Origin of the sequence: Corynebacterium maris DSM 45190 (assembly GCF_000442645.1) — a bacterium.
In the GTDB taxonomy this organism is placed as follows: Bacteria; Actinomycetota; Actinomycetes; order Mycobacteriales; family Mycobacteriaceae; genus Corynebacterium; species Corynebacterium maris.
The window spans coordinates 1,249,666-1,365,008 of record NC_021915.1 but is presented as its reverse complement, the minus strand read 5'-3'; the positions used below and the strand labels follow the sequence as shown (position 1 = coordinate 1,365,008).

Genomic DNA, 115,343 nt, shown 5'->3' with positions numbered 1-115,343 from the left:
CTGCGACCCCGGCCACCCCTCCGTGAGTGTCCTGTACTTCATCGGTCAGCGCGGCTAATTTTTGTGCCACAGACTCGCCTGGATCTTGGTGCGGCGCCGCCACCGCAGTCGTGGACACCGTTGCACCGTCGTGCGGGACCGGCGGTGCGCAGCTCACCGCGGTAAGCCCCAGCGCCAGGGCGGCGACGCCGGAGTGAAGCGTTGTTTTTCCCCACCACGCCATGATTGCTTCGACCGTATCCCTTTGTTCGGTGGCCGCCCTGGGCGGCCAGGCTGCCGTTGAGTGGGGATTATTTTACGTCACCGGCAAACGGTCCCGAGGGCGGACCCGCCGGTCAGAGTATTTCGGCGAGGTACTGGCCGGTGTAGGACCCCTCTACCTTCGCCACGTCCTCCGGGGTGCCTTCCGCCACGAGCAGGCCACCGCCGGAGCCGCCTTCGGGGCCCATGTCGACGACCCAGTCGGCCATTTTGATCACGTCGAGGTTGTGCTCGATGACCAGCACGGAGTTGCCCTTGTCCACCAACCCCTGGATGACGAGCATCAGCTTGCGCACATCCTCGAAGTGCAGGCCGGTGGTCGGCTCATCCAGAATGTAGATGGTGCGTCCATGGGAGCGTTTCTGCAGTTCAGACGCCAGCTTCACGCGCTGCGCCTCGCCCCCGGACAACGTCGTCGCCGCCTGGCCGAGACGGACATACCCCAGCCCCACGTCCACCAGCGTGGCCAGGTAGCGGTGAATCGAGGTGATGGGCTCGAAGAATTCCGCGCCCTCCGAGATCGACATGTCCAAGACCTCGGCGATGGTCTTGCCCTTGTACCGGATCTCGAGGGTCTCCCGGTTGTAGCGGGCGCCGTCGCAGACTTCGCAGGGGACGTAGACGTCGGGCAGGAAGTTCATCTCGATTTTCAGGGTGCCGTCACCCTGGCAGGCCTCGCAGCGTCCGCCCTTGATGTTGAAGGAGAACCGCCCGGCCTTGTATCCGCGCACTTTGGCCTCCTGCGTTTCGGCGAAAAGGTTGCGGATCTTGTCGAAGACGCCCGTGTACGTCGCCGGGTTCGACCGCGGGGTGCGGCCGATCGGCGACTGGTCGATCTGGATCAGTTTGTCCAGGTGGTCCATGCCCTCCACGCGTTTGGCGCGGCCCGGCACCTGGCGGGCCCGGTTGAGGGTGTTCTGCAGGTTTTTCGCCAAAATCTGGTTGATCAGGGTGGATTTCCCGGAGCCGGACACGCCGGTGATGCAGACCAGTACGCCGAGCGGGATGTCCACGTCGATGCCCTGCAGGTTATTCTCCCGTGCCCCGACGACGGTGAGCTGGCGGGCGGGGTCGATCTCGCGGCGCTGCTCCGGGACCCCGAGGGAACGCCGGCCGGCGAGGTAGTCGCCGGTGATGGATCCTTCGATCTCCAGGATGCCCTCCGGGACCCCCTGGTAGACGACCTCACCGCCGTACTCGCCCGCCTTCGGGCCGATGTCGATCATCCAGTCTGATTCGCGGATGGTCTCCTCGTCGTGCTCGACGACGAGGAGGGTGTTGCCGATGTCGCGCAGGCGCTTCAGCGTCTCAATCAGACGCTTGTTGTCGCGCTGGTGCAGGCCGATGGACGGCTCGTCGAGCACGTACATCACGCCGGCGAGGCCGGAGCCGATCTGGGTGGCCAGCCGGATGCGCTGCGCCTCACCGCCGGACAGGGTGCCGGCGGCACGGTCCAGAGTGAGGTAAGTCAGCCCCACGTCGACGAGGAAGCGCAGCCGGGCCTGAATTTCCTTGAGCACCGCGTCTGCGATCTGACGTTCCCGGGAGGCCAGGACGAGGGTGTCCAGGAACTGCGCGGCGTCGGCGATGGACATCGCGGTCAGGCCCGCGATGGACTTCTCCCCGTCGGATTCCGAATCCAACCGCACGGACAGGATTTCCGGCTTGAGGCGGGCGCCTTCGCAGGTCGGGCAGGCGATTTCGCGAGTGTAGGCCAGGAACCGTTCCTTTTGCTTCTCGCTTTCGGCCTGTTCCAATTTGCGGTCCATCCAGCCGCGCACTCCCTCGAAAGGAGCGGTCCAGTTGCGGACACGTCCGAAACGGTTCTTGTAGCGGACCGACACCTTGGTGGAGGTGCCGTTGATCAGGGCGTCGCGCTGTTTCTTCGTCAGCTTCGAAAACGGCGTCTCCGGATCGAAGTCGAGGGCCTCGGACAAACCGTCGACGAGTTTCTCGAAGTAGTTGCGGTTCGGCGAGGAGGTCCACGGTTGCACGGACTTGTTCGCCGGAGCGTCCGGGTCGGGAATGAGCAGGTCGATGTCGACCTCGGTGCGGGTGCCCAGGCCGTCACAGGCCGGGCAGGCGCCGTAGGGGCTGTTGAAGGAGAACGCCCGCGGCTCATATTCGTCGATGTCGAGCGTGTGCCCGTTCGGGCAGGCCATCTTCTCAGAGAAGATCCGGTGGCGCTGCGGGTCGTCCTCCGGAAGGTCGACGTAGTCGATGCCCACCAGTCCGTCCGCCAACCGCAGGGCGGTTTCCACGGAATCGGTGAGACGCTGCTTCTGCGACTCTTTGACCTGCAGTCGGTCGACCACGACGTCGATGTCGTGCTTGATCTGCTTCTTCAGCTTCGGCGGGTCGGACAGCTGATGCAGCTCGCCGTCGACCATGATGCGCGAATAGCCTTGTGAGGCGAGGTCCTTGAACAGGTCGACGAACTCGCCCTTGCGGGTGCGGACGACGGGGGCGAGCACCTGGAACTTGGTGCGCTCCTCCCCTTCCAGCACCTGGTCGACGATCATCTGCGGGGTCTGCCGGTCGATCTTCTCGTCGCAGACCGGGCAATGGGCGGTGCCGGCGCGGGAGAACAGCAGACGCAGGTAATCGTAGATCTCCGTGATGGTGCCCACCGTCGACCGCGGGTTGCGGTTGGTGGATTTCTGGTCGATCGACACGGCGGGCGACAACCCGTCGATGAGGTCGACGTCCGGTTTATCCATTTGGCCGAGAAACATCCGGGCGTAGGAGCTCAACGACTCCACGTACCGACGCTGCCCTTCGGCGAAGATGGTGTCGAAGGCCAACGACGACTTGCCCGACCCGGACAGGCCGGTGAACACGACCATTTTATCGCGGGGCAGATCGACGTCCACGCCCTTCAGGTTGTGTTCGCGGGCACCTTTGACGACGAGACGGTCAGCCACTTGTCTTGTTCCTCCCCTTGATGAATCCGGGCCCGGCCGGCGCACCCGGAAAGATGATCTCGAACGTACCATCGACGACGAATTCGCCGCTATTCCTGGCTAGGCTAGTCCGCATGACCACCGCACTGAAGCTTCACCGGATTTCCGTGTCCGAGACGGACAATAACTGCTACCTGCTCGCCGCTGGCGACGAAGGACTTCTCATCGACGCCGCCGACGATCCTGACGCCCTGCTCGCGATGGCGGAAGAGGCGGGGGTCAGCATCACCATGGTGTTGACCACCCATCGCCACGCCGATCACGTCCGGGCGTTGCCGGATGTGCTCGCACGCACTGGCGCGACCCACCTTACGTCGTTTCTCGACTCCCCCGCCCTACCCGCGGACGCCGACGTCGAGCTCGAGCAGGGAGACGTCATCGAGTTCGCGGGGCATGAACTGCCCGTGGCCATCCTGCGCGGGCACACCCCGGGTGGGGCGTGTGTGGCCGCGGAGATCGACGGGGTGGTCAACCTGTTCGTCGGTGACAGCCTCTTCCCCGGCGGGGTGGGCAAGACCGAGTCCGAGTCGGATTTCGCCCGTCTTTTCAACGACGTCAAGAGCCGTCTTTTCGACGTGTACCCGGACGAAGCGATCGTGCGCCCTGGCCATGGAAAATCCACCACGCTAGGAGCTGAGCGCCCGCACCTCGACGAGTGGTGGGCCCGCCGTTGGTAAGGCCCTGCGGCGTATCTTTTCCGCCACCTGGACGGGCCAATCTCGCTACAGTGGAAGAAGTAAAAGAATTTTTTAACGTCAACCCTCACGCAAAGGAGCGTCGAACATGATCCGTAAGATCGCACGACCGATGCTGGCATCCGTTTACATCGCCGACGGAGCGGACACCCTGCTCAATACGAGCGCACACGTCCGGGCAACCGAAAACGTGCTGGACAAGGTCCGCTCCATCCTTCCCGATGATTGGGCCCGCAACGTCCCCAACGACCCGGAGCTGGTCGCCCGTGCGATGGGCGGCACCAAGGTCGGCGCCGGCGCCCTGCTCGCCTTGGGCAAGGCTCCGCGTCTGTCGGCCGGCACCCTGGCGCTGGTGTCGGTGCCGACGATCATCGGTCGCTACAATTTCTGGGAGGCGGACAACGACGAGGAGAAGTCCTCCCGCCGCAACGGCTTTTTGACCAACGTGGCCCTTCTCGGCGGCCTGGCCATCACCTCCGTCGACACCGCGGGTAAGCCTTCCGTGGCGTGGCGCGCTAAGAAGGCCGGTCAGGTGACCGGCGACAAGGTGCAGTCGGCGCTGCCCACGAAGAGCCAGTCCCAGAAGACTTTCGACCAGGCCAGCAACTGGGTCGGCGACAAGGCCGGTCAGGCACAGGACGCCGTGACCTCCTATGTCGACGACCACAAGGATGACTGGAAAAAGTCCGCCGACCAGGCGGCGGGCGTGGCGTCCGGCTGGCTGGACACCGCCATCGACTCGGGCAAGAACCTCATCGACACCGTCCAGTCCGAGGCCCCGAAGTGGGCGAACCAGGCGGAAAAGACTGGCCGTGACCTGCTCGACGAAGCCCAGAAGACCGGCAAGAAGCTGAACAAGCGGGCCGTGAAGGCCGCCGACAAGGCGCAGGACCGGGCGGATGACGCCCTGTCCAAGGCGGACAAGAAGACCGGCGGCGCCGCGAAGCGCGCCAACCGTAAGGCCGAGAAGTTCCAGAAGGAAGCCGACAAGGCGGTCAACCGCGCCGTGAAGAACGTGAAGAAACAGCTGAACTAACGTTCCCGCCTTCGCCGCTCCTGCCCCAGACGCCGCCTCCGCCCTGCCGGATGCGGCGTCTGTGTCTTTCTCCGCGCTCCGTCCGGCGGACGCGTGCGGGCAGCGAAAATTCCCGACGCTGCTGATATGCTGGAACACCACTTTTTACACATTCGGAGGATGATCCAGATGGCCGATGCCCGCGAGCGTGAAATCGCTGCCGAGCAAGAGTACGTGGATGACCTGTTTGAGCGCCTCGATCAAGAAGTGGCGGCGGCGAATGAACGGCTGCGGCAAGTCCAGCTGGAAGTGGACCCCGCCAACCCCGACGCCGACGCCCTCGTGCGTCGCGAAACCGAGTACCACGGGCTCAACTCCAAGCTGGACCGTCTCAACCTCGCTCAGACGGGGTTGGTGTTCGGCCGCATCGACATCGCCAGCGACGCCCCGGAAAACCCCGTCCCCGGCCACCCCGAGTTGGAACGCCGTTATATCGGGCGCATGGGGCTGGATGACAGAGCCGACAATTACCGCACTTTGCTGCTGGACTGGCGCGCCCCCATGGCGCGTCCTTTCTACCTGGCCACCACCGCCCAACCGGAGGGGGTCACCGTGCGTCGCCACTTACGTACCCGGGGCCGGACCGTCACGGGCATCGACGACGAGGTGCTCTCCGGAGACGGCTCCGAGGTCACCCGCCAGGGCGTGGGCAGCGAGACAGCCCTGTACCACGCCATGCAGCGGGCGCGTACCGGGCACATGCACTCCATCGTGGAGACCATTCAGCGGGAGCAGGACCAGATCATCCGGGACGCGACCCGCGGGGTGATGGTGGTGCAGGGTGGACCGGGCACGGGCAAGACGGCGGTGGCTCTGCACCGGGTGGCGTACCTGCTGTACACGCACCGCGACCAGCTGGCGAAGACGGGCGTGCTCATTCTGGGCCCGAACTCGACTTTCCTGGAGTACATTTCGCGCGTGCTGCCGGAGCTGGGTGAGACGGGCGTGGTGCTGTCCACCGTCGGTGACCTGTTCCCCGGCGTCCGGGCGACGGCGTCGGAGTCCCTGGCAGCCCGGGAGATCAAGGGCTCGGAGGAGATGGTCACGATCCTCAAGCGCACGGTGCAGTCGTACCAGGCGGTGCCGGAGAAGCCCCGTCCGCTGCGCGTCGAAGGGTTGGAGCTGCAGGTGTCTCCGGCGATGGTGAAGAAGTCGCGGACCCGGGCGCGTCGTTCGCGGAAGCCGCACAACGACGCCCGCGCGGTGTTTGCGGAGCATTTGATCGAGCAGCTGGCGGCGGTGATGGCGCAGCGTATCGGCGCCGATCCGCTGGGCGGGTCGAATCTGTTGTCCCGGGCGGACGTGGATCAGCTGCACGATGACCTGGCGGACGAGCCCGCGGTCCTCGAGCTCGTCGACGACCTGTGGCCGGAGCTCTCCCCCACCGAGGTGTTGGCGGATCTGCTCACCAGCGCTGCGGCCATCGAGGAGGTCGCGGGCGACTACGACGACGACACCAGCGAGGCCCTGTGGCGGGAACCGGGCGGAGGGTGGGCGCCGTCGGACGCGGCGCTGCTGGATGAACTCGCGGTGCTTATCGGCCTGCCGGATCCGGACCAGGCCCGGGAGAAAGAGGAGGCCGCTTGGCGCAAGCAGGTCGACGCCGCCGAAGACGCGCTGGATATCTTGGAGAGTTCCGCGTCCACGGACACCGACGACGATTTCTTCGAGGCGGAGATCCTGTCGGCGCACGACGTCATCGACGCGGAGACGCTCGCGCAGCGCCAGCAGGTGCGCGATATCCGCACCACCGCGGAGCGGGCCGCCGACGATCACACCTGGGCGTTCGGGCACGTGGTCGTGGACGAGGCCCAGGAGTTGACGCCGATGGAATGGCGCATGGTGTTTCGTCGCAGCCCGTCCCGGTGGATGACGCTGGTGGGCGACACCGCCCAGACCGGCGCGCCGGCGGGGGTGGATTCTTGGGCGGATGCGCTGGAGCCGTTTGTGGGCGGGCGCTTCCGAGTGCATGAGTTGACGGTCAACTACCGTACGCCCGTGGAGATCATGGGTACGGCCAACGACATCCTCGCCGCCATTGATCCGGAGGCGACGCCGGCGACGGCGATTCGCGAATCCGGTGTGCCGGTGGAGTTTCTGCCCACCGGCACGGATCCTGCGTCGCTGCATTTCGAGGGCGACGGCCTGGTGCAGATCATCGACACGGACAACGTGGGCCAGATCAAGGGCTTGGAGTTCGACCACGTCGTGGTGGTGGAGCCGACCGAGATCACTGAGGCCTCGCCGCAGGGGTGGCAGGACTTGTACGTGGCGATCACCCGCGCGACGCAGACGCTGACCGTCATCGGCGAACTGCCGGACGTCGACGGAGAGTACAGCGAGGAGTAAGCGTCCGAGGAAAGCACGACGCTCCGCCGTCCCTGCGCGGCAGGGCGGGCGGAGCGGGTCGACGGCCGTCGGCGTCGTCGTTTACTTGACGGTGTGGACGATCATGACGTCGCAGTCGGACTGGCGGGCGACGTCGGCGGGCACAGAGCCGAGCAAACGTCCGGTCAGCGAGTTGATGCCGCGGTTTCCGACGACCAGCAGGTCGGCTTTGTTGTCGTTGACGATCGACATCAGCGCCTGCACCGGAGTGCCGGGGCGAATGGCGGTCTCGACGCTCTTGGCACCGACGGCACGGGCGGCGTCGGAAGCGGCTTCGAGGTTCTGCTGCGCCTTGTCGTCGCCCAGGATGGTGACGGAGTCTTGGCGGAGGGTCTTGGACGCCTCTTCCTTGTCCTCGTAGTAAGCGCAACCGATGATCAACGTCGCATCGAAGGCGGCCGCGATACGGGCGGCACGCTCTACCGCGAGCATCGAGGACTTGGACCCATCGGTGCCGACGACGATCTTCTGGTAGTTCTCGCTCATAATGCCCTTTCGAAAGTTCCGACTGCGGAGGTGGTGGGTATACAGTACCGTAATCCTAGCAATTTCAACTCTACTCAGGTGAGCGTTCTGGCGTCTGCCTGTTATTCGGTGTGGACGAGAACCACGTCGACGTCGGAGCGACGCGCCGTCTCGGTGGGGATGTTGCCGAAGAGACGGCCGGCGAGTGAATTGACCCCCTTGTTGCCCACCACGAGCAGGTCCGCCTCGTTTTCTTCCACAGCGGCGATCAACTCGTTGACGGGCGCGCCGTCGCGGTGCTGCAGTTCGATGGTGGGGGCCCCTTCCTCCTCCGCCACGCGGCGGGCCTCATCGAGGTATTCTGCGGCGCGACCTTCGCTGACGACGGGCAGCGTCGAGGTGTCGCTCGTCGGGCTGGAGATGAGCAGGGAGCCGGAGTCGCCGTGATAGGCGCTGACCACGATGAGGGCGGCGTCGTAGACGCGGGCCAGGCTGGCGGCGTGGCGCACCGCTTTGAGGGACGTGTCGGAACCGTCGGTGCCGACGACGATGGTGCGGTAGCTGAACATGGAGCGCCTCCCTGAAGAGAATACCTTTATTGCGATAACGTACTTATGTATTACCACAGCGCCGTCGGCCACCGCAGGAAAGTCCTAGATCCCGGCCTCCTTCAGCCCGCGCAGCTCTTTGCGCAGCTCCACGATCTCATCGCGTAACCGGCCGGCGAGCTCGAACTTCAAGGCCCGGGCGGCCTCCCCCATCTGCGCGGTCATGTCGTCGATGAGCTGCTGGACCTCCTCCGCCGCCATCGACGAGGTGTCGGGCTTGTCCACCAGCGCGGCGTCCGCGGCCTGCGAGGTCTTCGGCTTCGTGGACTTGTCCCCGTAGCTGTCGTCGTCCGAGTTCTCGTAGACCTGGTCCAAGATGTCCGCGATCTTCTTGCGCAGCGGCTGCGGATCGACGCCGTGTTCCTCGTTGTAGGCGATCTGCTTCTCCCGGCGGCGGTCCGTCTCCTCGATGGCGTACTGCATGGAGTCGGTGACCTTGTCCGCGTACATGATCACCTCGCCGGAGACGTTGCGGGCCGCGCGCCCGATCGTCTGGATCAGCGACGTGGTCGACCGCAGGAAGCCCTCCTTGTCGGCGTCGAGGATGGCCACCAGGGACACCTCCGGCAGGTCGAGTCCCTCACGCAGCAGGTTGATGCCCACCAGCACGTCGTACTCACCCAGCCGCAACTGCCGCAGCAGCTCCACGCGCTGCAGGGTGTCGATGTCCGAATGCAGGTAGCGCACCCGCACCCCGTGCTCCATGAGGTAATCCGTCAGATCCTCGGCCATGCGTTTGGTCAGGGTGGTGACCAGGACGCGCTCGTCCTTGTCCGTGCGGGTGCGGATTTCATGGATGAGGTCGTCGATCTGGCCGTCAGTGGGCTTGACCACTACCTTCGGGTCAACCAGTCCGGTCGGGCGGATGACCTGTTCGACGAACTCGCCGCCCGCGGCCGCCAACTCGTAGTCGCCCGGCGTCGCCGACAGGTAGACCGTCTGGCCGATGCGCTCCTCGAACTCCTCAAAGGTCAACGGTCGGTTGTCCGTCGCCGAGGGCAGGCGGAAACCGTGTTCGACGAGATTGCGCTTGCGCGACATGTCACCTTCGAACATGCCGCCCACCTGCGGGACGGTCACGTGCGACTCGTCGATGATGGTGAGGAAATCCTCCGGGAAATAGTCGATGAGCGTGGCCGGGGCGCTGCCGGGCTCACGGCCGTCCATGTGCCGCGAGTAGTTCTCGATGCCGGAACAGAACCCGACCTGCTGGATCATCTCCAGGTCGTACTCCGTGCGCATCCGTAGCCGCTGCGCCTCCAGCAGCTTGCCGCGGTTCTCGAAGTCGGCGAGCCGCTCCGCCAGTTCCGACTTGATCGCCTTGACTGCGGCCTCCATCCGGTCTTCGGAGGCCACGTAGTGCGTCGCCGGGAACACCCGCACCTCGTCGACCTGTCGGATCACGTCGCCGGTCAGCGGGTGGATGTAGTAGAGCGCGTCGATGTCGTCGCCGAAGAACTCGATGCGCACCGCCACTTCCTCATAAGCCGGGATGATGTCCACGGTGTCGCCCTTGACCCGGAACGTGCCCCGGTGAAAGTCGATGTCGTTGCGCTCGTACTGGACGTCGACCAGCAGACGCAGAAACCGGTCGCGGTCGACCTCCTCGTCGACGCGCAGGACGATGGAGCGATCCAGGTAGGACTGCGGCGTGCCCAGGCCGTAGATGCACGACACCGAGGACACCACCACCACGTCCCGGCGCGACAGCAGCGCGGAGGTGGCGGAGTGTCGCAGCCTTTCGACGTCTTCGTTGATGGAGGAGTCTTTTTCGATGTAGGTGTCCGTCTGCGCGATATAGGCTTCGGGTTGGTAGTAGTCGTAGTAGGAGACGAAGTATTCGACGGCGTTGTGGGGCAGGAGTTCGCGCAGTTCGTTGGCGAGTTGGGCGGCGAGGGTTTTGTTGGGCGCCATGACCAGGGTGGGCCGTTGTTGTTGTTCGATGAGCCAGGCGGACGTCGCTGATTTGCCGGTGCCGGTGGCGCCGAGCAGGACGACGTCTTCTTCGCCGCGGTTGAGCCGTTCGTCGAGTTCTTTGATGGCGGCGGGCTGGTCGCCGGAGGGCTGGAAGTCGCTGACTACCTGGAATTCGCCTTCGGCGCGTTCGACGTCGCCGACGGGGCGGAACTCGGAGTGCGGGATGACGGGGTGTTCGCCTGCAAATGCCATGGTTTAAGGATACGTAAGTGTCAAGGTGTCTTTATGATGGGCGCGTATGAGGTGTCCTTCGATCGTTTCGGCGCGTTGCGGTGACGCGGGCCCTTCTGGGGTGCGGGGAGGCGGTCGGTGATGGATGTCGTGGAGCTACGGGAGTGGGCGGCGTGGGCGCGTGGGGTGTTGGCTGCGTCCGTGCGGGAGCGTGTTGCTGTGGTGATGGCCCGGGGGTCGCCGTGGCGGGCGTCGGATCCGGGGGCAGTCGCGGAGGCGGAGGACGCGCTGGATCGCGGTGTGGATGTGGTGGAGGACGTGGCGACGGCGTGGTTTTATCGGGTGGCGGGGCTGCGGTTGCTGGCTGCGCGGGGGTGGACGGAGATCTCTTTCGCCCCGGATGACGCAGATGCCGCGCTGGGCGCGGAGGCTGAGCGGAGGCTGCTGCTGGCGCGGTGTCGTGCGTGGCGGGAAGTGATGCCGTGGGTGTTCGAGCATGAACCCGGGTATGTGGAGCTGTTGGCCCCGGTGGGAGTGCTGACGCCGGATGGAGTGTGGGAACGGCTGGTGGTGGTGTTGCCGGAGTCGGCGTGTCGCGACGTAGGGGTGTTCGGGTGGCTGCATCAGTTCTACGGCGCGGGGCGTAAGGACGCGGTGTTCGCGGGGTTCCGGCGCAGTGAGAAGGCGTCGGCGGCGGATATTGCGGCGGTGACGCAGCTGTTCACCCCGGAGTGGATCGCCCGCTACCTGGTACAGAACTCGGTGGGACGGGCGTGGTTGGCGGGTCACCCGGAGTCTCGGCTGGCGCGGCGCATGGAGTTGTATGTCCCTCCCCCGGAGGCCAGAGAGGATGTGCGGGCGGTGTCCTGCCCGCAGGAGCTGACGGTGCTGGATCCGGCGTGCGGGGCGGGGCATCTGCTGTTGTACGCGTTTGAGCTGCTGCATGAGATCTACGAGGAAGCGGGGTATGCGACGCCGGATATTCCGGGGTTGATTCTGACCCATAACCTGCACGGATTGGAGATTGATGCCCGGGTGGCGGCGGTGGCGTCGTTTTCGTTGACGGTCACGGCCTGGGACCGGCGCCCGGAGGCTTCCCCGTCGGTGGCACCGCGGGTACGGGTGCTGTCTTCGGTGTCGTTTTCCCCGGAGGAGGTGGCCGAGCTGACCGCGCACTCCCCCGACCCGGTCGCGGAGGCGGATCTGCTCACCGCCTTCGACGACGCCGCGAGCCTGGGGTCGTTGATCCGGATCGACGGTGAGGTCACCCGGCGCGTCCGGGAGCGGCTGGCGACCCGGGAACTGGACGATGGCGTGCGGGCGCGGGTGATGCGGGTGCTGGAGCAGGCGAAGTGGGTGTGCAGTCGGTATGCGGTGGTGGTGACCAATCCCCCGTATATGCGCAGTCGGCATATGACTCCGGTGATGTCTGCGTATCTGCGGGAGCGGTATCCGTCGGCCAAGGCGGATCTGTACTCCGCGTTTGTGGGGCGGTGCCGGGAGTTCGTGTCGGAGGGTGGGTTGGTCGCGATGATCACGATGCACAGCTGGATGTTCACCGGCACGTATGCGCCGCTGCGGCGGGAGTTGCTTGCTAACGCCCGCATCGTCACCCTCGCGCACCTGGGCGTGGGGGCGTTTGCTCAGATCAAGGGGCAGGTGGTGCAGACCGCGGCGTTCGTGCTCGAAGTGGGCGAAGGGCTTGCGGAGCGGCCGGGGGTGTTTGTGCGGGTCACGGAGTATGAGGGGGACGTCGCTAAGCGGGAGGCGTTGCGCAGGGCCGCGGCGGGGGCAGCGCCGGAGCTGTGTTTCGTGCGCGCCGGGTCTGTGTTTGCCCGGATTCCGGGTAGCCCGATCGCGTATTGGTTGGAGCCGGAGGTGGTGGAGGCGTATCGGTCGAGCAGGGTGGTCGGTGATGTGGCGCGGACGGCGAAAGGGATGGACACCGGCGACAATGCGCGGTTTTTGCGCCGCTGGTTCGAGGTGTCGTGGTCGTCGACGTCGCTGTCTGGTGCTCGAGAGGCGGCGCGGTGGTTTCCGTATAACAAGGGTGGCGGGGCGCGGCGTTGGTACGGTCTGCGCGAGCAGGTGATCGATTGGGCTGAGGACGGTGCGGAGGTCAAGGCGGCGCAGGCGAACACGTCCCGGCGTGCGCGGGTGGCCAATGAGCGGCTGTTTTTTACCGAGGGGTTCACGTGGAGCACGGTCTCCCCCGGTGCTTTCGGGGCGCGGTACACCCCGGGCGACGCCATCTTCGACAACGGCGGCAGCACGTTGTTCGCGGAGAAGGAGACGTTATGGGCATTGGGCGGGCTGCTCAACACCCGGTTGTCTGCGCGGTTGCTGGAGTTTCTCGCTCCCACGATCAACACCCAGCCCGGAGACGTGGCCCGGCTGCCGGTCCCGGAGACGCTGCCGGAGATCGGCGCGCAGGTGCGGGAGTGTGTGGCGATCGCGAAGGCCGATTGGGACTGTTATGAAACGTCCATGGATTTCCAGGGCAGTCCCCTGCTTTCCCACGAGGGTTCCCTGGCAGAGCGGGTGCGCGCGCATCTGATGGACGTGGAGGCCTGGCGTGCGCGGATGCGGGTGCTCGAGTGTGAGATCGAGGAGGCTGTCAGCGCGGCTTTCGACGTCCCGGCCCCGACGCAGACGGGGCGGGAGCCGACCTTGTCGTCCCCGGATAAGAAATCAGTGGCCGCGGATCTGGTGTCTTTCGGGGTGGGGTGCATCCTGGGCCGCTATAGCCTGGACGTCCCGGGGTTGGTGTTGGCGGATCAGGGGGCGTCGGTGCGCGACTATCTGGAGCGGGTGCCGGATCCGTCGTTTGCCCCGGCCGCCTCTGCCGCCGTGCCGTTGACGGCGGGGCTGCGTGGCGGGAATGATTTGATCACGCGGTTCGAGGAGTTCCTGGCCGTGGCCTTCGGGCGCGAGCAGGTGGCGGAGAACCTCGAGTTTCTCGCCTCGTGTCTCAAGGTGGCGCGGGTCGAGGACTGGTTCCTGGGGCCCGCCGGGGGTTCCCGCTTTTATGCCGATCATGTGCGCCGGTACAGGAACCGGCCCATCTACTGGTTGTTCTCCAGCGGGTCGGGGTCATTCAACGCGCTGGTGCCCATGCACCGCTACGGCCCCGACACTGTGGCGCAGGTGGGCGGGCAGCTCGCACAGTATCGGAAGGCGGTGCAGGCCACGCACGATCCCCGCCTGCGTGGGGCGCTGACAGAAATCGAGGCGTACCGGGACGAGGTGCTCTCTCCCCTGCGGGCTGATCCGCCGATCGTGGACCTTCATGACGGGGTGCGGGCCAACTACCCGAAGTTCGGGGCGGCGCTGCGGAAAGTGACCGCTCTTTAGATCGGGGTCTTGGTGGTGCAGTCGATGCGCGTGTAGGGACGCCCCTTCGTGTCGACGGCGTTGGGCGGATAGCTTCCGCCGTAGGCGCGGCATCCCGTGTACGTATCCGGCTGTGGTCCCCCGCCACCGGACGGTTGCTGGGCCGTGGGCTGTGGAGGCGTCGAATTTCTGGGCTGTGCGGGTGCCGGCGCGGGAGTGGGGCGAGCGGCCCCGGCGGCCCGCTCCGCCTCACGGGCGGCCTGGCGTTGCTCCTGCTCGACTCGACGTTTTTCCGCGCGCTGTTCCGCTTCGACGCGGCGCCGCTCCTCCTCGGCGGCCTTTTCCCGTCGCTGCTCGTTCTCTTCGTCCGCGGCGCGCTCCAGGCGTTCCAGCACAGGGCGGGTGTCCTCCTCGCCCTCGTCATTGACGCGCACGAAATGATTGTGCACGGCGGCGCCGTCCTTCTGTCCGTCCCGGGGCGTGGCCGTCGCACGCTGGTCGAGGGTGTCCCGGATGGCCGTCAACGACCGGCGATGGTCGTCGAGCTCGTCGTCGCTCAACGAGGCGAGGCTGACGGCTGCCAAAGCAGCCAGCGCCGCGGCGGCGTCCTCGTGGGAGGCCGCCGGCGAGCACCCCAATGCGGGGTCGTGTATCCCTACCCCGGCCTGCTGCGCCTGTTCTTCCGCGGCCTTGACCTCCGGGTAAAATTTCTCGTTGGGCTGATAGAGTGCGGCCACCCCGTACCCGCCCCGCGCGATCTCCGCGTTGATCAGGACATCGTCGCCCGCGACGTAGACCCCCGCCAGCATCCGACCGTACCGGTCGGTGTCCTCCACGTCGGTTTCCAGCTCCACGGCCGTCCCCGGCGGCAGCAGCCCGGTGAGATAATCCGTGGCCTCTTGGGCGTAGCAGCCTTCCAGGCTGCCGGTTTTATCCATTTCCGGGGTGTCCACGCTCAGCAGGCGCACCCGGATCCCGGTCTCCCCGGCGTCGTTGTCCACGATGATCGTGTCGCCGTCGACGACGCGCTCCACGGAATATTCGGGGGTGTCATCGGTGATGACCGTCCACCCCGCCCCAGCGACGGCCACGACACTAACTGCACCCAGTGTTTTCATCCAGCTCATCCGAGCATTATCTCAGGGTTTTCGCCACCGAGAAATCACGCCAGGTCGATGTGCGACTTCGCTTTCCACTCGTGCAGCTTCGCCTCGCCCTCCTGCTGCCACTCGGTGTAGAGCCCGGAGACGGTGCCGTCGGCGAGCACGGCCTCCAGGGACTGGCGCAAGAGGTCCTTGGCCTCCGGGGTCTGCAGCTCGGCGACCTGATCGTCGGAGATACCTTCCGGGAGATTGCCGCCGGCCAGGTGCGCCATCGCCACGACCAACGCCCCGTGGTCGGACTCCAGGTACCGGTGTCCCTTCGTCGGCAGCAGCTCCTTCAGCGGGACGGCGCCTTCCTTGATGTCGTCGAGAAGCTCGGCGGCTTCCTCGTTGTCGAATGGTCCTGTGTTCCACTTATCCATGATTGACATGATAGGGATGTCACCGCCGCGGCACAGACCCGGCCTCGGTCACACGCTTAAGATCCCGCCCTGTGGGCGCACCGCCTTCGCCGAAGCCAGCCACATGTCCAGCTCTCCGGTGGCCTCCCAGATCGCGTACAACGGCGACACGTCCTCATCGAGGATGGACTCGTATTGCCGGTTCAACCATGTTCGCGCCTCGACGCTGTGCAGCGGGAGCAGATCGTCATGGACGATTCCCCGCGGCAACCGACCCGCAGCGCATCTCTGCACTAACGCGGACAAGGCGATGATCACTGCGGCATCTTCAGTGTCGAGAACCGCGTCGGCGGCGCACTCAAACCGGAACTGGTCGAAATTAAAACAGTCAGAACGAATATCGCGCAACAGGTCCTGCGCTGCATCGTTGTCGAATGGACCGACATTCCAGGTACCCATGACCAGTCACCGTAACCTGCGATAGAGAACACAAGTTGAATACCAGGAGAACTCTTCTCCCCTTCCCCCAGACCGGGCCCGTCTCTACGTTCTTCCTGCGCCCCGGCCGCGGATGACGCGGACGAGCTGATCGACCTGCTCCCCCAGCGCCTCCACGGGGCCGTTGTTGTCGATGACGACGTCCGCGGCGGCCAACCGCTCGGCGTCGGCGACCTGTGCGGCAATGCGGCGACGGGCGTCCTCCTCGGTCAGTCCGCGGGTGGCGACCAGACGCCGGATGCGCTCCTCGACGTCCACGTCCACGACCACGGTCAGGTCCATGTTTTTGTCCACCCCTTGCTCCACGAGCAGGGGCATGTCGTAGACCACGGCATCGGATCCGGCGTCCTTCGCCTCCTGAAAGCGCCGCTCCCGCAACTCCTGGATCCGCGGGTGCGTGATGGCGTTGAGCAGCTCGGTGCGCTCCTTGTCGACGAACGCGCGCGCCGCCAACTCGGAACGGTTCAGGGAACCGTCCGCGAGCAGCACGTCCTGCCCGAAGGCCTCGGCCAACTCCGCCAACGCCGGTTGGCCCGGCTCCACCACCTCGCGGGCGAGCTGATCCGCGTCCACCACCGGGAATCCGTGCTCGGCGAGCAATTTCGCGACGGTCGACTTTCCGCTCCCGATCCCTCCGGTGAGCCCAATCATCTTCATGAACTACATGCTAGCGAGCACTAGGCTCGAAGGAAGAACAAGGAGGAAAAGTCATGTTGACGTACGAACCTGCCCGGAAAGTGGCGGAGGACATGCTGGGAAGCCGCACCGCGGCCAATTCCTACACCAACGGCACCCACGCCGTGTTTTATCCGGCGCCCACCGTCTTGGCGGACGGAACGGAGGTGCCCGTGGTCGGTCTCGGCCCCTGCGTCGTGGAATTGGACACGGGGCAGGCGCATGTTTATCCGGCCGCGCCCGAAAAGTGGCCCGAGTGGGTCGCCCACGACGAAGGCCGGTCCTTCGTCCCGCGTGGCTGACTACGTCCCCGGAAAGGACTGACGGGCCCCGCTTCCCAAGAGGAAGTGGGGCCCGTCAGTGTTCTACTTGGCGGTTAAGGCGTGTGCCTTAGTTGCCGGCGAGCTTCTCGCGCAGTGCGGCGAGCTGCTCGTCGGAAGCCAGGGAGCCACCGGTCTCTTCCGGCTCGGCGGCGGAGGCTGCCGGAGCAGCAACCTCGTCGTCGGTCTCGGAGGAGTAGTTGGCCGGAGCCTCGGCTGCCTCGGCGGCAGCGGCACGGTGACGCTCGATCTGGGCGGCGTGAGCCTGGTAGCGACGCTCTGCTTCTGCGTAGCGTGCCTCCCATGCCTCGCGCTGCTCGTCGAAGCCCTCCATCCACTCGTTGGTCTCCGCGTCGAAGCCCTCCGGGAAGATGTAGTTGCCCTGCTCGTCGTAGGAGTCGGCCATGCCGTAGCGGGACGGGTCGAACTCGTCGGTGAAGTCGTCGTCGGCCTGCTTGAGCGACAGGGAGATGCGGCGACGGTCCAGGTCGATGTCGATGACCTTGACCATGACCTCTTCGCCGACGTTGACGATCTGGTCCGGGACGTCCACGTGGCGCTGAGCCAGCTCGGAGATGTGGACCAGGCCCTCGATGCCCTCTTCGACGCGGACGAAGGCGCCGAACGGGACGAGCTTGGTGGCCTTGCCCGGGACGATCTGGCCCACAGCGTGGGTGCGGGCGAAGACGCGCCACGGGTCCTCCTGGGTCGCCTTCAGCGACAGGGAGACGCGCTCGCGGTCGAGATCGACGTCGAGGACCTCGACGGTGACCTCGTCGCCGACGGTGACGACCTCGGACGGGTGGTCGATGTGCTTCCAGGACAGCTCAGAGACGTGAACCAGTCCGTCGACGCCGCCAAGATCGACGAAGGCGCCGAAGTTGACGATGGAGGACACGATGCCCTTGCGGACCTGGCCCTTCTGCAGCTGGTTGAGGAACTCGGAGCGGACCTCGGACTGGGTCTGCTCGAGCCATGCGCGGCGGGAGAGCACGACGTTGTTGCGGTGCTTGTCCAGCTCGATGATCTTGGCTTCGAGCTCCTGGCCGATGTAGGGCTCCAGGTCGCGGACGCGACGCATCTCGACGAGGGAAGCCGGCAGGAAGCCGCGAAGTCCGATGTCCAGGATGAGGCCGCCCTTGACGACCTCGATGACGGTGCCGGTGACCGGCTCGTCGTTGGCCTGCAGCTCTTCGATGCGGCCCCAGGCGCGCTCGTACTGAGCACGCTTCTTGGACAGGATCAGGCGACCTTCCTTGTCCTCCTTGGTGAGGACCAGGGCGTCGATTTCTTCGCCGAGCTCGACGACCTCTTCGGGTGCGACGTCATGCTTGATCGACAGCTCGCGGGACGGGATGACGCCCTCGGTCTTGTAACCGATGTCGAGCAGAACCTCGTCGTGGTCGACCTTGACGACGGTGCCAGAGACGATATCGCCGTCGTTGAAGTACTTGATGGTCGCGTCGACCGCGGCGAGGAAGTCCTCAGCGTTGCCGATGTCGTTGATGGCGACCTGAGGGGCGTTAGAAGTGGGCATAAGTTAGGGTTGCTCCGGATGACATAGGAGATCGTGAATGGACAGAATCGTATCTCTCGAAATCTGGGACTTGCCGCACGACTTCGATCTCACGTCGATGATCAACGGGAATCCTCCTACTACAATCCCCGCCACCATGATGCAGTGACACGCGCATTAAATCCTAGCCTTTATTGAATCCGCTAGCAAATACCGTTCCCGCTGATCACTCTATGCGCGGGCCCGCCCGCCACATGCGCCACACGAGTGCGCGCACAGCCCTCGAGTTGCCGGCGAGAAGCCTTCGGGTTACTGGCCCCGAATTCGCCTTCTCGGCCGGAAACCTAGACTGGTCAGCCATGGACACCGACATCGCGCAGGCGAACCGCACCTGGTGGGACGGCGACGCCGAGCGCTACCACCACTCCCACGCCTCTTACCTTTCCTCCTTCTACTGGTGTCCGGAAATGCTCCACGAGGCCGACGCGCAGCTGCTCGGCGACGTCTCCGGAGCCACGGTCCTGGAGCTCGGCGGTGGGTCCGCCCCGTGCGCGAGCTGGCTCGCCGGCCAGGGCGCAGATTTTGTCACCGCCTTCGACATCTCCATGGGCATGCTCACCCGCGCCGACCGCGACGCGGGCGTGGGCCTGGTCCAGGCCGACGCGCAGGCGCTGCCCTACCGGAGCGATTCTTTCGACGTCGTGTTCTCTGCGTTCGGCGCGCTGCCCTTCGTTCCGGACGTGGACGCCGTGTTGCGCGACGTCGCGCGCGTGATGAGGCCCGGGGGCCGACTCGTCTTTTCCGTCAACCACCCGATGCGGTGGGTGTTCGCCGACGACCCCGGGGTCGCCGGACTGACCGCCATGATCCCCTACTTCGAGCGTTCCTACATCGAAACCGACGACGCCGGCGACGTCGTCTACGCCGAATACCACCGCACGTTCGGCGACTGGGTGCGTGCCATCAACGGCGCAGGCCTGAAACTTGTCGACGTCCTGGAACCCGCCTGGCCCGACGGCCTCGAAGAAACCTGGGGGCAGTGGTCCCCGTTGCGCGGCAGGATCTTCCCCGGCACGGCGATCTTCCTCACGGAACTTCCCTGAGAAAACTATGGCGCCAATCACCTAGGTTGGCCTAACATGATCCACAACACCAATCGTGCTTCATGGAGGTTCACCGATGACCGTTTACGCCGCCCCCGGAACCGAAGGTTCCATCGTCACTTTCCGCGACCGCTACGACCACTACATCGGCGGCGACTGGGTCGCGCCGGCGGAAGGTCAGTACCTGGACAACGTCACCCCCGTCACCGGCGAGGTCTTTTGTCAGGTGGGCCGCGGCACCGCCGCCGACGTCGAGAAGGCCCTCGACGCCGCGCATGCGGCCGCCCCCGCCTGGGGCAAGACCTCCCCCGCCGAACGCGCCCTGATTCTGCACCGCATCGCCGACCGGATGGAAGAGAACCTGGAGAAGATCGCGGTCGCCGACACCTGGGACAACGGCAAGGCCGTACGCGAGACCCTGGCCGCCGACATCCCGCTCGCCATCGACCACTTCCGCTACTTCGCCGGCGCCATCCGCGCCCAGGAGGGCCGCCTGTCGCAGATCGACGACGACATGGTCGCCTACCACTTCAACGAGCCGCTCGGCGTCGTCGGCCAGATCATCCCCTGGAACTTCCCCATCCTGATGGCCACCTGGAAGATTGCCCCGGCCCTGGCGGCCGGCAACGCCATCGTCCTCAAGCCCGCTGAGCAGACCCCGGCCTCGATCCTTTACCTCATGGAACTGATCGGCGACCTGCTCCCTGACGGCGTGCTCAACATCGTCAACGGCCTCGGCGACGAAGCCGGCGCGGCTCTGTCCGGCTCGGACCGGATCGCCAAGATCGCGTTCACCGGCTCCACCGGGGTCGGCAAGATCATCAATAAGGCCGCCGCCGACAAAATCATTCCCGTCACCCTGGAACTGGGCGGGAAGTCCCCGTCGCTGTACTTCCCCGACATCATGGACAAGGACGACGCCTTCCGGGAGAAGGCCGTCGAGGGCTTCGCCATGTTCGCCCTCAACCAGGGCGAGGTCTGCACCTGCCCGTCGCGCGCCCTGGTGCATGAGTCGATCGCGGATGAGTTCCTTGAGCTCGGCGTCAAGCGCGTCCAGTCGATCAAGGTCGGCAACCCGCTGGACACCGACATCATGATGGGTGCGCAGGCCTCACAGGAGCAGATGGACAAGATCACCGGGTACTTGAAGCTCGGCCCGGAGGAAGGCGCGCAAACCTTGACCGGCGGCAACGTCAACGAGCTCGAGGGTCTGGAGGGCGGCTTCTACATCGAGCCGACCGTGTTCAAGGGCGACAACACCATGCGGGTGTTCCGCGAGGAGATCTTCGGCCCCGTCCTGTCGGTGACCACGTTCAGCGACTACGACGAGGCGATCCGCATCGCCAACGACACCAACTACGGCCTCGGCGCCGGCGTGTGGGCGCGCAACGGCACCACCGCATACCGTGCCGGACGCGACATCCAGGCCGGTCGTGTGTGGGTCAACCAGTACCACTCCTACCCGGCCCACGCCGCCTTCGGCGGTTACAAGGAATCCGGCATCGGCCGCGAGAACCACCTGATGATGCTCGCGCATTACCAGCAGACGAAGAACCTGCTGGTCTCCTACGCCGAGAACCCGACCGGCCTGTTCTAGGCGTCGATCGCCCGGCGCCCGCCGAAGCGTCGCTGCCCGAGATCAGCCCGGGAGGCCTCCGCGCCTCCCGCGGCGAAGGCGGCGGCGTCCAGTTTGCGACGGCTGCGGTGGTTGGTGACGTAGCCGTCGCTGCCGGCCAGCATCTCGTCCATGTACTCGCGGGCGCGGGCGGCGTCATCGATTAAGGCGAGTCCATACCCCGGCTGTGATTCTTCGATGCGCGCCTCCGCCTGCTTCAGGCGCCGGAAGATCGCGTTGGAGTATCCGTGCATGAAGGAGCGGCGCCGCGCCACCAGTGAGGCGGCGAGCGGGTCGTCGAGATCCTCCGACAGATTCATCGCCAAGGCGATCATCTTTGGTTTCAGGATCGCGAAGAGCAGGTCGACTCTCTCAACATGGCGGGCCACCCCGTAGACGGTGCCTGTGGTGATCGACGTCGCCCGCGGGCGCCGCACTCCTAACGCCACGCAGTGCAAACCCGACGAGATGCAGTTGAGCAGCTGCATCTGCATGTCCGTGTAGGAGCCGCTGAACTCGTAGGCTCGGCTGGTCATGCCGTCTTCGCCCGCACCCGGCGCGGCGAGGTCGCGCTCGTCGAAGCCGTAGCGGGCCATGAGGTCGAAGGCCTTCTCGTAGAAGGTGTCGCCTTCGGGCGTGCCTTCCCGGTCGGCGGCTTGGTTGAGTAGTTTCTGGACTCTGGATTTGAGGTCGTCGGTGTCCCGCGCCATGTGTGTTTTCTCCCCCGGTGGTGGTGTCGTGACCGGCGCACCTGATTGTGCGCACGTCTTCGAGTATCGGCGTGGGGGCACGTGGGCGGCGGTTGTCCCGGGTGTCGCTGTGGACAATCGCGCAGAGGCGGCGTTGTCCACAGTCGCGCACCGGCCGGAGGGCACGGGGGCGCAGTTGGCGCTAGTGCGCGGCCTCGTCCCAGTTGGCTCCCGAAGCGGCGGAGACTTCCAGCGGGACGCGCAGGGTGATCGCGCCGTCCATTTCGCGTTCGAGGATCTCGCGGACCTGCTCGACTTCCCCGGCGGCGACTTCGACGACGAGTTCGTCGTGGACCTGCAGCAGCACCCGGGATTTCACGCCGGCGTCGGCGAAAGCGTTGTCCACGCGGATCATGGCGACCTTGATGATGTCCGCGGCCGTGCCCTGGATGGGCGCGTTGAGGGCGGCGCGTTCGGCGTTGTCGCGGGCGACGCGGTTGTCGGAGTTGAGTTCCGGCAGGTAGCGGCGGCGTCCGAATAGCGTCGAGGTGTAGCCGTCCTTGCGCGCTTGGTCGACGACGTCGGCGAGGTATTTCTGTACCCCGCCGAAGCGTTCGAAGTAGCTGTCCATGATGGATTTGGCTTCGCCGGCCGGGATGTTCAGCTGTTGGCCGAGGCCGAAGGCGCTGAGCCCGTAGACCAGGCCGTAGCTCATGGCTTTGACTCGGCGGCGCAGTTCCGGGGTGACCTGGTCGATGGGGACGTCGAAGACGCGTGAGCCGACGTAGTTGTGCAGGTCCTCGCCTTCCTTATAAGCCGCGATCAGGCCGGGGTCCTGTGAGAGGTGCGCCATGACGCGCATTTCGATCTGGGAATAGTCGGCGGTCAGCAGGGTTTCGTAGCCTTCGCCGACGACGAAGGCGGAGCGGATTTTGCGGCCGGCCTCGGTGCGCACCGGGATGTTTTGCAGGTTCGGTTCCGTCGAGGACAGCCTGCCGGTGGAGGCGACGGTCTGGTTGAAGGTGGTGTGGATGCGGCCGTCGTCACGCACCGTTTTGATCAGGCCTTCGAGCGTGGACTTCATCTTCTGGTACTCGCGGTGCGCCAGCAGGTGGTCCAGGAAGGGGTGCGGGTGCTTGGTCGCCAACGCCTCGATTTCCTTGGCGGCGGTCGAGTAGCCGGTCTTGGTTTTCTTCGTCTTCGGCAGGTCGAGGGTCTCGAAGAGCACGGCCTGCAGCTGCTTCGGGCTCGACAGGTTCAGGTCGGGCTGGTCGACGAGCTCGCGGGCCTTGGCTTCGACGTCGGCGGTCTGCTGGGTGAAGGTCTTGAGCTGATCTTCCAGCACCTCGACGTCGACGGCGATGCCGAGGCGCTCCATGCGCGCGAGATTCGAGACCAGCGGCAGCTCCAGGTCGAGGTAGAGCTCGTACTCGGAGATCTCCTGCAGCTGGACGGTCAACTGCTCCGCCAGCTCCAGGATCGCGGCGGCGGAGTCCACCAGGGAGGTGTCGCCCAGCAGCGAGAGTTGGTCGCTGGGCTCGGCCAGCTGGCGCTGGAGATGGCGCTGGTAGACGTCGCGCAGACCGTAGGTGCGCTGACCGGGGCGCAGCAGATAGGCGGCGATCGCGGTGTCGTGGGCGATGCCGTTGAGCTCCAGGCCGCGGCCGGCGAGCATGTGGAAGGCAGCTTTGGCCTCATGCAGGTACTTCGGGTCCTCGGAGGCCAGCCATTCGGCCAGGACCTTCTCGTCTTCCGGGCTGAGCTCAGCCAGTTCGACGCTGAGGCCGTGGCGGTCCACGTCGCACAGCGCGAGGGCGGTGGCGTCGCCGCCGAAAGGGTCGGCCTCCCCGACGACGTGCAGCGCCAGCCCCTGGCCGCGGCGGGCGGTGAGCCACTTCGCCAGCGGTTGCTCGTCGATCACGACGTCGGACAATTCCACCGCATCCTCGGCCGGGGCGGAACCGTCGTTGGGCACGACCGCCAGCACGCGTTCGCGCAGGTTCGCGCCGAACTCTAAGTCATCGAACTGCGCCGCGACCTCGGCGACCTTCGCCGGGCTGAGCGCCAATTCATCGGGGCCGACGGGCAGCTGCATGTCGGTGACCATCTGGGTCAGCTCACGGTTGAGCTGGACCTGCTCGATGCGTTCGCGGAAGTTGTCGCCGGCCTTGCCCTTGATCTCTTCGGCGCGATCGATCAGCGCGTCTAAGGAGCCGTAGTTCTGGATCCACTTCGTGGCCGTTTTGTCGCCGACGCCGGGGATGTTCGGCAAGTTGTCGGACGGGTCGCCGCGCAGCGCGGCGAAGTCGGGGTACTGCGCCGGGGTCAGCCCGTACTTCTCCTCCACCGCCTCCGGGGTGTAGCGCTTCAGGTTCGATACGCCGCGCACCGGGTACAGGACGGTGGTGTTGTCGTCGACGAGCTGGAAGTAGTCGCGGTCGCCGGTGACGATGAGCACCTCGTAGTCCAGCGGCCGGGCGGCGGTGGTCAGCGTGGCGATGATGTCATCGGCCTCGTAGTTCTCCCGGCTTAAGGTCGTGATGCCGAGCGTCCCTAAGACCTCGTCGAGGATGCCGACCTGTCCCTTGAACTCTTCCGGGGTCGCGGCGCGCTGCGCCTTGTAATCGGGGAACTTCTCGGTGCGGAAGGTCTTGCGGCCGACGTCGAAGGCCACTGCGACCGAATCCGGCTTTTCCTCCGCCAACAAGTTGGAGAGCATGGACAAAAAGCCGTAGACGGCGTTCGTGTGCTGGCCCCCGGTCGTGGAGAAGTTTTCGGCTGGCAGGGCGTAGAAGGCGCGGAAGGCCATCGAGTGCCCGTCGATAAGCAGTAGTCGAGTCACGCCCACCGAGTCTAGCCGTCGAGGTTTGCGGGCACCTCCGCCCCCGCGGAAACCCGGAGATCCCGACCGCGTCGCCATGACGGGAATAAGCCCTGCATGGAGTAAACTTCCCGCAGTCCCAGTTCGACGACCCTCGAGGAACACATGTCCAGCGCAACATCAGAGACCTCCACGTCAGTCGCCCCCGCGCGGCGGTTCAACCTGTGGGAGGTGATCGCCAACGCTGTCCGCGGCTTCTTGGTCGGCATGGTCGAACTCATCCCGGGCATCTCCGGTGGCACGGTGGCCTTGGTGGTGGGCATCTACGAGCGCCTGCTCGATCAGGCCTCCGCCCTTTTCGCCGCCGTCAAGGCGCTGTTCACGGACCGCCAGTCCGTCCCCGCCCGGCTGCGCAGCCTCGACTGGGCGCTGCTGGCTCCGGTGGCCGTCTTCATGGTCGTGGCCGTCTTCGTCATGTCCGGCCCGCTGACCACCTTCGTGACCACCTACCCGGCCGTCTCCCGCGCCCTGTTCTTGGGCATGGTCGCGGTCTCGGTGATCGTGCCGCTGCGGATGGTCTACGCCCCGGACCTGAAGAGCAAGCCCTGGGTGTGGATCCTGTTCGTGCTGGCGGCCATCGCCACCTTCATCGGCACCGGCTTCACCGCCGCGCCGCAGGAGGACCCCTCGCTGCCGATCATCTTCGTCGCCGCGGCGGTCGCGGTGTGCGCGCTCGTGCTGCCGGGCGTCTCCGGCTCCTTCTTCCTGCTGGCGGTCGGGCTGTACGAGCCGGTCATGGGCGCGCTGTCCGACCGCGACTGGTCCGTGATCGGCGTATTCATCCTGGGTGCGCTCACCGGCATCGTGCTGTTCATCCGGGTGCTGCGCTGGCTGCTGGACCGTCACCGCACCGTCGCCCTGGTGACCATGGCCGGGCTCATGCTGGGCTCACTGCGCGCCCTGTGGCCCTGGCAGGACGCCGACGCCAACCTCCTGGCCCCGGGCGCCGACTGGCCGCAGATGCTGATGTGGACGCTGCTGGGCGCCGGCGTGGTCGCCCTGATGATCTACATCGAGTACCGCACCCCGCAGCGCCCGGCCCACACCGTGGCCTCTCACGACCCTTCCTGACCCCCTCCGCCTCCTCGAGCGGCGCCGTGGGCACCCGATTCGGATCTGCGGCGCCTGGTGGGCTAAACTTCTGTCTCACGCACTACCGCCCTAGTAGCCCAATTGGCAGAGGCAACGGATTCAAAACCCGTCCAGTGTGGGTTCGAGTCCCACCTGGGGCACCATGACCAGCGGAAACGCTGCAAGGGTCACCCGGAAAACGGTTTAGATTTCCATACAGTGACCAAGAATTCCCCGGCTCCCACAAGGAGAGCCGGGGAATTTTTTGGGTTAAGCACCGACGGTGAGTCCTAAGGGTCGTTACAACCCTTCCCGACGAGGTGCTTTTGCGGCTAAAATCAATGTCTGGCCACCACCCTGACCGGACCACGTGCCGATCAGTTTCCCCACTGCCATCCACCAGGAGAAGCCATGTCTTATACCACCCGGGACCTCACCCGTCTGGCCGCCGCCGTCGCGGCCAGCGGCGCCCTGCTGCTGGGCAGCGCGGTGACCCCGCCGACGGCTGACGCGACCGTCGTCACCGGAATCGATTACCTCTCCTCCGGATCCGCCGAACTCGCCCAGCACTTCCCCGACGTCGCCTCAGCGCTGTGGCTGCTCGCCGCCGTGCCCGTGATCGGCTCGTCGATTCTGTCCTCGATCATCGGCATCCCGCAGTGCGGGCTGCACGACACCCGGGGTTGCCCGACCGGCCGCTAGATCGGCACTAAAACAGCGGGGCCGCGTTGTTGCGGGCCAACGCCGCATGCCCCAGGTCGGTCGGGTGCATCGACATCGTGTAGTCCGGCGACGTGGTGTCGACGATGCCCGCGACGTAACGCTGGGAATCATTCGGCGAGCAGGTGTTGTGCCCGCGGGTCAGGGCGTAGTTGTCCACGAAGGTCATTCCCGCCGCCTCGGCGGCGTCCCGCTGCATGTCACGCAATACTCCCTCGCCGTACGCCCCCGGAACCGGAATGCCCATGGGCACCTGCGGCACGACGTTGAACACGCAGACCCCGCTGCCGTTGGTGATCTCCGGGTAACCGGCGAGCACGATGCGGGCATTCGGCGCGGCCGCGCGGATCTTGGCCGCGGCGGAGTGCATGTGGCCGGTGAAGCGCTCGGCGATGACCGGCACATTCAGGAAAGGCGCGCCCTCTCGGACGCCGAAGGGGCCGAAATCGTTGCCGCCGATGTTCATGATCACCGCATGCGTGCCGGCGTTGATGTCACCCGCGCCGATGGCGGCGTCCAAGCGGGAGAGCACGGACTGGGAGGTCTCCGCGGTGCAGGACCAGTCATCGACCCGCAGGCCGGTCTGGTCCGCCAACTGCCGGGGCCAGTTCATCGGCGACTGCAGGCAACCGCCGCGGCTGGGGTAACCATCGGTGGAAGACCCCGGCAGGTTCGACGAGAGGCCGCCCGCGGCATGGTTTTTGAACTGATCCGGCGAGGCCGTGTAAGAATCGCCGAAAGTGACGACGTTTCCGGACTGGGCCGTGGCGGTGGCCGGGGTGAACAACGCAGAGAACACCAGAGCCACGGCGGCCATGGCTACGGCGAGGACGGCGGGTGTGGTGGCGCGCCGGGGCAGGGTGAGCATTTTCGTCAATCTCCAGTAGGTCAGAGGGAAGTGCGCAGGCCACAGCCGGCGCGGCGTTCAGAGCGGGACAAGGTGGGGTCAGTATACGCAGACCCCAGACCCCGTGGGGGCAGTCTTTCTAGGGGGCTTCATCCGATGGGCGTCGGGGACTCGGACGAGCCAGAGGACAGGGAGGACAACGCGGACGACAAGTCTGCTGACGTGAGGTCGTCCAGGGCTTCCGGTTCCTCAGAGGGAAGCCCGAGAGCGGCGGCGTTATTAGCGGCGATCGCGCTGTGCCCCAGGCCCGTCGGGTGCATGATCATTTCGTAGGCCGGGCTGGTGACGTCCAGGATCCCAGACACGTACCGCAGGGCGTCATCGGGGCTGCAGGTGTCATGGCCTTCCGTGAGCTCATAGTTGTCGACGAAACTCATCCCGGTCGCATCAGCAGCGTGGCGTTGCATGTCCCGGAGAGAGCGTTCGACGAGTTCGCCGGGGAAGGGAACTCCCAGCGGCTGCTCCGGCAGAACCTGAATGAAGCACAGGCCAGTGCCGTTGGTGACCTGCGGGTAGCCGGAGATGACCAAGTGAGCTTCGGGGGCGACGGCCCGAACCTTGTCGGCGGCTTCCTGCATGTTCTGCGCGTAGCGGTCCACCATCCCCGGGACACTGGATAAGGGGGCGCCTTCCAGGACCCCGGCAGGCCCGAAGTCGTTGCCGCCGATCGCGAAGATGACCGCCTGCGTATCTGGGCTGATGTCGCCGGCGCCGATGGCGCGGTCGATCCGGTCCAGCATCCCTGCGGTGGTGTCTGCGGTGCAGGACCAGTCGGCGACCTCTAGCCCGGTCTGTGCCGCCAGCTGGCGCGGCCAGTTATAGGGCGATTGCAGGCAGCCGCCGGTCTGCGGATATTCCTCCGACGCCGACGAAGACGGCACGGAGCTGGCGGCGATGCCGTTGAGCCATTGATCGGGACTCGCCGTGTAGGAGTCGCCGAAGGTGACGATATTTCCGGGCGGGGCCGGTGTCTGTGCCTTTGCCTGCACCGGTGCAGCGAGCGCCGCGGTCAGCATCACGACAATCGCGGCGAAAGTGACGGCGGGCAGACGGGCCCATCGGTGTCGGGCGGTCATGTTCATCAGCCTCCAGTGGCGCGAGATTAGGCGCGCCCGTTGTTTTCACGGGGACCAGTCCTCCGTCCCCACAGTGTGGCCGATACCTCTACAGGCACACCAACCACATACGCAACACAGGCAACTATAATCCCTTTTCATTACGGGGTTGTGTGGGGCCCGACCCCTCCCCTCCCCGCGCCTCACTCTGCGCAGGCAGGAAGGGGGCCGCAAAATAACGAAGCCTGGCCGCAAGGCCAGGCTCATCGCACACCCGCAGGAGCTCTTCTCGCCCCGCCGTCGCCGAGCTCTCCAGCCAGATCTCCTTCGACGGTCTCACGCGACAGCGTATCGAGGACAGCTCGCTGCTGCTCCGGGACTGGCTGGGTGGGCTGCTGGAGGCCACGACACTCGACGCTCTCGCGCATCCCTTGGCTACCTCGGCCCTGGGTAAAATGCCGGGCATGCACTACTACCACGGCAAGGGAAAGCTGTACCGCTCCATGGACGAAGGCTGGCAGGAATACGTCCCGGGCAGAGGCTGGGTCACCTCCTATCACGGCGAGGGGCAGGTGATGAACCACCCGGACGATTTCCCTGAAATCGCCCAGCACGCCGCCATTGAGCTGGCGATGACCCTCGAAGACAACTAAGTCACATCCCGCGCCGCGGAACGCCGGGCAGGGGCTTTAAGACGATCCGGAGGACATCGGCGCCGAAGAGCCGGACGACGCCGTGGACGACAACGCCGACGACATGCTCGCGGACTGCGCCCACTCGGGGGCCTCGTCGGTGACGTCCGTGAAGCCTAAGGCGCGGGCGTTGTGCGCGGCGATCGCGGCATGTCCCAGGTTGGTCGGGTGGACGGCCATTTCATAGGCCGGGCTGGTGAAGTCGACGATCCCGGACACGTAGCGCTGGTCGTCGTCTCGGCTGCAGGTGTCGTGCCCGGCGGTCAGCGCGTAGTTGTCCACGAAGTCCATCCCCGCGGCCGCGGCGCCTTGGCGCTGCATGTCGCGGATCATCTGTTCCGCGTACGCCCCGGGCAGCGGGACGCCCAGCGGCAGATTCGGGATCAGGTGGACGAAACACATGGCGTATCCGTTGGTGACCTGCGGGTAGCCGGAGACGACCAGCTGGGCGCCCGGGGCGACGGAGCGCACCTTGTCCGCGGCCTGCCGCATCTGTTGCGCGTGTTGTGCCTGCAGGGTGCCCGTGCTGGAGACCAGCGGCCCCTGGTTTTGCATCGCGGGGGTGAAGTCGTTGCCGCCCACCGAGAAGATCACCGCGCGGGTCGACGGGGTGATCACGCCTTCCTCGATCGCATGATCGATCCGGCCGAGCATGCCGGCGGTGTTCTGTGCGGTACACGACCAGTCGTCGACCTCCAGGCCGGTCTTGTCCGCCAGCTGCCGGGGCCAGTTATACGGCGACTGCAGACAGCCGGCGGTCATCGGGTAGTCCGCCGGCGGCGGTGGCGTCGGCAGGGGGCTGGCCAGCATGCCGTTGAGCCATTCGTCCGGGCTCGAGGTGTAAGAGTCGCCGAACGTGACGACGTTTCCGCTTTGCGCCTGTGCTGGAGTCGGCGCAGACAGCCCCGCCGCCACTACGGCGACGGCGGCCACGACGGCGGCGACGAGCTTTCGTGTCCTGGTGTTATGGGCGAGCATGGTCATCAACCTCCTGGGTGACGCTGCATGAGCAAGGTCAGTGGCCCGGCGCGGGCCAGACGGGCGGCGTCCGCCAGGTGTGGGGCGCCACCTCGCCACCCTAACCGTTGGGCCCGTACAGCCCGAAAACATTTTCCGGGTCGCCGATCACGCCGCCGTCGCCTCAGGCGGGCAACCTCAAAGGCAATTAGTCACATCTCGCGCGGTAGGGTATCCCCATGACCCGAAGAACAGCACGCGCCGCGGCCGTTGTGGCCGCCGTCGGCGCAACGACTTTGCTGGCCGGGTGCGTCACCAACGCCGAAGGCGGAAACCCGGACGGGTGGACGCCGATCGTTCCCGACGAAGTCCCTGACATTGCGGCCATGGTGCCCGATGCCGTGGCGGCGGACGGGGTGCTCAGCGTGGGCACCAACCCTCCGTTCGCCCCGTTCGAATTCAAGGACTCCGAGGGCAACATCATCGGCGTGGAGATGGACCTGGCGGCCGCGATGGCTGGTGTGATGGGGCTGGATTTCCAGCCCGTCGAACAAGACTTCGCCATGATCTTGCCCGCATTGCAGTCCGGCACCGTGGACATGGGCGTCTCCGGTTTCACCGACACCGAAGAACGCCGCGAGAGCTTCGACTTCGTCAACTACCTCTACGCCGGCATCCAGTGGGCGCAGCAGACCGGTGACGACGTCGACCCCTCCGACCCGTGCGGATTGACGGTGTCGGTGCAGCGCACCACCGTCTCCGAGACCGATGACGTCCGGCCCAAGGCTGAGGCTTGCGAGGAGTCCGGGCAGGAGGCGATCACGGTCCTGTCTTATGACACCTCCGACAATGCGGCTTTGGCGGCGCTCATCGGCCGCGCGGACGCTTTTTCGGCGGACTCGCCGGTCACCTCCTGGGCGGTCAACCGTTCCGACGGCGAACTGGAGCTCATCGGCGATATCTTTGACGCCGCCCCGTACGGCTTCGCCGTCAACAAGGGCTCCGAGCTCGGCCCGGCGGCCGCGGCGGCCCTGCAGCATCTGATCGAGACCGGCGAGTACGCCGAGATCCTCGCCCAGTGGAGCATCGAGGACGGCTTAGTCGAGACCGCCCTGATCAACGAACAGCCCGTGGAAGGGGTTTCGCAGTGAGCACACCAACTAAACCCGACGTGATCCAGGCCAAGCCGCTGCGCCGCCCGGGCCGGTGGATCCTGGCGGCGATCCTGCTCGTCCTGGCCGGAATTTTCATCGTCGACGCCTTGGGCCGCGAGGCCTACGGCTGGGACACCTACCGTCAGTACCTGTTCGACACCCGCATCGCCACCGCTGCTTTGCACACCCTCGCCATCACGGTCCTGGCGATGATCATCGGCGTGGTCGGCGGCGCACTGCTGGCCGTCATGCGCATGTCCCCCAACCCGGTCCTGCAGGGCGTGGCCTGGGTGTTCCTGTGGATTTTCCGCGGCACCCCGGTCTACATCCAGCTGGTGTTCTGGGGTCTGCTCGGGGCGATCTACCAGAGCATCAACCTCGGGTTCACCGAAGTCTCGCTGGAGGCCGTCCTGTCCAACGCCTTTATCCTGGCGGTGTTGGGGCTGGGGCTCAACGAGGCCGCCTACATGGCCGAGATCGTCCGCTCCGGCATCTCCTCGGTGCCCGAAGGCCAGCTCGAGGCCTCCAAGGCGTTGGGTATGGGCTGGGCCATGACCATGCGCCGCACCGTGCTGCCGCAGGCGATGCGCATCATCATCCCGCCCACCGGCAACGAGCTGATCTCCATGCTCAAGACCACGTCCCTGGTCATCGCGGTGCCCTACACCCTGGAGCTCTACGGCCGGTCCATGGACATCGCGGCCGCGCTGTTTGAGCCGGTGCCCATGCTGCTGGTCGCCGCCACCTGGTACCTGGTGATCACCTCCCTGCTGATGATCGGCCAGCACTACCTGGAGAAGTACTTCGAAAAAGGCGCGACCCGCGAGCTGACCGGCCGTCAGCTCGCCGCGCTCGCCGACGCCGAGGGAACCATCCCCGGCAACGTCACCGTCATCCCCGACCCGCCCAAGGAGAACCGCCAGTGACCGACCTCATGATCGACGCCCGGCAAGTGTGGAAATCCTTCGGCAGGCTCGACGTGCTCAAAGGCATCGACTTGACCGTGCCCAAGGGCTCCGTGACCTTCCTGATCGGCCCCTCCGGGTCCGGCAAGTCCACCCTGCTGCGGTGTGTCAACCACCTGGAAAAAGTCACCGCCGGGCACCTTTATGTCGACGGCGACCTCATCGGCTACCGGGAGAAGGACGGCGTGCTCCACGAAATCTCGGAGAAGGACGCCGCCGCCCAGCGCGCCGGGATCGGCATGGTGTTCCAGCAGTTCAACCTCTTTCCCCACCGCACCGCGCTCGAGAACATCATCGAAGCGCCCGTGCAGGTCAAGAAGCAGTCCGTGGCCGCGGCGAAGACGCGTGCGATGGAGCTGCTGGAGTCCGTGGGCCTGGCACACAAGGCCGACGCCTACCCGGTGCAGCTCTCCGGTGGCCAACAGCAGCGTGTGGCCATCGCCCGGGCGGTGGCCATGGATCCGAAACTGATGCTGTTTGACGAACCGACCTCCGCGCTGGACCCGGAGCTGGTGGGTGAGGTGCTGCGCGTGATGAAGCAGCTCGCCGCCGACGGCATGACCATGCTCGTGGTCACCCACGAGATGGGCTTCGCCCGCGAGGTCGCCGATCAGGTGGTCTTCATGGACGGCGGCGTGGTCGTCGAGTCCGGCCCCCCGGCCGAGGTCCTCGACAATCCGCAGGAAGCGCGCACGCAGCAGTTCCTCTCTTCACTGCTGTAGCCGCTACAAGCCGAGTTCGCTCAAGCCTGGGTGGTCCTGCGGTCGCGGGCCCATCGGCCAGCGGAAGAGGCGGTCGGCCTCCTCGATCCTGACGTCGTTGATCGAGGCGTGCCGGTGGCTCATCAGCCCCTGGTCGTCGAACTGCCAGTTTTCGTTTCCGTGGGACCGGAACCACTGCCCGGAATCATCGTGCCATTCATAGACGAAGCGGGCGGCGATCCGGTTTCCTTCGAACGCCCAGACTTCCTTGATCAGCCGGTACTCCAGTTCCCTGGCCCATTTGTCGCGGAGGAACTCGACGATCTCGTCGCGGCCGGCGAGGAAACGGTCGCGATTGCGCCACACGCTGTCCGGGGTGTAGGCCAGGGAAACCTTCTCCGGGTCGCGGGTGTTCCAGGCGTCTTCCGCGCCGCGGGCTTTTTGGGCGGCGGTCTCTGCGGTGAATGGGGGAAACGGCGGGCGGGGGCTCATGACAGATCTCCTTGTGTCCACGTCGCCGACGGGATGCCGGGCGACTGTCCCCATCATCGGTGGCGTGCCGGGCGCCCGCAAGGTCGAGAGCCGTCAAGGTGCACCGGCGTCGTCTCTCCCGCCCGGCTCTTCCTCCCCGCGCGGACGGCGCCGGGCCGTCTCCTTGATCCTGCGCCCGGCGGCTTCCAGTTCCTGCTCGATTCTCGCGTAGTGCTCGGCCCCGGAACTTGAGCGCGGCGGGGCCTGGATGTCGCGTTCGGAGTCCAGCCCGACCTGCAGCTCTTTCGCACGCAGCACCTCCGCGTCGATTTTGACGCCGACGACCAGCACGATGTTGTTCACCCACAGCGCGGCCAGCAGCGCCAAAATCGTTCCGATCGCGCCGTAGGCGCTGTATCCGGCGAAATTGCTCAGGTACCAGCTAAACGACGCCCACACCGCCCCGCTGACCAGCAGGGCTGAGACGGAACCGAGCGTCAGCCAGCGGAACTTCACCGGTTTCACGTTCGGGGCGAAATAATACAAGATCGCGATGAGGACGATCGCCAGGACAATCACGACCGGAAACCGCAGCCACTGCCACACCGGCAGGAAGATGCCGAGGAGGAAGTCGACTACCCCGGTCAGCCCCAGCGGATCGGCGACGGGCTCCACGAACCTCTCCACGATGGAGGCACGCAGCAGCAGCGCCCCGATCAACAAGACTCCGCCGACGACCAGCACGACGGTCATCGCCCACATCGTCGCCCACGTGCGCACCACGTTGCGCCCTTCGACGCGCCCGTAGCCGACGTTCGCGGCGCGGGCGAAGGCGCGCACGTAAGCGGAGGACGCCAGCAGGGCGAACACGACGCTGACCACCAGGGCGACGGTGCCGTCCGCACCGGCGCCGACGATCATCGCCACCGCCTCACGGACGTCGTCGGCGAGGTCGACGGGAACGTAGCCGTCGATAAGCTCAGTGGTCAGCGACGTCACCTGGGCTTCGTTGCGGGCGAGCACCAACGTGGCGATCGAATACGCCGCCAGCACCGTCGGCGCGAAGGTCAGCACGGTGAAGAAGGTCAACACCGCGCCGCGGTCCATCACGGCGTTGAGGAAGAAGTCGGCGCCGACGCGCCGGGCGACCAATCTCCAGCTGGCCCAAGACAGCCGGTTGCCGGCCCGCAGGGGATTGAGTCGGTGTGCCCTGTCGGGGACCGGGAGGACACGGTTGCCGCCCGCCCGCACCAGGTACTGCGTCTCGCGTGCGTCCGCCTCGAGGTCATCGCGCTGTTCCGCCATACCCGCAACGTTAATCCGATCGGGTGGTACAGCGCGCCCCGTGCGTCACACTCAGGCGCCGCTCAACGCCATCACGCCGCGCACGATGGCGGTGATGCCGCCGAGCACCGCCAAAGACAGGGCGATGCGGCGGGCGGTGGCCCTGGCGATTTTCTCGGCGGTCGCCGTGCCCAGCCCGAGGCCGACGAGCATCGCCACGACGCCGATGGGCCAGATCAGCCAGTCCGTGCCGGCGAGATCGCCGGCGCCCATCGCTATTTTGGCCAGAAACGACAGCGCCCCGGCGACCATGAAGATCGGCTGGAGGGTAGCGGCGTAGGTACGCTGCTCCCACCGGGCGGCCTGGGCGTAGACGGTGATCGCGGGCCCGGCGATGCCGGCGAGCGTGTTCATGAAACCGCCCACGGCGCCGGCCACCGCGGCCGGCGCCCTTCCGTCGACCTGCGGGACGTGGCGTTGCCCGAAGGTGGTCACCGACAGCGCCACCAGCAGCAGCACTCCGACGAGGATCTGCAGCCAGGCCGGCGAAGTGTAGGTCACGAGCCAGGCGCCGGGCACGATGCCGACGATCAGCGCCCCGGCGATGACCGCGAATTTCTTCCAGTCGACGTTTTTGCGGACCGTCAGGGTGGTCAGGGCCGCGTTGATGAACGCCAACACGTTGACCACCAAGATGCCTTCGACGGGGCCGAGCAGCACCGCCAGGACGGGGCCGGCGACCAACCCGACGCCCATGCCGGAGACCCGCTGCAGGTAGGAGCCGACGGCCAGCACCAGGAAGACGGTGAGCAGCAGCATCAGCCCCGGGCCTCGCCGCGCATCTTCTTTTCCATCGCGGCGACCACGGCGTCCGGCACCAGGCCGGTGACGGAGCCGCCGTACTTGACCACCTCTTTGCACAGCGAGGAGGACACGTAGCCGTACTTCTCGTCGGTGATCAGGAAGCACGTCTCCACCCCGCTGAGGCGGCGGTTCATCTGGGCCATGGGCAGCTCGTAGTCGTAGTCGAGCGAGCTGCGCAGCCCCTTGACCAGGGCGGTCGCCCCATGCGCGGTGGTGTAGTCGACGAGCAGGCCGGCCCAGTTGTCCACCGTCACATTCGGCAGGTGGTCGGTGACCTCCCGGATCAGCTCCATGCGCTCGGCGACGGTGAACAGTCCGGTGTTCTTCGTCGGGTTGCCGGTGACTAAGACGGTGACCTCGTCGAATTGGGCGGCCGCTCGGGTGAAGATGTCCAGGTGTCCGTTGGTGACGGGGTCAAACGACCCGGGGCAGACTGCTTTAGTCAAGGAATACCTCTCGGTTGAACACGGCCATGTCCATGCGGGCACTGCCGTACGTGCGCTTCTTGAGTTTCTGACCGGTCGGCGCATAGGCCTGTGGCCAGGCGGTTTCTGGCGAGTCTACGTGACGCTCCACGACCACGGCGGCCCCGTCTGCGAGCTTGGGGGCGAGCGCGGCCAGCAGTTCGGCGACCGCGGCGTCGTCCACGTCATAGGGCGGGTCCGCCAACACCAGGTCGAAGTGTGCGTCCGGCGCCCCCGCCAGAAACGCCTCGGCCTTCATACGGTGCACGCGCACCCGCGGATGGCGTACCACGGCGACATTGTGTTCGATGACGGTCACCGCCGCGGGGTTGTCCTCCACGAGATGGACTTCGGCGGCGCCGCGGCTGGCGGCTTCCAGCCCCAGCGCACCCGAACCGGCGAAAAGGTCGAGGACCACGGCGTCGTGGAAGCCGAAACGCGCCTCCAGGGAGGAAAACAGGCCCTCGCGGGCGCGGTCGCTGGTCGGGCGGGTGCCGGCCGGCGGCACGCGCAGGGTCCGTCCGCGGGCAGACCCGGAGATGATGCGGGTCATGCGCTCACCTCCAGCAGCACGTCCCCGCCCACGACGTCGGCGAAGTCCTCACACGACAGCACGGTGACCACGCCGGGTCCGGGCGCCGACACCGGCGCCTCCAGCTTGACGGCCTCGACGGTGGCCAGCACCTCGCCGGTGGTCACGGTCTGCCCGGGGGCGACGTGATAGCGGACGATGCCGGCGAACGGAGCACAGATGTTCATGGGCAACGAGTTTAGCTCTTGTCCAGAAACTCCTTGTCCTCCTCGCCGATGTCGGCGACCAGACGCTCCGCCAACCCCCGGTCCCGGCGCGCCAGCTCTTCGGCGTCCGCGTTGGCGCGGTGGATGATCTCGAAGTCCTGCGTCAAGTTTAAAAGCTTGACCGTGCGGTGAGTTCCAGACTGGCTGGTGCCCAGCACGTCGCCTTCCTGCCTGGTGGCGAGGTCCAGATCCGCCAGCGCGAAGCCGTCGAGGGTCTCGGCGACGGCCATGACGCGCTCGTAGGCCGGCGCGCCGGGTTCGGCGTTGGTGTGGAACAGGCACAGCGATTGCGCGCCGCCGCGGCCGACGCGGCCGCGGAGCTGGTGGAGCTGGGAGACGCCGAAGTTCTCGGACTCGCGGATCATCATGACGGTGGCGTTGGGCACGTCCACGCCGACTTCGATGACGGTGGTGGCCACGAGCACGTCGATGCCGCCGGCGGCGAAGTCCGCCATGACGGCGTCTTTGTCGTCGCCGTGCATGCGGCCGTGCAGCACGCCGACGGTCAGGTCCGGAAATTCGGTGGCGGCCAGTTCCGCGGCGACGGCGAGCACGCCGCCGTCGTCGTCGATGCGGGGGCAGACGATGTAGGCCTGGTGCCCGGCGGCGGCTTCTTCGCGGATGCGTTCCCAGCCGCGGTCGACCCAGGCGGGTTTGTGCTCGGGTACGACGGCGGATTGGATGGGGCGACGTCCGCCGGGAAGTTCTTTGAGGGTGGTCACGGCCAGGTCGCCGAAGACGGTCATGGCGATGGTGCGCGGGATGGGGGTGGCGGTCATCACCAGCAGATGCGGGGTGGCGCCGTCGCGGCCTTTGGAGCGCAGCCGGTCGCGTTGCTCCACGCCGAAGCGGTGTTGTTCGTCGACGACGACGAGGCCTAAGTCGAAGAAGTCGACGGAGTCCTCGATCAGGGCGTGGGTGCCGACGATGATGTCGGCCTGCCCGGAGACGATCGCCAGCAGAGCTTCTTGGCGGGCTTTGGCGCCCATGGAACCGGTGAGGGTGACGACGGTGGCGCTGGAGCCGGCGGCGGAGAGGATCTCGGTCAGGGAGCGGGCGTGCTGGGTGGCGAGCACTTCCGTGGGGGCCAGCAGCGCGCATTGGCGCCGGTGGTCGACGGCTTGGAGCATCGCTAGGAGCGCGACGATGGTTTTTCCGGAGCCGACCTCGCCTTGGAGCAGGCGGCTCATGGGGTGGGCGCGCTGCAGGTCGGCGGAAATGTCGCGCAGGGCGTTTTTCTGCCCGTCAGTCAGGGGGAAGGGCAGGTTGGCCAGGAGCGCGGCCTGCAGTCCTTGCTCTGTGCGTGCCAGGGCGGGGGCGGCGCGGTGTTCGGTGTCCATGCGCCGCAGCGCCATGACCAGGGCCAGTCCCAGTGCCTCGTTGTATTTCAGCCGGTGGATCGCGGGTCCCGGGCCGGTGGCGGGTGGTTCGTGGACGCCGCGCAGGGCGGAGTCGAAACCCGGCAAGCCGGAGGGGTGGTAGTCCAGCGGTTCGTCGATGCACGGCAGGGTCTTGAGGATCAGGTGGATCGCGCCCATGATCCGCCAGGAGGTGATGGTTTTCTTCGCCGGGTAAATGGGCAGATAGTCGCGGCCGCCGAGCAGTTCGTCGAGGTCGCCGAAGGCGGCGAGGTTGCGCAGCGAGCCGGTGGCCTGCTTGGCGTCGCCTTTCGCCCCGGCAGCGGTGGCGATGATGTAGAAGTCCGGGTGCTGCAGCTGCGGTTGCTGGCGGAAGTAGGACAGCTTGCCGGAGAACACCGCCTTCGCGCCGTCGCGCAACATGGCGGTGGCGTAGCGGGAGTTGAAGAACATCGCCTCGACGTGGTGGTCGCCGGCGTTGATCAGCACCCGGTGCATCGTCTTGGTCTTGGTGATGGTGCGCGCCCGCACCACGGTGCCGATGATCGTGACGGTCGTGCCTTCGTGCTCATAGCTGATGTCCTGGGCGCCGCCGTGGCGGGTGTAGGTGCGCGGGTAGTGCTCGAGCAGCTGCCAGCAGGCGGTGTAGCCGAAGGCCTTCTTCACCGCCCGGGCCTCCTTGGCGGGCAGCACCTCCGCCAGCGGGCGCAGGTCCCGAAATCCCAGCATCGGCTACTCCACCCCGATCTCGGCGGTGACCCCGAGTCCTTCGCCCGGGTAGACCATGACGTCGACGTGCAGCGCCTCGGACAGTGCCTCGGGGTCGAGGTCGGCGTCCGTGATGACGCTGATCTGTTCCCCACCGGCGCCCAGCAGGTGCTTGGCCGCGCCTAGGACGGCGCCGTCGATGGTTTCGGCGATCTGCAGGATCTGGCCGTGGGCCTCGACGAGCAGATCCCCCTTCGCGCATGCGCCCGCGGAGGTCAACGCGGCGCGTTCGGCGCGCACGGCGACGGCGGTGCGCATCGCGGAGGCTGCCTCGGACATGGCGTAGGCGGAGGTCGCCAGCGGCTGCTCGGAATCGTGCACCGTCAACGCCGCCAGGCCGGAGACCAACCGGCTGGTCGGCAACAGGGTGATCGACTGGTCGAAGGCGTGCGTCGCCTTGTCCACCGCCGCCAACTGCCGCCGGTTGAGCAGCCCGTTGGGCAACAGGATGATCTCGTCGGCCCCGGACGCGCGGATGCGGCCGAGGATCTCGCCGACGGGGTCGTAGTCGGCGTCCTCCTCGAGCTCGAGCTCGATCTCCACGACCTCCGCCCCGACGCGCCGGTACAGCGACGCGATTTCCCCGGGCGGGGTCAGCGCGACGATCAGGCGGGCGGGCTGGTCGATCTTCGGGGCGCCGGGCAAGACCTCCAGACGCAGCCGGCTGACCGCCCCCAGGCCGTAGGCCGCCTCGATGACGGTGCCGGCATCCGAAGTGTGGATGTGGACGGTGCCGGCGTCCTCCGCGGCGCGGGCGATCAACAAGCTGTCACCGAGCGGGTCGATCGTGGCGGCCAGCGCGTCGAGATCACCCTGGAAGTAAAACATGACCTCCAGCTCACCGGGACTGCCGTGGGACACGGGGGACTCCCCGGCGACAGAGTCTGACCAACCGCTGAACGCGGTCTTCGACGGCGCGCCCTCGATTTCCGCCGACAGGGTCTCCAGCAGGATGACCAGGCCCGCTCCCCCCGCGTCGACGACCCCGGCCTCGCGCAGCACCTCCAACTGCGACGGCGTCTGCGCCAGGGCGATCCGGGCGGCGTCCACGGCCGCCGCGGCGGTCGCCCGCAGATCGGCGCCCTCATCCACGGCGTGACGGGCGGCGACGGCCGCCGCACGCAACACCGTGACCACGGTCCCTTCCACCGGGTCCGCGATCGCCCGGTTCACCAGCGTCACCGCGATCTCCAGGGTGCGGGTCAGCACGCTGGCGTCGACACGCTCATGCACCGCCGCCTCAGACAGGCCGCGCAACACCTGCGAGAGCACGATCCCGGAATTCCCGCGCGCCCCCCGAACGCTGCCCACCGCCAGCGCCTTGGTCACCTCGGCGATGTCGTCGCGCCGCGAGTCAGGCAGCGTCTCCACCTCCGCCAACGCCGCCTGCATCGTGTGCGTCATGTTGGAGCCGGTGTCCGAGTCGGGCACCGGAAACACGTTGAGCGCGTTGATGGCGTCGCGCTGGGCGGACAACTCCGCCACCGCACGAGACGCCCAGCTGTGCAGGCGGGGGCCGTCAAACTCGATCGGATGGGACATGGTGGCCCATCCTAGTCGGTTCCCAGCCGCCAACTCACCGGCTGCCCGCCCTGCGCCTCCAATGCCTCATTCGCCCGGGAAAACGGACGAGACCCGAAAAAGCCCCGCGACGCCGACAACGGCGACGGATGCGGCGACTCAATGCGCGGAACATCGCCCAGGAAACGACCCGCGGACTGGGCGTCGCGGCCCCACAAAATCGCCACCAACGGCCGGTCTCGCCGCGCCAACGCCCGAATCGCGCACTCGGTGACCTCCTCCCACCCCTTGCCGCGGTGCGAGGCCGCCGCACCGGGGCGCACGGTGAGCACCCGGTTGAGCAGCAGCACGCCCTGCGCGCTCCAGGCGGTCAGATCCCCGTCGGCGGGTGGGTCGACGCCGAGGTCGTCTTTGAGTTCCTTGTAGATGTTGACCAGGCTGCGCGGCGGTTTCACGCCCGGGGCCGTCGAAAAGCTCAGCCCCATCGCGTGCCCGGGCGTCGGGTACGGATCCTGGCCGACGATGAGCACCTTTACTTCGTCGAAGGGGTCGTGGAAGGCACGCAGCACGTTCTCCCCGGCGGGCAGGTAGTCGCCCTCCGCGCGCAGAAAATCGCCCATCCGGTGGATCCGGTCCTTGACCGGGGCCAACACTGGTTGCCAGGACTCGTGCACGGGCAACGGTTTGTCGTGGTAATCGTTCATGGTCAAAAACTCACCCATCCTCCGTGGTAGTGCGGTGCGGCCCCGTCGACGGTCACCGCGGGGTCGCCGGACTGCTTGCCGACGCGCCCGATCTCCCGGAATCCGGAGGGCACGTCGTTGGCCGTCGTGGCGACCAGCGTATGGTCTTCTCCCCCGGTGAGCACCCACTGCCAGGGGTCGACGCCGAGCACCTCACCGGCGCGGACCAGTTCCGGCCCCGGGGCGATCGCCTCGGCGAAGAGGTCGACGCTGACGCCGGAGCGGGCGGCGATGGTGGTCAGGTCGACGACCAGCCCGTCGGAGCTGTCCGTCATGCTGGTGGCCCCCGTCGCGCGCGCGACGACCCCGCGCCCCGGGGTGAGGTACGGCGCGCAATGGGCGGCGACCACCTCCGTGAGGTCCTCGGGAACGTTCTCGCGGCCGAAGCGCTCCAGCAACGCCATGCCGGCGGCGGACCAGCCGATCTTGCCGTGCGCGACGACCCGCTGCCCCACCCGCGCGCGATCCAAGCGTAACGACGGCAGGTTGCCGCCCAGGGAGCCGATCGCCGTCACCGAGATCACCAGCTGATCTCCGCTGACGACGTCCCCGCCCACCAGCTCCGCCGAGTACTCCGCCACCCGAGACTCGATGCCCGCGGCCAACCGCTCGAAGAAGGACACCGGGGTCTCCGCCGGGACCGAGACCGCCAGCAGCGCCGCGACGGCGCGGGCGCCCATCGCCTCAATGTCGGCGAAGTTCTGGACGATCGCCTTCTTGCCCACCTCCTCCGGGGTGGACCAGTCCCGTCGGAAGTGCCTGCCTTCGACGAGCATGTCGGTGGTGGCCACCACCTGAGAGTTCGGGGCGGCGTGGGTCAGCACGGCGGCGTCGTCGCCGTTGCTGGAGCTCGGGGCGGCGGCGACGATCGCCTCGATGACGGCGTGTTCGCCGAGCTCTCCGGCGGTGGGGCCGCCCGCATCATCCAGAGGCTGTGTATTCACGGGTGTGACGGGCCTTTCGGTAGACTTTTGGGCCATGAGCTCGCCTTCGACTGTGTCAGACTCCCACTCCGGCCAGGATTCCCCCCAATTTAGCCGTCTCCCGATGATCATCGGACTTGTGCTGGCGGTGGTGCTGGTCGTCGGCGTGTTGATCGGTGCGCGGATCGTCTCCGACCGAGCCGGCAACGTGCCCGTCGCCATGACCCCGCTGCCCGCTCCGGACGCCGACTCCGCGGAATGCACGCAGCTGATTGAATCCCTGCCGGACGAACTCGTCGGCCACGACCGCGCCGACATCACCGAACCCGCCCCGGCCGGCACCGCGGCGTGGGCCTCGAGTTCCCTGGAGCGGGTGACGCTGCGCTGCGGTGTGGAGCTGCCGTTGCAGTACACCGACTACTCCGAGCCCGTCGAGATTGAGGGCACCCAGTGGCTCGTCGTCGAGGACGCCACCCCGGAATCGACTATGGCGACCTGGTACTCCGTCAACCGGGAACAGGTCGTGGCCGTCACCGCCGACGAGCCCACCCTGGGCCGCGCCGACAACCCCGTGGAAAACCTCGGCGAAGAGATCGCGCAGCTCCCCGAGTACGACCACGATCCGCGTCCGGCGCCGCTGTCCGAGCTGGAGGCCGCCGGTGGCGAAGCCGCGGAAATCTGCGAACCGCTGCTGGAAGAGGTCCCGGAGATCCTGGCGACCGACTGGACGCTGCAGTCCGTGGAGGGAGACACCGCGGTGTGGACCAACCCCGGCCAGGAGCCGGTGGTGCTGCGCTGCGGCGTCGTCCCGCCTGCGGGCTACACCGCCGGTGAACGTCTGACCCAGATCAACGACGTGCCGTGGTTCGAGGACACCGAGCTGGTCGCCGGGTCGACCGCGTCGGTCTGGTACGCCTTGGGCCGCGCGACCGACGTCGCGGTGAGCACCCCGCAGGCCGCCGCCCAGGAAGTGCTGGTTCAGTTCAGCGACGTCATCGCCGAGGAGACCCCGGAGCAGTAAGCTTTCGGGCCCCTGGGAGGGGCGTTACCCCATAGGCGTTACCCCATAGGAATCGATTTCGCGGTCCCCCGGCCCGAAAACCGGGCGCTATGGGGTAACGCCTATGGGGTAACTGCGACGACGCCCCGCGCCACTATGCCAACGCAGTGGCGATCATGGTGTCCAACAGCTCGGTGTAGCCGACGCCGGTGGCCTCGAAGACCTGCGGGTACATCGAGATCGGGGTGAAGCCCGGCAGGGTGTTGATCTCGTTGAGCACAGGACCGTCCTCCGTGACGAAGAAGTCCACGCGCGCCAGGCCCTTGCAGTCCAGGGCGCGGAAAGTCTCCAGCGCGATGTCCTTGAGCTGCTGGATGATCGCGGGCTCCAGCTCCGCCGGGATGGTGGCGGTGACCACGTCGTCGAGGTACTTCGTCTCGAAGCCGTAGAAGCCTTCTTCCGAGGTTTCGGTGCCGTTGAGCTGCGCCGGCTCGGACGCCAGCAGGGAGCCGTCCGGGAATTCGAGCACTCCGACCTCGACCTCGACGCCGTGGACCATGGACTCGACGATGACCTTCGGGTCGGATTCCCGCGCCAGTCGCACCGCCGCCGGCAGTTCCGCCCAGTCGTCGACCTTGGAGATCCCGATCGACGAGCCGCCGCGGGCGGGCTTGACGAACACGGGCAGCCCCAGCTCCGCCTGCTCCGCCTCGGTCAATTCGTCGCGGTCGCGCAGGATGGCCTCCGGGGTGACCGGCAGGCCTTCGGCGACCATGAGTTTCTTGGTGAATTCCTTGTCCATGCCGGCGGACGAGGACAACACGCCGGGGCCGACGTAGCGGACGTCAGCCATCTCAAAGAGCCCCTGGATGGTGCCGTCCTCGCCGTAGGCGCCGTGCAGCACCGGCAGGAACACGTCGACCTGCGCGTGCAGCGTGCCGGTGGTGGTGTTGTGGATCTCGCTGCGCTGGTTGAGGCTGAGCGAGAGTTCGTCGTAAAGCGTGACCTCCGGCAATTCGCGCCCTTTGGCGGCCAACTCGGTGTAGTCGGACTCGCCGACCGTCCATACGCCGTCGCGGGTGATGCCGACCGGGATGACCTCGTAGCGGTCCGGGTCCAGGTGGCTCATGATCGCTCCGGCGGAGATGCAGGAGACGGAATGTTCTGGGCTGCGGCCGCCGTAGACGACGGCCACACGGATTCGGTTCGTTGCTTCGCTCACGACGATGAGCCTACCGGGCGTTACTCCGCTTTCTTGGACCGACCCATCAGAGCCACCACGGTGGTGTCCACGTCCACCCCTTCGTGGCAGACGGCGTAGACCGCCTCCGTGATGGGCATTTCGACGCCTTGGGCCTTCGCCAACTGGAAGATGGAGCGGGAGGAGATCACGCCTTCGGCGACTTGCCCGTGGGTGGCTTTCTTCGCCTCCGCCAGCGTGCCGCCTTCGCCGAGGCGGGCGCCGAAGGAGCGGTTGCGCGACAGCGGGGACACGCACGTGGCCACCAGGTCGCCCAGGCCCGCGAGCCCGGAGAAGGTGCGGGTGTCGGCGCCCAGGGCCACGCCCAGCCGGGTGATCTCCGCCAGCCCGCGGGTGATCAGGGTGGCCAGCGTGTTGTCGCCTAAGCCCTTGCCCGCGGCGATGCCGCAGGCTAAGGCGATGACGTTTTTGCAGGCGCCGCCGATTTCACAGCCGATGACGTCGACGTTGGTGTACGGGCGCAGGTAACCGGTGGCCGCGGCCGCCTGGACGAGTTTGGCGCGATCTTCGTCGGCGCAGGCGATGACGGTGGCGGCGGGCTGTTCGGCGGCGATCTCCTTGGCCAGGTTCGGGCCGGAGAGCACCGCGATACGGTCGGTATCCACCCCGGTGGTCTCGGCGATGACCTCGCTCATGCGCAGGTGCGTGTCTGCCTCGATGCCCTTGGAGATCGAGACCAGCGTGGCGTCGGCGGGCAGCAGGTCGCGCCAGTCAGAGAGGTTGCCACGCATCGTCTGGCTCGGCACGGCGAAGACGACCACGTGGGCGTCGCCTAAGGCCTCGGCGGCGTCGGCGGTGGGCAGCACGGAATCCGGCAGACGCAGCCCGGGCAGGTAGTCGACGTTGATCCGGGTGTCGGCGATCGCCTCCGCCAGCTCGGGGCGTCGCGCCCAGAGCCGGACGGGGTTGCCGGCGTCGGCGAAAACCTTGGCCAGCGTGGTACCCCAGGAACCGGCGCCCATCACCGCGACGTTGACCATCGTTCTCCCCTCACCTCGGATGTTGACCCGCTCAAGTCTAAAGGATGGGCCGGAAGGTGCGGATTGGCGGGGCATGCGGGAAAATGGCGGAGATTCTGTGACTGGGCGAGGCGCACGCCGACCCTGTGCGGCAAGAAAGGAAAAGACATGGGCAAGAAACCCGTCTCGTACGAGGTGGACAAAGACAACGGTGGCAAGCTGCAGGTGACCGGGCGTTATCAACAGGTCCCGGTGGACCCGACCGAGGAGTTCAAGCGGCCGACGCTGGCGGCGGGCGCGGTGCTGTGGCGCGGCGACCTGTCACAGCCGGAGAGCGTCGAGGTCGCGGTGATCCACCGCCCCCACTACGACGACTGGTCGCTGGCCAAGGGCAAGGTCGACCCGGGCGAATCCTTGCCGACGGCCGCGGCCCGCGAGATCCTGGAGGAGACCGGATTCGAGGTGCGCTTGGGCAAGTTGCTGGGCAAGGTCTCCTACCCCGTCGCCGGGCGCACGAAGGTGGTCTACTACTGGACGGCGCAGGTGCTGGCCGGCGACTTCGCCCCCAACGACGAAGTCGATGAACTGCGCTGGGCCTCCATCGAGGAGGCCAAACGGCTCCTCAGCTACGACGTGGACGCCGGGGTGCTGGATAAGGCGGCGAAGCGCTTCGCGCTGCCGAGCACCGCCCGGGTCCTGTACGTCCGCCACGGCCGCGCTTTCCAACGCGGACAGTGGGCCGGCGACGACGATCTGCGTCCGTTGGACAAGAAGGGCCGCCGCCAGGCGGAGATGCTGGTGCCGATGCTGTTGCCGTACCGGCCGGAGCGGATCTTCTCCGCCGAGCCGGACCGCTGTCAGGCCACGGCCGCCCCGCTGGCCGACGAGCTGAACTTCGACGTCGAGGTCGACCCGCTCTTCGGGGACGAAGGCTGGCTAGAAGACCCGGAGGCGTGCCGGCGGCGCTTCGCTGAGGTCGTCGAGGATGGCGGGACCTCGGTGATCGTCTCGCAGGGCACGGCGATGCCGAAGATGTTGCGGTGGTTGTCCGAGCACGGGCGGCTGCCGCTGCCGGAGGAGCTGAAGGTGAAGAAGGGCGGCGTGTGGGTGCTGGCCTTCGCTGACGGGGAGCTGACCGGCGCGGATTACTTGGCGTCGGCGTTGCCGCTGAAGTAGCTGAAGCCTGCGCCAAAGACACCGCCCCGCGGGACCGGTGACGGTTCTGCGGGGCGGTGTGGGCGAGCGTCGATACGCTACTTGCCGGCGCCAGCGACGGCCGGCTTGAAGGACGGGCGGGTGGCCTCGTAGGAGGTGATCTCGTCTTCCTTGCGCAGGGTCAGCCCGATGTCGTCGAGGCCTTCCATCAGGCGCCACTGCGTGTAGTCGTCGATCTCGAAGGAGTAGACGTTGCCGCCGGCGGTGACGGAACGCTCCGCCAGGTTCACCGTCAGCTCGAGGCCGGGTTCCTGCTCCATCTGCTTCCACAGCAATTCGATGTCCGACTCCTCCATCACACCCGCGACGAGGCCGGCCTTGCCGGAGTTGCCACGGAAAATGTCGGCGAAGCGCGGGGAGAGCACGACGCGGAAGCCGTAGTCCATCAGCGCCCAGACGGCGTGCTCGCGGGAGGAGCCGGTGCCGAAGTCGGGGCCGGTGACCAGGACAGAGCCATTCTTGTAGACGTCCTGGTTGAGGACGAAGTCGGACTGCTTACGCCACTGCGCGAACAGGCCGTCGTCAAAGCCGGTGCGGGTGACGCGCTTGAGGTAGACGGCCGGGATGATCTGATCGGTATCGACGTTGGAGGCCTGCAGCGGCACGCCGACGCCGGTGTGGGTGGTGAACTTTTCCATGGTGTGAAGGCTCCTTTACAGGTCGGCGGGGCTGGCGAGGTGACCGGTCACGGCCGTGGCGGCGGCGACCAGCGGGGACACCAGGTGGGTACGTCCGCCCGGGCCCTGGCGGCCCTCGAAGTTGCGGTTGGACGTCGAGGCGGAGCGCTCGCCCGGGGCCAGCTGGTCCGGGTTCATGCCCAGGCACATCGAGCAGCCCGCGGTGCGCCACTCGGCGCCGAACTCGGTGAAGACCTTGTCCAGGCCTTCTTCCTCGGCCTGCGCCTTGACCTGCGCGGACGACGGCACGACGAGCATGCGGGTGTCGGCGGCGATCTTCTTGCCGTCGACGACTTCTGCGGCGGCGCGCAGGTCTTCGATGCGGGAGTTGGTGCAGGAGCCCAGGAAGACGGTGTCGATCTTGACGTCGCGCATCGGGGTGCCGGCCTCCAGGCCCATGTACTCCAGGGCCTTTGCGGCGGCGACCTTGGCGGAGTCGTCGCCGAAGTCCTCCGGGCCCGGGATGTCGTCGCCCAGCGGGATGCCCTGGCCCGGGTTGGTGCCCCAGGTGACGAACGGGGTGAGCTCATCGGCGTCCAGGTGCACGACGGTGTCGAACGCGGCGCCCTCGTCGGTGGGCAGGGTCTTCCAGTACTCGACGGCGGCGTCCCAGTCAGCGCCCTTCGGGGCGAACTCGCGGCCCTCGACGTAGTCGAAGGTCTTCTGGTCCGGTGCGATCATGCCCGCGCGGGCGCCGGCCTCGATGGACATGTTGCAGATGGTCATGCGTGCTTCCATCGACAGCTTTTCGATGGCCTCGCCGCGGAACTCGATGACGTGGCCCTGGCCGCCGCCGGTGCCGATCTTGGCGATGATCGCCAGGATGATGTCCTTGCTGGTCACGCCCGGCTGCAGTTCGCCGGAGACCTCGACGGCCATCGTCTTGAAGGGCTTGAGCGACAGCGTCTGGGTGGCCATGACGTGCTCGACCTCGGAGGTGCCGATGCCGAAGGCCATGGAGCCGAACGCGCCGTGGGTGGAGGTGTGCGAGTCGCCACAGACGATGGTCATGCCCGGCTGAGTGATGCCCAGCTGCGGGCCGACGGTGTGCACGATGCCCTGGTTGATGTCGCCCATGGGGTGCAGGCGCACGCCGAACTCTTCACAGTTCTTGCGCAGGGTCTCGACCTGGGTGCGCGAGGTCTGCTCGCGGATCTCCAGCAGCGAGCCGGAGACGATGCCCTCGGTGGGCACGTTGTGGTCCTCGGTGGCCAGGTGCAGGTCCGGGCGACGCATCTCGCGCCCGGCCATGCGCAGACCGTCGAAGGCCTGGGGGCTGGTGACCTCGTGGAGCAGCTGGAAGTCAATGTAAATCAAGTCGGGTTCGCCGTTGTCGCCCCGGGTGATGACGTGGTCGCGCCACACCTTCTCGGCGAGAGTGAGCTTCTCGGTCATACTTCGTTCACCTTCTTGTTTGTGTTCGCGCCCCGGTCTGAGGACATGCCGCCGTCACGCCGCGTGCATCTCACTTGATGGGACGGTACTATCCGTTATATGGGACAGTATAGCGCAGAATCAAGCATCTCAGGCATTCAAGTTCTGGATCGATCCGTGGCCATCCTCAACGCCGTCGCCGAGGAGCCCGTGAGCCTGAACGAGATCTGCGAGGCCACCGGATTACCGCGCGCCACCACGCACCGCCTGGCCACCGCCTTAGAGACCCACCGCCTCCTGGCGCGCAGCCCCGAGGGAAAGTGGACCATCGGCCCGTGGCTGTCCTCGTTTTCCGCGCCGGACCACGCCCGGCTCATCGACGTCGCCTCGCCGATCATGGCGGAGCTCATGCAGACCACCGGCGAATCCGTCCAGCTCTACCAACTCACCGGCTCCACGCGCACCTGCGTCGCCGTCCAGGAACCGGCCAGCGGCCTGCACAACGCCGTGCCCGTCGGCTCGCGGCTGCCGTTGAGCTCCGGCTCCGCGGCGAAAGTCTTCCTCGCCCACGCCTCCGCGGACATCCAGGCCGAGATCTTGCCCGAGGCCTCCTTCACCGGCGAAGAACTCGAGCAGGTGGGAGCCACCGGTCTGGCCGAATCGCTCGAAGAACGCGAAGTCGGCCTCGGCAGCCTGTCCGCACCGGTGCTCGACGGCTCCGGCCACCTGGTCGCCGTCCTGTCGGTCTCCGGGCCCAGCCAGCGCCTGGCCCCCTCCCCCGTCGACGTCTGGGGCAAAGAACTCGCCGCCGCGGCCGAAACACTGTCCCAGGCCATCTGAGAGAACTCATCGACGCCCGCCCGCGCACCCCGTGCCACAATATGGCGCATGACTTCTTCCTCTGAGACCCCCGGTCCTGGGGAGGCCGTCCCCGCCCGGCACGTCCGGGTCGGGTCGGCCCTCTTCCCGGTCCTGGTGGCGGTCTACGCCGCCGTCTTCATCATCTCCAACATCAACGCCACCAAAGGCATCCAGATCGGGCCCCTGGTGCTCGACGCCGCGTTCTTTCTCTTCCCGCTGTCGTACGTCATCGGCGACGTCCTCGCCGAGGTGTACGGCTTCAAGAACTCGCGGCTGGCCATCTGGACGAGCTTCAGCCTCGCCATCTTCGCCGCCGCGTCCTTCTATCTGGCCATCTGGCTGCCGGCCGCCGACTTTTACGACGGCCAAGACGCCTTCGCCGCCGTCCTCGGGTTGGTGCCGCAGATCCTCGTGGCTTCCCTGGCGGGCTTCGCCGTCGGCCAGCTGCTCAACGCCTGGTCCCTGCAACTGATCAAACGCCGCACCGGCGAAAAGTCCCTCTGGATGCGCCTGCTCGGATCCACCGTGGTCGGCCAATTCGCCGACACCCTGATCTTCTGCACCATCGCCGCCTCCGTCATCGGCATCACCACCGCCGGCGATTTCCTCAACTACGTCATCGTCGGCTTCGTGTGGAAGACCGCCCTGGAGGCCGTCCTGCTGCCGGTGACTTACGCCGCCATCAATCAGATCAAGCGACGCGAAGGCTACTACGAGGCCAGCCCCTCCCCGGCCGCCTGACGCTGCCGTCCGCTCAATACTGCGTCTTGTCCTCTGTCGCCAGCCACTCGTCGAAGACCGCCCGAGCCCGGGGGTGGGGGCGATGTTCGAAGGGGATGCGTCGCTTGTCGACGTCCTTGTCCAACTCCTCGTAAATCATCGAGTCGTCGAAGCCGATCTCTGCGGCATCGTCACGCGAGTTGGCGAAGTACACCGCGTCCAACCGCGCCCAGTAGATCGCCCCCAGGCACATCGGGCACGGCTCCGCGTTGGCGTAGAGCTCGCACCCGGAAAGGTCGAAGCTGCCGAGTGCCCGAGAGGCCTCCCGAATGGCGATCACTTCGGCGTGGTTGGTGGGGTCGCGGGTGGCGATGACCCGGTTGACGCCCTCCGCGACGATTTCCTCGCCACGGACGATGACTGCGCCGAACGGCCCGCCTTCGCCGGCACGCATGCCCCGGCGGGAAAGATCGATGGCCCGGTCCATAAAAACAGGGTTCATGCTTCCCATCATGCCTTGTCGTGCCGCGGACGCGTCGCGCCCATCACCGTGTCCACCCAGTTGCCGCCCTTGGTCGTGGCGTGGGCCCGGGCGTCGCGGAGTTGAGCCAGGATCGGCTCCTCCTCGATCGGCGAGTCTGAACCGAGCAGCACCATGTTCCCGTACATGCGCCCGGCGAGGATCTCCGGGTCCGCGACGGCGGTGACGTGCGGAAACACTTCCCGCATGCTGGCCAGTTCCCTGCGGGTCGTCTGCAAACCGGGAAACGCCGCGTGGTTGGCCACATAGAGCCCGCCTGGAGCAAGCGCGCGGTGGGCCGCGGCGAAGAACTCCACGGTGCACAGGTGCTCGGGGATGTCTCCGCCCACGAAGACGTCGCGGACGAGCACGTCCGTCGAGCCCGGCGCCATGGCGTGCGTCGCGCTGCGGGCCTCCGCCACGGTGATCGACACGGCCGGCGGCTCCGGGAACTCGAACCACTCCCGCACATAAGCGGCGAGCTTCTCGTCGAGCTCCACCACCTCGTTGCGGGAGGTGGGCCACAGGTCGGCGAAATACCGCGGCAAGGTACAGGCCGCCCCACCCAGGTGGGTCAGGTGCACGTCCTGCGTGCCACGGTGCGTCTCGACGAAGGCCTCTATCGCGCAGCTCGCCCACACCATGTACTCGAAGAGCAGGACGCGCGGCGCCCCGAGCACGATCGGCGAGGACGGCACCTTGTTGATTTCTAAGATGTAGGCGCCGTCGCGCTCGGGGTCCGGGAGCACGCGCGCCGTGCCGGTGGAAATCTCGTACTCGCCCTCGATGCGCCGCTTCTGTGCCCGCGGCTTACCTTTGCCCATGTGCCCCAGAATTCCAGAGTCGCAGGTGCGAAGCCAACGGCGCTGACCTGGCTCGGGTGGACATAGAAAAACACAGCGGCCAGGTTTTAACCTGGTCGCTGTGTGTCTGGTACCCCGTACGGGATTCGAACCCGTGTTACCGCCGTGAGAGGGCGGCGTCCTAGGCCTCTAGACGAACGGGGCGCGTTCGTCGCACTGCGTCGTGCGGACTTGAATAAGAGTAAACGATGTCTGCTTTGTACTACAAATCAACAGGTCAAGACATAAAAACACCCTCCTTGTCAGGAGGGTGCTGGCCGAGCCTGTCACGGTGGGGATCCACCACTTTCCGAGTTCCAAGTGCGAAGGTCTCGTTGATCCGGGTTCTTTATTGCCCCGCGATCACGTCCGCGCGATATCTGTGGATATTCATTTCTCGGGGGTTGGCCTGTCCGATCCGTGGGGCCCGGGTGACGTCATCCGGTTCGTCATTCCCGTACAGCTCCTTTGCTTCACGCATCCCTTGCGCTTAGAAGTCTGGATTACGGCTGTGCCGCTGGCGGGAGGACTACTGAGGTGAGTCCGGAGTTTTTCTTAGCTTCACTTGCTGTCAAATCCTGCTCCCTTCGCCGAAAATCGTGGTCTGCACGGGAAGTTTCTGGACTTTGTCTTCTCGACTGTGTCTAGGGAACTTATCTTCGTTCCGCTCAACTTCTTCCGTTACCTGAAGCATAGGTCGAGACCATGGGGAAGGGAACGATATTTAACGTGCTCTCAACTGGTTTCACCCCGCACATTGGGTGTGGCCAGCTCAAACCTGTCAAGGTGGGCGCTGGTAAGGGGTGGACGGGCATCTCCGGACAGAGTCAGGCAGTGGATGTCCCCCGCCGCGGACTTGGGCCGCTCACTTCACAAAAATGAGGAAAGCCCTTCCGGTAAAATTCCGAAAGAGCTTTCTCGTTGTACCCCGTACGGGATTCGAACCCGTGTTACCGCCGTGAGAGGGCGGCGTCCTAGGCCTCTAGACGAACGGGGCATAAAACGAGCGATCATTCTTTCTTCAGCTGATCGCAGCTGGCCCACCAGGACTCGAACCTAGAATGACGGTACCAGAAACCGTAGTGTTGCCGATTACACCATGGGCCACTATGAAGTTGCGTTAACCGCGCTGATCATCGTTGTTAACGAAGAACACTATAACCAGGTCGAGCCCTTTTCACCAAATCGCCTTTTCTGGTCGGCGGGCGTCCGCACGGCAAGGCGTCGCACACCCCGAAGGAGAGCGACCCAGGGCGCAGCGTACAGCCTATTCCATGAGTCCATGGAATAGTGAAGAAGTAACGAGGCAGGACGTTTTCGACCACTTCGCCCACGTCATCAAGGCCACCGCACACGGCCGCCGACTGGAGCTGTTGGAAATCCTGGCCCAGGGCGAGCACACCGTCGATACGCTGTCCCAGTTGTCTGGCCTGGCGGTGACCACCGCCTCCAATAATCTCCAGACCCTCAAGCGTGCTGGTCTGGTCTCCACCCGTCGTGAAGGCACAAGCATCTTCTACCGGCTGGCCGGCGCAGACGTTCTGGAACTGTTCCTCGCGGCCAAGCGGGTGGCGCTGCGTCGCTACCCCGCACTCGCCAACGCTCTGCAGACCTACATGGGCGACCCCCGTTCTCACGGTCCAACCATCGACCCCGCCGAGATCACCGCAGACATGTACATCCTCGACGTCCGCCCGCAGGCGGAGTATAAATCCGGCCACTTTCCAGCCGCCGTGTGTATCCCTATGGCTGAGCTTGAGGAACGCCACGAAGAGGTTCCTCGCGACCGGCAGGTGGTGGTCTACTGCCGCGGTGAACTCTGCCGACTGGCCCGGGAAGCCGCGGCCCTTCTCCGCGACCGCGGCGTCGACGCCCGCGCCATGGACGAAGGCGTCACTGAATGGCGAGCAGCAAAGGACTTCCCCCTTGACCACGCATCTTAAAACCATCACCGCTGACGAGCGGCAGCGCATTCACCGGCGCACCCTCGCCGTCGTCGTCCTCAGTCAGGCCTTCGGCGGCGCCGGGCTAGCGGCGGGCATCTCGGTCGGCGCGCTCATCGCGCAGGACATGTTGGGGACCGACGCCCTATCTGGCCTGCCCACGGCCCTGTTCACCCTGGGCGCGGCACTCACCGCTTTTCTTCTCGGCCGCGTCACCCAACGCGCGGGCCGACGCCTGGCCCTGGGATTCGGATTTACCGCCGGTGGCGTCGGCGCCATCGGAGTGATCGTCGCCGCGCAGATCGATAGCCCGATCCTGCTGTTTGCCTCATTGTTCATCTACGGGGCCGGTACGGCCACCAACCTCCAGGCCCGGTACGCGGGCACCGATCTCGCCCCCGCCGAGCGCAAGGGCACGGCCGTCAGCATCGCCATGGTCGCCACCACCATCGGCGCGGTGGCCGGCCCCAATCTCATTGAGCCTCTCGGAGGACTGGCCGTTAACTTAGGTCTGCCCGCGCTGACCGAACCGTTCCTGCTGGCCGCCGTCGCCTACATTCTGGCCGGCGTCGTGCTGTTCGCGATGCTCCGCCCGGACCCGTTCCTGCTCGCCCGTGCATTGGAGACCCAAGACGCCGCCACCGCCGCCGAGTCCGCCGCGGCCCTGAAGAAGTCCTCCCCCGCCGCCGCGGCGCGCCTGTCGCGATTAGTACTGGTCGGCGCGCTGGTGATGGTGATTTCCCAGATCGTCATGATCGCGATCATGACGATGACCCCGGTGCACATGCGTGCCCACGACCACAGCATGGGTGCGGTGGGGCTGGTCATCGGCCTGCACATCGCCGGTATGTGGCTGCCCTCACTGGTGACCGGCATGCTCGTGGACAAGATCGGCGCCCGGATGACGGCCATGTCCTCCGGTGTGGTGCTGTTGCTCTCCGGTGTGATCGCCGCATTCGCCCCCAGCGATAACCTGGGCGCGCTGATTCTCGCACTCGTTCTGTTGGGCGTGGGCTGGAATCTCGGCTTGGTCTCCGGCACGACCCTGGTGGTCATGGGTACGCGGCCGGAGACTCGAGCGGCTACCCAGGGCAGCATCGACGTCTGGATAAACATCTTCGGCGCCGGCGCAGGGGCAGTGTCGGGCGTCCTGATGAGCGCCGCCGGCTTCGGCGTGTTGTCCATCGGCGGCGGCATCGTCGCCTTGATCATCATTCCGGCGCTCGCTCTGGCCCGCCAGGACGAGGCTTCCACCCCTACCCGATAACGCCGAGCGGGCCCCGGCCGCGCGTCGGGGCTATGCGCTCCACCGTCAACCTCTCGTCCGAGTGTCGTCCCTTAACCCCCTTAACCCTCAGTCTGCCGGGAAAGTAAAACACTGGACATTGATCCTCGTTGAGAATCAATGTCCAGCGCTTATGTTGTACCCCGTACGGGATTCGAACCCGTGTTACCGCCGTGAGAGGGCGGCGTCCTAGGCCTCTAGACGAACGGGGCTAGGGTGCGCGATAGTTATTCGCTGCTGGCCCACCAGGACTCGAACCTAGAATGACGGTACCAGAAACCGTAGTGTTGCCGATTACACCATGGGCCATTGCTGCTCTTACTGTGACTGCCAGACTGCTCCGGAGTCGCTCTGTGCAACGATGAATACTATAACCAGAGTACGCTCCCACAGCCAAATCCGCAGGTAGAATAGCCGGACAGTGGGTCACACCGATGGCCTGGGGTGCCCGTCACCTCGCAGAAAAGACCATGCCCTAACTAATCGACGTATCTTCGCCCCTCACTCGAGGGAACCGACCAGCTTCTCGACAACTACGAGCGGCGACACGTCATCCTCCACTCCTCCCCGCACCTATGCCAGCTGAATGCGGACGCCCACGCACTGAGAATGCCCACAGCGCATTATTGTGGCGCCTGGCCGGAAAATTGCGCCTTGCGGCGCCCTATTGGAGGGGCCAGACGTAAAGTCTTGCGCCTTCGCCACCCCGCCCCCGGAAAAGCACGAAGGCGGCGCCTCCGAATACATCGGAAACGCCGCCTCTCACACCTGCGCGAGCGAGACTACTGCTGCGGTGCAGCCGGCCACGGGGTGACCTCGCGGGCGGCCTTCAGGCGCGCCAGGCTCGACTCGCGGCCGAGCAGCTCCATCGACTCGAACAGCGGCGGGGACACGGCCTCGCCGGAGATGCCCACGCGCAGGGCGCCGTAGGCGACGCGCGGCTTGAGCTCAAGCTCCTCGATGAGCGCCTTGCTCAGGGCGGCCTCGATGTTCTCGGTGGTCCACCCGTCGACGGCCTCCAGGGCGGCGATGCCGGCCTCCAGCGGCTGGATGGCGGCCTCCTTGAGGTTCTTGCGGGCGGCCTTGTCGTTGAGCTCCAGGTCCTCGTCGGCGGTGACCAGGAACTTCAGCAGGCCGTAGGCCTCGCCGAGGGTCTTGATGCGGGTCTGGGTCAGCTCCGCCGCGACGGTGAACTTCTCCGCCGGGTAGTCGGCCGGGAAGTCGGTGTACTCGGTGAGGTAGTCGCGCAGGCGGGCCTCAAAATCCGCCGGTTCCAGCATGCGGATGTGGTCGGCGTTGATGGCCAGCAGCTTCTTCTCGTCGAAGCGGGCCGGGTTCGACAGCACGTCGTCGATGTCGAAGGCCTCGACGAACTCCTCGACGGTGAAGATGTCGCGGTCGGCGGACAGCGACCAACCCAGCAGGGCCAGGTAGTTGATCATGCCCTCGGGGATGATGCCGGCGTCGCGGTGGTTGAACAGGTTGGACTGCGGGTCGCGCTTGGACAGCTTCTTGTTGCCGTCGCCCATGACAAACGGCATGTGGCCGAACTGCGGGGTGAAGTCGGTGACACCGATGCGCTGCAGCGCCTCGTAGAGCGCGATCTGGCGCGGAGTCGAGGACAACAGGTCCTCGCCGCGCAGGACGTGCGTGACCTGCATCAGGGCGTCGTCAAGCGGGTTGACCAGCGTGTACAGCGGGGCGCCGTTGGAACGCGCTACCACGAAGTCCGGCTGGGTGGACGCCTGGAACTCCACCTCCCCGCGCACCAGGTCGGTCCAGCCCCAGTTCTTCTCCGGCATGCGCAGGCGCCAGACCGGCTTACGCCCCTCGGCCTCGAAGGCGTCGACCTGCTCCTGGGTCAGCTCGCGGTCGTAGTTGTCGTAACCCAGCTTCGGGTCACGGCCGGCGGCCTTGTGCCGCTCCTCGACCTCCTCCGCGGTGGAGTAGGCCGGGTAGACCTCGCCGGCGTCGATGAGCTTTTTCAGCACGTCCGCGTAAATGTCGCCGCGCTGAGACTGGCGGTACGGCTCGTGCGGGCCGCCGGTGTTCACGCCCTCGTCCCAGTCCATGCCGAGCCACGTCATCGAGTCGACGATCGCCTGGAAAGAGTCCTCGGAGTCGCGGGCGGCGTCGGTGTCTTCGATGCGGAAGATGAGCTTGCCGCCGGTGTGGCGGGCGTACGCCCAGTTGAACAGGGCGGTGCGCACCATGCCGACATGCGGGGTGCCGGTGGGCGACGGGCAGAAACGTACGCGAACGGTGGAGTCAGTCATGCCCCACATCGTAAACCAGCGCACCCCCGCCGTCCGCATGGTGCCCCGGTGGGCGGGCCAGATCGCACTTCGCTCCGGCCGACAAGTAGACTTCTTTGTCATGTCTTCCCGCCGTCCCGCCACCGCGCCCGATTTCCTCCTGTCGCGCGCGCACGGCTCGGTGCGCACGCAGGGGGCGAAAGCGACTTTCACCGACCCGTGGGACGCAGTCGACGCACTGCGCGCCCGCGAGGTCGACATGGTCGTCGGCGCCCTCCCCTTCGACCGTTCCGCCCCGGCGGCCCTGACCGTCCCGGAACACGTCATCCGCGAGGACGGCCCCTTGGAGCCGCACAGCCACTACCGGTTCGGCGAGGGATCCCACCTGAATGCCCGCGTCTGCGGCCTGGACCCAGAGCCCCACGAACATCTGCGCCGGGTCGAAGCGGCCATCGAGACCATCCGCCAGTCCAAGTTGGGCAAGGTGGTGCTCGCCCGCGCCGTGGACATCGCGTTCGATCCGCCCGTGGATCCGCTGTTGGTCGCCGCCCGACTCATCGACCGTTCCTTCAACCGGGACGGGTTCATCGCGGATCTGACCCCGGCGGGCCGCGAGAAGGGCACGATGCTCGTCGGCTCCTCCCCCGAGGTGCTGATCAAGCTGCAGGGCTCCACCGTGACGTCCTATCCCCTGGCGGGCTCCGCGCCGCGGCAGGCCGACCCGGACCGCGACGCCGCGGTGGGCCACGAACTGCGCACCTCCGCCAAGGACCTCACCGAGCACCGTTACGTGGTCGAGCACATCGAACAGGCGCTGGCGCCGTTGTGCGACAGCCTGGAGGTGCCCGATGGGCCGGAGCTGACTCAGACCAACGAGATGTGGCATCTGGCGACACCGATCGTCGGCCAGCTGACCGACCCGGACACCACCGCCCTGGAGTTGGCGCTGCGCATCTATCCCACCCCGGCGGTGTGCGGCACCCCCACCGACGCCGCTGAGGCGCTGATCTCCACCGCCGAGTCCGACCGCGGTTTCTACGCCGGCGCGGTGGGCTGGTGCGACTCTTCCGGCGACGGCGAGTACATGGTGGCCATCCGCTGCGCGGAGGTCGCCGGCGACGGCACCTACGCCCGCGCCTGGGCGGGCGGCGGGATCGTCGCCGACTCCGACGCCGAAGCAGAGCTCGAAGAGACCGGCGCGAAGCTGCGAACCATCCTCAGCTCCCTGGGATTGTGACGCCCCCTCAACCACGCTGGCTGCGACAGACGACGAGATGAAACAAGCCCCGGTTTTCTGCACGTGCAGAAAACCGGGGCTCCTTGGCCTCGCCAGCTGTTAGTCGACGCGGCGGGCGAGGAGGACCTGATCGTCCTTGTGGTGGGCGCCGGCGCCGTGGGCGACCTGGCGCTCGACGTTGTCCACCTTGATCGTCTGCAGCTCGGTGAGCTGGTTCGCCAGCTGTTCCGGCCGCAACACGGCGTGGGCGTGGCCGACGTGGTGGACCCACAGCAGCGTGCCGCCCGGGGCGACGAGCTGTTCCAGGGCGGCGACGGTCGTCGTGTCCTCTTCGGGCAGCGGCACATAGAAACCGATCACCAGATCGAAGCTCTGTCCCTCGACGTCGGCGACGTCGCCGGCGATCACGGTGGACTGCTCGGCGAAGCCGTGGTCGTCCAACAGCGCGCGAGAACGCTCGACGGCGGCGTCCGCCGGGTCGACGCCGACGACGGTCCAGCCTTGTTCCGCCAACCAGAGCAGGTCCGCGCCTTCGCCGCAGCCGACGTCCAGGGCGGTGCCCGGGGTCATCTCCGCGACTTCGCGCACGAGCGAGTCGTTCGGGTTGCCCGACCACTGCTGGCCCTGGGCGTAGAACTCGTCGAAGTCCTCCGGCCGGTGGTGGCGTCCGTGGTTATGCCCGCTCAACGGGGTTCTCCAGGGTACCGATGCCCGGGACCTCCACCGCGATGGAGTCGCCCGGGACCATGGCCTCGGTGCCGGCCGGGGAGCCGGTGCAGATGACGTCGCCCGGCAGCAGGGTCATCGACGCGGTGATGAACTCGATGATCTCGCCCATCTTCATGATCATCTGGTTGGAGTTGGAGTCCTGCTTGGTGGTGGTCACGCCCTCGTGGGTCAGGTGCGCCTTGATCGGCAGGTCATCTAGCTCGAAGGCGTCGACGTCGGTCTCGATCCACGGGCCCAGCGGGCAGAACGTGTCGATGCCCTTGGCGCGCGCCCACTGGCCGTCGGCGAACTGCAGATCGCGGGAGGAGACGTCGTTGACGATGGTGAAGCCCGCGACGACGGACTTCCAGTCCTCTGCCTTGACGTTCTTGCAGGGGCGGCCGATGACGACGGCCAGCTCGCCTTCGAACTCCACGCGGGTGGCGAAGTCCGGGATCTTGATGGCGGCGTCCGGGCCGACGACGGATGTCGGGGGCTTGATGAACAGGGTCGGCGGCAGGTCGTCCGCGGACTTCTGGAAGACTTCGGCGACGTGGTCGGCGTAGTTGCGCCCGATGGCCACCACCTTGCTCGGCAGCATGGGGGCCAGCAGCTTCACGTCGCCCAGCCGGTATTCCTTGCCGGTGTACTCCGGTTCAGTGAACGGGGTGCCGACGATCGCCTTGGCGGTCATCTCGTTACGGTCAGCGACATCGCCCTCGATCACGGCGAAGGTCATTCCATCAGGGGTAGCTATTCGTCCAAAACGCATGCAGCGAAGTGTACCCGGTCAGTATCTGAGGTCGGCCAACGCCCGCGCGCGGCCTTCGGTTTCCCGCCCCATCTGAGCCAGATACAGCTCCGCACACGCCAGCGCGTCCGTCAACGCGTTGTGGTTGGCGTAGGCCGGCAACTCGAAACGCTGCCGCACGCGCGCCAGCCGCAGATCCTCCCCGCGCGGGTACTGCGAGATACGTTCCATGTGGCGGCGTTCGATGGCCAGCGTGTCGACGGCCGGGATGCGCACCCGCTCACCGGTCACCCGCCGATGCAGGGCCGCGAGGAAATTCACCTCGATCTCAGCGAAGTGCGCCAGCATCATCCTTCCCTGCAACGCGCCCATGAGCTGGTGGTAGGCCTCCTCCGGCGACACGCCCGCGGTGACCACGTCGTCGGTCAGCTGATGGATCGTCGCGGATTCGCCGACCTCCCCACCGGCGACCACGAGATACCCCGCGCCGGACAAGTCGATCGTCAGTCCGTCGACGGGGATCCAGCCGATCGATACGATGCGGTCTTTGCGCGGGTCCAGGCCGGTGGTTTCGAAGTCGACGGCCAGCAGCGGCGCCTCCGTGATCGGGGTAGACCAGGCCGGGGTGTCGGGCAGGCGGGTGGGAAACGGCCACATGTCACACGCTCCGCACCGGGTACGTGGTGGCGACCGCCCCCTGGGCTTTCTTGATGATGTTGAAGGCGTCGCGCAGGTTTTCCCGGCTCATCGTGGACAGGGTGCTCGGGGCGATGTGATAGTCGGGCACTTCCCCCGAGCGCAGTTGGCGGGCCTGATGCTGCAGGCTCAGCCCCGTCACGTAGTCGAAGGCGTCGAGGAGGTTTTGGGCGGATTCTTCGGCGGTGGCGACGCCGGCCGCCTGCTGCAGCCGCTCCCGCGTGCCGACGACCGTGTCCCCCGCCTTCAGGGAGTACAGCCGGGCCAGTTGCACGATGGCCGCGGTGCCGCCCCTCTTGACGTTGAGGGTGTCGGCGTAGTCGCCGCCACGTTCCACGACGAATCCGCGGAAAAACCCCAGCGGCGGTTCGCGGCGCGAGGCCAGGGCAGCGAGGTGGGTCTGCATGCGGCGGGAGCCGTGGGCCATGCTCACGGATTGGGCGTGCACGTCGTCGGCCAGCCGGGTGTTTCCGGCGACGCCGCGCATGTCGAAGTAGATCTGGGCGTTGAGCAGGGCGTCGGGTTCGGGGGCGGTGACCCAGCGGTGGAAGGCGTCGAGCCATTGCGTGCGCGTCATGCGCCATTGCGGCGTCATCGCCATCATTTCGCCCGGGCACAGCACTTGTCCGGCCCGGTCTAATCCTTCGCAGATGAAGCGGGAGAATTCGGCGAAGTAGTCGCCGTGTTCGTCGGGTCGATAGGAGTCGTCGAGGATTAAGGCGTTGTCCTGGTCTGAGGCGGGCCCCATCTCCCGGCGGCCTTGGGAGCCGACGACGACGAAGCACCAGTCGACGGGCGGTGGGCCGAGCTTTTCTTGGGCCAGCTCAGCGAGGCGGCGCACCAGCGCGTCGGCGACGGTGGTGAGCACGCCGGAGGCTTCTTGGGCGCCGCGGCCGCCGCTGAGGACGCGGACGAGGGTTTCGGCGGCGCGGCGGTAGGAACCGGTCAGTTCCGCCACGCTGTGGCGGGCGATGTCTGCGGTCAGGTACAGCGGGTTGGTGCGCAGCAGGCGGGAGACGTCGCCGGAGGTGACCACGCTGTGGACCTTTGTCTCGTCGACGACGGGCAGGTGGTGGATGCCGTGTTCGCTCATGGTCAGCATCGCTTCGAAGACGAGTTGGCCGGGGCTGACGGTGAGCGGGTCCGGGGTCATGACGGTGCTGACGGGGGCTTCGACGTCGTGGTGGCGGGCGACGACGCGGGAGCGCAGGTCTTTGTCGGTGATGATGCCGACCAGCCGCCCCTCCCGGGTGATCAGGAGGCTGGAGACGTCGTGGTCCTTCATGAGGGCGGCGACGTCCTGGATGGAGGAGTCCTCTGGTGCGGTGATGGCGTCGCGGCCCCGGACTATGGTGCGCAACGGGGTGCGCAGGACGGCGGAGGTGTCGTCGTCGCTGAATTCGGTGGCGGCGTGCGCGATGCGCCGCGACTGCGAGGAATAGAAGCGGTCCAGGTCCGGGTGATCTTCGGTCAACCGCTGAAATTCTTCCCGCGGCAACACCAGCACCAAAGTGTCTTCCACCGCGATGATGTCGTAGCGCGATTCGGGTTCGCCGACCAGCGTGGAGTAGCCGAAGGTGCGGCCAGCCTCCACTCGGTCGAGCAGCAGGTCGTCCGCGCCGACGACGTCGACCGCCCCGGAGCGGATGAGGTGGAGGTCGTCGTTGCGGGATCCGCGGGCGACCGCTGTGTCGCCGCGGCGGATGTAGCGCATGGTCATCTTCTTGGGCAACCCGTCGAGCACGTCGTCGGGCAGCCGGCTGAAGGGTTCCCTGGCCGCGATGAAGGCGCGGACCTCATCCAATTCAACGCTCATGGCCCCAGCGTAACGAAAGCCGGGGCACGGGCGCAGGGAGATTTTACTGGTAGGACACGAACCAGGGGCGCGGGTCGACCTCGTTGTAGGTCTGCTCCGGCGTGAAGGTGGGGGTGTCTTCGTCGATGAAGTTCTTCCACGCCATGAACCAGTCGTCGCTGAGGCCTTCGCGCAGGGCGTTCCAGGTCTCGAACTTCAGCTCCGGGGTGCCGTTGCCGTCGGCGTGCAGCACGAAGGCCAGCTCCGGGTGCGAGGTGTCGAGCTGGTCGCGGTCGCGGACCATCTGGTGCTGGAACTGGTGCACGATGAACATCTTCTGCGGAAGGTCGTTTTCCTGCACCAGGTCGGCCAGCCACTCGGCGGTCTCGTTGATTTCCCAGGCTTCGGCGTGGCCGATGCGCTGCATGGGCATCTCCTCCGGACCGATGTTCCACTCCGGGTCGACGGCGAGGCCGACGTTCGGGCGCTTGAGCAGGTCCTCGTAGAGCTTCGCCTGCTCGAGGAACGTCGCGCGGCCCGGCTGCAGGTCGAGGACGGCGTAACCGCCGGCCTCGGTGATGGCGTCGACGTAGCCGACGTAGTCTTCCTGCGGGAACTCGTTGGAGTAGTTGCCGTCCTCGCCCGGGTACTCGGAGGCGACGGTGACGATGATCTCGAAGGCCGGGATGACGGGCTGCTCGTCGAGTGGCTGATAGTTCTCCACGTGGGCGGCCACGCGGTCAACGGCTTCAACCGGGGGCTGCTCGCCCATGACGCCGAGGGCGCTGCCGGAGGGGTGGCCGTAGAAGGCGATCATTCGACGGCCCGGGAACACCAGTCCGCCGCCGCCCGGCAATTCGCCGTTGGCCGCCAGGTCGACGCGTTCGGCGTAGTCTTCGCTGCTGCCGAACTGGGCGCCGAGCGCGATGGTGTCGCCGTTTTGGACGAGCTCCATCGACTCGGAGGTGATCCGCGGATCCGGGTGCGACAGCAGGTGTACCTCGCCGCCGGCGGCCTTGGCGGTGGCCACCGACGCCGGGGAGGAGGCGTCAGTGACCATGATCGGCGGCAGCGAGACGGGGTGGTCCTCGCCGGTGGCGTCCAGCGCGGCGATCTGCTCGACGACCTCGGCGTGGGTCGGGGTGGCGGCGTCGGCGGCGTCAGTTCCCTCCGGGTTCTCTGCCCCCGCGTCATCGCCCGGGGTGATGTCCGTGTCCGGGAGCTCAAGGCCGGCGGTGTCGCCGAAGGTGAGGACCTCGCCCGCGCCGAGGCGGTCGACTTCGGCGGCGACGTCTTCGCCGTTGTCTCCGGTGAACAGCGCCATGGGCGCGCTGCGCTCCACGGCGGCCTGGGCGGCGGCGAGCTGGTTGGCGTAGTCACGGTCGGCGACGACCAGTGTGTCGGCCTCCTCGAAGAAGCGGGCGGAGACCTCCAGGCCGCTGCCGTCGGAGTCTGCGATGGCCTCGGGGCCGTCGGTCTCCAGGGTGTGTTCCTGGTCTTCTGCCCCGGCGGCGGAGGTGGTGTTTTCCTGATTCTCTTCTGCGGCGTCAGTACACGCGGTCAACGTAAGGCCGACGGCGACTGCGGCGGTCACCGCGGTGATTCTGGTAAACAGAACTCTTGCCCTCCATCTGGGGTCGGATCATGCTGGAATGTATCTGCAGTTCACGGCAGTCATGCCATGGAAAATCGGCCTTTTCTCAAGGAAAAAGCCACTGTCAGCACAGAGTACTCAAAACTCGGGTGGCACCCGGCTTCGACAGGCGCGGGGGTGAGCCTTTATCCCCTCACCCAGGAACGCGACACTGAGCGTTGCTCGTGCGTAATCAGCCGAGACCGGAACGCACGTCGTTCCGGCCCGAGGCAGCTACGTGCCGACGGTCGGGCGTCGGCGATCGACAAAAACTTAAAGCCGCCGGTTTTAACCCCGCAGGGCTGCCGCGATGCGGTCGCCGACCTCGGTGGTCTTGACGTCGTCGCCCGAGTGCTCGGTGACGTCGGCCGCGACGGCGTCCTCGATGCGGCGGGCGTTGTCCTCGTCGTCCAGGTGGCGCAGCATCAGCGCGAGCGACAGGATCGTGGCGCGCGGGTCAGCGATGCCCTGGCCCGCGATGTCCGGGGCGGAGCCGTGCACCGGCTCGAACATCGACGGGTTGGTCTTGGTGGCGTCGATGTTGCCGGAAGACGCCAGGCCGATGCCGCCGGTGACCGCGCCGGCCAGGTCAGTGAGGATGTCGCCGAAGAGGTTGTCGGTGACGATGACGTCGTAACGCGACGGGTCGGTGACCATGTAGATGGTCGCGGCGTCGATGTGGTGGTAGTCGACGGTGACCTCCGGGTACTCGGCGGCGACCTCGTCGACGGTGCGCTGCCACAGGTCGCCGGCGTTGACCAGGACGTTCTTCTTGTGCACCAGGGTCAGGTGCTTGCGGCGGCCCATGGCGCGCTCGAAGGCGTCGCGCACGACGCGCTCCGCGCCGAAGCGGGTGTTCTGGGAGACCTCGGAGGCGACCTCGTGCGGGGTGTTCTTGCGCAGCACGCCGCCGTTGCCGGCGTAGAGGCCCTCGGTGCCTTCCCGCACGACCACGAAGTCGATCTCGCCCGGCTCGCTCAGCGGGGAGGTCGACGACGGGTAGAGCTTGGACGGACGCAGGTTGACGTGGTGATCCAAGGCGAAACGCAGCTTCAGCAGCAGCTCGCGTTCCAGCAGGCCGGGGGCGACCTTGCCCGGGGCACCGATCGCGCCGAGCAGGATCGCGTCGTGGCCCCGCAGTGCGGCCAGGTCTTCGTCGGTGAGGACGTCGTCGGTCTTCAGGTAGCGTTCCGCGCCGAGGTCAAACTGGGTCTCCTCGACGTCGTCGCGCACGGCGCGCAGGACCTTGAGTGCTTCCGCTGTGACCTCGGGGCCGATGCCGTCTCCACCGATAACTGCAAGTTTCATGGTGTGGGATATCCTTTCTCACCTACTGGGTTGGACTCATCCTAGCAGCGAGTGCCGCCCCGAGGGGCGAGAGGCGGGCAGGCACTTCCTCAGCACACCTCGTCCCACTCCCCCGGCCGCGCCAGCAGATGCGCCACCGCGGAGTCATACGTTCCCAGAACCACAAACCCAGGGTCGTCCAGCCACTCCCAGCCGACGTCCGAGTCACGGAACCGGACCTCGCGGGAGGCGTCTACGAGACTGACCGTCACCTGTACCGGCTCCCCCGTCACCAGCGACTCGCCCCGAGTGAGCCGCCACCCGTCCGGTGCGGGCGCCCCCACCTCAAACACCTGTGCCCCAGACACGGGCGCCGCGGCATACGTCGCGGCGATATCGCCGCCGGAGCGGACCATGACGCGGTCGTACTCGACGCCGCAGCCATGCACGAAAACAGAAACGGCGCCACCCTCCCCCACGTGTACGCCTGATTTACTCACATACGTGGGCGTAGGCCACAGGGGGACGGACAGCACCGTCACCACGGCAGCGGCGAAGACTCCCAGTCCCGCCGCTTTCAGCCAGTTCACTAGTCCAGGGAGACCTGGAAGGACTCAGCCTTGATCTTCTCGGCGATGGCCTTCTCCAGGTCCGCCGGAACCTCGGACTCGACGCGCAGGATCAGGGTCGCGCCGTCACCCTTGGCCGCCTGGGTCAGGGCGGCGGCCTCAATGTTGATGCCATTGACGCCCAGCTCGGAAGCGACCGTGCCCAGGGCGCCCGGGGCGTCCGTGTAAGAGAAGAAGATGTTGTGGCCCTCGGCGCGCAGGTCGACGCCGCGGCCGTTGATGCGCACGAGCTTCTCGACGCGCTCCAGGCCGGTCAGGGCGCCGGCGACGGCGACGGAGTTGCCGTTGGCGGCCACCAGCTTGACCTCCAGCACCGAGCGGTGGGTGATTGACTCGGTGGCGGTGCCGGTCTTGTACTCCAGGCCGCGCTGCTCGGCGACCTGCGGGGCGTTGACGAAGGTCACGGCCTCGTCGGCGGTGCCGGCGAACAGGCCGCGCACTGCGGACAGCCCCAGCACGTCGACTTCCTCAGTGGAGAGCTCGCCGCGGGCGACGGCCTCGAGGCTGACCGGGGCGCCGTCGAGGAGCTTGCCGGCGATGAGGCCGAGCTTGCGGGACAGGTCGAGCCAGGAGGAGACCTCCTCGCCGACCTTGCCGCCGGAGACGTTGACGGCGTCGGCGACGAACTCGCCGCGCAAGGCCTTCAGCACGCTGTCGGCGACGTCGGTGCCGGCCCGGTCCTGGGCCTCGACGGTGGAGGCGCCCAGGTGCGGGGTGACCACGACTTCATCCAGCTCGAAGAGCGGGGAGTCGGTGCACGGCTCGGTGGCGTAGACGTCGAAGCCGGCGCCGCGGATGTGGCCGGAGGAAATGGCGTCGGCGAGCGCCTGCTCGTCGACCAGGCCGCCGCGGGCGGCGTTGATGATGATCTGGCCCTTCTTGGACTTGGCCAGCAGCTCCGCGTTGAACATGCCGGCGGTCTCGTTCGTCTTCGGCAGGTGGATCGTCACGAAGTCCGCACGGCCGACGAGCTCATCCAGCTCGACCAGCTCGACGCCGAGCTGGGCGGCCCGAGCCGGGTTGGCGTACGGGTCGTAGGCGATGATGGTGGTCTCGAAAGCGGCGAGACGCTGGGCGAACAGCTGGCCGATGTGGCCGAAGCCGACGATGCCGACGGTCTTGCCGAAGATCTCGACGCCCTTGAAGGAGGAGCGCTTCCACTCTGCGTCGCGCAGGGTCTTGTCGGCGGCCGGGATCTGGCGGGCCGTGGACAGCAGCAGAGCGACGGCGTGCTCGCAGGCGGAGTGGATGTTGGAGGTCGGGGCGTTGGCCACCATCACACCGAACTCGGTGGCGGCCTCGATGTCCACGTTGTCCAGGCCCACGCCGGCGCGGCCGACGATCTGCAGCTTCGGCGCGGCCTCGAGGACCTCACGGTCGACCGTCGTCGCCGAACGCACCAGCAGCGCGTCAGCCTCCGGAACCGCGGCGAGCAGCTCCTGGCGGTTCGGACCGTCCACCCAACGCACCTCGACTGCGTCTCCTAAGGCGTCGACGGTGGACTGGGCGAGTTTGTCGGCGATGAGAACGACGGGCTTGCTCACGTGAGTACTCTCCTGCTCTTTTGACATAGGTTTATCGATGCCAATCTATTTCGTGCACCGATTGCCCGTCACTTTATCCTGTGGCCCACCCCGTCGCTGTATCGCTACCCGTTTTCGGGGCGGGAGGTCACGTGCGGGCGGGCATCTCCGCTCGGGCCCGTCACGGCTTTTCCTGCGCGGCCGCCTCCGCCTCCTGGATCGCCCGTGACAACGCCGGACCCGAGACGAACTCGTCACCGAGCGCGATGAGCGGCCGGTCCGCCATCCCGACCATGGCCGCCAACCCCCGCTCCGTCGCCCGCGGATCGGCGTCCGGGACGACCCTGACGTCGGCGCCGAAGCTGCGGGCGTTCGCCACGGCCGCGACCTGCGCAGCCGGAGTCGCCACCACCAGCGGCCCCTGTTGCGCGTCACGTCGTGACGCGATCGGAAAGGCCGGCAGATCGGCGGCCTGCTCTCGCGTCATCTCCTCCCACCCCGCGGTCAAGGCCACCGGCGTCACGCCGTCCAGGTTGGCCACCGCCTGCACCATGTCCGCAGGCTCGGCGACGACGACCTCGGTGAACTGGTGCGCCGTCAGCTCCCCCAGGGCGCTGAGAGTGCCCGGGTCGCGGATCACGGTGGTCTCCCCCACCGACGCCGCCAAGCCCACCTGTCCGACGGTCAGCACCCGGCTGGCCCCCAGCCGCGCGATCTCGTTGACCACCTCGGTGTGGGTTTCCGGGGTGTAGGTGAGCAACGGGGCGTGCGTGAACACCGCCAACGACGCCGCCCGCAACTGGGGCGCCGCCTCCGCGGCCGCGACGATCACCGTCACCGACGAGGAAAAGAACAATTCCGAGGAAGCGGTGCCGGACGGGTCGTCGAGCACCGTCGGGCGTTCGGGGAACCGGTCGGCGACGTGGCGGCTGCGGTTGTCCGCGCGGAGCTCCGTGAGCGGCCGCGCGGCAGACGGCTCCGGGGCGCCGGTCACCGTCACCCGCGGATCTGGGGGCGGCTCCAGATAGCCCGGCACGCAACCAGCGAGCAGCCCGACCCCCAGCGCGATCGCCGCGGCAGGCAAGGCTTTAGCTCGCAAAGGCATCCGGGCCTTCCCCGCCGCCGGAGTAATCTGCGTCGTCGACGTCGCGGATCACGTCTTTGCCCATGGCGTGTTCGACCATGCCCACCAGACGGCGCCGCCGGTCGGCGAAAAACCCGGTGGCGTCGGAACGCCGCATCAACTCTGGGTCCATCTCGTGGGACAAGAGCGTCTCGTGGAACTCGTCGTTTTCCATCAAGGATTTGGACTGCACCCGCACCAGGTAGCGGGCGGGGTCATAACCCGTGATGACGACCTCCGTGCGCTTGCTCATCGGGGTGCGGTTGAGCACGGAGTCCGCCAGCACCAGCTCGACGCCGTTCTCCTGGCACCACTGGCGCGGGAAGACATGCCCGAATTCAGGGTCGAGTTCGTCGTAGGACCACCGGTCGAAAGTGCGGCCGGTGCGCCAGTCCCGCGCCCCGCGCCCCATCAGCAGCGCGTAGATCCCCTGCCACACGCCGGAGTCCTCGTCGATGGACAGCAGCCGGGATTCGGTGAACGCCGCACCGGCGACGGTGTCGGGGACGGGGGCGTCGTCTTCGCGCACCCAGGCGGCCACCTCGTCGACGTCGCGGGCGGCCCGGATGGTCACCGCCGCGGAACCGTAGAGCTCCCCGAACACGCCGGACCAGAACCACCGGTTGAGGCGGTTCATCCCGCTGCTCTCGGCGAGCGCCCCCGGCGTCTCGTCCAGCAGCGCGAGGATCACGGCCAGGGGCACGATCTGTGCGGTGTAGGGCACTTGTTCCGTGGTCAAAATGCAGCGCTGGGCGAGAAACTCCGCGGCCTTGCGGAAACTGTCGCGGAGCTGATCGACGGCCGGGCGGTAGTCCTCCAGGCGCAGGTTGACGATGTCCTCGCGCTGGCCGCGGCTGTGCCCGCGACGGCCGGTGACCAGCAGACTCACCGCGGCGAGGAAGGCAGTCCGGTCGATGCCGTCCAGCGCCGGGTACTGTCGCAGAATGGCCTCCGTCTGCGCCCAGGACTGCGCCAGCGAAAATGTGGGGTCTTCCGTGGAATACACGGCGGTGAGCAACTCAAAGACGTCCATCTGCAGGCCCATCTGATTCGCCTGCGCGAAGATGGAGCCCACTCCGGCGCGGGCCGTCTCCCGCCCCAACCGGATCATGGGCACGTCGTAGGCGCTGAGCGGGGTGGCGACGGCGGATTGGAAGGTCTTGATCCGGGCCAGGAACTCCGGATCGGCGCTGGCCGCCATGTCGAAGAGCATGCCGGTGCTTTCGTCGGTGAGCAGGCTGGAGACGGGGATGCACCCGGCGGCGACGCACGCCTCCCGGCTGTCCAGCCGGTGGTCGAGCCGGGGGCCGAAGTGCGAGGTGACCTCCCCGTTTTCGTCGACCGAAAAGACCGCCTCGTCCGGCATGACGTCTTCTTCCACCGCCCTGGCCACGTCGACGAGGTAGCGGCGCCTGATCCGCTTGGACCGGAAATCGACGGTGTCGACCAGCCCCGGCGCCTGGAAGCTCTGATAAAGGCCGGTCAGGCGTTGCTGGCCGTCGAGAAGCAGCAGACCCGGGCTCTCCCCCGCGGCCGGCGCGCCCGCCACGGGACGCGGCCGAAAACGCATCGGCTCGTTGCGGGTGTCCAGCGCCAGCAACGCCCCCACCGGATAACCGCGCAACACGGTGACGATCAAGGAACGGACACGGTCGGTGTCCCAGGAGAAACTGCGTTGAAAATCAGGGAGCTGCAGCTCGCCGTGGTTGATGCGGGCGAAGAGGTCCCGCAGTGAGTAACTGGGCGTGGTGAAAGCCATGCCGCGAGTCTATCCGGAGAGCGGACGCACCGAAGCCTGAACTAATCGCACACGACTTCGTGGCTCGCGTGGTCCCGGTGCTCGAGCTGAATGGTGGAGTGTTCGATCCCGAAGGTGCGCAACCGCTCCTGCGCCTCGTCGAGGACGCCGCAGCGGGAGTCGTGGCCCTCATCGATCACCAGGTGGCAGGTGGCCAGGTTGTTGACTCCCTCGGTGGACCAGACGTGCAGGTCGTGAATGTCCTCGACGTGCGGGATCTCCAGCAGTTCCCGCTCAACTTCCTGCAGGTCGATGCCGTCCGGGACCCGGTTGAGCAGAACGGACAGGGAGTCGGTCAACAGCTTCAGCGAGCGCGGCAACACCAGGGCGACGATGGCCAGCGAGGCGAGGGTGTCCGCGGCCGTCCAGCCGGTCAGGGCGATGACCACGCCCGCGACGATCACGGCCACGGAGCCGAGCATGTCGGTGATCACGTGCAGGAAGGCGCCGCGCATGTTGAGGCTGGCGTGGCGCTGCCCCATGAGGATCAGGGCGCTGGCGGCGTTGGCCAGCAGACCGATGACGGCCACGGAGATCATCAACGTCGTGTCGATCTCCGTGCCGGAGCCCAGCCGCCCGATGGCCTGGATGAGGATCCAGACGACCACGAGCGTGACGACCACCGCGTTGAACAGCGCCGCGACCACCTCGACGCGGCGGTGGCCGAAGGTCGACCGGTCGGTGGCTTTACGACGTCCGATCAGCATGGCCAGCAGGGCGATGATCAGTCCGGTGGCGTCAGACAGCATGTGCATGGCGTCGGACAGCAGCGCCAGCGATCCGGACACGACTCCGGCGATCAATTCCGCGAGGAAGACCACCGCGGTGATGATCAGGGCGCCCAGCAGCGCCTTCAGCGGGGCGTCGGTCGTGTGCGTGCCGCCCAAGCCATGCTCATGATCGTGGTGAGTGTGGCCGACGGCCGAGGATGGTGCCTGGTCGTGGTTGCTCATAATCCCAGGTTATCCCACTTCCACTCCTTGTTGAAACCTTATTGAAAATATGTGCCCCGGGTCACCCATGGGGGAAATCTCCGTCGGGAAGGAAAGCGCCGGGGCCCGCACCTTCTGCGGGAAGATGCGGGCCCCGGCGGGGTGATCAGGCGATCAGACGGGACGCGCCTACTTGGCGGTGCCGTCGGTCAGTCCGGAGTCGACCCAGCTCATCATGCCGCGCAGCTGAGCGCCGGTGTCCTCGATCGGGTGGGAGTTGTACTCCTCGCGCAGACCCTCGAGCTCCTTGTTGCCGCCCTCGACGTTGGCGATCAGACGCTTGGTGAAGGTGCCGTCCTGGATCTCCTTGAGGACGTCCTGCATGACCTTCTTGGTCTCGGCCGTGACGATGCGCGGGCCGGTCACGTAGCCGCCGAACTCAGCGGTGTCGGAGACGGAGTAGTTCATGTTCTTGATGCCGCCCTCGTACATCAGGTCCACGATCAGCTTGAGCTCGTGCAGGACCTCGAAGTAGGCCATCTCCGGCTCGTAGCCGGCCTCGGTCAGGACCTCGAAACCGGTCTTGACCAGTTCCTCGGTGCCGCCGCAGAGCACGGCCTGCTCACCGAAGAGGTCGGTGACGGTCTCGGCCTCGAAGGTGGTCGGGATGACGCCGGCACGGCCGCCGCCGATGGCGGAGGCGTAGGACAGCAGCAGGTCCTGCGCGTCGTTCTTCGGGTCCTGATCGATGGCGATCAGGCAGGGAACGCCCTTGCCGTCCTCGAAGGTGGAGCGGACCAGGTGGCCCGGGCCCTTCGGCGCGACCATGCCGATGATGACGTCGTCGGCCGGCTCGATCAGGTCGAAGTGGATGTTCAGGCCGTGGCCGAAGAGCAGCGCGTCGCCCTCGTTGAGGTTCGGTGCGATGTCGTTGGTGTAGATCTCTGCCTGAGAAGTGTCCGGGGCCAGCAGCATGACGACGTCGGCCCAAGCGACGGCCTCGGCGGTGGTCTTGACCTCGAGGCCGGCCTCCTGCGCCTTGGCCACGGACTTGGAGCCCTCACGCAGGCCGATGACGACCTCGACGCCGGAGTCACGCAGGTTCAGGGAGTGGGCGTGGCCCTGAGAGCCGTAACCGATGACGGCGACCTTGCGGCCCTGGATGATCGACAGGTCGGCGTCGCTGTCGTAGAAAACCTCAATTGCCATGAAGGAACTCACTTTCAGGTGGATGCCGCGCCAACGCAGCGTCCGTAGTCAGATTCGGAAGTGTCTAATTGGTCATTGTGCCACACTCGGTGCCCGAAGTGTGTCATGTGGTGGGAGTAGGTGCCCCTAATGGGCGATTTTCTCCCACCAGGTGAGATTACTTGTTGGTCGGGGCCATGGTCTTTGGTCCGCGGTTTAACGCGACCAGACCGGACTCCGCCAGCTCGCGGATGCCGAAGGTCTCCAACACCTCGAGCAGCGCATGCAGCTTGCCCGGGGTGCCGGTGGCCTCGATGACCACGGACTCCGGCGACACGTCGACCACGCGGGCGCGGAAGATGTTGGCCGCGTCCACGACCTGCGGCCGGTTGGCGTTGGTCGCGTCGACCTTGACCAGCATGATCGCGCGGGAGACCGTCGTCTCGTCGTCGAGGCGGACCACCTTGATCACGGGGATGATCTTGTTGAGCTGCTTGGTGATCTGCTCGATGGAACGCTCGTCGGCGTCCACCACGATCGTCAACCGCGCCAGGCCCTTGGTCTCGGTCTTGGCGGAGACCAGCGACACGAGGTTGAAGCCGCGGCGGGTGAACATCGCGGTCACGCGCGAGATGATGCCCTCGGTGTCCTCCACCTGGACGCTGAGGACGTGGCGGGTGGGTTCATTCAAGGCGGTGGCCATTTACTTCTCCTCCTGCTGAGCAGATTCGTCGATAGCTTCATCGATGGTGGCGGGCGTCTCCGCGGCCGAGGACTCCTCGTCGAAGTCCGGGCGCAGGCCGCGTGCGTACTCAATGTCCGAGTTGGAGCTGCCGGCCGCGATCATCGGCCAGACTTGCGAGTCCTCGCCGACGATGAACTCGACGACGACGGGGCGGTCGTTGATCTCGCGGGCACGGGCGATCGCCGGGGCGACGTCCTCCTGCTTGGTCACGCGGATCGCCTCGCAACCGAGGGCCTCGGAAAGCTGGACGAAGTCCGGGACGTAGGTGTCGCCGCTGCCGAGCTTGGTGCTGGAGTAGTTCTTGTCGTAGAACAGCGTCTGCCACTGACGGACCATACCCAGGTTGCCATTGTTGATCAGGGCGACCTTGATCGGGAAGCCCTCCACCGCTGCGGTGGTCAGCTCCTGGTTGGTCATCTGGAAGCAACCGTCGCCGTCGACGGCCCAGACCTCCTTCTCTGGCAGGGCCGCCTTCGCTCCGAGCGCCGCCGGGACGGCGTAACCCATCGTGCCCAACCCGCCGGAGTTGAGCCAGGTGCGCGGTTGCTCGAAGTCGATGAACTGCGCGGCCCACATCTGGTGCTGGCCGACGCCCGCGACGTAGATCGCCTCCGGGCCAGCCTGCTTCGACAGTTCCCCGATGACGAACTGCGGGGAGAGCGAACCGTCGGCGTTTTCGTCGTAACCGCGCGGGAACCGTTCCTTCATCCCCTCCAGGTAGTTGACCCACGGGCGGAAGTTGAACCCGTCGCTGTGCGCGCGGGCGACATGGGTCAGCGACCCCAGGACCTCGCGGGCGTCGCCGACGATGGGGACGTCGACTTCGCGGATCTTGCCGATCTCCGCCGGATCGATGTCGGCGTGGATGACCTTGGCCTCCGGAGCGAAGGACTCGGTGTCGCCGGTGACGCGGTCGTCGAAACGCGCGCCGATGGTCACCAGCAGGTCAGAGCGCTGCAGAGCGCCGACCGCGGGAACCGTTCCGTGCATGCCGGGCATGCCCATGTGCAACGGGTGCGACTCCGGGAAGGAGCCGAGCGCCATCAGGGTGGTCACGACCGGGATGCCGGTGGCCTCCACGAGCTCCGCCAGCTCCTTCGACGCGTTGGCCTTGATCACGCCGCCGCCGATATACAGGACCGGGCGTTGCGCCTGAGAGATCAGCTTGATGGCCTGATCGATCTGGCGGCGGTGCGGAGTGGTGACGGGCTTATAGCCGGGCATGTCGTACTGCGGGGGCCACACGAACTCGAACTCGGCGTTCTGGACGTCCTTGGGGATGTCCACGAGCACCGGGCCGGGACGACCGGTCGAGGCGATCTCGAAGGCGGCGGCGAGGGCCGCCGGGATCTCGTTGGGGTCGGTGACGATGAAGTTGTGCTTGGTGATCGGCATGGTCACGCCGCGGATGTCCGCCTCCTGGAACGCATCGGTTCCCAGGAGCGCCGAACCGACCTGGCCGGTGACGGCGACCATGGGGACGGAGTCGAGGTTCGCGTCCGCCAGGGCGGTCACCAGGTTCGTCGCACCCGGACCTGACGTCGCGATGCACACACCGACCCGGCCGGAAGCCAGGGCATAACCCTCGGCGGCATGGCCGGCGCCCTGTTCGTGGCGCACGAGCACGTGACGCAGACCCTTGGAGTTATAGAGGGCGTCGTACAACGGGAGGACCGCGCCGCCGGGAAGCCCGAACACCAAGTCGGTGCCGAGCTCCTCCAGCGACCGGACAATGGCCTCCGCGCCGGTCATCCGCTCGACGACGCGTGCCGTCGATGAATCTGAGGACGCGGCCTTTGTGGCCTGAGCGGCCGATGTGGGCTTTTTAGCTGCCACGGTTAAAGCTCCTTGTTCTAGCAAGATCCTGAAGTTACGGGCCGGGCTGGTGGTGTACGTTTCCGGCGGCTGCGGAGTCGGTGCTTGTCATGAGTGCGGACAAGGGGACAGACAACAGACCATAAACGGCAAAAACCCTCGATGTAGCACTCTGGGTGGGTGCTATTCGAGGGCGCTTACCGGGACGACTGCAGGTGTGGGTCAGCCGCTACGGCAAGCGCCGAGCTACTACTAGTACCTGAAGTCGCGAAATGATCATGCCCTCATCATACACACGAATTTCAGGAACCCCACCACGTGCCCCCATCAAATTTTGAGCAAATGGGATTACATTACGTAAATATGGTCTCCCTGACTTTCTTTCTCTCCCAGGCATGGCAATGGGTCGCAGACACCGGCGTCAATCTCGCCATCATCCTCGTCCTGGCCCTGCTCGTTCCCCGCGCCGGCAGATTCGCGGAGCGGAGGATCGAACACAACGTCAAAGAATCCGTCGACGAGGATCAGGGCAAAACTCACCTCGCCTTCGCCGGCGTGGCGATCTACGTCGCCCAGATCGTCGCATTTTTCCTGCTGTCCCTCTGGTTCCTGCAGGAGATCGGCTTCTCGTTGGCGGGCGCCGCCATCCCCGCCACCGTCGTCTCCGCCGCGATCGGTTTCGGTGCGCAATCCATCATCGCGGACTTTCTCGCCGGCTTTTTCGTCCTGACCGAGAAGCAGTACGGCGTGGGCGACTGGGTGCGCTTCGTGGGCAACGGCGTCGAAGTCGAAGGCACCGTCATTCAGGTCACGATGCGCGCCACGCAGATCCGAACCCTGAAGCAAGAGACGGTCATCGTCCCAAACTCCACCGCCCGGGTGTCGATCAACACCTCCAACTTCTGGTCGCGCGCAGTCATCGTCATGCCGGTCCCCCTCCTCGGTTCGTCCAGCCCCGCCGACGCCGCCGATCGGGCGGAGGCCGCCACCCGCCGTGCCCTGGAGCGCGAGGAAATCGCCGAGGACCTCATCGGCGAACTCGAAGTCCAGCCCGCGGTCGAGGTCACCCCGCCCGCGACGGTGGGCATGCCGTGGACGGTGGACATGCGGTTCATGATCCAGGTCCAGGCCGGCACCCAGTGGCAGGTGGAGCGCACCGTGCGCATGTCCATCCTGGAGGAGTTCTGGGACGAGTACGGCTCCGCCACGACCGTGACCGGCACCCTCACCGACTCCGTGCTGCGCTCCGCGGAAGCCGCCGCCCCACCGGAGCAGACCGTCGCCGCCCACCGCGCGGCCGTCGACGCTTCCGCCCCCGCCGACAAGACCGGCGACCGACCTGTAGCCGAACGCCCGCCGCGGGACGCCGACGAAGATCTTCCCGCAGAACACTCGACCGTTCCCGCCGGCTATGAAACCCCTTCCGGCAAAGACCCCGCCGCCGATCAGGGTGGCGCAGGACTCACTGCGGAAGACTCCGAAGCCAAGACAGTCAAGTCTGAGGCCGTGACTGACGCCGACGACGACGGACACCCCGCCACCGTCGTCATGGGGTCCACCGCCGCAGGCGCCACGAAAATCGCCGGTCCAGCCCGGGATGAGACCGTCCCGGACGCGGACGCGGAGGAAGAAGAGAAAGAAGAAGAGGACCCCTCATCCCTGACCGGCTGGCGCCGCACGATCACTTGGGGCGGCAACATGCGCCTGTCCACCGCCTTCTTGCTGCTCGGACTGCTCGTCCTGCTGGTGCTGCGCCTGCTGATGGCCTCCGCCGAAACCGCCGACGGCGAACGCGTCTCCGGGCCGCTGGCCCCGCGCCCCATCAACATCGGCGGCACCTCCGCGGAAGAGGACCTCGAACCCGTGGAGGAACCGCAGCAACAACAGCAGCAGCCCGTCACCCCGACGGAGCAGGATCAGATCCCCGCCACCCCGGCGCCGACCCTCGGGACCCCCAACCCGAACGCGCCGGGAGAACAGCCGACGCCCACGAACTCGCCGAACGCCCCGCAGCAACCCCAGCAGGACTCCCCCGGCATCCAGCAGACCCAGCCGCAGGGTTCGCCCGCCCCGCAGGAGCAGACCGCCACCCAACAGCAGACCGAGCCGATGTCGCCGACCGCCGGAACCAACCAGAACTACTTCGGAGGGACCGGCGACGCCGCCGGAGCAGGGGCGGAATCGGAAACCGGCCTGCAGTGAATTAGGCTGACTAGCCATGAGCACCAACAGCACTGACGGCACGGGCCCCACTGACGGCATTTCAGGCGAGAAGGTCTTTCACCCGGAGCGCACGCACGTATTCGCTGCGCTCCTCATGATCGGCATCTCCTTGATGGTCATCGGCGTCGCCCCTCTCCGGCTGTTCTGGATCCTGATTTTCCCGGCGTTGTTCATCTGGTGGGCGCTGCGCTCACAGGTGACCGTCACCGACGACGGCGTCTCCATCCGCTACGCCTTCCGTTCCGGAGTCACCGCTTCCTGGGACGAGATCGAAGGCGTGGGCTTCAAGGGCGCGAAAACCCTGTTGCGCACCACTGACGGCAAGGAGCACCCGATGCCGGGGGTCACCTTCAACTCCCTGCCGGAGCTTGCGGCCGCATCCCGGGGCCGCATCCCGGACGCGTTGACCGCCGGCCTGGAGGCCCAGGACGGCAAGGTGTCCGTGATCAACCAGGACGGCAATCAGGTGTTGATGACTCAAGAGGAACACGCCGCGTACCTGGCTGCCCAACGTAAGCAGCAGGCGCCTGACGGCACCACCGATGCCTGACTGAAACCGGGGCCCGCAACGGCCCCCTTCAAGTGCTCACCTCGTCATTTCTGATCGGTATTTTTCGCAAGGAGATTCATAGTGTTTCCGCTTCGTTCCCGAGTCACCACCGTCGGCCGTCAGGCGGCGGGCGCCCGCTCGCTGTGGCGCGCCACCGGCACCCAAGAGCACGAGTTCGGTAAGCCGATCGTGGCCATCGTCAACTCGTACACCCAGTTCGTGCCCGGCCACGTCCACCTGAAAAACGTCGGCGACATCGTCGCGGACGCCGTGCGCGCCGCCGGCGGCGTGCCCAAGGAGTTCAACACCATCGCCGTCGACGACGGCATCGCCATGGGCCACGACGGCATGCTCTATTCCTTGCCGAGTCGCGAGATCATCGCCGACTCGGTCGAGTACATGGTCAACGCCCACACCGTCGACGCCATGGTGTGCATCTCCAACTGCGACAAGATCACCCCGGGCATGCTCAACGCCGCACTGCGCCTGAACATCCCGTCGGTGTTCGTCTCCGGCGGCCCGATGGAGGCCGGCAAGGCCGTGGTCGTGGACGGCGTCGCCCACACCCCGACCGACCTGATCACCGCGATCGCCGCTTCGGCCAACGACGCCGTCAGCGACGAGGGCCTCGCCGAGGTCGAAGCCGCCGCCTGCCCGACCTGCGGCTCCTGCTCCGGCATGTTCACCGCCAACTCGATGAACTGCTTGACCGAGGCCCTCGGCCTGTCGTTGCCGGGCAACGGCACGACCCTGGCCACCCACTCGGCCCGCCGTGAACTCTTCGAAAAGGCCGGCGCCGCCGTCATGGACATCTCGCGTCGCTACTACGGCGAGGAGGACGAGTCCGTCCTGCCGCGCAACGTCGCCACCAAGGAGGCTTTCCAGAACGCCATGGCCCTGGACATGGCCATGGGCGGATCCTCCAACACCGTGCTGCACATCCTGGCCGCCGCTCAGGAAGGCGAAATCGACTTCGGGCTCGAGGACATCAACGACATCTCCTACCGCACCCCTTGTCTGTCGATGGTCGCCCCCAACGGCGACGCCCACGTCGAGGACGTCCACCGCGCCGGCGGCATCCCCGCAATCCTGGGTGAGCTCGATCGAGCCGGCCTGCTCAACAAGGACGTCCATTCCATCTCCTACCGCTCGCTCGACGAGTGGCTGGGCGACTGGGACATCCGCGGTGGCTCGGCCACCGAGGAGGCCGTTGAACTCTTCCACGCCGCCCCGGCCGGCGTGCGCACCACGGAGCCGTTCAGCCAGTCTTCCCGGTGGGAGGACCTCGACCGCGACGCCGAAAACGGCGTGATCCACTCCGTCGAGCACGCCTACTCCGCCGACGGCGGTCTGGTCATCCTGCGCGGCAACCTCGCCCCGGACGGCGCCGTGATCAAGGCTGCGGGCGTCGAAAAGGAACTGTGGACCTTCTCCGGCCCGGCCCGCGTCGTCGACAGCCAGGAGGCCGCCGTGTCCATGATCCTGAACAAGGAGGTCCAGGCGGGCGAGGTCGTCGTCATCCGCTACGAAGGTCCCTCCGGCGGGCCGGGCATGCAGGAGATGCTGCACCCGACGTCCTTCCTCAAGGGCGCGGGCCTGGGCAAGAAGTGCGCGCTGATCACCGACGGCCGCTTCTCCGGCGGCACCTCCGGACTGTCGATCGGCCACATCTCCCCCGAAGCCGCCCACGGCGGACTGATCGGCTTGATCGAAAACGGCGACACGATCTCCATCGATGTGGAGGGCCGCAAGCTCTCCCTGGACGTCGACGACGACGAGCTGGAGCGCCGCCGCGCCGCCATGGAGGCCTCCGAGCGCCCGTGGACGGCCGTCGGCCGTAAGCGAAACGTGTCCAAGGCTCTGCGTGCATACGCGAAGATGGCCACCTCCGCAGACAAGGGCGCCGTGCGCCAAGTCGATTAATCCTTCTGCGGGCGCGGAGATTACGCTTCTATCCGATGAGCACCTCCGTATCGCCCACCCAGAATCGCCCGCCCACCGGCCGGGCCCACCCAGTGTTGACGCTGTTGACCTGGATCGGGCTGCTGGTGGGCGGTTCGCGTATCCACGCCCACATCAACATCACGGAATTTCCCGTCGACATGGCCGTCTACCGGGAGGGCGTGCGCGCCTTCATTTCCGGCGGCGAGATGTACTCGGTTCCGATGCAGGTGGCCGACCTGCAGTTGCCGTTCATCTACCCGCCTTTCGGGGCGTTGATCCTGGTGCCGTTGACGGCGCCGGAGTGGCTGACCGACGACCTCGCCGGCGACGTCATGATCGTCGTGTCCAACTTGCTGATCCTGGCGTGCCTGCACCTGATTTTCCGGACCGTGATGAAGGACCACTCCCCGGCGGCGGCCCGGGCAGTGACGGCCGTCAGCTGGGCGGGGGTCATGCTCATCGAACCCGTCGAGCTGAACAACGGTTTCGCGCAGATCAACGTGATCGTCCTGGCCCTGGTGTTCTTCGACCTGATGCCGCGCAAACGCTTCTTGCCCCAGGGCACGTTGCTGGGCGTGGCGGCGGCGATCAAACTTTCCCCGTTGGCGATGGGTTTGTTTTTTCTGGTGCGTCGCGACGTGCGCGCCATCGTCGTCGCCGGCGTCTCTGCGGTGGTGTGCACGGTGATCGCCGCGCTGGTGCGCTGGGACGCCACCGTCGAGTTCTTCTCCACGACCTTGCGGGGCATGGGCACCGAAAGCGAATTCGGGGTCAACACCGCGTATCAGTCGAATAGCTCGATCAAGGGCGTGATCATGCGGTTTTTCAACTCCCAGGAGCTTCTCGACGCCCACGGCACCCTGGCCAACGTCCTCTGGCTGGTCTTCTCCCTCCTGGCCATCGGACTCGGGGCCTGGCTGATGGTCGCCCTCCTGCGCCGCGAGCTGATGGCTGACGCGATTCTGGTCAACGCGACCGTCATGCTGTTGATTTCCCCGGTCTCCTGGTCACATCACTGGGTGTGGCTGGCGCTGCTCATTCCCCTCGCCGCCTGGCGCTGCGTGACCTTGTTCCACCGACCGTGGTTCCTGGGCGCCGTGCTGGCGGTCTGGTCCTGGCTGATTCTGACCGACCCGCCGAAGTGGTGGTACGGCGACGCCATCGACGTCTTCGCCTTGTCCATCGTGCAGAAGGTGCTCGTCTCCGACTTCGTGTGGCTGGCGTTGTTGTCTTGGATCGGACTGTCCCTGGCGCTGCGCACCGTGCCGACGTCCGCGGGCTCCGTCGCAGTCGAGCGCTTCGGATTCGGCGCCCGCGACAACGACGAAACCCCGGCCGCTTCCAGGGAAGCGACCGGGGCCGAAGCGTAGAACGGTTAAGCGAACGGGTTGATGCCCGTGCCGAACCACCACAGGGCGGCGACGGCGACGATCGCCAGGACCACGAAGATCCACGAGCTCCACAACGGGCGACGCGCCCACCCGCGGCCGAAGTCCAGGGAGTACAGGCCCGGACCGGTGAACTGCAGGACCACGGACATCGCGAGCAGCATCACAGCGAGCCAGGCCGCGTCCGGCCAGGCGAAAATATTGAGGCCTTCCCCGGAGGTCGCCACGAAATGCAGGGCGGAAAATCCGGTGACCACGGTGGCCACGGCCGCAAACAGCGGGGTGACCAGGCCGAAGATCAGGAAAAGCCCCGCCGCCAGCTGCGCGACGGGCACGGCCACGGCCAGGACGGCGCCCGCCGGGTACGCGGCGAACTCGCTTTCCAGGCCGGTGATCCCCTGCCCGCCGCCGAGGTTGAAGAAAGTGCCCACCGCTTCGAGGATGAGCCATGCGGAAAGCGCGAGGCGCAGCAGAAAGATACCGAAGTCGATCGTGCCGCGGCGCGTCCGGTCGACGTGCTGCGCCGCCGCGGACTCCTCCGCCGTCAATTCCTGGCTGGCGACCGGGGCAGGTGTGACCACCGGATCTCCCGGGTACGCCGTCGGCGCCACGGTGGTGGCGGGGGCGGGAGTCTCCGTCGGGGCGAAGTCCTCGTCCCGGTAGTGTCCGCTCTCTCCGGGGTGTGCCAGCCGCTGGGTTTCGGCGGCCGGGCCGGTGGCGGGGAAAGCCGTAGTGGACTGCGCGGCGGAGGCGGGCGTGGAGCCCCCGCCAGCCTGTGGGCTCTGCCCTTGATGGGTGGGGACGTCGACGTCGTCGAGGTGCGGGTCGTCGGCCCGGTCGGGCCTCTGCTTGTTCTCGCTCATGCCTCACAATGTAGCGATCCGGCGGCGGGCGTGACTGCATTCCCACGGCGTGCCGGAGGAAAGTTACCGTGCCGTGAACCATTCCCCCGGGGCCCAGCGGTCGTGTCTGCGCAGCGCTGATCGGCCGGGGCGGATCGGCGCCTCTACGGTGGGGCACGAGGTGGTGCGGGCGCTGAGGTCGTTGACACGTCCCGAGACACCGCCTAATGTTGTTGACACATCATTAACATGGCGCAGATCCACTGAGGAGTACTTCATGGCCACTGAAAAGCACTTGTCCGACGACTGGGGCGGCGACGCGAAGAACGCTTCCCCGGACGGAGAATTCGTCCGCGACACCACCTACATCGAGGATCGCATCGTCGCGGACCTCCCCGCGGGTTCAGAACCGATCGCCCAGGACAACGGCGCTTTCCACTGGCCGGTCGAACCGGGCCGTTACCGCTTGATGGCGGCACGCGCCTGCCCGTGGGCGCACCGCACCATAATCACCCGCCGCCTGCTCGGCCTCGAGGACGCCATTTCCCTCGGCCTGGCCGGCCCGACCCACGACTGGCGCTCCTGGGTCTTCGACCTGGACCCGGAGGAGAAGGATCCGGCCACCGGGTTGCACCGGCTCCAGGAGGCCTACTTCAACCGCTTCCCCGACTACCCGCGCGGCATCACCGTCCCCGCCATCGTAGAAACGGAGAGCAAAAAGGTCGTCACCAACGACTTCCCCTCCATCCCGGTCGACTTCCAGACCCAGTGGACCGAACACCACCGCGCCGGCGCGCCGGACCTGTATCCCGAGCATCTGCGCGAGGAGATCGACGAGCTGGCCACCTGGCTGTTCCACGAGGTCAACAACGGCGTGTACCGGGCGGGCTTCGCCGGCTCACAGGAAGCCTACGACCAGGCCTACGAGCGCCTGTGGAAGGCGATGGATTGGCTGGAAGGGCACTTGGGCGAGCACCGCTACCTGGTGAGCGATCAGGTCACCTTGGCGGACGTCTACCTCTACCCCACCTTGATCCGTTTCGACGCCGTCTACGTCGGCCACTTCAAGGCCTCACGCAACCGGATCTCGGAACTGCCGAACCTCTACGGCTACCTCCGCGAGCTCTTCCAGATCCCGGGCTTCGGCGACACGACCGACTTCACCGAGATCAAGGAGCACTACTACATCACCCACTCGGAGGTGAACCCCACCCGCATCGTCCCGGGCGGGCCGGATCTGTCCGGGCTGATTGAGCCGCACGGCCGCGAGCGTCTGGGCGGCGCGCCCTTCGCTGAGGGCACGACCCTGCCTGGCCCGGTGCCGGCCGGCGAGGAAGTCAAAAACCCGGAGTCGTTCCAGAAGTAGCCTGCGGGGGCCGGTGGTCGGCGGGGCGGCCAGGCTGCCCGGCCCATGGGAAAGGCACATCTCAACGATGTGGCCCGATCGCAGAGCCTGCGCCGAGAAGCTCTCTGGCAGACGAGCCGCCGACGGGGACGCCTGTAGTCGCCGGATTCACCCCCGGCAATCCCCGTCGCCTTCCTCGGCCCGGTCTCGGTCACCCGTTTCCGGCCCCGCCGACCCACCGAAAGAGGCGCTGCCCCGAGCACACCGTGGGGTGTGTTCGGGACAGCATGCCATGCACGGGGTCTCCGGGGGCGGATGATCCACGTCCGCCGGTGCTACACGAAGGCCTCCGAGGCTTGGTCCAGCGCCGAGATCTCCTCCTCGGTCAGCTCCACCTGCGGAGCGGCCAGCAGCGCGTCCAGTTGCTCGACCTTGGACACCGAGGCGATGGGGGCGGTGACGCCCTTGGCCAGCAGCCAAGCCAGCGCCGCCGAGGTGACCTCCACGTCGTGGGACTCTGCGATACGCACGAGCTCCTCGATCACCGGGGCCGGGGAGTTCTCCAGGTAGGCCTGGGCGAAGTCCTTGCGTGCGGCGCCTTCGAGGTCCTCCCGGGAGCGGTACTTGCCGGTCAACAGGCCGGAGGCCAACGCGAAGTACGGGAAGACGGCTACGGCGTGCTCCTTAGCCAGCGGGGCGTATCCCTGCTCGTACTCCTTGCGGTGCAGGAGATTGTATTGCGGCTGGATGGCCACCGGCATGGCTTTGGTGCCCTGGGCCGTCTCGAAGAACTCCCGCATGCGCTCCGGAGAATAATTCGACAGAGCCAGGTGGCGGATCTTCCCGGCGTCGATCAGCTCGGCGGCGACGTCGACCTGCTCTTGAATCGAGACGTCCTCGTCGTCGTAATGGTAGTAGAAGACGTCGAGGGTCTCCTGCTGGAGCCGCTTGAGCGAATCCTCGACCGCCTGGACGGTGTTTTTCCGGCCGCGGCCGTCCACGCCCGGCAGGCCGCCGGACTTGGTGGCGATGATGACCTTCTGCGCCGCCTCCGGGCGGGCCTTACGCCACTGCCCGATCAACTCCTCCGACTCCCCACCCTTATTGCCGTCGGCCCACATGGAATAAGAGTCGGCCGTGTCGATGAAATTGCCGCCCTTCTCCACGAAGGCGTCGAGGATGGCGAAAGTCGCCTCCTTGTCTGCGGTCCAACCGAAGGGGTTGGCGCCCAAATTCAAGGGAAATACGTCGATGTCGGTGTTCAGGATCTTGACCATGGTTTTCTCCTGAGTTCTTTGCTGTTGCGGATGGCGGGGGACTTCCTCGCTGTCCGCCAGAATACATACCCCACCCCAACACTTTCAATTAAAATTTCAAGCATTTCGGTCTGTGGGCCTTCCCTCTCCGATGAACGCTAGAATGTTCAACTATGACTGAAGATCACACCCAGTGGCTGTCCGCGGAGGAACAGCGCACGTGGCTCGCCGTCTGGTCCGTGACCGAGTGGCTGCCCACCCGCCTGGACGAACAACTCAAACGCGACAGCGGCGTCAACCTCCACGACTACTTCGCCCTCGCCCAGATTTCCATGGCCCCGGACGAGCGTCTGACGATGACGGATCTCGCCGCCCTGTCCGACATGTCCCCCTCGCGCCTGTCCCATGTCGTCGCCCGATTAGAACGGCGCGGGTGGGTCGTGCGCTCTCCGTCTGAAACGGACCGGCGCACCAACATCGCCTCCCTGACCGACGAAGGCCGCACCTTCATCCGGGAAGCCGCCCCCGGGCACGTGACCCGCGCCCGCGAACTCGTCTTCGACCCCCTGACGAAGGACGAGGTCGAGTCCTTGGGCACCATCCTGAACAAGATCCTCACCGCGCTCGATCCCCCGCTGCTGCCGCGCACGTAGTTTCTCTGCGCGGCCGCCCGTCACTCGCCGCGAGTGCGCGACTTCGTGGCCGATTCCCACTGATTGACCCCGGCGTCGGGCGCGGCGGCATCGATGGCCGCCAGCTCCTCGTCGCTGAAGGAGAGGTTGGCCAACGCCTGGAGGTTCTCCTCGAGCTGGCTCGCCGACGACGCCCCGATCACGGTGCTGGCCACCGTTTCCGCCCCGTTTTCGCCCTGCTCGCGCAGCACCCACGCCAACGCCATCTGTGCCAACGTCTGCCCGCGTCGTGCGGCCACCTCGTTGAGGGCACGCGCCGTCTCCAGGTTTTCCGGTGAGAGGAAATCTCTGTTCATCTTCCCGCTGCCGGCCCGGGATGCCTCCGGGATGCCGTCGACATAGCGGTTCGTCAGCAACCCTTGCGCCAGCGGCGAGAAGGCGATCACGCCCAGACCGTTGTCCGCGGCCTCCCGCAGCAGGGACCGGCCGTCTTCACCGGGGCGCTCGACCCAGCGGTTGACGATGGAATAGCTCGGCTGGTGGATCAACAGCGGCACCCCTTCCCCCGCCATGATCTCGGCCGCCTCGGCTGTCAGCTCCGGGCCGTAGGAGGAGACGCCGACATACAGTGCCTTGCCCGAGGCCACGATGTCGCGCAGCGCGTACATCGTCTCCTCGAGCGGGGCGTCCGGGTCCGGGCGGTGGTGGTAGAAGACGTCCACGTAGTCCACGCCCAGGCGCTCCAGCGACTGATCGAGCGAGGCCATGAGATGCTTGCGGGAACCTCCGAAGCCGTAGGGGCCGGGCCACATCCCCCAGCCCGCCTTCGTGGAGACGATGATTTCGTCGCGGTGGCGGGAGAGGTCTTCGCGCAGGACACGTCCGAAGTTCTTCTCCGCCGAACCGTGCGGCGGCCCATAGTTGTTCGCCAGGTCGAAGTGGGTCACCCCGCGGTCGAAGGCGCGGTGGATGATCTCCCGCTGGACACTCAGCGGGCGGTCGTCCCCGAAGTTATGCCACAGTCCAAGAGAAATCGCGGGCAACTGCAGGCCGGAGCGGCCGACTCTGCGAAAAGGCATGGTCTCGTAACGGTCCGCGGCGGGCGCGTATGCGGGCGGTGCGTAACGGTAGTAATTCATGCCCCTCATTGTGCGTCGAAGGAAGCCCCGCGTGCCAGTGCCCCACCGCCTCGTCGCAAAGAAAACCCGGTCCCCGCCAGGAAACCGGGCTCACGAGGCGTTGCTGGGAGCGCACTTACACGCGCGTGGACCCCGCCTCCGGGGGCTGGTCCGTGCCGTCAGCGTCATCGGCGTCGTCTAGCTCAAGGTCGCTGGCGACGTCCTTCTGGATCGAGACCCAGAGCTCTTTGCCGTCGACACGCGACTCCTTGGCCAGCTGCTTGACTTCCTCGACCTGACCGTCAGACAGGTCGCCGGTCTCCGGATCGAGCTTTTCCTCCGCCAGGTCAGTGAGCCGGTCGCGCACCTTCTCCTCCTTCTTGAGCAGGCGCTGGCCCTTGAACCAGGCGACTACCATGGCGGCGATCATGACCATGCCGACGTAGCCGATGACCGGGTAAACCCAGCCGAGCAGATTCGAGAAACCCAAAAAGGACACCACGAAGCCGGCGAGGGTGACCGCCACGAACACCGGGCGGAACTTCTCCGGACGGTTGACGGTCAAGCGCTTGGCCAACGCGTAGAACATCCCGATCGCGGTGTTGTAGATCATCGCGTAGATGATCCAGGAGACCACGAAACCGACGGCCGGGTGCATCGCGTCGAACACGCCCAGCAGCGGCAGATCCAACGTGCCGACCTCCTCGACGTTGAAAAAGACGACCGTCGCCAGGGCGAGCAGCATCAGGGAGAAGATGACGCCGCCGAGCAGGCCGCCACGGAAGGCGGCCTTGGTGGAGGACTCGTTGCCGCCGATGACCAGGATCATCGACACGCCCAGCATCAGCGCCATGGCGGTGTAGTTCACCGCGGAGAGCAGCCAGTGCGGCAGCGCCGGCTCAAGTTCCACTGCGGCGGCGTTCAGCGTGGAGAAGTCCTCCGGGAGGTTGAACAGCGTGATGATCAGCGCGACGAGGATCGCCACGATGATCAGCGGGGTGATCGCGGAGATCACGTTGGTGACCTTTTCGACGTTCAAGAAGCCGGTGATCAACACCAGCGCCGTCATCAGGACGGCGCCGATCCAGGTGTCCCAGCCGAACTGCTGCTCCAGGTTCGAGCCCGCGCCGGCGAGCATGACGAAGCCGATGGCGAACAGCGTCAACACGGTCGTGACATCCAAGAACTTGGAGACGATCGGGTGCGTGACGTTGCGGAAGACGGTGTTGTGGTCCGGGGCCAGGAAGTAGCTGCCCAGCTGGAAAATCACCGCGCCGGCGAAGATCATGATGACGCTGGCCACCACGACGCCGATCAGCCCTGCATAGCCGAAGGAGATGAAGTACTGGATCACCTCTTGCCCGGTCGCGAAACCGGCGCCCACGAGCAATCCGACAAACGCCAGCGCCATGGTGATGCTTCTTTTTGCCATTGTCCCCACGTGAAAATTCAATCCTTACCTATTTCCGTGGTGCGGCGAGGAGCACGGTTCCTTCGCTGCGCACCGCTGATTTTTACGACGATGGCGGCCAGAGCCCCTTCATCACATCTCAGCAGTGTGGGACCCCGCGAACGCCTCGCTCATCCCGTGCAACTTGAACAACCTAACAGCTTTGCGGCCTTTTATTGAAACGGACAAAGAAATCTAATGGATTCGTAACATAAAACATCGAGGGTAAAACGTCGAGGGGCGGCCACGTGTTCACGTGGCCGCCCCTCGGCGCCGACTAGCGAAGCCGCCGTTATCCCAGCTTCTTGGCGATCAGCTGGTTGACCTGCTTCGGGTCAGCCTTGCCCTTGGTCGCCTTCATGACGGCGCCGACGATGGCGCCGGTGACCTTCTTGTTGCCTTCGCGGTATTTTTCCACGATGTCCGGGTTCGCGGCGAGCGCCTCGTCCACGGCGGCCTCGATGGCGCCGTCGTCACGCACGACCTCCAGGCCGCGAGCGGCGACGACCTCGTCCACGTCACCTTCGCCGGCGAGCACGCCGTCGACGGCCTGACGGGCCAGCTTCGTGGTCAACTTCCCTTCCTTGACCAGTGCAATGACGCGCGCCACCTGCTCCGGGGTGATCGGCAGATCGGCGAGCGCGGCGCCGGTCTCGTTCGCCTTCCCCGACAGGTAGGACACCCACCAGGATCGGGCTTCGTCGGCGCTGGCGCCGTGTTCGGTGGTGTCGATGATCAGATCCAGCGCCCCGGCGTTGACCAGGTCGCGCATCTCTTCGTCCGTGAGCTTCCAGGCCTCCTGGATGCGGGCGCGGCGGATCCACGGCAGCTCCGGCAGGGTCGCGCGGATCTCCTCGACCCACTCGCGGCTGACGAAGACCGGCGGCAGATCCGGGTCGTTGAAGTAGCGGTAGTCGTCCGCGCTTTCCTTCGGGCGACCCTTGGAGGTCGAACCGTCGGTCTCCTGGTAGTGGCGGGTCTCCTGGAAGATCTCCTCCCCGTTGTCCAGTGCTGCGCCTTGACGCATCATCTCGAAGCGGATCGCCTGCTCCACGGACTTCAACGAGTTGATGTTCTTGGTTTCGGTGCGGGTGCCGAACTCCTCCTGCCCGATCGGCCGCAGGGACAGGTTGGCGTCGACGCGCATCGAGCCCTGATCCATCCGGGCGTTGGACACGCCCAGCGCCGCGACGAGTTCACGCAGCGCCGCGACATACGCCTTGGCCACCTCCGGGGCCCGCTCGCCGGCGCCCTCGATCGGCTTGGTCACGATCTCGATCAGCGGGATGCCAGCGCGGTTGACGTCCACCAGCGAGGCCGTGGCCCCGTGGATGCGTCCGCCCACGCCACCGAGGTGGGTGAGCTTGGCGGTGTCTTCCTCCATGTGGGCGCGCTCAATCTCCACGCGCCACTCGGTGCCGTCCTCCAGGACGACGTCGAGGTAGCCGTCGTAGGCGATGGGCTCGTCGTACTGGGAGATCTGGTAGTTCTTCGGCTGGTCCGGGTAGAAGTAGTTTTTACGGGCGAACCGGGACGACTCCGCGATCGAGCAGTTCAGCGCCAGGCCGATCTTCACCGCGTATTCCACGCCGGTCTTGTTGACCACCGGCAGCGCGCCCGGCAGTCCGAGCGACACCGGGTCGACGTTGCTGTTGGGTTCGTCGCCGAAAGCGGCGGAGGAGGCGGAGAACATCTTGGTCTGGGTCGACAGCTCGACGTGGACCTCAAGGCCCATGACGGGGTCGTACTTGTCCAGGACCTCTTCAAAGTCCATCAAGTCATAGTGCGCGACAGTCATGTCAGACAGTGTAGTTCCTCACCGCCGCAGTGACGTCAGCTGCCCTCGGTGAACATCCCCCGCCCTTCGCCGGTCCGCGATCCTCACACCACTGGCTCCAGCACCCCGGGCCCGTACCGGCGGTAGAGGCGGTCCCTCAGCGTCAGTTTCACCGCGGGCCACTCGTCGTCGGTGATGGAATAGACCACCGTGCCACGCACGGTGCCGTCCGGCTGGATCCGATGTTTGCGCAACACCCCGTCCTGCTTCGCGCCCAGCCTTTCAATGGCCTGCCGGGAACGGTGGTTGTGCCAGTTGGCGCGCAGTTCGACCGCGTGGACGTCGAGCACCTCGAAGGCACGGGCCAGCTGCAAGATTTTCACGGCGGGGTTGACGCCGCTGCCGTGCAGGCCGGCGGCGAACCAGGTGCGGCCGATCTCCAGCCTCTTGTTCGCCGGATCAAAGCTGTGGAAAGAGGTCGTCCCGACCGCCCGCCCCGTCGTCGGGGTCAGGATCGCCCACGAAGCGCTGAGGCCGTCGCGCTGTTCGGCGAGGCGGCGGTCGACGTCCTCGACCATGGCTTCCGGGGCGGGGACGGCGACGCACCAGCGGCGCCAGAGCTCGTCGACGGTCGCGGCCCGGATCAGATCATCCAGGTGACGGTGCCCCAACTGTTCCAGCACGGTGACGCGGTTGGACAGCGTCGGGGTGGCGGAGAAATCACGCACCGGCTCCAATGCGTACCTCATGACCGAACATTAACCGGCTGGCGCCAGGCCAGGAAGACCTTTTCGGTCACATGTGGATCACGGTCTCAACAACGGTCTAACCGAACAGGGAGCGGGCGTTTTCGTAGCGCTGCACCGGCACGACCTTGAGGTCCCCGATGGCCTCTTCCAGGGTGATCGTGACGATGTCTTCGCCGTTGAGCGCCACACAGCTGCCGAACGTCTGCTCGTGCGCGGCGCGGGCGGCGTGGGCGCCGTAACGGGTCGCCAACACACGGTCGTAGGCCGTCGGAGTGCCGCCGCGCTGGATGTGACCGAGCACCGTCGTGCGCACGTCTTGGCCGATGCGGCGTTTGATCTCGTCGCCGATCTGCTGGCCGATGCCGGTGAAGGTGGTGTGGCCGAATTGATCCACGTCGCCGACCGACATCTCCATGGTCCCCTCCTCGGGGACGGCGCCTTCGGCGACGACGATGATGCCGTACTTCTCCCCCAGCTGGAAGCGTCGCTGCATCGCCTTGGTGATCTCCTCGATGTTGAAGGGCACCTCCGGGATGACGGTGTAGTGCGCGCCCCCGGCCATGCCCGCGTGCAGGGCGATCCACCCGACGTTACGTCCCATGACCTCGACGATCATGACGCGGTCGTGGGACTCGGCGGTGGTGTGCAGCCGGTCGATGGCGTCGGTGGCCACCGAGACGGCCGTGTCGAAGCCGAAGGTGTAGTCGGTGCCGCTGACGTCGTTGTCGATGGTCTTGGGCACGCCCACGACCGGGACGCCGTTGTCCGCCAGCCACTTCGCGCCCTTGAGGGTGCCTTCGCCGCCGATGGGGATGAGCGCGTCGATGCCCGCGTCCTGGAGGTTGTTCTTGACGGTGTCGATGCCCGCCTTGAACTTGTCCGGGTGCAACCGCCCCGTACCCAAGATGGTGCCGCCGCGCAGCAGGATCCGGTCGACCTCCTCGTCGTCATAAAGATCGACGCGGCGATCCTCGAGCAGGCCGACCCAGCCGTCCTGGTACCCGACGACGGTGGACCCGTACTCGGTGTTGGCGGTGCGGACGATGCTGCGGATAACGGCGTTGAGGCCGGGGCAGTCGCCCCCGGACGTGAGGGTGGCAAGACGCATGGAGACTACTTTATCCCTTCCCACCCGGCTCTGCCGACGACGCCGGGGCGGGTCCTCCGGCCACCGGCGATGCGCTGGCCCGGAAGAAACTGACGGTGATCCCCCCGACCACCAGGGCGGCGACGAGCAGCAGGAGAGAATCCGCCAACCCCGCGGCCAAACCACCCGCCCGGACGCCGACGTCCATGGCCGCGCCGATGCCCGCCACCCCGAGCACGGAGCCGAGCTGCCGGGCGGTGTTGTACACCCCGGACGCGGCCCCCATGTGCGCGGCGGGCAGATCCCGCATCGCGGCGGCCGAGTTCGTCGCCCAGATGAACGTCTGGCCGACCCCCACCAGGGCCATGCCGGCGGAAAACACCCACACCGGGGCCTCCGCGCTCAACGCGGCCCACAGGAAAAGAAAGGCGGCGATCATGACCCCGAACCCGATCTGCGACAACGGGCGCGGGTGGAACCGGTCCGCGAGCACGCCGACGACAGGGCCGAGCAACATGGAAATGAACGCCATCGGCGCCACCGCCAGCCCGGCGGCCTGCGCGCTCAACCCGGCGACCTCCTGCAGCCACATCATCATCGGGATCATCATCGCGGCGGCCACGAACCCCATCGCGGAGATCGAGACCACGCCGACGACGTAGTTGCGGTCGCGGAACAGTTCGACCGGCACCAGCGCATCGCTGCCCCGCCGTGAGGCGCGCACCTGGATGGAGACGAACACCGTCGCGGCGCCCGCCCCGAGCATCGCCACGGCCCCCAGCCACACCGGCCAGCCCAGCCGCGGGCCCTGCTGGATGACGAACACCGCCGAACCCACGGCGAGGAAGGACGCCGTGACGGAGGCGACGTCGATGCGTGGGGCGGACGTCGGCAGCCGCGGCACCCACAGCGCGGACAGCAGCAGGGCGAGCGCCCCGACGGGCAGGTGCATGAGGAAGACCCCGCGCCACCCGAAGGCGCCCACGACCAGCCCGCCGAGCAGCGGGCCGGTCAACCCGGCCAGCGAGCCGACCACGCCCCACACCCCCAGGGCGCGGCCGCGGTGCGCGCGGGAAAAGACCCGGTTGATCACGGCCATCGTCTGCGGCATCAACAGACTGGAGCCAAAACCCTGCGCCACCCGCAGCACGATGAGCACCTCGATCGTGGGGGCGAACGCGCAGGCGGCCGCGGCAGACACGAAGGTCACGACCCCGATCTGGAACATACGCCGGTGCCCGTAGCGGTCGCCGAGCCGACCCGTGGTCAGCAACGGGACGACGACGGCGAGCAGATACGCGGAAGACACCCAGACGGACTGGCCCAGCTCGGCGTCGAAGGCCGCCGTGATCTCCGGCAGCGCCACGGCGATGACCGTCTGATCGAGCAGCGACACGAAAAAGCCCAGGCTCAGCGCCGCCAACGTCAACCAGGCCTGGCGGGGCGGGCCGGCGGGGCGGTCGAGGTTCGTCATTTTTCTGAGTCTAACGGCTACGTCGCCATCGGCCCTCCGCGTAGACGATCGCCCCGGCGGCGGCGAAAGCGTCCATCCACCCGCGCATCGGCCACACCCCCCACCGGCGGTGAAAACGCCCGGCGTTGGCCAGGATGTCGTCGAGGTGCTCCCACGGCGGCGAGGACACCGGGTGCCACTGGTGGTAGGCGTGCGCCCCACCCACCCACCGCAGCGTGCGCCCGGCGGCGCGCTGCCGAAAAGCGAAGTCGGTGTCCTCCCCGCCGTAACCGGTGTAGGACTCGTCGAAGTGCTCCATCGACCGCCAGGCCTGCGCCGTGACGGCGAAAGACAAGGACCAGAACAGCTCCCACTCCGCGGGCGTGCCCGGCCGGATCTGCCCGGTCGGCGGGTTCGGCCGCGCCGGGTGCGGCGCGGTCTGCCCCGTCAGCGCGTCGAGACGGTACCCCGCCGGGCCGGGCGGGTCGAGGTAGGTCACCGGCCCGCAGGCGACGTCCGCCGGGTGGCGGGTCAAGCAGTCGCGGTAGCGTTCGACCAGTTCGGGCCCGGGGATGCAGTCGGCGTCGAGGAAGATCAGGTGCTCGGCGCCGTCGGCCACGGCCCGGTCTCCGGCGGCGTTGCGGGCCCGCGCCAAGTTGCGGTCTGGCCCCAGCTCGGATTGGACGTGGCGGACCTCGGGGGACCAGCGTGCCAGTGCCTGTTTCTGCTTGTCGACGTGCGCCTGTCGGCCGGCATCGGCGAGGGTGAGCACGGCCACCGTCATCGGCCCGCCTCCTCGATGACGCGGGCCGCGCGGGCGGCGGCGCCGTCGGCTTGCCAGCGGGGCCAGCCGGCGGCGCGGTCGACGGCTTCGGCGATGAAGTCCTCCCATTGCTCCGGCCGGGGCGGGTGGGCCGGGGCGACGGCAATCCCCGCTTCATCGAGCAGTCGGGCGGTGGCGTGTTGTTCGCCGAACGGGCGGTCCTGGGGCAGCACGATGGCGGGCGCCCCGGCAGCCGCGAGGTCGGCGACGGAGTTTTGTCCGGCGGCGGCGATGACGGCGCGGGCCCGTTGCAGATATGGCATGGGGTCGTCGACCCGGTTCTCACCGCCGAGCACGGTGGCCTCGGGCCAGTCCCGCGCGTCCCAGTCGTCTCCCCCGGCGCCGCGCAGCATGACGATCTCGTCGCCGCGTCGCACCCCGGGTTCCGGGCGCAGACGGGTGATGCCCCCGACGCGGTGCAAGCGGTCGCGGTGCGCGGCCAGGTAGCCGGGCACCGGCACCCAGTCGGGCCAGGCCGCGACGATGGCGGCGGCTTGGGCATAGGCGAGCTGGTGCGGGGCGTCGTCGCGCACCCCGGGCATGGCGAGCGTGACCACGGGTACGCCGTGCAGACGCACCAGCAGGGCGACTTCGACGGAGACGTCGACGTAGAAGACGCGGGGCCGGTGGGCGCGGATCCACTCGCTGATCATGGCCATGCGTTCGGTCAGGCCGGGCTCGTGCACCGGCGCCCAGTGCACGGTGTCGCCGGCGGTAGCGTCCGTGGCCGGCCCGGCCGAGTGATCGAGGGGCAGGGTGACGTCGGCCCCGGCCGCGGAGGACAGGATTTGCGCGTCCTCGGTGAGTTCGGCGCGGATGGCGCGGGCGCGGTGGAGGTGTCCGCTGCCGGCGTGGTGGGCGTACATTCCGATCAAGCTGGTTCAGCGCTCCTGTCGCGGGCGACGATGCGGTAGTGGTCGAGATAGTCGGTGACCACGGCGTTCAGGCTGTGCCGCCGCTGCACGTGCCGGGTGACGGCGGTGCGGTCGATGTCTCGGGCGGCGAGCAGCGCGGCGGCGAAAGCGTCGACGTCGCCGGGCGGCACGAGTATTCCGGGGGCGTCGTGCATGGTGTCGACGATACCGCCGCGGGCGAAGGCCACGACGGGAGTGCCGCAGGCCATGGCCTCGACGGTCACGAGCCCGAAAGGTTCATCCCACAGCGGCGTGACGGCGGCGACCGCCGCGGAGCCGACCAGCCGGGCGAGGTCGCGGTGCCGTTGGGGCGGCAGGAAACGCACGTCGTCGCCGGCGCGCGGGACCAATTCCGCGTCCCGGTAAGAGGGATCGCCGCAGCGGCCGACCACCAGCAGGCGCAGTCCCGCGCGGCGGCAGGCGTCGATGGCGACGTGCGCCCCTTTCTCCGGGACCAGCCGACCGAACCAGATGACGTGCTCGCCGACGGGCCCGGGGCGGGGTCGCCAGATGTCACCGTCGACGCCGTTGGGGAGGACGGCGACGGGGCCCGGGACGTTCCAACTGTCGGCCGTGGCGCGGCTGACGGCGGTCAGCGCGCTGGTGGAATCCGCCAAGGCCTCCTCCATCTCCGCCAACGGCGGGCAATGCAGGGTGGTCAGCAGGGGCAGGATCCGGCTGCGCAGCAGTTCGGGGTGCAGGCTGTTGTTGTGGACGACGTCGTAGTCGGAGGCCTCGAGGTGGTGGCGCAGACGTCGGAACGCCTCGTCTTCTGCTTCCCGCTGGCCCGGCGGGTAGGCGACGTCACTGGCGAAGGCGTCGAGACCTCGCCAATCCACGCCCGGGAACTCATACTCCGCGACATGTCCGTGAGAGCCACGGGCGGCGTAGAGGTCGACGTGGTGGCCGCGCCGACGCAGGTGGTCGACCAAGAGCCCGCAGAACGCCTCGAGCCCGCCGGCGTAGGGCTCGACGATGGGATGACGGGCCGGGGCGATGACCGCGATCTTCATGCCCGCCCCCTCTCCCCCGCCAACGCGGCGTAAAGCTGGCCGTGACGGAAGGTTACGTCGGGCACCGGCAGCGGTGGGACGGGCCCTGCGGCCAGGAGCTCACGCACCGCGCGAGCCGCGTCGGCGCCGTCACCGGCGCGGTAGGTCGCCACCGCCCGAGGGTCGTCGGCCTGGGAGGCGTAGCAGCCGCAGTCGGGCACGGCGACGCTCACGGACAGATCCCGGCACATGCGCATCCAGCCGGAGTGCGTGCCGCGGGTGTACGGCAGCACGACCACCGAGTGGGCGGCGATCGTGTCATGGAGTTCCTGGTCGTCCATCGGCTCGTGCCAATGGTCCACCGTCGTCTCGAGGGCGGGTGTGCGGGCGTCGGTGTGGGCGTACACCTCCGCGGGAACCCCGGCGGCGAGGTCACGGTAGAACCGCGGGTCAGCCACCACGTTGCCGCGCAACGATTTCAAAAACACCCCGGCCGACCCGGCGCGCCGGCGGGGTGCGACGGCGGCGGGGTCGGTGACGATGGGCGGGTGGTGGGTGACTTCGGCGGTGACGCCGTAGTCGTGGGCGATGCGGTCGGCGGCGGCGTGGGAGAGAGTGAAGACGTGGCGGGCGGCGGGCAGCAGGATCGCGAGTTGGGCGTGATAGTCGGTCTGGTCGACGAGGTGGGGGTTGTCCAGGTCGTGGGCGGTGAGCACGAGCGGGATGTCGCGGGCGGCGAGGAGGTCGACGAAGTCACGGGTGCGGGCCGGGCTGAGGTGTTCGAAGCCGAAGTGGAGGTGGACGAGGTCGACGTCGCGGGCGGGGTCGGTGTCCCAGAATTCGGGGTCGAGCGCGCGGTGGGGCCACCAGCGGGCGGGATCCGCGGGGTCGACGACGGGGTCTTTCAGGACGCGGGCGCCGGGGAGGTCGGCGTGGATGGCCTGCGGGTAGGGGTGTCCCGCAGGGATGGAGACCACGGTGGTAGTCAATGTGGCGTCCGCCTTTCCGTCGTGGATCCGAGATAACGTCCAATAAGACTATACTTATGTAGTGTGGGCGCTGTGTCAGAAAAAACATCGATGCAGGTCAATGCCCCTTCCGCCCAGGACGCGCCCGGGGACTCCGGTCGCCGACGGCATTACGGGGTGTTTTACGGACTGGAGCCCGCGCCGCCCGAGGACGGTCGCCCACTGCTGTTCGTGGTGGGCAATTGTCAAGCCGAGGCTACCCGGATTGTGCTGGCGTCGAGTGGGGCGGTGCGTTCTTTCCGCGTCCCGCCGGTGCACGAGTGGACGGCGTGGGATCTGACCCGGGCGCAGGAGCTGTTGCGGCGGGCGGATGTGCTGGTCACCCAGCCGATTCGAGATGATTACCGCGGCTTGGCGTGCGGGACGGGTCAGCTGGCCGGGTGGTTGCCGCCCACGGGGAGGGTGGTGGTGTACCCCGTGCTGCGTTTTGACGGGTTGATGCCGTATCAGGCGATCGTGCGCTCCCCCGCCGACCCGTCGTTGACCCCGCCGATGGTGCCGTACCACGATCTGCGCGTGTTGGCCGCCGCCGACCGAGGACAGACGGAGCCGGTGGAGGCGCGGCCGTCCGCCGCCGTGTTGCGTACGCTCGCGCACATGTCGGTCCAGCAATTACGCAGTCGGGAAACCGCCCACGGGGCGGTGGAGGTGTCCGAGCACGTGGCGTCGTGGCCGGTGTGGCACACGATCAACCACCCGGACAACGCCACGTTGGTCCAGATGGCCCGGCGCATCCTCGCCCGGATCGACCCGGCGGCCGTGGCGACGGTGACGGCGCCTGAGGACCGGGAGATGTTGGGCGGGCTGCGCGCCCCCGTCGACAAGCAGGCCGCGGCCGCGTTGGGCGTCGAGGCCCACGGCCGCGAGGAGTGGGACCCCGCGCACCCGGGATGGCAGGCGGCGCACCTGGATTTTTATGCCGCCCACCCCGAGGTGGTCGCGGCCGGAATGGCCCGGCACGCGCAGCGGCTGGCGCTGTTGGGGTTGAGCGCCGGATGAGGCTGACGCATGTGATCGCAGGACCCGCGGAACACGGAGTGACCGAGTACGCGCTGGCGTTGCGGGCGCACACCGGCGGGCGGGTGGCGCACCCGGGCGAGGAGCTCGCCGAGGGGCCCGTGCACGTGACCTTCACTGACCATCTTTTCGGCGCCGACCCGGACGCGGCGGTGGCCGCGGTGCTGACGCAGGTGGGAGATCGCCCGCTGAGCGTGTCTTTCCACGACGTGCCGCAAACGCAAGAAGGCGAGCGTCGTTTCGCCCGCCGTTCCCGGGCGTATCTGCGGCTGGCCGAAGCAGCGGATCTGGCGGTGGTCAACTCCCGGCACGAGGCCGAGTTTTTCACCACGGCTGGTATCGACGTCGCGGTGGTGCACCTGCCGCTGCCGGCGGCTCCGGCGCGGCGGGCGACCCCGCAGCCGGGCAGCGTCGGGATCCTCGGCTTCATTTACCCCGGCAAAGGGCACGCGGACGTGCTGGCCGCGGTACCGGAATTGACGGTCCGGGCCCTGGGCGGGTTTTCCGCCGGGCACGAACGGCTCTCCGAAGAGCTCAGTGGCCTGGAGGTCACCGGGTACCTCCCCGACGCGCAGCTGTGGGAGGAGATGGACCGGATTCATGTGCCGGTGTGCGCGCACCGGCATTTCTCGGCGTCGGGCTCATTGATGCGCTGGATCGCCGCCGGCCGACGGGTGTTGGTGCCGGACTCGCCGTATACCCGGGAGATCGCGGACCTGTGGCCGGGGCAGATCGTCCTCGTCGACGACTGGCGGGAGGCGATCCTGGCGGCGGCCGCCGACCCGGAATTCGCGGAGCCGGTCGTGGCCCCGACGGACTGGGGCTGGGTGGAGGTCTCCCGCCGGTGGAGAGAGCTGTGGGACGACGTTTTTCGCCCGTGGCTGCGCGGCAACCGCCGGCCCGTGCCCGAGGCACAAGCCCCGGCCGTGAGCGTCGTGATCCCCTACTTCAACGACCCTGCGGGCTTACGGGAGGTGCTCGCCGGGGTGGCCGCCTCTGATTTCGACGGCGAGGTGGAGGTGATCGTCGCGGACGACGGCTCCACCGTCCCGCCCGAGGTGACCTCTCCGCTGCCGGTGCGCGTGGTGCGCCAAGAAGACCGCGGATTCCGGGCGGCGGCGGCCCGCAACCTCGGGGCGGCGCACGCCCGTCACCCGGTAGTGGTGTTCCTCGACGGGGACACGGTCCCGGCGCCGGGGTACCTCTCCGCGGCGTCGCGGTGGGTGGCCGCGCAGGAGCGGGCGGTGGTCGTCGGCGCCCGGCGCCAAGACGGCGCCGAACCCGGGTGGCTGCGCGAGGCATGGGCGGACACCGATGATCTGGAGCGGGCGGACGAAACGTCGTGGCGCTTCGTGCTCTCCTCCGTGTTGACGTGTTCGGCACGGTTTTTCCACGAGATCGGAGGATTCGACGACAGCATGGTCGGTTACGGGGGCGAAGACTGGGAGTTCGGGTGGCGGGCCTGGAACGCCGGCGGGGTGTTCATCCATGAGCCGCAGGCCGTGGCGGCCCACCGCGAAGACGACTGGGCGGCGCGGCGGTCGGCCCACGACGGGCTCAGCGTAGCGGGGGTCGCGGAAAAGAACGCGGAATCACAGGCGTTGGCGCACCGGATCACGCATCCGATCGCCCGGCCGCCGGGCGTCGTGTTCAGCGACGCCGACGTCGTGGTCACCCTCGCGGAGGCGGTGACCGCGGCCGCACCGGGGGTGGCGGAGCGGGTGATCGTCTCCTGGCTCGGCGCCGGCGACACGCAGGTACGCGTGGCTGAGGCGGCCGGGATGTTCGCGGCGGATCCGCGGGTGGGGCCGCAGGCGCGGGGACGGGTGCGGGTGCATCTGCTGCACCCGGTGCTGGCCCCGGAAGATTTACCCGGGTTGATCGCCGCGGCGGAGTCGCTGGGCGGGGTGGCGGAGATCGTCGCCGACGGCGAGGTGGTCGCGACCGTCACCGCCCCGCGCGTGGTCGGCGACGACCCGGCGCGGATTGCGGTGCGCACGGAGCGCGTGTCCGGGCCGGTGCGGCTGGAACGGTGGTTCGCGCAGTGGTAAGCGCTTAGCTCGCGGCGGCTTCGTCCTGTTCGATCTCGGCGTTGAACTCCTGCTTGGAGGCCTGCCACTGGTCCTCGGTCATGCCGAGGCGCCAGTAGCCGGAGATGGACACGTCGGCCTTGGCCACCTCCCCCTCGATGAACAGGAAGCGGCGCATCTCCTTGATCATCTCGGCGACGCCGTGGATGAACCAGGACGTCTTTTTCTCCGGGTAACCGGCGGCGCGCACGGCGTCGCTGAGGGCGGAGCCGGCGACGTCGTCGGAACGGTGCACCCAGGTCAGCTCGACGGCGTCGTGCTGGGGCATCTCGAATTCTTCTTCGGGGCCGTCGACTTCCACGTAGGCGGAGGCCGTGGTGCCTTCCGGGAGCGTCTCGATCGCGGCGGCGATGGCCGGGCCGGCGGATTCGTCGCCGGCGAGGACGAAGTGCTCGTACTCGGCTTCGGGGTGCCAGGCGCCGCCGGGTCCGGAGAAACCGATCTTCTCCCCTACCTCGGCGTCACGGGCCCAGGGGGCGGCCAGGCCGGCGTCGCCGTGGATCACGAAGTCCAGCTCGAATTCGCCGGTGGCGGTGTCGACCCTGCGGAAGGTGTAGGTGCGCATGACGGGATGTTCCGCGCGCGGCTTGGTTTCCCGGATCGTGGGCAGGTCGTAGGGCCAGGCGTAGTCGGCGCCTTCCGGCACAAAGAGCAGTTTGATGTAGTGGTCGGTGTGCTCCAGCTCCCGGCCGATTAAGGCGGGGGCGTTGAGGCTCAGCCGCACCATGTTCGGGCTGAGCTGGTAACGACCGGTCACGGTCGCCTCATGTGCGGGGCGGGCGGGTCTCTTCGGCTTGGTCACGGTGGGTGGGGGTCCTTTCTCCTGCGTGTCGTGCGGTATCGCCGGGATGGTCACGGGGACGCGACAACACTTAAACTTTCACTCTTTAAGGTTAGGCTATCCTTTTATGTGCAGGAAAGAAAGGGGCGTCCGGAACGGGGCCTTCCCCGCCGGAGTCCACGCACCACTCAGAGTACTCGTCGACGAGCCGCTCCGGCCGCGCGGATGCCAGCACCACCACACCCGGATACTCGGCGAGCAACCCCTTGATCCGCGCCGCATCAGCGTCGTCCAAGGCGTCGTCGACGCCGTCCAGCATCAGCAACGGCGGATCCCCCAGCATCGCGCGGGCGATTTTGAGCAGCGTCACCTCCCGCACGGACCAGGGCCGGCCGCCGTTTTTCAGCTGCCGACGCAGCCCTGTACCGTCGGCGTCCGCCTTCTCCCCCAGCCCCACCCGGTGCAACGCCCGGCGACGCGCCGCCTCCGGCGCGTCCGGCACCCGGTAGCTGAGCAAACGTCCCACGCTCCCGCGCTCCACGGGCGCATGCGCCGAAGCGACGCCCGCCAGGGCGCGGCGCACCTTGTCCGGGGCCACACCGTAGTCGTAGCCGTCGACGACGATCACCCCCGCCGCGCGCACCGCCCCGCACTCCCGCAGCACGGAACGGACCCGATGCGGGTCCCTCGCCGTGACATGCAGCCGAGCGCCGGGACGGGCCACGAGCTCAGCCACCGCCGCCCCGTCGACCTTCAACCCGGCGATGCGCACACCCCGGGGACGGTCGTGGCCGCCCACAGACAACTTTCCAGGGTGCTGTTCGCGCCACCGGCGGGCGCGTTCGCGTTCCGCCTCCTTCAATTGCTCCGCCTGATGCAGCAGCGGCGCGAGGATACGGGCCGCGGCGCGGTAGTTCTGCCGGTATTCCACCACCCGGCCCACCTCAGTGACCGGAGCGGCCAGCACCCCCAGCAGGGTCAACGTCGAGGCCACCTGCGACGCGTCCGCCATTCCCGCCGCCGACGCCAGCACGACCGCCACGGTGCAGGAGGTCGCCGCCGTGGCGGTCAGCGCGCGCATGAGCCCCGCCACCCACGCCCGGTCGACGGCGGCGTCGACGACCCGGCCCGACGCACGGTCAAGGGCATTGAGTTCCCGGGCCACCGCGCCCGCCTGCCGGACCGACTCGCCCGCCACCACCGTGTCCGCGATGTGCGCCGACAACCGGCCGCGCCGCTTACGCAGGGCACGCGCGCGGCGCAGAGTCACTTTCGCCAACAGCGGAAGCACCGCCGCCACCGCGGCCAGCGGCACGGCCACGGCCAGACCGACCCGCCAATTCCCGGCCAGCAGCGCAGCCAGCACAATGGCGATCAACGGCACGCCGGTGACCAGCGGAACGATGCCCGCCGCCACCCAATTGCGCACCGCCGACAAGTCGTTGCTGGCGCGCGTGACCGTCACCCCCAGCGAACCCGCATACCCCGGGGCCGCCACGGCCGCGGCCACCAGCCGGCGGCGCTGTTCGAAGACGTAATCCTGGCCGGTCTGCTCCGCCAGCACCCGCTCCATCCACCGCGCCAGCCCCAGCCCGCCCGCGGACGCCGCCAGCACCGCCATGTCCCAGCGGTCGCTGTGGATCTCCGGGGACAACAGTGCGGCGACGGTCGCGGCCATCAGCAGCGCCAACGCCGCCTGCACCGCCCCCAACACCCCGAGCCCCGTCAACGACAGGCGCCGCCGCCCCGCCCAGACGGCCGGCATCTTTTCGGCGGCCACGGTTAGCGCACCGACAGACCGGCGGCCACAGCCGGGTCCGTCAGATCGAAGGTGCCGATAACCGGCACCCCCAGTCGCCCCAGCACCTCCTCGGCTTCCCGGGCGGCCAGCGGAGAAGACGTCATCACCCCGGAGGCGCAACCGACCTCAAGCCCGGCGTCCTGCAGTGCCTGGACCCCGGCCCGGGCTCCGAGGGCGTCGACGGCCGCGAAGACGACCGTGTCCACGCAGCCCTGGAAGAGTTCGTCGCGCAGCAGCCGGAAGGTTTCCTCCTGGTAGACGCCGTCGGCGATCTCCACGAGCACGGTGTCGTTGCCGTGGGAGAGCGCTTCGATCATGTTGACCGTCAACGCCCGGACGGACTCGAAGTCCTGCCGAAAGGTGGTGGCGTAGCCGAAGTCGGTGAAATCGATGACCTCGTTCGCGCCGGCGTCGTGGTAGTGCATCCGGTCGTTGCCCGCGCCGGTGCCGGTGATCTTGCCGGCGCCGACGGTGCGCCCCGCGGCGCTCAGCCCGTTGATCAGGCAGCTCATGACGGTGGATTTGCCGGAGTTCATGGAGGTTCCCAGCACGGCGATGATCTCTGGCCGCGAGCTCGACGCGGCGGGCGCGGCCGTGACCGGGGCGTTGACGTGCGGGGCGTCGTCAAGCAGGTTAACCGCCGTCTCGCCGCGGACCAGCAAGCCGAGCGGCTCAATGACCGTCGGGCCGATGATCTTGGAGTGCCACTCGGTGACCGTGCCCGCGACGCCGCCCGCGGCCACCAGATGACAGTGATCCAAGGACTCCGGCACATGCGCGAGGAACTGGTCGGCGGCATAGCGGTGACCGTAGGCCAGCACGATGAGCGCGCCGGGATACAGGATCGCCTTGCGGGAGGTCTCCGTCTCGACGCGTTTATGGTTGACGATCTCCGCGACACGGGCGACGACCACGTCACCGGCCCGCGGGACGACGTCCGCACCGGCGAGCAGAGCGTAGTCGCCCGCGCACCGGTCCACCTCCCCGGAGACGAAACGGGTCGTGTAGGAAAACTGCAGGCGCCGCGGCAGCGGCAGCAGGCGACGCGGGCCCCGGGCGGCCGCGGCGGGGAGCAGTTCGGCCGGTGCGGGGGCGGTGAGAGTGGCGGTCATGGGGGAAGTTCCTTCCGGACAATGGGCAAAGGAGACGACGTGGTCGCTCGGTGACTGCTTCCATCTTCCGGACCGTGCGTGAAGCCGCAGTGAAACAAGCGTGAAAGAACGCTCATCTTCTCGCGCGCCCGTTGTCAGCACACGAAAAACCGCCCGGGACGGACGCCGTCAGCGACCTTCCCGGGCGGGTGAACCGTAAGTTCTCTACTTCTTCTGGCCGGCCTCGAAGGCCGCGCCCACGTGGTAAAGACGGTCGTCCTTGAACGCCGGCGCCATGATCTGCAGACCGACGGGCAAGTTGTCGTCGGCGGCGAAACCGTTGGGCACGGACATGCCGCACAGGCCCGCCAGGTTCAGCGGCAGGGTGCACAGGTCGAAGTTGTACATCTCCAGCGGGTCGTCGTTCTTCTCGCCCAGCTTGAAGGCCGTGGTCGGGGTCGTCGGGGAAACCAGCACGTCGACGGACTCGAAGGCCGTGGCGAAGTCCTGCGCCACCAGCGTACGCACGCGCTGCGCCTGCAGGTAGTAGGCGTCGTAGTAGCCGACCGACAGGGCGTAGGTGCCCAGGATGATGCGGCGCTTGACCTCGGGGCCGAAACCCTCCGCACGCGACATGGCCATGACCTCGTCCGCGGAACGGGTGCCGTCGTCGCCGACGCGCAGACCGTAACGCATGCCGTCGAAACGGGCCATGTTGGAGGAAACCTCGCTGGGCATGATCAGGTAATACGCCGCCAACGCGTCGTCGAAGTGCGGGCAGTCCACGTCGACGATCTCGGCGCCCTGGGCGACGAGCTGGTCGAGCGCGGCATGGTAGCGCTCCATGACGCCGTCCTGCCAGCCATCACGGTCGAACTGCTTGATGCGTCCGACGCGCACGCCCTTCAGGTCGCCGTCGGCGCCCTTCTTGGCGGCGGCCACCAGGTCCGGGACCTCGACGTCGACGCTGGTGGCGTCGAACTCGTCCGGCCCGGCGATCAGCTGGTGCAGCAGCGCGGTGTCCAGCACGGTGCGTGCGGTCGGGCCGCCCTGGTCCAGGGAGGAGGCCGCGGCGATCACGCCGTAGCGGGAAATGGTGCCGTAGGTCGGCTTCACGCCGACGGTGTTGGTCAACGCGGCCGGCTGGCGGATCGAGCCGCCCGTGTCCGTGCCGATGCCCAGCGGAGCCATCCCGGCGGCCAACGCCGCAGAGGTGCCGCCGCCGGAACCGCCCGGCGTGCGCTCCAGGTCATAGGGGTTGCGGGTCGGGCCGAAGGCGGAGTTTTCCGTCGAGGAGCCCATGGCAAACTCGTCCAGGTTGGTCTTGCCCAGGATCGGGATGCCGGCCTCGCGCAACTTGAGGGTGACCGTGGCGTCGTACGGGCTGGTCCAGCCTTCGAGCATCTTGGAGGCGGCCGTGGTCGGCGCGTCCGTGGTGGTGAACAGGTCCTTCAACGCCACCGGCACGCCCGCCAGCGGGGAGGCCGGTTGCTCACCGGCGTCGAGGGCCGCGTCGACGGCCTCGGCGGTGGCCAGCGCCTGCTCCGCCCCCACGTACAGGAAGGCGTTGAGGTCGCCGTCGACCTCCGCGATGCGGTCCAGGTGCGCCTGGACGACCTCGCGGGAGGTGACCTCGCGGGAGTGGATCTTCTCCGCCAGTTCAGCGGCGGTCAGCGACGTCAGACCGGATTCCGGGACAATGTGCTTCGTCATGGTTTAGTCCTGCTCCCCCAAAATCTGCGGGACAGCGAAACGCTGCTCCTCGACGGACGGCGCCTGATCGAGCGCCTGCTCGGCGGTCAGGGTCTTGACGACCTTGTCCTCCCGCATGGCGGTCATGATCGAGTGCGGGTGGCTCATCGGCTCCACCCCGTCGGCGTCGACTTTCCGCACGGTGGACACCGTGTCGATGATGTCGTCGATCTGGCTGGCGAAATGCTTCAGCTCATCCTCGCTGAGCGCCAGGCGGGACAGCTTGGCCAGGTGTGACACCTGGTCACGCGAAAATTCAGGCACGTGAAAATTCCTTTGCGCGTATCGTGGGTTATCTGCGTTCATGGTACGCCACCCCCGCCCCGCCGGAATGTTGCGGTCCAACTAGCGCACCCCGAGGCGCGCATGCGTTAACGTGGTTTCTATCATAAATGAGATCGAATTCAGTCTAGGCCACATCACCGGCCACAGGAGCGTGATCCCCGACCCATGTCGTACCTCATCCGTGTGATGCTCCCCGACGCTCCCGGCCAGCTCGGCTCCCTCGCCCAAGCCTTCGGGTCCGTCGGCGGCAACATCCAGTCGGTCGACATCGTCGAAACCTCCCCCAATGACACCGTCATGGACGACATCGTCGTGACCTTACCGCCCGGCCGCATGGCCGACGAGCTGATCACCGCGGCGAACACCGTGCCGGGCGTCATCGTCGATTCCATCCGCCCCTTTGCGGGCCGGGTGGACCGCCGCGGCCAGATCGAGATGCTCGCCCGCGTGGCCGCCTCCTCCCACAACCAGGCCCGCGCCCTGGAGGAACTGGTCAAGGTCATTCCGGCCTCCATGACCGCTTCCTGGGCGATCATCCTGCGTTCCGGGCCACCGGTCAGCCGCGTCGCGGCCTCTCAGGCTGCCCCCTCCGACGACGGCACCGCCCCCGAGCTCATCGACGTGGACCACGCCCGCATCCTGCACCCCGACTCCGAGGACTGGATCCCCGAGTCCTGGAGCGTTTTGGAGTCGACCCTGGTGGCTACCCCGCTGCGCAGCACCGACATGACCATGATCGTGGCGCGCGTCGGCGGCCCGGATTTCCTCGCCAGCGAAGTCGAGCACCTCGGCGCCCTGGGCTCCATCGTCGGCGAGCTGGTACGCCCGAAAGCCTAGCCGCCTCGCCCGAGGGATTTTCGCCCTCAGGCCTCGCCGGTCTCCAACAGATGCAGGAACCCCGCCTCGTCCAACACCGGCACGCCCAAGTCGCGCGCCTTGGTTTCCTTTGACCCGGCGTTCTCCCCGGCGACGACGTAGCTGGTCTTTTTCGACACGGAACCGGAGGCCTTGCCTCCGCGGGAGAGGATCGCCTCTTTCGCCTCATCCCTGTTGAAGCCCTCCAGCGTGCCCGTCACCACCACGGTCAGCCCCTCCAGGGTCTGTTCCGCACGGTCGGCGGCGTCGTCGACCATCGTCACGCCGGCGGCGGCCCACGCGTCGACGATGTGTCGGTGCCACTCCACCGTGAACCACTCCTTGAAGCTCTCGGCGATCACCCCGCCCACCCCGTCGGTCTCCGCCAGGTCCTCGACGGGGGCGTCGATGAGCTCCGGCAAGGACCGGTAGCGGGCGGCCAGCGCGCGCGCCGCGGAGGGACCGACGTGGCGGATGGACAACGCGACGATCACGCGCCACAGGTCCGTGGTCCGCGCGGTCTCCAGGTTCGCCAGCAATTTCTTGCCGGCCGCGTTCACCTTGCCCGTGGTCGTGGTGTAGACCTCGGAGGCGGTCAGCTTCTCCTCCGTCAGATCGAACAGCTGCGATTCGTCGGTGAGGATGCCGGTACGGATCAGGTCCTGGGCGCCCTTCTCCCCCAGCGCCTCGATGTCGAAGCCGCCGCGACCGGCCAGATACGTCAGACGCGCGGACAGCTGCGCCGGACAGCTGCGGGTGTTGGGGCACCGCCAATCGGCGTCGCCCTCCTTCTGCGGCGCCAGGCGCGTGCCGCAGGACGGGCACAGCGTCGGGAAGATGAACTCGCGTTCCGTGCCGTCGCGTTTGTCCGCCACCGGACCGAGCACCTCAGGGATGATCTCGCCGGCCTTGCGGATGACGACGGTGTCGCCGATGAGCACGCCCTTGCGCGCGACCTCCGTCTGGTTGTGCAGCGTGGCCATCGACACCGTCGAACCCGCGACGAAGACCGGGGTCATCACCGCGAACGGGGTCACCCGCCCGGTGCGGCCGACGCCGACCTGGATGTCCAGCAGCTCGGTGGTGACCTCCTCCGGCGGGTACTTGTACGCGATCGCCCACCGCGGGGCCCGCGAGGTCGCGCCGTAACCGCGCTGTTCGGACAACGCGTCGACTTTGACCACCAGGCCGTCCATCTCATGGATGGCGTCGTGGCGGTGGCGCTCCCAGTACTCGACCCGCTCGATGATCTCGTCGACGGTCTCCACCCGGCGCGTGTACTCGGAGACCGGCAGCCCCCAGGCCGCCATTGCTTCGTAGGCCTCCTGCTGGGTGGCGGGCGCGAAGCCTTCGCGGGCTCCGAGGCCGTGGGCGATGAAGCGCAGGCCGCGCTTCTTCACGTCGTCGGGGTTTTTCTGGCGCAGGCCGCCGGCGGCGGTGTTGCGGGGGTTGGCGAAGGGTTTGCCGCCGGCGGCGATGCGCGCTTCATTCAGCGCCGGGAAGTCCTCGGGGCGGATGAACACTTCGCCGCGGATTTCGACGAGTTCCGGGGCGTCGCCGTGCAGTTGGTGGGGAATGTCGTCGATGACGCGCGCGTTGGCGGTGATGTCCTCGCCGATGCGTCCGTCGCCGCGAGTGGCCGCGCGCTCGAGTGCGCCGTTGCGGTAGATCAGGTCGATGGAGACGCCGTCGACCTTCAGCTCGGTCAGATAGGCCGTGGCCGGGGTGCGGGCCAGCCAGTCGCGCATCTCCTCGAGGCTGAACACGTTGTCCAGGCTCATCATGCGTTCTAGGTGTTCGACGTTGTCGAAGGTGCTGCTCGCCAGTGCGGGGGCACCGACTTCCTGGGTGGGGCTGTCCGGCACGGCGAGCGCCGGGTAGTCGGCCTCCAGGTCCAGCAGCCGCTGAAAGAGGGCGTCGAAGTCGGCGTCGGGGATCTCCGGGGCGCCGTTGTAGTACAGGTCGCGGTGGTGGCGGATTTCCTGCGCCAGCTCGTCCCAGCGGCCGCGGACCTCGGGGGTCGGTTCGGCTGCGGCGGGCGTGGGGTCGGTCAGATCATTCGGCTCAGTCACCCGTCCGATTCTAGCTAGGGGTGCAGGGCGGGGCCGATAGTGTTCCAGGCCCGGTTCAGCGCCGCGGTGAAGTTGGGCCAGTTGTGCACTCCGTCCGGCCGAATCTCGACCTGCTGGTGGGTCATGCCGGCCTCACGCATGGCGTCGTCGAGTTCCCGGGTGCAGCTTTCCGCGCCCCATTCCAGGGCCATGCCGTTGACCATGCCGGCGAATTGGCGCTCGGCGAAGTACTCCAGCTCCTCCTCGGTGAACGCGCCCTGCGAGGCGGAGAGATAGACCGCGGTGCCTGCGAGCCCGGAGGGGTCGGCGGCGACGTTGTAGCGGTCCCAGTTGGCGGCTCCGCTCGGGCCGTAGAGGTTGACCAGGGCGCCGCCGGCGCCGTTGACGATGTGGTGCGCCATGAGTCGGCCGGCGGGCGAGGTCGTCGAGTAGCACCCGGAGATCCCGGCCACGGCGTCGTAGAAACCGGGGTTGGCGTTGGCTAGGGCCACTGCCCCGCTGGCGCCCATCGACAACCCGGCGATGCCGCGCTTGCCGTTGTGGTGGAAGGCGTCGTGGTTTTCCAGCAGCGGCGGCAGCTCGCGGGTGAGGAAAGTCTCCCACTGGTTTTGCCCGAGCACCGGGTCGTTGGCGTACCAGTCGACGTACATCGACGCTCCGGCGCCGGTGGGCATGACCAGGGTGACGTCGTTGAAGGCGGGGTTGTCGTGGACGCGTGACTGGTGCAGCCAGCCGGAGTCCGCCGGGGCGTCGACGCCGTCGAGGAGATAGAGCATCGGGGCCGGGCCGGGGCCGGCGGCCGGGGCGACCTGCACGTCGACGTGCCTGCCCATCGCCGGCGAATCGATGGTCCAGCGCTGCACGCCGGCATGGTTCGGATCAGCGTTGACGTCGACCACTGCGGGGGTTGCGTCGGGGTCGATGGCCGGCCGCTGCCCGATGGGGCCGCTGGAGAGTGGGCCGACGGGCATGTTGGTGGAGCCGAGCACCTCGACGGAGCTGAGCGCCGCGTCCGTCGAGCCGCCGGTGGGCCAGGACGACTGCGAGGATTCGGCGATCACCTCCGGGGAGACGGCGTCGGCCGACTGTTGGACGGGGTTGGCTCCGGCTCCCGGCGGAAACGCCGTCGTCAAGGCGATCGCCGCGGCCGCTACCAGCGTCGCCGGGGTCTTTGTCCACGTACCGATGTCCACAAAACTCCCTTTCACATGCTGTTATGAGTTCTGACAATAGCGCGTCGTGCCGGAGGCGCGAAGCCGTGCGTCAGCTCAACACCGGTTCGACGTGTCGCCAGGCCGGTTTGATGGCCTCGTTGAACGTCGGCCAGAAGTGCATGCCCTCGCGCTGGACCTCCACCTTCTGGTGATCCATGCCGGCGTCTTTCAGGGCGGCGTCGAAGTCCATGGTGCAGCTGTGCGAGCCTTGCTCCAGCACCATGGCATAGAGTGCGACGTCGGGCCCGTACGGCGAGAAGAACTCCTCGTCGGCCGCCGAGGCCGCCCCTTCGGAGGCGGACAGGTACACGGCCATGTCCCGCAGCCCGCTGGGATCCGACTGCACGTCGTAGGCGACGCGCCTGCCCAGCTCCGCCGGGCCGTAGAGGTTGTCCAGCGATCCGCCGCGGGTCTCGACGATGTTGCGCACCATGACCTCGCCGATCTGCGAGGTCGTGGAATAACACCCGGAGATGCCGAACACGGCGTCGTAGAGCTCCGGGTTACGGTTGGCCAGGGTCACCGCGCCGAACGCCCCCATGGACAGCCCGCCGATGCCGCGCTTGCCGTTGTGGTGGAAGGCGTCGTGATTTTCCAGCAGGGGCGGCAATTCCTCGGTGAGGAAGGTCTCCCACTTGTTGCGGCCCAGCGCGGGGTCATCGGCGTACCAGTCGAGGTAGAGCGAGGCCGGCGCTTCGGTGGGCATCACCAGGGTGACGTGTTCGTCGGTGAAGCGTCGGTGCACTTGCGCTTCCGTCATCCATTCGGAGTCCGCGGCGGCGTCGACGCCGTCGAGCAGGTACAACATGGGCGCGGGCCTGTCGAGGTCCTTTGCGGGCACGATCTGCAGTTCGACGACGCGGCTCATCGCCGGCGAGGCGACGTACCAGCGCTGCACGCCGGGGCGGTGGCTGTCGTCGATCTTGACGACGGCGGGCTGGGCCAACGCGCCGACCTTCGGGTCCAGGGCGATCGGGAAGTCCGAGTTCCGGGTCAGGCCGCCCACGACGTTCTCGGACGATCCGGCCGCGTCGACGGCGTCGACCAGCAGGTCCAAGGAATGCCCACTGGACAAGGGCGAGCGGGAGGATTCGAGGACGGCCGTGCGCTTGACGTCCTCGGACGATTCACTGGCCCCCGCCACCGCCGGGAACATAGCCATCATCGCTGCCGTCGCCGCCGCCAGAACGCGCGTGCTGGTTGTTTTCACTGACCCTCCATCTTCTTGCCGCCCGATCTCCCAGTGGTCCCGGCGTTTCCGCGGGATCACCTTAGTGCAGACAGTTTCTGTTCAGGAATGCGTCAGTACAACCCGTCCTTGATGTGCTCCCAGGCGGGGGCGAGCTGGGCCGCGAACATCGCCCAGTCATGGGCGCCCTCATCCAGGAAGACCACCTCCTGGTGATCCATCCCCGCCCGACCCATGGCCGCGTCCAGATCACGGGTGCAGCTGTTTGCGCCTTGCTCCAGAATGACGCCGAGCGCCATGCCCAGCGCGTCGTCGCCGTAGTGTTCTTCGTCGCCCGCACTGACTGCGCCCGTGGTGGCGGAGAGGTAGACCTCCATGTCCCGCAGCCCTTCTGGCCTGTTGACGACGTCGTAACGCTCGCGCAGTCCAGAGCTGTCCGGGCCGTAGAGGTTGGCGGAGTCCCCGCCGCGGGATTCGACGGTGCCGTGGGCCATCATCCGTCCCGCCGGCGACGTCGTCGAGTAGCAGCCGGAGATGCCGAAGACGGCGTCGAAGACCTCGGGGTTGGCGTTGGCCAGCGCCACGGCGCCGCTGGCGCCCATCGACAATCCGCCGACGCCGAACTTCCCGTTGTGGTTGGGTACCTCCTCGGCGAGCAGGGGCGGCAGTTCTGTGGCGATGAGGCTTTCCCACTTGTTACGGCCTAGGCCAGGATCATCGTTGTGCCAGTCGACGAACATCGAGCCGCGGGCCTCGGTGGGCATGACCACGGTGACGTTGTCGCCGACGAAGGCCCCCTCGAGGTCGGCGTGGCTGACCCAACCGGAGTTGCGCGGCGCGCTGAGCCCGTCCAGCAGAAAGAGGATCGGGGAGGGCTCGTCGGGGTCCGCGGCGGGCAGCACTTGCAGCTCGACGGTGCGGGCCATGGCAGGTGATTCGACGAACCACCGATCAACCCCCGGTCGGTCTTCTTTCTCAATGTCGGCGATCGCCGGCTTGTCGTAGGACTCGCCGAACGGACGCGGGTAGGCGTCATTGACCTCGACGAGGTCTTCCGGCACGGGGAATTCACTGGACCCGATCGCGTCGACCGAGCTGAGCGCGACGTCGATGGAGGAGCCGCCGGACAGCGGCGAGCGCGAGGACCCGGCGACGACGTCGGAGGCGGAACTCGCCTCGGCGTCGTTGTCCTGCGCGTGTGCGAGGACGGGTGACGCCAGCGTGGCGGCCAGCGCCAGTGACGCGATCGACGCCGCAGTGCGACGGACAGTGGCGGGGTTTTTCAAGGCAAGCTCCATTGCGTCCGGAAAGGTCGAACCGGTGGGCGACATGATATCAACGGGATATTTTAGTGGATACACAGTTTCCCCACGAATCTACCGAACGTGCGTTCCCCTACCGTCCCCGCCGACGCAGGCGGCGTCAACTCCGGTGACTAGGGTTGTGCACATGACTAGCCCCGCCGCCCCGACTTTCGACGCCTCGCGCATGCTGTCCTTCGACCTGGAGACCACCTCCGCCAATCCGATGGAAGCCAGGATCGTGACCTCCGCGCTGGTGACCATCGACGGCTCATCCTCCGACCCTTACGAGATGCTGGCTGACCCGGGCGTGGAGATCCCGGAGGAAGCGGCCAAGATCCACGGCATCACCACCGAAAAAGCCCGCGCCGAGGGCCGCCCGCACGACGACGTGCTGGCGGAGACCGTCCGCCGCATCAAGGAAGGGTGGGAGAAGGGGCTGACGTTGGTGGTCTACAACGCCTCCTACGACCTGACGATCCTGCGGCAGCTGACCGGGGACTTCACCGTCACCGGGCCAGTGTTCGACCCGTACGTCATCGACAAAGCCAAAGACCGCTACCGCAAGGGCAAGCGCACGCTCACGGACGTCAGCGCGTTCTACGGCGTGTCGTTGGACAACGCGCATGAGGCGACCGCCGACGCGCTGGCCGCCGCACGCGTGGCCTGGAAACAGGTGAACAAGGCCTTCCCCGAGCTGAAGACGATGAACACCGACGAACTCATGGAGTTTCAGGCGGTCAGCTACTACGAGATGCAGGTGGACCTGAAGAAATACCTGGACTCCCGCGGCCGTGACACCAGCGACCTGAACACCTCCTGGCCGATGCAGGGGTGACCCGGCGCGATCGCCTCCCTGCGTGCGGCGCCGGGCGCAGCTAATCTGACACCCGTGATCTCCGCCAAGACCCTGCGCCGTATTCTGCTGACCGGAACGGTCGGTTACTTCTCGCTGGCGCTGCTCGCCCGCCGGCTGTTTCGCCCCATCCGGCTCGGTTCCCCGGCCACGGGTCACCGGGAGCTCGCGAAACGCCTGGCGGAGCTGGTTCCGGACGGCACGCGCAACGTCACCGCTTTTCATCTGGCCGACGGGAAGGTGCGCTTCGCCGGCCTAGGCTTCGATGAGCACACCTGCGTGGAGCTCGGTTCGGTGACGAAGGTGTTCACTGCGCAGCTGCTGGCGGAATCAGGGATTGATCCGGATTCGATCGCGGTGCGCGACCTCACTTTCCGCGAACTCGCCGAGCACACCTCCGGCCTGCCGCGAATGCACGCCACCTCCTGGCGCCACGGCGTGGCCTGGGCGTTTTTCGGCGTCAACCCAGATCGGTGGGTCGGCGCCGGGGAACTGCTGGCTGCCGCGGAGAACGCCGATCTGACTGGCCGGGGCACGCAAGCGTATTCCAACTTCGGGGTCAGCGTCTTAGGTGAGGTCCTCGCCCGTCGCCACCGGGTGAGCTACGCCGAGTTGCTGTGCACCCGGCTGTGCCGACCGCTGGGGATGACGGCCACCGGGCTGGGCACTGCTGACGCCCAGCCCCGCGGGGTGTCTGTGTTCGGTCATGAGGTGGCCGCCTACGTGGACGACGGTTACGCCCCGTGCGGTGCGATCCGCAGCACGGCCGCAGACATGGCGGTGTTTGTGCGGCATCTCTTCGCGCACGGGCTGCCCGACTACACGTGGCAGGCCGCCACCACCTCCGAGGGCTACACTTTGCGGTGGCACAACGGTGCGACGACCGGGTTCCGGTCGGTGCTGGTGCTGGATCCGGAGCGGGAGGAAGCGGTGTTCCTCACCACCGACTCCGCCGCCCCGGGCGAAGGTTTCGAACGCGCCGCGCTCACCCTGTTGGGCGGGGGTTGATCACAGATCCCCGGCGTCACGCTCCAGCATGCCGGCGACCGCGGTGGCCATCCGGTAGGCGTCGGCGGCGGCCAGCACGTCGGCGTCGACCAACGTGTCGGTCTCCGTCGGGTGCACGTCGATCGCGGATGTCAGCAGCTGGCGCGGCAGGCCGAGTTCGTCGAAGAATTTCGCCACGGCCACCGCCTTGGCCCGGGGCACCTCCCCCAGTTCGTCGATCTCGTCGCTGGCGGCGGTGATGCCCACCCCAATGCGTTGACCGGCGGTGAGCAGCTGGCCGAAGGCGTCCAGATCGGCGGTGCCGCGCACCTTCTCCAGGGTCAGCTGCACGGTGTCCGCCCCGCTGAGTGCCGCGGCTTCCCAGTCGACTCGCTGCCCGGTGAGGTTGAGCAGGGTGGTCCCGGCCGTCAGCTGTTCCACGACGTGGGCGAGTCTTTCACCGGCGTCCTTCGGGTGCACGGCACGGATTTCATCCAGCTCACTGGTGCCGGGCAAACGACCCGCGGTCACCGTCGCCAACCGCGGTTCGTCGATCTGCACGTCGATCTGCTCGAGGGGCAGGTCGAAGCGCGTGGCCAGGTCGGCGACATGGGTGTTGACGCCTTCGATCAGCGCCTCCGTCACGTCGTGCAGGGCGCCGCGGTCGGTGAGCACCCGGTGTCCGTTGCTCAGCTCGACGTCGGCGGTCAACGTCCACGGCCCCACGACCTGTGTTTTCAGCCGCGTCGGGCGGGAGCCCCACATCCCCTCCAGTTCGTCGAGGTCACGTTCGATCCGGTCCCAGGACGCGCGGGTGAGCAGTTGCGGGCGCGGGGTCATGATCCAGGAACGCGGGCCGCGGTCCACGGTGAGCATCTCCCCCAGCAGCGCGGCGGTGCGCCCGACCGCGTCGGAGCCCAGGCCGCGGGTCGGCAGCTGCGGCAGGTGCGGGTGGTCGCCCGTCTCGCTGAAGATCACGTCGGCGGCCTCGCTGAGAGAGGTGCCGGGGAAAGGTCCGAGTCCGTACGCGTTGGTCATGGCCACACAGTTTAAGCGGTGGCGCAGATCGTGCCGGAACCCAGCACGATGTCGCCGAGGTCGTCCTCGGCGGGCAGGTACAGCACCGCGGCCTGGCCGCGGGCGACGCCCTCGAGCGGCTCCGTCAGTTCGAGGACCATGCGGTCGTCGTCGCGGCTGACCCGGGCGCGGCAGGCGGCGACCGACCCATGGGCCCGGACCTGCACGTCGCAGTCGAACTCGCCGTCCATCGCCGGGTGCAGGAACTTCAGCCGGTCGGCCTCGATGCGGGTGACCGCCAGCGCCGCACGGGGCCCGACGGTCACGGTGCCGGTGTCGGCGTCGATGTCGGTGACGTAGCGCGGGCGACCGTCTGCCGCGGGGGCCTTGATGTCCAGCCCCTTGCGCTGGCCGATGGTGTAGTTCCAGGCGCCGTCGTGCTGCTTGAGCTCCGTGCCGTCCTGGTCGACGATCATGCCCGGGCGCAACCCGATGCGCGCACCCAAGAAGGCCTGGGTGTTGCCGTCGGGGATGAAACA

General features: G+C 67.3%; 100 protein-coding genes and 6 tRNA genes (2 of these 106 only partly in view). 32 read left to right on the top strand and 74 right to left on the bottom strand.

Annotation, left to right across the window (positions count from 1 at the left end; genetic code table 11):
• Both B841_RS13330 and uvrA read right to left on the bottom strand, forming a co-directional pair.
• Positions 1-223, bottom strand: partial view of a hypothetical protein gene (locus B841_RS13330; protein ID WP_156844729.1) — the beginning only. The gene continues 674 nt to the left of window position 1, outside the view; the window shows 223 of its 897 coding nt (coding positions 1-223); its start codon is at positions 221-223; its stop codon lies off the left edge, out of view.
• 112 nt (positions 224-335) lie between these two features.
• Complete coding sequence (gene uvrA, locus B841_RS06420) at positions 336-3,185, bottom strand: excinuclease ABC subunit UvrA (protein WP_020934675.1); 2,850 nt, start codon at positions 3,183-3,185, stop codon at positions 336-338.
• Between the two features lie 113 nt (positions 3,186-3,298).
• Between uvrA and B841_RS06415 the strand changes: the two genes are divergently transcribed.
• From B841_RS06415 to B841_RS06405, 3 genes are all read left to right on the top strand, one after another.
• Positions 3,299-3,901, top strand: coding sequence for an MBL fold metallo-hydrolase (locus tag B841_RS06415; protein ID WP_020934674.1), 603 nt, complete (start codon positions 3,299-3,301; stop codon positions 3,899-3,901).
• A gap of 130 nt (positions 3,902-4,031) precedes the next feature.
• The gene (locus B841_RS06410) at positions 4,032-4,955 is read left to right on the top strand and encodes a DoxX family membrane protein (protein WP_449720068.1); all 924 of its coding nucleotides are present in this window, start codon (positions 4,032-4,034) and stop codon (positions 4,953-4,955) included.
• 168 nt (positions 4,956-5,123) lie between these two features.
• Complete coding sequence (locus B841_RS06405; protein WP_020934672.1) at positions 5,124-7,343, top strand: HelD family protein; 2,220 nt, start codon at positions 5,124-5,126, stop codon at positions 7,341-7,343.
• A gap of 81 nt (positions 7,344-7,424) precedes the next feature.
• On the opposite strand, the gene B841_RS06400 is transcribed toward B841_RS06405, so the two are convergent.
• The 3 genes from B841_RS06400 to uvrB form a co-directional block, all read right to left on the bottom strand.
• Positions 7,425-7,868: a universal stress protein gene (locus tag B841_RS06400; protein WP_020934671.1), complete on the bottom strand. Its 444-nt coding sequence runs from the start codon at positions 7,866-7,868 to the stop codon at positions 7,425-7,427.
• Between the two features lie 101 nt (positions 7,869-7,969).
• Entirely contained in the window at positions 7,970-8,416 is a 447-nt protein-coding gene (locus B841_RS06395; RefSeq protein WP_020934670.1) for a universal stress protein, read from the bottom strand.
• Between the two features lie 84 nt (positions 8,417-8,500).
• Positions 8,501-10,624: an excinuclease ABC subunit UvrB gene (gene uvrB, locus B841_RS06390; protein ID WP_020934669.1), complete on the bottom strand. Its 2,124-nt coding sequence runs from the start codon at positions 10,622-10,624 to the stop codon at positions 8,501-8,503.
• A 120-nt stretch (positions 10,625-10,744) separates the two neighbouring features.
• On the opposite strand from uvrB, the gene pglX reads away from it, so the two are divergent.
• The gene (gene pglX, locus B841_RS06385; protein WP_020934668.1) at positions 10,745-13,957 is read left to right on the top strand and encodes a BREX-1 system adenine-specific DNA-methyltransferase PglX; all 3,213 of its coding nucleotides are present in this window, start codon (positions 10,745-10,747) and stop codon (positions 13,955-13,957) included.
• Here the strand turns inward: pglX and B841_RS06380 are convergent.
• The 4 genes from B841_RS06380 to coaE all read right to left on the bottom strand — a co-directional run bounded on the left by B841_RS06380 (position 13,954) and on the right by coaE (position 16,595).
• On the bottom strand, positions 13,954-15,063 hold the full coding sequence (locus B841_RS06380) for a thermonuclease family protein (RefSeq protein WP_041631793.1): 1,110 nt from the start codon (positions 15,061-15,063) through the stop codon (positions 13,954-13,956). The two genes, pglX and B841_RS06380, sit on opposite strands and share 4 nt — an antisense overlap.
• A gap of 35 nt (positions 15,064-15,098) precedes the next feature.
• Positions 15,099-15,461 (bottom strand): DUF4259 domain-containing protein, encoded by a 363-nt coding sequence (locus B841_RS06375; protein ID WP_020934666.1) that lies wholly within the window; start codon positions 15,459-15,461, stop codon positions 15,099-15,101.
• 48 nt (positions 15,462-15,509) lie between these two features.
• Entirely contained in the window at positions 15,510-15,899 is a 390-nt protein-coding gene (locus tag B841_RS13325; RefSeq protein WP_020934665.1) for a DUF4259 domain-containing protein, read from the bottom strand.
• Between the two features lie 84 nt (positions 15,900-15,983).
• On the bottom strand, positions 15,984-16,595 hold the full coding sequence (coaE, locus tag B841_RS06365) for a dephospho-CoA kinase (protein ID WP_020934664.1): 612 nt from the start codon (positions 16,593-16,595) through the stop codon (positions 15,984-15,986).
• Between the two features lie 53 nt (positions 16,596-16,648).
• Between coaE and B841_RS06360 the strand changes: the two genes are divergently transcribed.
• Positions 16,649-16,915, top strand: a complete 267-nt coding sequence (locus B841_RS06360) for a hypothetical protein (protein ID WP_020934663.1) — start codon at positions 16,649-16,651, stop codon at positions 16,913-16,915.
• Between the two features lie 88 nt (positions 16,916-17,003).
• On the opposite strand, the gene rpsA is transcribed toward B841_RS06360, so the two are convergent.
• Positions 17,004-18,470, bottom strand: a complete 1,467-nt coding sequence (gene rpsA, locus B841_RS06355; protein WP_020934662.1) for a 30S ribosomal protein S1 — start codon at positions 18,468-18,470, stop codon at positions 17,004-17,006.
• Between the two features lie 338 nt (positions 18,471-18,808).
• Here rpsA and B841_RS06350 point away from each other — a divergent pair, with 338 nt between their 5' ends.
• The gene (locus tag B841_RS06350; RefSeq protein ID WP_020934661.1) at positions 18,809-19,552 is read left to right on the top strand and encodes a class I SAM-dependent methyltransferase; all 744 of its coding nucleotides are present in this window, start codon (positions 18,809-18,811) and stop codon (positions 19,550-19,552) included.
• A 76-nt stretch (positions 19,553-19,628) separates the two neighbouring features.
• Positions 19,629-21,149 carry an acetaldehyde dehydrogenase ExaC gene (gene exaC / locus B841_RS06345; protein WP_020934660.1) on the top strand — a complete coding sequence of 507 codons (1,521 nt, stop codon included), beginning with the start codon at positions 19,629-19,631 and terminating at the stop codon, positions 21,147-21,149.
• Here exaC and B841_RS06340 read toward each other — a convergent pair.
• Both B841_RS06340 and polA read right to left on the bottom strand, forming a co-directional pair.
• Entirely contained in the window at positions 21,146-21,877 is a 732-nt protein-coding gene (locus tag B841_RS06340; RefSeq protein WP_020934659.1) for a DUF2786 domain-containing protein, read from the bottom strand. The two genes, exaC and B841_RS06340, sit on opposite strands and share 4 nt — an antisense overlap.
• A 181-nt stretch (positions 21,878-22,058) precedes the next feature.
• Positions 22,059-24,686 (bottom strand): DNA polymerase I, encoded by a 2,628-nt coding sequence (polA, locus tag B841_RS06335; protein WP_041632149.1) that lies wholly within the window; start codon positions 24,684-24,686, stop codon positions 22,059-22,061.
• A 156-nt stretch (positions 24,687-24,842) separates the two neighbouring features.
• Between polA and B841_RS06330 the strand changes: the two genes are divergently transcribed.
• From B841_RS06330 to B841_RS06320, 3 genes are all read left to right on the top strand, one after another.
• The gene (locus B841_RS06330; protein ID WP_020934657.1) at positions 24,843-25,808 is read left to right on the top strand and encodes a DUF368 domain-containing protein; all 966 of its coding nucleotides are present in this window, start codon (positions 24,843-24,845) and stop codon (positions 25,806-25,808) included.
• Positions 25,809-25,895: 87 nt separating this feature from the next.
• Positions 25,896-25,972 (top strand) — tRNA-Leu (locus B841_RS06325).
• Between the two features lie 247 nt (positions 25,973-26,219).
• Positions 26,220-26,510, top strand: coding sequence for a hypothetical protein (locus B841_RS06320; protein ID WP_020934656.1), 291 nt, complete (start codon positions 26,220-26,222; stop codon positions 26,508-26,510).
• 7 nt (positions 26,511-26,517) lie between these two features.
• On the opposite strand, the gene B841_RS06315 is transcribed toward B841_RS06320, so the two are convergent.
• Together B841_RS06315 and B841_RS06310 are read right to left on the bottom strand one after the other, a co-directional pair.
• On the bottom strand, positions 26,518-27,396 hold the full coding sequence (locus B841_RS06315; RefSeq protein ID WP_020934655.1) for a GDSL-type esterase/lipase family protein: 879 nt from the start codon (positions 27,394-27,396) through the stop codon (positions 26,518-26,520).
• Positions 27,397-27,524: 128 nt separating this feature from the next.
• On the bottom strand, positions 27,525-28,511 hold the full coding sequence (locus B841_RS06310) for a GDSL-type esterase/lipase family protein (protein WP_169466571.1): 987 nt from the start codon (positions 28,509-28,511) through the stop codon (positions 27,525-27,527).
• 443 nt (positions 28,512-28,954) lie between these two features.
• Here B841_RS06310 and B841_RS06305 point away from each other — a divergent pair, with 443 nt between their 5' ends.
• A complete protein-coding gene (locus B841_RS06305) occupies positions 28,955-29,143 on the top strand; it encodes a hypothetical protein (protein WP_020934653.1) in 189 nt (62 codons plus the stop codon).
• A gap of 36 nt (positions 29,144-29,179) precedes the next feature.
• On the opposite strand, the gene B841_RS06300 is transcribed toward B841_RS06305, so the two are convergent.
• A complete protein-coding gene (locus B841_RS06300; protein ID WP_169466568.1) occupies positions 29,180-30,160 on the bottom strand; it encodes a GDSL-type esterase/lipase family protein in 981 nt (326 codons plus the stop codon).
• Between the two features lie 218 nt (positions 30,161-30,378).
• On the opposite strand from B841_RS06300, the gene B841_RS06295 reads away from it, so the two are divergent.
• The 3 genes from B841_RS06295 to B841_RS06285 are packed head-to-tail and all read left to right on the top strand — an operon-like array spanning position 30,379 to position 32,980.
• On the top strand, positions 30,379-31,290 hold the full coding sequence (locus B841_RS06295) for an ABC transporter substrate-binding protein (protein WP_041631792.1): 912 nt from the start codon (positions 30,379-30,381) through the stop codon (positions 31,288-31,290).
• On the top strand, positions 31,287-32,219 hold the full coding sequence (locus B841_RS06290; protein WP_041631791.1) for an amino acid ABC transporter permease: 933 nt from the start codon (positions 31,287-31,289) through the stop codon (positions 32,217-32,219). Before B841_RS06295 ends, B841_RS06290 begins: the two co-directional genes overlap by 4 nt.
• Entirely contained in the window at positions 32,216-32,980 is a 765-nt protein-coding gene (locus B841_RS06285) for an amino acid ABC transporter ATP-binding protein (RefSeq protein ID WP_020934649.1), read from the top strand. The genes B841_RS06290 and B841_RS06285 overlap by 4 nt, the downstream gene beginning before the upstream one ends.
• A gap of 3 nt (positions 32,981-32,983) precedes the next feature.
• Here B841_RS06285 and B841_RS06280 read toward each other — a convergent pair whose 3' ends face one another.
• From B841_RS06280 to B841_RS06235, 10 genes are all read right to left on the bottom strand, one after another.
• Complete coding sequence (locus B841_RS06280) at positions 32,984-33,451, bottom strand: nuclear transport factor 2 family protein (RefSeq protein WP_020934648.1); 468 nt, start codon at positions 33,449-33,451, stop codon at positions 32,984-32,986.
• A gap of 93 nt (positions 33,452-33,544) precedes the next feature.
• Entirely contained in the window at positions 33,545-34,735 is a 1,191-nt protein-coding gene (locus tag B841_RS06275) for a YihY/virulence factor BrkB family protein (RefSeq protein WP_020934647.1), read from the bottom strand.
• A gap of 51 nt (positions 34,736-34,786) precedes the next feature.
• Complete coding sequence (locus B841_RS06270) at positions 34,787-35,536, bottom strand: sulfite exporter TauE/SafE family protein (protein WP_041632145.1); 750 nt, start codon at positions 35,534-35,536, stop codon at positions 34,787-34,789.
• Positions 35,533-36,024, bottom strand: coding sequence for a pantetheine-phosphate adenylyltransferase (gene coaD, locus B841_RS06265; RefSeq protein ID WP_020934645.1), 492 nt, complete (start codon positions 36,022-36,024; stop codon positions 35,533-35,535). The genes B841_RS06270 and coaD overlap by 4 nt, the downstream gene beginning before the upstream one ends.
• Positions 36,017-36,595, bottom strand: coding sequence for a 16S rRNA (guanine(966)-N(2))-methyltransferase RsmD (gene rsmD / locus B841_RS06260; RefSeq protein WP_020934644.1), 579 nt, complete (start codon positions 36,593-36,595; stop codon positions 36,017-36,019). The genes coaD and rsmD overlap by 8 nt, the downstream gene beginning before the upstream one ends.
• Positions 36,592-36,801 carry an acetyl-CoA carboxylase biotin carboxyl carrier protein subunit gene (locus B841_RS06255; RefSeq protein WP_020934643.1) on the bottom strand — a complete coding sequence of 70 codons (210 nt, stop codon included), beginning with the start codon at positions 36,799-36,801 and terminating at the stop codon, positions 36,592-36,594. Before B841_RS06255 ends, rsmD begins: the two co-directional genes overlap by 4 nt.
• An 11-nt stretch (positions 36,802-36,812) precedes the next feature.
• A complete protein-coding gene (locus tag B841_RS06250) occupies positions 36,813-38,927 on the bottom strand; it encodes an ATP-dependent DNA helicase RecG (protein ID WP_020934642.1) in 2,115 nt (704 codons plus the stop codon).
• 3 nt (positions 38,928-38,930) lie between these two features.
• Positions 38,931-40,508 carry a DAK2 domain-containing protein gene (locus B841_RS06245; RefSeq protein WP_020934641.1) on the bottom strand — a complete coding sequence of 526 codons (1,578 nt, stop codon included), beginning with the start codon at positions 40,506-40,508 and terminating at the stop codon, positions 38,931-38,933.
• Between the two features lie 11 nt (positions 40,509-40,519).
• On the bottom strand, positions 40,520-41,191 hold the full coding sequence (locus B841_RS06240) for a uracil-DNA glycosylase (protein WP_041631790.1): 672 nt from the start codon (positions 41,189-41,191) through the stop codon (positions 40,520-40,522).
• A 2-nt stretch (positions 41,192-41,193) separates the two neighbouring features.
• Positions 41,194-42,174, bottom strand: a complete 981-nt coding sequence (locus B841_RS06235) for a thiamine-phosphate kinase (protein ID WP_020934639.1) — start codon at positions 42,172-42,174, stop codon at positions 41,194-41,196.
• A 103-nt stretch (positions 42,175-42,277) separates the two neighbouring features.
• On the opposite strand from B841_RS06235, the gene B841_RS06230 reads away from it, so the two are divergent.
• Positions 42,278-43,174, top strand: coding sequence for a DUF3515 domain-containing protein (locus B841_RS06230; RefSeq protein ID WP_020934638.1), 897 nt, complete (start codon positions 42,278-42,280; stop codon positions 43,172-43,174).
• Positions 43,175-43,307: 133 nt separating this feature from the next.
• On the opposite strand, the gene B841_RS06225 is transcribed toward B841_RS06230, so the two are convergent.
• Both B841_RS06225 and B841_RS06220 read right to left on the bottom strand, forming a co-directional pair.
• A complete protein-coding gene (locus B841_RS06225; protein ID WP_041632143.1) occupies positions 43,308-44,381 on the bottom strand; it encodes a D-alanine--D-alanine ligase family protein in 1,074 nt (357 codons plus the stop codon).
• Between the two features lie 14 nt (positions 44,382-44,395).
• Positions 44,396-45,394: an NAD(P)H-dependent glycerol-3-phosphate dehydrogenase gene (locus tag B841_RS06220; RefSeq protein ID WP_020934636.1), complete on the bottom strand. Its 999-nt coding sequence runs from the start codon at positions 45,392-45,394 to the stop codon at positions 44,396-44,398.
• A gap of 147 nt (positions 45,395-45,541) precedes the next feature.
• Here B841_RS06220 and B841_RS06215 point away from each other — a divergent pair, with 147 nt between their 5' ends.
• Positions 45,542-46,549: an NUDIX hydrolase gene (locus B841_RS06215; RefSeq protein WP_020934635.1), complete on the top strand. Its 1,008-nt coding sequence runs from the start codon at positions 45,542-45,544 to the stop codon at positions 46,547-46,549.
• Between the two features lie 77 nt (positions 46,550-46,626).
• Here the strand turns inward: B841_RS06215 and leuD are convergent, their stop codons facing one another.
• The gene (gene leuD / locus B841_RS06210; RefSeq protein ID WP_020934634.1) at positions 46,627-47,226 is read right to left on the bottom strand and encodes a 3-isopropylmalate dehydratase small subunit; all 600 of its coding nucleotides are present in this window, start codon (positions 47,224-47,226) and stop codon (positions 46,627-46,629) included.
• Between the two features lie 15 nt (positions 47,227-47,241).
• Positions 47,242-48,660: a 3-isopropylmalate dehydratase large subunit gene (gene leuC, locus B841_RS06205; RefSeq protein ID WP_020934633.1), complete on the bottom strand. Its 1,419-nt coding sequence runs from the start codon at positions 48,658-48,660 to the stop codon at positions 47,242-47,244.
• Positions 48,661-48,759: 99 nt separating this feature from the next.
• Between leuC and B841_RS06200 the strand changes: the two genes are divergently transcribed.
• Positions 48,760-49,479 carry an IclR family transcriptional regulator gene (locus tag B841_RS06200; RefSeq protein WP_041631789.1) on the top strand — a complete coding sequence of 240 codons (720 nt, stop codon included), beginning with the start codon at positions 48,760-48,762 and terminating at the stop codon, positions 49,477-49,479.
• A gap of 48 nt (positions 49,480-49,527) precedes the next feature.
• A complete protein-coding gene (locus B841_RS06195; RefSeq protein WP_020934631.1) occupies positions 49,528-50,241 on the top strand; it encodes a queuosine precursor transporter in 714 nt (237 codons plus the stop codon).
• Between the two features lie 13 nt (positions 50,242-50,254).
• On the opposite strand, the gene B841_RS06190 is transcribed toward B841_RS06195, so the two are convergent.
• From B841_RS06190 to B841_RS06170, 5 genes are all read right to left on the bottom strand, one after another.
• Positions 50,255-50,722 carry a nucleoside deaminase gene (locus B841_RS06190; RefSeq protein ID WP_211215550.1) on the bottom strand — a complete coding sequence of 156 codons (468 nt, stop codon included), beginning with the start codon at positions 50,720-50,722 and terminating at the stop codon, positions 50,255-50,257.
• 8 nt (positions 50,723-50,730) lie between these two features.
• Positions 50,731-51,564: a spermidine synthase gene (locus B841_RS06185; protein ID WP_020934629.1), complete on the bottom strand. Its 834-nt coding sequence runs from the start codon at positions 51,562-51,564 to the stop codon at positions 50,731-50,733.
• Between the two features lie 107 nt (positions 51,565-51,671).
• Positions 51,672-51,747 (bottom strand) — tRNA-Glu (locus tag B841_RS06180).
• Positions 51,748-52,506: 759 nt separating this feature from the next.
• Positions 52,507-52,579: transfer RNA gene (locus tag B841_RS06175), tRNA-Glu, on the bottom strand.
• Positions 52,580-52,617: 38 nt separating this feature from the next.
• Positions 52,618-52,689, bottom strand: a tRNA-Gln gene (locus tag B841_RS06170).
• A 167-nt stretch (positions 52,690-52,856) separates the two neighbouring features.
• On the opposite strand from B841_RS06170, the gene B841_RS06165 reads away from it, so the two are divergent.
• Positions 52,857-53,525: an ArsR/SmtB family transcription factor gene (locus B841_RS06165; RefSeq protein WP_020934628.1), complete on the top strand. Its 669-nt coding sequence runs from the start codon at positions 52,857-52,859 to the stop codon at positions 53,523-53,525.
• Entirely contained in the window at positions 53,509-54,792 is a 1,284-nt protein-coding gene (locus B841_RS06160; RefSeq protein WP_020934627.1) for an MFS transporter, read from the top strand. Before B841_RS06165 ends, B841_RS06160 begins: the two co-directional genes overlap by 17 nt.
• A gap of 157 nt (positions 54,793-54,949) precedes the next feature.
• On the opposite strand, the gene B841_RS06155 is transcribed toward B841_RS06160, so the two are convergent.
• The 3 genes from B841_RS06155 to gltX form a co-directional block, all read right to left on the bottom strand.
• Positions 54,950-55,022 (bottom strand) — tRNA-Glu (locus B841_RS06155).
• A 25-nt stretch (positions 55,023-55,047) separates the two neighbouring features.
• Positions 55,048-55,119 (bottom strand) — tRNA-Gln (locus B841_RS06150).
• 473 nt (positions 55,120-55,592) lie between these two features.
• Positions 55,593-57,086 carry a glutamate--tRNA ligase gene (gltX, locus tag B841_RS06145; protein WP_020934626.1) on the bottom strand — a complete coding sequence of 498 codons (1,494 nt, stop codon included), beginning with the start codon at positions 57,084-57,086 and terminating at the stop codon, positions 55,593-55,595.
• A gap of 100 nt (positions 57,087-57,186) precedes the next feature.
• Between gltX and B841_RS06140 the strand changes: the two genes are divergently transcribed.
• Positions 57,187-58,302, top strand: coding sequence for an isochorismate synthase (locus tag B841_RS06140; protein WP_020934625.1), 1,116 nt, complete (start codon positions 57,187-57,189; stop codon positions 58,300-58,302).
• Between the two features lie 99 nt (positions 58,303-58,401).
• On the opposite strand, the gene B841_RS06135 is transcribed toward B841_RS06140, so the two are convergent.
• The 14 genes from B841_RS06135 to B841_RS06070 form a co-directional block, all read right to left on the bottom strand.
• Positions 58,402-58,989 carry a class I SAM-dependent methyltransferase gene (locus tag B841_RS06135; RefSeq protein ID WP_020934624.1) on the bottom strand — a complete coding sequence of 196 codons (588 nt, stop codon included), beginning with the start codon at positions 58,987-58,989 and terminating at the stop codon, positions 58,402-58,404.
• The gene (locus B841_RS06130; protein WP_020934623.1) at positions 58,976-59,782 is read right to left on the bottom strand and encodes a fumarylacetoacetate hydrolase family protein; all 807 of its coding nucleotides are present in this window, start codon (positions 59,780-59,782) and stop codon (positions 58,976-58,978) included. The genes B841_RS06135 and B841_RS06130 overlap by 14 nt, the downstream gene beginning before the upstream one ends.
• 18 nt (positions 59,783-59,800) lie before the next feature.
• The gene (locus tag B841_RS06125; RefSeq protein WP_020934622.1) at positions 59,801-60,418 is read right to left on the bottom strand and encodes an exonuclease domain-containing protein; all 618 of its coding nucleotides are present in this window, start codon (positions 60,416-60,418) and stop codon (positions 59,801-59,803) included.
• A gap of 1 nt (position 60,419) precedes the next feature.
• Entirely contained in the window at positions 60,420-62,273 is a 1,854-nt protein-coding gene (locus B841_RS06120) for a DUF294 nucleotidyltransferase-like domain-containing protein (protein ID WP_041631785.1), read from the bottom strand.
• 43 nt (positions 62,274-62,316) lie between these two features.
• Positions 62,317-63,846, bottom strand: a complete 1,530-nt coding sequence (locus tag B841_RS06115; protein ID WP_020934620.1) for a hypothetical protein — start codon at positions 63,844-63,846, stop codon at positions 62,317-62,319.
• A 327-nt stretch (positions 63,847-64,173) separates the two neighbouring features.
• Positions 64,174-65,193: a 3-isopropylmalate dehydrogenase gene (locus B841_RS06110; RefSeq protein ID WP_020934619.1), complete on the bottom strand. Its 1,020-nt coding sequence runs from the start codon at positions 65,191-65,193 to the stop codon at positions 64,174-64,176.
• Between the two features lie 89 nt (positions 65,194-65,282).
• Positions 65,283-65,762: a hypothetical protein gene (locus tag B841_RS06105; RefSeq protein WP_020934618.1), complete on the bottom strand. Its 480-nt coding sequence runs from the start codon at positions 65,760-65,762 to the stop codon at positions 65,283-65,285.
• Positions 65,762-67,372, bottom strand: a complete 1,611-nt coding sequence (serA, locus tag B841_RS06100) for a phosphoglycerate dehydrogenase (protein WP_041631783.1) — start codon at positions 67,370-67,372, stop codon at positions 65,762-65,764. Before serA ends, B841_RS06105 begins: the two co-directional genes overlap by 1 nt.
• 133 nt (positions 67,373-67,505) lie before the next feature.
• Positions 67,506-68,429 carry a hypothetical protein gene (locus tag B841_RS06095; protein WP_041631782.1) on the bottom strand — a complete coding sequence of 308 codons (924 nt, stop codon included), beginning with the start codon at positions 68,427-68,429 and terminating at the stop codon, positions 67,506-67,508.
• On the bottom strand, positions 68,413-70,206 hold the full coding sequence (locus B841_RS06090; protein ID WP_020934615.1) for a GmrSD restriction endonuclease domain-containing protein: 1,794 nt from the start codon (positions 70,204-70,206) through the stop codon (positions 68,413-68,415). Before B841_RS06090 ends, B841_RS06095 begins: the two co-directional genes overlap by 17 nt.
• A 41-nt stretch (positions 70,207-70,247) precedes the next feature.
• Positions 70,248-71,198, bottom strand: coding sequence for a cation diffusion facilitator family transporter (locus B841_RS06085; RefSeq protein WP_041631781.1), 951 nt, complete (start codon positions 71,196-71,198; stop codon positions 70,248-70,250).
• 168 nt (positions 71,199-71,366) lie between these two features.
• A complete protein-coding gene (ilvC, locus tag B841_RS06080; protein WP_020934613.1) occupies positions 71,367-72,386 on the bottom strand; it encodes a ketol-acid reductoisomerase in 1,020 nt (339 codons plus the stop codon).
• A gap of 157 nt (positions 72,387-72,543) precedes the next feature.
• The gene (gene ilvN / locus B841_RS06075; protein ID WP_020934612.1) at positions 72,544-73,068 is read right to left on the bottom strand and encodes an acetolactate synthase small subunit; all 525 of its coding nucleotides are present in this window, start codon (positions 73,066-73,068) and stop codon (positions 72,544-72,546) included.
• Positions 73,069-74,946 (bottom strand): acetolactate synthase large subunit, encoded by a 1,878-nt coding sequence (locus tag B841_RS06070; protein WP_245561068.1) that lies wholly within the window; start codon positions 74,944-74,946, stop codon positions 73,069-73,071.
• 342 nt (positions 74,947-75,288) lie between these two features.
• Here B841_RS06070 and B841_RS14050 point away from each other — a divergent pair, with 342 nt between their 5' ends.
• The 4 genes from B841_RS14050 to B841_RS06050 all read left to right on the top strand — a co-directional run bounded on the left by B841_RS14050 (position 75,289) and on the right by B841_RS06050 (position 81,012).
• On the top strand, positions 75,289-77,127 hold the full coding sequence (locus tag B841_RS14050; protein WP_020934610.1) for a mechanosensitive ion channel family protein: 1,839 nt from the start codon (positions 75,289-75,291) through the stop codon (positions 77,125-77,127).
• Between the two features lie 16 nt (positions 77,128-77,143).
• Positions 77,144-77,698: a PH domain-containing protein gene (locus B841_RS06060; RefSeq protein WP_020934609.1), complete on the top strand. Its 555-nt coding sequence runs from the start codon at positions 77,144-77,146 to the stop codon at positions 77,696-77,698.
• A gap of 81 nt (positions 77,699-77,779) precedes the next feature.
• Positions 77,780-79,621, top strand: coding sequence for a dihydroxy-acid dehydratase (ilvD, locus tag B841_RS06055; protein ID WP_020934608.1), 1,842 nt, complete (start codon positions 77,780-77,782; stop codon positions 79,619-79,621).
• Positions 79,622-79,656: 35 nt separating this feature from the next.
• Positions 79,657-81,012 (top strand): glycosyltransferase 87 family protein, encoded by a 1,356-nt coding sequence (locus B841_RS06050; protein WP_020934607.1) that lies wholly within the window; start codon positions 79,657-79,659, stop codon positions 81,010-81,012.
• 5 nt (positions 81,013-81,017) lie between these two features.
• Here B841_RS06050 and B841_RS06045 read toward each other — a convergent pair whose 3' ends face one another.
• Positions 81,018-81,893: a DoxX family protein gene (locus tag B841_RS06045; protein ID WP_020934606.1), complete on the bottom strand. Its 876-nt coding sequence runs from the start codon at positions 81,891-81,893 to the stop codon at positions 81,018-81,020.
• 256 nt (positions 81,894-82,149) lie between these two features.
• On the opposite strand from B841_RS06045, the gene B841_RS06040 reads away from it, so the two are divergent.
• Entirely contained in the window at positions 82,150-83,238 is a 1,089-nt protein-coding gene (locus tag B841_RS06040) for a glutathione S-transferase family protein (protein ID WP_020934605.1), read from the top strand.
• A 314-nt stretch (positions 83,239-83,552) separates the two neighbouring features.
• Here B841_RS06040 and B841_RS06035 read toward each other — a convergent pair whose 3' ends face one another.
• Complete coding sequence (locus B841_RS06035) at positions 83,553-84,494, bottom strand: aldo/keto reductase (protein ID WP_020934604.1); 942 nt, start codon at positions 84,492-84,494, stop codon at positions 83,553-83,555.
• Between the two features lie 152 nt (positions 84,495-84,646).
• Here B841_RS06035 and B841_RS06030 point away from each other — a divergent pair, with 152 nt between their 5' ends.
• The gene (locus B841_RS06030; RefSeq protein ID WP_020934603.1) at positions 84,647-85,126 is read left to right on the top strand and encodes a MarR family winged helix-turn-helix transcriptional regulator; all 480 of its coding nucleotides are present in this window, start codon (positions 84,647-84,649) and stop codon (positions 85,124-85,126) included.
• Between the two features lie 20 nt (positions 85,127-85,146).
• On the opposite strand, the gene B841_RS06025 is transcribed toward B841_RS06030, so the two are convergent.
• The 10 genes from B841_RS06025 to B841_RS05980 all read right to left on the bottom strand — a co-directional run bounded on the left by B841_RS06025 (position 85,147) and on the right by B841_RS05980 (position 96,457).
• Positions 85,147-86,244: an aldo/keto reductase gene (locus tag B841_RS06025; RefSeq protein WP_020934602.1), complete on the bottom strand. Its 1,098-nt coding sequence runs from the start codon at positions 86,242-86,244 to the stop codon at positions 85,147-85,149.
• A 115-nt stretch (positions 86,245-86,359) separates the two neighbouring features.
• Positions 86,360-87,655, bottom strand: a complete 1,296-nt coding sequence (locus tag B841_RS06020) for a YkvI family membrane protein (RefSeq protein ID WP_052337734.1) — start codon at positions 87,653-87,655, stop codon at positions 86,360-86,362.
• Positions 87,656-87,965: 310 nt separating this feature from the next.
• Entirely contained in the window at positions 87,966-89,471 is a 1,506-nt protein-coding gene (gene gatB, locus B841_RS06015) for an Asp-tRNA(Asn)/Glu-tRNA(Gln) amidotransferase subunit GatB (RefSeq protein ID WP_020934600.1), read from the bottom strand.
• An 83-nt stretch (positions 89,472-89,554) separates the two neighbouring features.
• A complete protein-coding gene (locus B841_RS06010; protein WP_041631779.1) occupies positions 89,555-90,199 on the bottom strand; it encodes a GNAT family N-acetyltransferase in 645 nt (214 codons plus the stop codon).
• Positions 90,200-90,275: 76 nt separating this feature from the next.
• The gene (locus B841_RS06005) at positions 90,276-91,307 is read right to left on the bottom strand and encodes a 6-phosphofructokinase (RefSeq protein ID WP_020934598.1); all 1,032 of its coding nucleotides are present in this window, start codon (positions 91,305-91,307) and stop codon (positions 90,276-90,278) included.
• Positions 91,308-91,317: 10 nt separating this feature from the next.
• Positions 91,318-92,760, bottom strand: a complete 1,443-nt coding sequence (locus tag B841_RS06000; RefSeq protein WP_020934597.1) for a DHA2 family efflux MFS transporter permease subunit — start codon at positions 92,758-92,760, stop codon at positions 91,318-91,320.
• Between the two features lie 10 nt (positions 92,761-92,770).
• Positions 92,771-93,523, bottom strand: coding sequence for a glycosyltransferase family 2 protein (locus B841_RS13845; protein WP_020934596.1), 753 nt, complete (start codon positions 93,521-93,523; stop codon positions 92,771-92,773).
• Positions 93,520-94,428 (bottom strand): glycosyltransferase, encoded by a 909-nt coding sequence (locus B841_RS05990; protein ID WP_020934595.1) that lies wholly within the window; start codon positions 94,426-94,428, stop codon positions 93,520-93,522. Before B841_RS05990 ends, B841_RS13845 begins: the two co-directional genes overlap by 4 nt.
• 5 nt (positions 94,429-94,433) lie before the next feature.
• Positions 94,434-95,489 carry a glycosyltransferase gene (locus B841_RS05985; protein ID WP_020934594.1) on the bottom strand — a complete coding sequence of 352 codons (1,056 nt, stop codon included), beginning with the start codon at positions 95,487-95,489 and terminating at the stop codon, positions 94,434-94,436.
• Positions 95,486-96,457 carry a glycosyltransferase gene (locus B841_RS05980; RefSeq protein ID WP_084481985.1) on the bottom strand — a complete coding sequence of 324 codons (972 nt, stop codon included), beginning with the start codon at positions 96,455-96,457 and terminating at the stop codon, positions 95,486-95,488. The genes B841_RS05985 and B841_RS05980 overlap by 4 nt, the downstream gene beginning before the upstream one ends.
• 72 nt (positions 96,458-96,529) lie before the next feature.
• On the opposite strand from B841_RS05980, the gene B841_RS05975 reads away from it, so the two are divergent.
• Positions 96,530-97,495, top strand: a complete 966-nt coding sequence (locus B841_RS05975) for a WcbI family polysaccharide biosynthesis putative acetyltransferase (protein ID WP_245561067.1) — start codon at positions 96,530-96,532, stop codon at positions 97,493-97,495.
• Between the two features lie 11 nt (positions 97,496-97,506).
• Positions 97,507-99,564 (top strand): glycosyltransferase, encoded by a 2,058-nt coding sequence (locus B841_RS05970; RefSeq protein ID WP_245561066.1) that lies wholly within the window; start codon positions 97,507-97,509, stop codon positions 99,562-99,564.
• Positions 99,565-99,568: 4 nt separating this feature from the next.
• Here the strand turns inward: B841_RS05970 and B841_RS05965 are convergent, their stop codons facing one another.
• From B841_RS05965 to gatC, 5 genes are all read right to left on the bottom strand, one after another.
• Positions 99,569-100,405 carry a siderophore-interacting protein gene (locus B841_RS05965; protein WP_041631776.1) on the bottom strand — a complete coding sequence of 279 codons (837 nt, stop codon included), beginning with the start codon at positions 100,403-100,405 and terminating at the stop codon, positions 99,569-99,571.
• Between the two features lie 91 nt (positions 100,406-100,496).
• Entirely contained in the window at positions 100,497-102,164 is a 1,668-nt protein-coding gene (locus B841_RS05960; protein WP_020934589.1) for an ABC transporter ATP-binding protein, read from the bottom strand.
• A gap of 2 nt (positions 102,165-102,166) precedes the next feature.
• Complete coding sequence (locus B841_RS05955; protein ID WP_020934588.1) at positions 102,167-103,297, bottom strand: P-loop NTPase family protein; 1,131 nt, start codon at positions 103,295-103,297, stop codon at positions 102,167-102,169.
• 204 nt (positions 103,298-103,501) lie between these two features.
• Entirely contained in the window at positions 103,502-104,989 is a 1,488-nt protein-coding gene (gatA, locus tag B841_RS05950) for an Asp-tRNA(Asn)/Glu-tRNA(Gln) amidotransferase subunit GatA (RefSeq protein WP_020934587.1), read from the bottom strand.
• 3 nt (positions 104,990-104,992) lie between these two features.
• On the bottom strand, positions 104,993-105,292 hold the full coding sequence (gatC, locus tag B841_RS05945; protein ID WP_020934586.1) for an Asp-tRNA(Asn)/Glu-tRNA(Gln) amidotransferase subunit GatC: 300 nt from the start codon (positions 105,290-105,292) through the stop codon (positions 104,993-104,995).
• A 186-nt stretch (positions 105,293-105,478) separates the two neighbouring features.
• Between gatC and B841_RS05940 the strand changes: the two genes are divergently transcribed.
• On the top strand, positions 105,479-106,150 hold the full coding sequence (locus B841_RS05940; protein ID WP_020934585.1) for an ACT domain-containing protein: 672 nt from the start codon (positions 105,479-105,481) through the stop codon (positions 106,148-106,150).
• Positions 106,151-106,176: 26 nt separating this feature from the next.
• Here B841_RS05940 and ligA read toward each other — a convergent pair whose 3' ends face one another.
• The 4 genes from ligA to B841_RS05920 form a co-directional block, all read right to left on the bottom strand.
• Positions 106,177-108,159 carry an NAD-dependent DNA ligase LigA gene (ligA, locus tag B841_RS05935; protein ID WP_404825476.1) on the bottom strand — a complete coding sequence of 661 codons (1,983 nt, stop codon included), beginning with the start codon at positions 108,157-108,159 and terminating at the stop codon, positions 106,177-106,179.
• Between the two features lie 95 nt (positions 108,160-108,254).
• Positions 108,255-109,433 (bottom strand): alpha/beta hydrolase, encoded by a 1,179-nt coding sequence (locus B841_RS05930; RefSeq protein WP_020934583.1) that lies wholly within the window; start codon positions 109,431-109,433, stop codon positions 108,255-108,257.
• Between the two features lie 70 nt (positions 109,434-109,503).
• Complete coding sequence (locus tag B841_RS05925; RefSeq protein ID WP_041631775.1) at positions 109,504-110,664, bottom strand: alpha/beta hydrolase; 1,161 nt, start codon at positions 110,662-110,664, stop codon at positions 109,504-109,506.
• 92 nt (positions 110,665-110,756) lie between these two features.
• Positions 110,757-111,929 carry an alpha/beta hydrolase gene (locus B841_RS05920; protein ID WP_020934581.1) on the bottom strand — a complete coding sequence of 391 codons (1,173 nt, stop codon included), beginning with the start codon at positions 111,927-111,929 and terminating at the stop codon, positions 110,757-110,759.
• 163 nt (positions 111,930-112,092) lie between these two features.
• On the opposite strand from B841_RS05920, the gene B841_RS05915 reads away from it, so the two are divergent.
• Together B841_RS05915 and B841_RS05910 are read left to right on the top strand one after the other, a co-directional pair.
• Positions 112,093-112,782, top strand: a complete 690-nt coding sequence (locus B841_RS05915) for a 3'-5' exonuclease (protein WP_020934580.1) — start codon at positions 112,093-112,095, stop codon at positions 112,780-112,782.
• 54 nt (positions 112,783-112,836) lie between these two features.
• Entirely contained in the window at positions 112,837-113,808 is a 972-nt protein-coding gene (locus B841_RS05910; RefSeq protein ID WP_020934579.1) for a serine hydrolase domain-containing protein, read from the top strand.
• On the opposite strand, the gene B841_RS05905 is transcribed toward B841_RS05910, so the two are convergent.
• Together B841_RS05905 and mnmA are read right to left on the bottom strand one after the other, a co-directional pair.
• Complete coding sequence (locus tag B841_RS05905; protein WP_020934578.1) at positions 113,809-114,825, bottom strand: uroporphyrinogen decarboxylase/cobalamine-independent methonine synthase family protein; 1,017 nt, start codon at positions 114,823-114,825, stop codon at positions 113,809-113,811. It abuts the gene before it with no gap.
• An 11-nt stretch (positions 114,826-114,836) separates the two neighbouring features.
• Positions 114,837-115,343 carry the final stretch of a tRNA 2-thiouridine(34) synthase MnmA gene (gene mnmA, locus B841_RS05900; protein WP_020934577.1) on the bottom strand. 579 nt of this gene lie beyond the right edge of the window, so 507 of the gene's 1,086 nt are visible here — the last part of the coding sequence; the start codon falls outside the window, past its right edge; its stop codon occupies positions 114,837-114,839.

Excerpts from the sequence above, each read along its gene's own strand:
- B841_RS06415 (WP_020934674.1), top strand. The coding sequence starts at position 3,299 with ATGACCACCGCACTGAAGCTTCACCGGATTTCCGTGTCCGAGACGGAC.
- B841_RS06410 (WP_449720068.1), top strand. The coding sequence starts at position 4,032 with ATGCTGGCATCCGTTTACATCGCCGACGGAGCGGACACCCTGCTCAAT.
- B841_RS06405 (WP_020934672.1), top strand. The coding sequence starts at position 5,124 with ATGGCCGATGCCCGCGAGCGTGAAATCGCTGCCGAGCAAGAGTACGTG.
- B841_RS06400 (WP_020934671.1), bottom strand. The coding sequence starts at position 7,868 with ATGAGCGAGAACTACCAGAAGATCGTCGTCGGCACCGATGGGTCCAAG.
- B841_RS06395 (WP_020934670.1), bottom strand. The coding sequence starts at position 8,416 with ATGTTCAGCTACCGCACCATCGTCGTCGGCACCGACGGTTCCGACACG.
- uvrB (WP_020934669.1), bottom strand. The coding sequence starts at position 10,624 with ATGGCATTTGCAGGCGAACACCCCGTCATCCCGCACTCCGAGTTCCGC.
- pglX (WP_020934668.1), top strand. The coding sequence starts at position 10,745 with ATGGATGTCGTGGAGCTACGGGAGTGGGCGGCGTGGGCGCGTGGGGTG.
- B841_RS06380 (WP_041631793.1), bottom strand. The coding sequence starts at position 15,063 with ATGAGCTGGATGAAAACACTGGGTGCAGTTAGTGTCGTGGCCGTCGCT.
- B841_RS06375 (WP_020934666.1), bottom strand. The coding sequence starts at position 15,461 with ATGGATAAGTGGAACACAGGACCATTCGACAACGAGGAAGCCGCCGAG.
- B841_RS13325 (WP_020934665.1), bottom strand. The coding sequence starts at position 15,899 with ATGGGTACCTGGAATGTCGGTCCATTCGACAACGATGCAGCGCAGGAC.
- coaE (WP_020934664.1), bottom strand. The coding sequence starts at position 16,595 with ATGAAGATGATTGGGCTCACCGGAGGGATCGGGAGCGGAAAGTCGACC.
- B841_RS06360 (WP_020934663.1), top strand. The coding sequence starts at position 16,649 with ATGTTGACGTACGAACCTGCCCGGAAAGTGGCGGAGGACATGCTGGGA.
- rpsA (WP_020934662.1), bottom strand. The coding sequence starts at position 18,470 with ATGCCCACTTCTAACGCCCCTCAGGTCGCCATCAACGACATCGGCAAC.
- B841_RS06350 (WP_020934661.1), top strand. The coding sequence starts at position 18,809 with ATGGACACCGACATCGCGCAGGCGAACCGCACCTGGTGGGACGGCGAC.
- exaC (WP_020934660.1), top strand. The coding sequence starts at position 19,629 with ATGACCGTTTACGCCGCCCCCGGAACCGAAGGTTCCATCGTCACTTTC.
- B841_RS06340 (WP_020934659.1), bottom strand. The coding sequence starts at position 21,877 with ATGGCGCGGGACACCGACGACCTCAAATCCAGAGTCCAGAAACTACTC.
- B841_RS06330 (WP_020934657.1), top strand. The coding sequence starts at position 24,843 with ATGTCCAGCGCAACATCAGAGACCTCCACGTCAGTCGCCCCCGCGCGG.
- B841_RS06320 (WP_020934656.1), top strand. The coding sequence starts at position 26,220 with ATGTCTTATACCACCCGGGACCTCACCCGTCTGGCCGCCGCCGTCGCG.
- B841_RS06315 (WP_020934655.1), bottom strand. The coding sequence starts at position 27,396 with ATGCTCACCCTGCCCCGGCGCGCCACCACACCCGCCGTCCTCGCCGTA.
- B841_RS06310 (WP_169466571.1), bottom strand. The coding sequence starts at position 28,511 with ATGACCGCCCGACACCGATGGGCCCGTCTGCCCGCCGTCACTTTCGCC.
- B841_RS06305 (WP_020934653.1), top strand. The coding sequence starts at position 28,955 with ATGCACTACTACCACGGCAAGGGAAAGCTGTACCGCTCCATGGACGAA.
- B841_RS06300 (WP_169466568.1), bottom strand. The coding sequence starts at position 30,160 with ATGCTCGCCCATAACACCAGGACACGAAAGCTCGTCGCCGCCGTCGTG.
- B841_RS06295 (WP_041631792.1), top strand. The coding sequence starts at position 30,379 with ATGACCCGAAGAACAGCACGCGCCGCGGCCGTTGTGGCCGCCGTCGGC.
- B841_RS06280 (WP_020934648.1), bottom strand. The coding sequence starts at position 33,451 with ATGAGCCCCCGCCCGCCGTTTCCCCCATTCACCGCAGAGACCGCCGCC.
- B841_RS06275 (WP_020934647.1), bottom strand. The coding sequence starts at position 34,735 with ATGGCGGAACAGCGCGATGACCTCGAGGCGGACGCACGCGAGACGCAG.
- rsmD (WP_020934644.1), bottom strand. The coding sequence starts at position 36,595 with ATGACCCGCATCATCTCCGGGTCTGCCCGCGGACGGACCCTGCGCGTG.
- B841_RS06255 (WP_020934643.1), bottom strand. The coding sequence starts at position 36,801 with ATGAACATCTGTGCTCCGTTCGCCGGCATCGTCCGCTATCACGTCGCC.
- B841_RS06250 (WP_020934642.1), bottom strand. The coding sequence starts at position 38,927 with ATGCTGGGATTTCGGGACCTGCGCCCGCTGGCGGAGGTGCTGCCCGCC.
- B841_RS06245 (WP_020934641.1), bottom strand. The coding sequence starts at position 40,508 with ATGTCCCATCCGATCGAGTTTGACGGCCCCCGCCTGCACAGCTGGGCG.
- B841_RS06240 (WP_041631790.1), bottom strand. The coding sequence starts at position 41,191 with ATGAACGATTACCACGACAAACCGTTGCCCGTGCACGAGTCCTGGCAA.
- B841_RS06230 (WP_020934638.1), top strand. The coding sequence starts at position 42,278 with ATGATCATCGGACTTGTGCTGGCGGTGGTGCTGGTCGTCGGCGTGTTG.
- B841_RS06220 (WP_020934636.1), bottom strand. The coding sequence starts at position 45,394 with ATGGTCAACGTCGCGGTGATGGGCGCCGGTTCCTGGGGTACCACGCTG.
- B841_RS06215 (WP_020934635.1), top strand. The coding sequence starts at position 45,542 with ATGGGCAAGAAACCCGTCTCGTACGAGGTGGACAAAGACAACGGTGGC.
- leuD (WP_020934634.1), bottom strand. The coding sequence starts at position 47,226 with ATGGAAAAGTTCACCACCCACACCGGCGTCGGCGTGCCGCTGCAGGCC.
- leuC (WP_020934633.1), bottom strand. The coding sequence starts at position 48,660 with ATGACCGAGAAGCTCACTCTCGCCGAGAAGGTGTGGCGCGACCACGTC.
- B841_RS06200 (WP_041631789.1), top strand. The coding sequence starts at position 48,760 with ATGGGACAGTATAGCGCAGAATCAAGCATCTCAGGCATTCAAGTTCTG.
- B841_RS06195 (WP_020934631.1), top strand. The coding sequence starts at position 49,528 with ATGACTTCTTCCTCTGAGACCCCCGGTCCTGGGGAGGCCGTCCCCGCC.
- B841_RS06190 (WP_211215550.1), bottom strand. The coding sequence starts at position 50,722 with ATGAACCCTGTTTTTATGGACCGGGCCATCGATCTTTCCCGCCGGGGC.
- B841_RS06185 (WP_020934629.1), bottom strand. The coding sequence starts at position 51,564 with ATGGGCAAAGGTAAGCCGCGGGCACAGAAGCGGCGCATCGAGGGCGAG.
- B841_RS06165 (WP_020934628.1), top strand. The coding sequence starts at position 52,857 with ATGAGTCCATGGAATAGTGAAGAAGTAACGAGGCAGGACGTTTTCGAC.
- gltX (WP_020934626.1), bottom strand. The coding sequence starts at position 57,086 with ATGACTGACTCCACCGTTCGCGTACGTTTCTGCCCGTCGCCCACCGGC.
- B841_RS06140 (WP_020934625.1), top strand. The coding sequence starts at position 57,187 with ATGTCTTCCCGCCGTCCCGCCACCGCGCCCGATTTCCTCCTGTCGCGC.
- B841_RS06130 (WP_020934623.1), bottom strand. The coding sequence starts at position 59,782 with ATGCGTTTTGGACGAATAGCTACCCCTGATGGAATGACCTTCGCCGTG.
- B841_RS06125 (WP_020934622.1), bottom strand. The coding sequence starts at position 60,418 with ATGTGGCCGTTTCCCACCCGCCTGCCCGACACCCCGGCCTGGTCTACC.
- B841_RS06120 (WP_041631785.1), bottom strand. The coding sequence starts at position 62,273 with ATGAGCGTTGAATTGGATGAGGTCCGCGCCTTCATCGCGGCCAGGGAA.
- B841_RS06110 (WP_020934619.1), bottom strand. The coding sequence starts at position 65,193 with ATGAAACTTGCAGTTATCGGTGGAGACGGCATCGGCCCCGAGGTCACA.
- serA (WP_041631783.1), bottom strand. The coding sequence starts at position 67,372 with ATGTCAAAAGAGCAGGAGAGTACTCACGTGAGCAAGCCCGTCGTTCTC.
- B841_RS06095 (WP_041631782.1), bottom strand. The coding sequence starts at position 68,429 with ATGCCTTTGCGAGCTAAAGCCTTGCCTGCCGCGGCGATCGCGCTGGGG.
- B841_RS06090 (WP_020934615.1), bottom strand. The coding sequence starts at position 70,206 with ATGGCTTTCACCACGCCCAGTTACTCACTGCGGGACCTCTTCGCCCGC.
- B841_RS06085 (WP_041631781.1), bottom strand. The coding sequence starts at position 71,198 with ATGAGCAACCACGACCAGGCACCATCCTCGGCCGTCGGCCACACTCAC.
- ilvC (WP_020934613.1), bottom strand. The coding sequence starts at position 72,386 with ATGGCAATTGAGGTTTTCTACGACAGCGACGCCGACCTGTCGATCATC.
- ilvN (WP_020934612.1), bottom strand. The coding sequence starts at position 73,068 with ATGGCCACCGCCTTGAATGAACCCACCCGCCACGTCCTCAGCGTCCAG.
- B841_RS14050 (WP_020934610.1), top strand. The coding sequence starts at position 75,289 with ATGGTCTCCCTGACTTTCTTTCTCTCCCAGGCATGGCAATGGGTCGCA.
- B841_RS06060 (WP_020934609.1), top strand. The coding sequence starts at position 77,144 with ATGAGCACCAACAGCACTGACGGCACGGGCCCCACTGACGGCATTTCA.
- B841_RS06050 (WP_020934607.1), top strand. The coding sequence starts at position 79,657 with ATGAGCACCTCCGTATCGCCCACCCAGAATCGCCCGCCCACCGGCCGG.
- B841_RS06045 (WP_020934606.1), bottom strand. The coding sequence starts at position 81,893 with ATGAGCGAGAACAAGCAGAGGCCCGACCGGGCCGACGACCCGCACCTC.
- B841_RS06040 (WP_020934605.1), top strand. The coding sequence starts at position 82,150 with ATGGCCACTGAAAAGCACTTGTCCGACGACTGGGGCGGCGACGCGAAG.
- B841_RS06035 (WP_020934604.1), bottom strand. The coding sequence starts at position 84,494 with ATGGTCAAGATCCTGAACACCGACATCGACGTATTTCCCTTGAATTTG.
- B841_RS06030 (WP_020934603.1), top strand. The coding sequence starts at position 84,647 with ATGACTGAAGATCACACCCAGTGGCTGTCCGCGGAGGAACAGCGCACG.
- B841_RS06025 (WP_020934602.1), bottom strand. The coding sequence starts at position 86,244 with ATGAATTACTACCGTTACGCACCGCCCGCATACGCGCCCGCCGCGGAC.
- B841_RS06020 (WP_052337734.1), bottom strand. The coding sequence starts at position 87,655 with ATGGCAAAAAGAAGCATCACCATGGCGCTGGCGTTTGTCGGATTGCTC.
- gatB (WP_020934600.1), bottom strand. The coding sequence starts at position 89,471 with ATGACTGTCGCGCACTATGACTTGATGGACTTTGAAGAGGTCCTGGAC.
- B841_RS06010 (WP_041631779.1), bottom strand. The coding sequence starts at position 90,199 with ATGAGGTACGCATTGGAGCCGGTGCGTGATTTCTCCGCCACCCCGACG.
- B841_RS06005 (WP_020934598.1), bottom strand. The coding sequence starts at position 91,307 with ATGCGTCTTGCCACCCTCACGTCCGGGGGCGACTGCCCCGGCCTCAAC.
- B841_RS06000 (WP_020934597.1), bottom strand. The coding sequence starts at position 92,760 with ATGACGAACCTCGACCGCCCCGCCGGCCCGCCCCGCCAGGCCTGGTTG.
- B841_RS13845 (WP_020934596.1), bottom strand. The coding sequence starts at position 93,523 with ATGACGGTGGCCGTGCTCACCCTCGCCGATGCCGGCCGACAGGCGCAC.
- B841_RS05990 (WP_020934595.1), bottom strand. The coding sequence starts at position 94,428 with ATGTACGCCCACCACGCCGGCAGCGGACACCTCCACCGCGCCCGCGCC.
- B841_RS05985 (WP_020934594.1), bottom strand. The coding sequence starts at position 95,489 with ATGAAGATCGCGGTCATCGCCCCGGCCCGTCATCCCATCGTCGAGCCC.
- B841_RS05955 (WP_020934588.1), bottom strand. The coding sequence starts at position 103,297 with ATGACCGCCACTCTCACCGCCCCCGCACCGGCCGAACTGCTCCCCGCC.
- gatA (WP_020934587.1), bottom strand. The coding sequence starts at position 104,989 with ATGACGAAGCACATTGTCCCGGAATCCGGTCTGACGTCGCTGACCGCC.
- B841_RS05940 (WP_020934585.1), top strand. The coding sequence starts at position 105,479 with ATGTCGTACCTCATCCGTGTGATGCTCCCCGACGCTCCCGGCCAGCTC.
- B841_RS05915 (WP_020934580.1), top strand. The coding sequence starts at position 112,093 with ATGACTAGCCCCGCCGCCCCGACTTTCGACGCCTCGCGCATGCTGTCC.
- B841_RS05905 (WP_020934578.1), bottom strand. The coding sequence starts at position 114,825 with ATGACCAACGCGTACGGACTCGGACCTTTCCCCGGCACCTCTCTCAGC.